The 113,820-nt window shown below is 56.8% G+C and carries 105 protein-coding genes, 1 tRNA gene and 2 pseudogenes (2 of these 108 only partly in view); 52 read left to right on the forward strand and 56 right to left on the reverse strand.

Going from position 1 to position 113,820, the window contains the following annotated elements; genetic code table 11:
• On the reverse strand, positions 1-1,473 hold the start of the coding sequence (locus ACR0DH_RS07440) for an ABC transporter transmembrane domain-containing protein (protein ID WP_480548030.1). The gene continues 1,635 nt to the left of window position 1, outside the view; the window shows 1,473 of its 3,108 coding nt (coding positions 1-1,473); its start codon is at positions 1,471-1,473; the stop codon falls past the left edge of the window.
• Between the two features lie 248 nt (positions 1,474-1,721).
• Between ACR0DH_RS07440 and ACR0DH_RS07445 the strand changes: the two genes are divergently transcribed.
• The 3 genes from ACR0DH_RS07445 to ACR0DH_RS07455 all read left to right on the forward strand — a co-directional run bounded on the left by ACR0DH_RS07445 (position 1,722) and on the right by ACR0DH_RS07455 (position 4,459).
• Entirely contained in the window at positions 1,722-2,483 is a 762-nt protein-coding gene (locus ACR0DH_RS07445; protein ID WP_480548031.1) for a DUF6478 family protein, read from the forward strand.
• An 11-nt stretch (positions 2,484-2,494) separates the two neighbouring features.
• Positions 2,495-2,854 (forward strand): hypothetical protein, encoded by a 360-nt coding sequence (locus tag ACR0DH_RS07450; protein ID WP_480548032.1) that lies wholly within the window; start codon positions 2,495-2,497, stop codon positions 2,852-2,854.
• A gap of 78 nt (positions 2,855-2,932) precedes the next feature.
• Positions 2,933-4,459 (forward strand): MFS transporter, encoded by a 1,527-nt coding sequence (locus ACR0DH_RS07455; RefSeq protein WP_480548034.1) that lies wholly within the window; start codon positions 2,933-2,935, stop codon positions 4,457-4,459.
• 48 nt (positions 4,460-4,507) lie between these two features.
• Here the strand turns inward: ACR0DH_RS07455 and ACR0DH_RS07460 are convergent, their stop codons facing one another.
• From ACR0DH_RS07460 to gpmI, 3 genes are read right to left on the reverse strand one after another with little or no spacing between them, the layout of a single operon-like run.
• Entirely contained in the window at positions 4,508-5,848 is a 1,341-nt protein-coding gene (locus ACR0DH_RS07460; RefSeq protein WP_353011140.1) for a S41 family peptidase, read from the reverse strand.
• Between the two features lie 6 nt (positions 5,849-5,854).
• On the reverse strand, positions 5,855-6,982 hold the full coding sequence (locus ACR0DH_RS07465) for a murein hydrolase activator EnvC family protein (RefSeq protein WP_480548036.1): 1,128 nt from the start codon (positions 6,980-6,982) through the stop codon (positions 5,855-5,857).
• A complete protein-coding gene (gene gpmI / locus ACR0DH_RS07470) occupies positions 6,979-8,493 on the reverse strand; it encodes a 2,3-bisphosphoglycerate-independent phosphoglycerate mutase (protein WP_480548038.1) in 1,515 nt (504 codons plus the stop codon). Before gpmI ends, ACR0DH_RS07465 begins: the two co-directional genes overlap by 4 nt.
• 182 nt (positions 8,494-8,675) lie before the next feature.
• Between gpmI and ACR0DH_RS07475 the strand changes: the two genes are divergently transcribed.
• Together ACR0DH_RS07475 and ACR0DH_RS07480 are read left to right on the forward strand one after the other, a co-directional pair.
• Positions 8,676-9,809 (forward strand): DUF819 family protein, encoded by a 1,134-nt coding sequence (locus ACR0DH_RS07475; RefSeq protein ID WP_480548040.1) that lies wholly within the window; start codon positions 8,676-8,678, stop codon positions 9,807-9,809.
• Between the two features lie 3 nt (positions 9,810-9,812).
• A complete protein-coding gene (locus tag ACR0DH_RS07480) occupies positions 9,813-11,234 on the forward strand; it encodes a pyridoxal phosphate-dependent decarboxylase family protein (protein WP_480548042.1) in 1,422 nt (473 codons plus the stop codon).
• 10 nt (positions 11,235-11,244) lie between these two features.
• On the opposite strand, the gene nqrM is transcribed toward ACR0DH_RS07480, so the two are convergent.
• The 3 genes from nqrM to ACR0DH_RS07495 all read right to left on the reverse strand — a co-directional run bounded on the left by nqrM (position 11,245) and on the right by ACR0DH_RS07495 (position 12,773).
• Positions 11,245-11,481 (reverse strand): (Na+)-NQR maturation NqrM, encoded by a 237-nt coding sequence (gene nqrM / locus ACR0DH_RS07485; protein WP_170534755.1) that lies wholly within the window; start codon positions 11,479-11,481, stop codon positions 11,245-11,247.
• Positions 11,482-11,495: 14 nt separating this feature from the next.
• Positions 11,496-12,521, reverse strand: coding sequence for an FAD:protein FMN transferase (locus ACR0DH_RS07490; protein WP_480548044.1), 1,026 nt, complete (start codon positions 12,519-12,521; stop codon positions 11,496-11,498).
• A gap of 66 nt (positions 12,522-12,587) precedes the next feature.
• Positions 12,588-12,773, reverse strand: coding sequence for a hypothetical protein (locus ACR0DH_RS07495; RefSeq protein WP_170534751.1), 186 nt, complete (start codon positions 12,771-12,773; stop codon positions 12,588-12,590).
• A gap of 122 nt (positions 12,774-12,895) precedes the next feature.
• On the opposite strand from ACR0DH_RS07495, the gene ACR0DH_RS07500 reads away from it, so the two are divergent.
• Positions 12,896-13,420 carry a CBS domain-containing protein gene (locus tag ACR0DH_RS07500; protein WP_170534749.1) on the forward strand — a complete coding sequence of 175 codons (525 nt, stop codon included), beginning with the start codon at positions 12,896-12,898 and terminating at the stop codon, positions 13,418-13,420.
• A 6-nt stretch (positions 13,421-13,426) separates the two neighbouring features.
• On the opposite strand, the gene ACR0DH_RS07505 is transcribed toward ACR0DH_RS07500, so the two are convergent.
• Positions 13,427-14,188 carry a metallophosphoesterase gene (locus tag ACR0DH_RS07505; protein WP_480543983.1) on the reverse strand — a complete coding sequence of 254 codons (762 nt, stop codon included), beginning with the start codon at positions 14,186-14,188 and terminating at the stop codon, positions 13,427-13,429.
• A 178-nt stretch (positions 14,189-14,366) separates the two neighbouring features.
• Here ACR0DH_RS07505 and ACR0DH_RS07510 point away from each other — a divergent pair, with 178 nt between their 5' ends.
• Both ACR0DH_RS07510 and tviB read left to right on the forward strand, forming a co-directional pair.
• The gene (locus ACR0DH_RS07510; RefSeq protein ID WP_480543982.1) at positions 14,367-15,380 is read left to right on the forward strand and encodes an SDR family NAD(P)-dependent oxidoreductase; all 1,014 of its coding nucleotides are present in this window, start codon (positions 14,367-14,369) and stop codon (positions 15,378-15,380) included.
• Between the two features lie 14 nt (positions 15,381-15,394).
• Complete coding sequence (gene tviB, locus ACR0DH_RS07515; protein ID WP_480548046.1) at positions 15,395-16,678, forward strand: Vi polysaccharide biosynthesis UDP-N-acetylglucosamine C-6 dehydrogenase TviB; 1,284 nt, start codon at positions 15,395-15,397, stop codon at positions 16,676-16,678.
• 52 nt (positions 16,679-16,730) lie between these two features.
• On the opposite strand, the gene nqrF is transcribed toward tviB, so the two are convergent.
• Genes nqrF through ACR0DH_RS07545 form a run of 6 tightly spaced genes read right to left on the reverse strand, consistent with a single transcriptional unit; the run spans position 16,731 to position 22,591 of the window.
• Positions 16,731-17,954 carry an NADH:ubiquinone reductase (Na(+)-transporting) subunit F gene (nqrF, locus tag ACR0DH_RS07520; RefSeq protein ID WP_480548048.1) on the reverse strand — a complete coding sequence of 408 codons (1,224 nt, stop codon included), beginning with the start codon at positions 17,952-17,954 and terminating at the stop codon, positions 16,731-16,733.
• A gap of 10 nt (positions 17,955-17,964) precedes the next feature.
• Complete coding sequence (gene nqrE, locus ACR0DH_RS07525) at positions 17,965-18,573, reverse strand: NADH:ubiquinone reductase (Na(+)-transporting) subunit E (RefSeq protein WP_039526851.1); 609 nt, start codon at positions 18,571-18,573, stop codon at positions 17,965-17,967.
• On the reverse strand, positions 18,573-19,226 hold the full coding sequence (locus ACR0DH_RS07530) for an NADH:ubiquinone reductase (Na(+)-transporting) subunit D (RefSeq protein WP_152460184.1): 654 nt from the start codon (positions 19,224-19,226) through the stop codon (positions 18,573-18,575). Before ACR0DH_RS07530 ends, nqrE begins: the two co-directional genes overlap by 1 nt.
• A complete protein-coding gene (locus ACR0DH_RS07535) occupies positions 19,226-20,041 on the reverse strand; it encodes a Na(+)-translocating NADH-quinone reductase subunit C (RefSeq protein WP_480548050.1) in 816 nt (271 codons plus the stop codon). Before ACR0DH_RS07535 ends, ACR0DH_RS07530 begins: the two co-directional genes overlap by 1 nt.
• Positions 20,034-21,242, reverse strand: coding sequence for an NADH:ubiquinone reductase (Na(+)-transporting) subunit B (locus ACR0DH_RS07540; protein WP_480548052.1), 1,209 nt, complete (start codon positions 21,240-21,242; stop codon positions 20,034-20,036). The genes ACR0DH_RS07535 and ACR0DH_RS07540 overlap by 8 nt, the downstream gene beginning before the upstream one ends.
• A gap of 5 nt (positions 21,243-21,247) precedes the next feature.
• Positions 21,248-22,591 carry a Na(+)-translocating NADH-quinone reductase subunit A gene (locus ACR0DH_RS07545; protein ID WP_480548367.1) on the reverse strand — a complete coding sequence of 448 codons (1,344 nt, stop codon included), beginning with the start codon at positions 22,589-22,591 and terminating at the stop codon, positions 21,248-21,250.
• A 297-nt stretch (positions 22,592-22,888) separates the two neighbouring features.
• Between ACR0DH_RS07545 and ACR0DH_RS07550 the strand changes: the two genes are divergently transcribed.
• From ACR0DH_RS07550 to ACR0DH_RS07575, 6 genes are all read left to right on the forward strand, one after another.
• Complete coding sequence (locus ACR0DH_RS07550; protein ID WP_480548054.1) at positions 22,889-24,004, forward strand: THUMP domain-containing class I SAM-dependent RNA methyltransferase; 1,116 nt, start codon at positions 22,889-22,891, stop codon at positions 24,002-24,004.
• Positions 24,005-24,077: 73 nt separating this feature from the next.
• Positions 24,078-24,154: transfer RNA gene (locus tag ACR0DH_RS07555), tRNA-Pro, on the forward strand.
• A gap of 369 nt (positions 24,155-24,523) precedes the next feature.
• The gene (locus tag ACR0DH_RS07560) at positions 24,524-25,942 is read left to right on the forward strand and encodes a circularly permuted type 2 ATP-grasp protein (protein ID WP_480548056.1); all 1,419 of its coding nucleotides are present in this window, start codon (positions 24,524-24,526) and stop codon (positions 25,940-25,942) included.
• 2 nt (positions 25,943-25,944) lie between these two features.
• Complete coding sequence (locus ACR0DH_RS07565; RefSeq protein WP_480543940.1) at positions 25,945-26,886, forward strand: alpha-E domain-containing protein; 942 nt, start codon at positions 25,945-25,947, stop codon at positions 26,884-26,886.
• Between the two features lie 3 nt (positions 26,887-26,889).
• Positions 26,890-27,687, forward strand: coding sequence for a transglutaminase family protein (locus tag ACR0DH_RS07570; protein ID WP_480548058.1), 798 nt, complete (start codon positions 26,890-26,892; stop codon positions 27,685-27,687).
• An 11-nt stretch (positions 27,688-27,698) separates the two neighbouring features.
• Positions 27,699-28,430 carry a proteasome-type protease gene (locus ACR0DH_RS07575; RefSeq protein WP_480548060.1) on the forward strand — a complete coding sequence of 244 codons (732 nt, stop codon included), beginning with the start codon at positions 27,699-27,701 and terminating at the stop codon, positions 28,428-28,430.
• Between the two features lie 296 nt (positions 28,431-28,726).
• On the opposite strand, the gene ACR0DH_RS07580 is transcribed toward ACR0DH_RS07575, so the two are convergent.
• From ACR0DH_RS07580 to ACR0DH_RS07630, 11 genes are all read right to left on the reverse strand, one after another.
• Positions 28,727-29,113, reverse strand: a complete 387-nt coding sequence (locus ACR0DH_RS07580; RefSeq protein ID WP_480548062.1) for a hypothetical protein — start codon at positions 29,111-29,113, stop codon at positions 28,727-28,729.
• Positions 29,114-29,488 carry a hypothetical protein gene (locus tag ACR0DH_RS07585; RefSeq protein WP_480548064.1) on the reverse strand — a complete coding sequence of 125 codons (375 nt, stop codon included), beginning with the start codon at positions 29,486-29,488 and terminating at the stop codon, positions 29,114-29,116.
• 13 nt (positions 29,489-29,501) lie between these two features.
• Complete coding sequence (locus ACR0DH_RS07590) at positions 29,502-29,936, reverse strand: DUF3995 domain-containing protein (protein WP_480548066.1); 435 nt, start codon at positions 29,934-29,936, stop codon at positions 29,502-29,504.
• 141 nt (positions 29,937-30,077) lie between these two features.
• Entirely contained in the window at positions 30,078-30,413 is a 336-nt protein-coding gene (locus tag ACR0DH_RS07595) for an antibiotic biosynthesis monooxygenase (protein ID WP_480548067.1), read from the reverse strand.
• Complete coding sequence (locus tag ACR0DH_RS07600) at positions 30,413-30,703, reverse strand: putative quinol monooxygenase (protein ID WP_480548069.1); 291 nt, start codon at positions 30,701-30,703, stop codon at positions 30,413-30,415. Before ACR0DH_RS07600 ends, ACR0DH_RS07595 begins: the two co-directional genes overlap by 1 nt.
• A gap of 105 nt (positions 30,704-30,808) precedes the next feature.
• On the reverse strand, positions 30,809-31,705 hold the full coding sequence (locus tag ACR0DH_RS07605; RefSeq protein ID WP_480548071.1) for a helix-turn-helix domain-containing protein: 897 nt from the start codon (positions 31,703-31,705) through the stop codon (positions 30,809-30,811).
• Positions 31,706-32,031: 326 nt separating this feature from the next.
• Complete coding sequence (locus tag ACR0DH_RS07610; RefSeq protein WP_480543932.1) at positions 32,032-32,496, reverse strand: GNAT family N-acetyltransferase; 465 nt, start codon at positions 32,494-32,496, stop codon at positions 32,032-32,034.
• Between the two features lie 431 nt (positions 32,497-32,927).
• Entirely contained in the window at positions 32,928-33,584 is a 657-nt protein-coding gene (locus ACR0DH_RS07615; protein ID WP_480548073.1) for an SDR family NAD(P)-dependent oxidoreductase, read from the reverse strand.
• Between the two features lie 92 nt (positions 33,585-33,676).
• On the reverse strand, positions 33,677-34,219 hold the full coding sequence (locus ACR0DH_RS07620; protein ID WP_480548075.1) for a nuclear transport factor 2 family protein: 543 nt from the start codon (positions 34,217-34,219) through the stop codon (positions 33,677-33,679).
• A gap of 16 nt (positions 34,220-34,235) precedes the next feature.
• Positions 34,236-34,682 carry a nuclear transport factor 2 family protein gene (locus tag ACR0DH_RS07625; protein ID WP_480548077.1) on the reverse strand — a complete coding sequence of 149 codons (447 nt, stop codon included), beginning with the start codon at positions 34,680-34,682 and terminating at the stop codon, positions 34,236-34,238.
• An 11-nt stretch (positions 34,683-34,693) separates the two neighbouring features.
• Positions 34,694-35,593 carry an alpha/beta hydrolase gene (locus ACR0DH_RS07630; protein WP_480548079.1) on the reverse strand — a complete coding sequence of 300 codons (900 nt, stop codon included), beginning with the start codon at positions 35,591-35,593 and terminating at the stop codon, positions 34,694-34,696.
• 102 nt (positions 35,594-35,695) lie between these two features.
• Between ACR0DH_RS07630 and ACR0DH_RS07635 the strand changes: the two genes are divergently transcribed.
• A complete protein-coding gene (locus tag ACR0DH_RS07635) occupies positions 35,696-36,598 on the forward strand; it encodes a LysR family transcriptional regulator (RefSeq protein WP_480548081.1) in 903 nt (300 codons plus the stop codon).
• A gap of 1 nt (position 36,599) precedes the next feature.
• Here ACR0DH_RS07635 and ACR0DH_RS07640 read toward each other — a convergent pair whose 3' ends face one another.
• Genes ACR0DH_RS07640 through ACR0DH_RS07655 form a run of 4 tightly spaced genes read right to left on the reverse strand, consistent with a single transcriptional unit; the run spans position 36,600 to position 40,359 of the window.
• Positions 36,600-37,379 (reverse strand): heme ABC transporter ATP-binding protein, encoded by a 780-nt coding sequence (locus tag ACR0DH_RS07640; RefSeq protein ID WP_480548083.1) that lies wholly within the window; start codon positions 37,377-37,379, stop codon positions 36,600-36,602.
• A 3-nt stretch (positions 37,380-37,382) separates the two neighbouring features.
• On the reverse strand, positions 37,383-38,459 hold the full coding sequence (locus tag ACR0DH_RS07645; protein ID WP_480548085.1) for a FecCD family ABC transporter permease: 1,077 nt from the start codon (positions 38,457-38,459) through the stop codon (positions 37,383-37,385).
• Positions 38,456-39,307 carry a heme/hemin ABC transporter substrate-binding protein gene (locus tag ACR0DH_RS07650; RefSeq protein WP_480548087.1) on the reverse strand — a complete coding sequence of 284 codons (852 nt, stop codon included), beginning with the start codon at positions 39,305-39,307 and terminating at the stop codon, positions 38,456-38,458. The genes ACR0DH_RS07645 and ACR0DH_RS07650 overlap by 4 nt, the downstream gene beginning before the upstream one ends.
• Positions 39,304-40,359 carry a hemin-degrading factor gene (locus ACR0DH_RS07655; RefSeq protein WP_480548089.1) on the reverse strand — a complete coding sequence of 352 codons (1,056 nt, stop codon included), beginning with the start codon at positions 40,357-40,359 and terminating at the stop codon, positions 39,304-39,306. The genes ACR0DH_RS07650 and ACR0DH_RS07655 overlap by 4 nt, the downstream gene beginning before the upstream one ends.
• A 237-nt stretch (positions 40,360-40,596) precedes the next feature.
• Here ACR0DH_RS07655 and ACR0DH_RS07660 point away from each other — a divergent pair, with 237 nt between their 5' ends.
• The 10 genes from ACR0DH_RS07660 to ACR0DH_RS07705 all read left to right on the forward strand — a co-directional run bounded on the left by ACR0DH_RS07660 (position 40,597) and on the right by ACR0DH_RS07705 (position 50,005).
• On the forward strand, positions 40,597-42,609 hold the full coding sequence (locus tag ACR0DH_RS07660; protein WP_480548091.1) for a TonB-dependent receptor domain-containing protein: 2,013 nt from the start codon (positions 40,597-40,599) through the stop codon (positions 42,607-42,609).
• A gap of 28 nt (positions 42,610-42,637) precedes the next feature.
• Positions 42,638-43,078, forward strand: a complete 441-nt coding sequence (locus ACR0DH_RS07665; protein ID WP_480548093.1) for a hypothetical protein — start codon at positions 42,638-42,640, stop codon at positions 43,076-43,078.
• Positions 43,079-43,082: 4 nt separating this feature from the next.
• Entirely contained in the window at positions 43,083-43,748 is a 666-nt protein-coding gene (locus tag ACR0DH_RS07670; RefSeq protein ID WP_480548095.1) for a MotA/TolQ/ExbB proton channel family protein, read from the forward strand.
• Positions 43,738-44,109, forward strand: coding sequence for a biopolymer transporter ExbD (locus tag ACR0DH_RS07675; protein WP_480548097.1), 372 nt, complete (start codon positions 43,738-43,740; stop codon positions 44,107-44,109). The genes ACR0DH_RS07670 and ACR0DH_RS07675 overlap by 11 nt, the downstream gene beginning before the upstream one ends.
• Entirely contained in the window at positions 44,106-44,501 is a 396-nt protein-coding gene (locus ACR0DH_RS07680; RefSeq protein WP_480548099.1) for an ExbD/TolR family protein, read from the forward strand. Before ACR0DH_RS07675 ends, ACR0DH_RS07680 begins: the two co-directional genes overlap by 4 nt.
• On the forward strand, positions 44,498-45,313 hold the full coding sequence (locus ACR0DH_RS07685) for an energy transducer TonB (protein WP_480548101.1): 816 nt from the start codon (positions 44,498-44,500) through the stop codon (positions 45,311-45,313). Before ACR0DH_RS07680 ends, ACR0DH_RS07685 begins: the two co-directional genes overlap by 4 nt.
• A gap of 105 nt (positions 45,314-45,418) precedes the next feature.
• Positions 45,419-45,634 (forward strand): hypothetical protein, encoded by a 216-nt coding sequence (locus tag ACR0DH_RS07690; protein ID WP_480543918.1) that lies wholly within the window; start codon positions 45,419-45,421, stop codon positions 45,632-45,634.
• 91 nt (positions 45,635-45,725) lie between these two features.
• Entirely contained in the window at positions 45,726-46,739 is a 1,014-nt protein-coding gene (locus tag ACR0DH_RS07695; protein ID WP_480548103.1) for an Ldh family oxidoreductase, read from the forward strand.
• Positions 46,740-46,967: 228 nt separating this feature from the next.
• On the forward strand, positions 46,968-48,692 hold the full coding sequence (locus ACR0DH_RS07700) for a type I secretion system permease/ATPase (RefSeq protein ID WP_480548105.1): 1,725 nt from the start codon (positions 46,968-46,970) through the stop codon (positions 48,690-48,692).
• Positions 48,689-50,005, forward strand: a complete 1,317-nt coding sequence (locus ACR0DH_RS07705) for an HlyD family type I secretion periplasmic adaptor subunit (protein ID WP_480548107.1) — start codon at positions 48,689-48,691, stop codon at positions 50,003-50,005. Before ACR0DH_RS07700 ends, ACR0DH_RS07705 begins: the two co-directional genes overlap by 4 nt.
• Here the strand turns inward: ACR0DH_RS07705 and ACR0DH_RS07710 are convergent, their stop codons facing one another.
• Positions 50,006-50,722: a glutathione S-transferase family protein gene (locus ACR0DH_RS07710; RefSeq protein WP_480548109.1), complete on the reverse strand. Its 717-nt coding sequence runs from the start codon at positions 50,720-50,722 to the stop codon at positions 50,006-50,008.
• 137 nt (positions 50,723-50,859) lie between these two features.
• Here ACR0DH_RS07710 and ACR0DH_RS07715 point away from each other — a divergent pair, with 137 nt between their 5' ends.
• On the forward strand, positions 50,860-51,246 hold the full coding sequence (locus ACR0DH_RS07715; protein ID WP_480548111.1) for a winged helix-turn-helix transcriptional regulator: 387 nt from the start codon (positions 50,860-50,862) through the stop codon (positions 51,244-51,246).
• A 67-nt stretch (positions 51,247-51,313) separates the two neighbouring features.
• On the opposite strand, the gene ACR0DH_RS07720 is transcribed toward ACR0DH_RS07715, so the two are convergent.
• Positions 51,314-53,005 carry a thiamine pyrophosphate-binding protein gene (locus ACR0DH_RS07720; RefSeq protein WP_480548113.1) on the reverse strand — a complete coding sequence of 564 codons (1,692 nt, stop codon included), beginning with the start codon at positions 53,003-53,005 and terminating at the stop codon, positions 51,314-51,316.
• Positions 53,006-53,244: 239 nt separating this feature from the next.
• On the opposite strand from ACR0DH_RS07720, the gene ACR0DH_RS07725 reads away from it, so the two are divergent.
• Positions 53,245-54,891 (forward strand): sulfatase-like hydrolase/transferase, encoded by a 1,647-nt coding sequence (locus ACR0DH_RS07725; protein ID WP_480548369.1) that lies wholly within the window; start codon positions 53,245-53,247, stop codon positions 54,889-54,891.
• Between the two features lie 12 nt (positions 54,892-54,903).
• On the opposite strand, the gene ACR0DH_RS07730 is transcribed toward ACR0DH_RS07725, so the two are convergent.
• Positions 54,904-56,094, reverse strand: a complete 1,191-nt coding sequence (locus tag ACR0DH_RS07730; RefSeq protein ID WP_480548115.1) for a sterol desaturase family protein — start codon at positions 56,092-56,094, stop codon at positions 54,904-54,906.
• A 263-nt stretch (positions 56,095-56,357) separates the two neighbouring features.
• On the opposite strand from ACR0DH_RS07730, the gene ACR0DH_RS07735 reads away from it, so the two are divergent.
• The 11 genes from ACR0DH_RS07735 (at position 56,358) to ACR0DH_RS07785 (ending at position 69,147) form a co-directional block, all read left to right on the forward strand.
• The gene (locus ACR0DH_RS07735) at positions 56,358-57,308 is read left to right on the forward strand and encodes a helix-turn-helix domain-containing protein (RefSeq protein ID WP_480548117.1); all 951 of its coding nucleotides are present in this window, start codon (positions 56,358-56,360) and stop codon (positions 57,306-57,308) included.
• A 234-nt stretch (positions 57,309-57,542) separates the two neighbouring features.
• Positions 57,543-58,631 (forward strand): ABC transporter ATP-binding protein, encoded by a 1,089-nt coding sequence (locus ACR0DH_RS07740; protein WP_480544121.1) that lies wholly within the window; start codon positions 57,543-57,545, stop codon positions 58,629-58,631.
• 102 nt (positions 58,632-58,733) lie between these two features.
• Complete coding sequence (locus tag ACR0DH_RS07745; protein ID WP_480543909.1) at positions 58,734-59,825, forward strand: extracellular solute-binding protein; 1,092 nt, start codon at positions 58,734-58,736, stop codon at positions 59,823-59,825.
• 72 nt (positions 59,826-59,897) lie between these two features.
• Positions 59,898-61,172: an ABC transporter permease gene (locus ACR0DH_RS07750; RefSeq protein WP_480548119.1), complete on the forward strand. Its 1,275-nt coding sequence runs from the start codon at positions 59,898-59,900 to the stop codon at positions 61,170-61,172.
• 5 nt (positions 61,173-61,177) lie between these two features.
• Positions 61,178-62,389: an ABC transporter permease gene (locus tag ACR0DH_RS07755; RefSeq protein ID WP_480548121.1), complete on the forward strand. Its 1,212-nt coding sequence runs from the start codon at positions 61,178-61,180 to the stop codon at positions 62,387-62,389.
• 165 nt (positions 62,390-62,554) lie between these two features.
• Positions 62,555-63,775: an aminopeptidase P family protein gene (locus tag ACR0DH_RS07760; RefSeq protein WP_480548371.1), complete on the forward strand. Its 1,221-nt coding sequence runs from the start codon at positions 62,555-62,557 to the stop codon at positions 63,773-63,775.
• A 315-nt stretch (positions 63,776-64,090) separates the two neighbouring features.
• On the forward strand, positions 64,091-65,281 hold the full coding sequence (gene bhcA, locus ACR0DH_RS07765) for an L-aspartate--glyoxylate aminotransferase BhcA (protein WP_480548123.1): 1,191 nt from the start codon (positions 64,091-64,093) through the stop codon (positions 65,279-65,281).
• Positions 65,282-65,292: 11 nt separating this feature from the next.
• Positions 65,293-66,267, forward strand: coding sequence for a beta-hydroxyaspartate dehydratase BhcB (gene bhcB / locus ACR0DH_RS07770; RefSeq protein ID WP_480548125.1), 975 nt, complete (start codon positions 65,293-65,295; stop codon positions 66,265-66,267).
• A 10-nt stretch (positions 66,268-66,277) separates the two neighbouring features.
• Positions 66,278-67,441: a 3-hydroxy-D-aspartate aldolase BhcC gene (bhcC, locus tag ACR0DH_RS07775; RefSeq protein ID WP_480548127.1), complete on the forward strand. Its 1,164-nt coding sequence runs from the start codon at positions 66,278-66,280 to the stop codon at positions 67,439-67,441.
• A gap of 15 nt (positions 67,442-67,456) precedes the next feature.
• A complete protein-coding gene (bhcD, locus tag ACR0DH_RS07780; RefSeq protein WP_480548129.1) occupies positions 67,457-68,446 on the forward strand; it encodes an iminosuccinate reductase BhcD in 990 nt (329 codons plus the stop codon).
• A gap of 62 nt (positions 68,447-68,508) precedes the next feature.
• Positions 68,509-69,147 carry a LysR family transcriptional regulator gene (locus tag ACR0DH_RS07785; protein ID WP_480827049.1) on the forward strand — a complete coding sequence of 213 codons (639 nt, stop codon included), beginning with the start codon at positions 68,509-68,511 and terminating at the stop codon, positions 69,145-69,147.
• 34 nt (positions 69,148-69,181) lie between these two features.
• Here the strand turns inward: ACR0DH_RS07785 and ACR0DH_RS07790 are convergent.
• Positions 69,182-69,844, reverse strand: a pseudogene (locus ACR0DH_RS07790) (IS6 family transposase); the annotation flags it as partial.
• Positions 69,845-69,989: 145 nt separating this feature from the next.
• Between ACR0DH_RS07790 and ACR0DH_RS07795 the strand changes: the two are divergent.
• From ACR0DH_RS07795 to ACR0DH_RS07810, 4 genes are all read left to right on the forward strand, one after another.
• The gene (locus ACR0DH_RS07795; protein ID WP_480548131.1) at positions 69,990-71,486 is read left to right on the forward strand and encodes a glycosyltransferase family 4 protein; all 1,497 of its coding nucleotides are present in this window, start codon (positions 69,990-69,992) and stop codon (positions 71,484-71,486) included.
• Between the two features lie 219 nt (positions 71,487-71,705).
• Complete coding sequence (locus ACR0DH_RS07800) at positions 71,706-72,998, forward strand: glycosyltransferase family 4 protein (RefSeq protein WP_480548133.1); 1,293 nt, start codon at positions 71,706-71,708, stop codon at positions 72,996-72,998.
• Positions 72,999-73,014: 16 nt separating this feature from the next.
• A complete protein-coding gene (locus ACR0DH_RS07805) occupies positions 73,015-74,493 on the forward strand; it encodes a glycosyltransferase (RefSeq protein WP_480548135.1) in 1,479 nt (492 codons plus the stop codon).
• Between the two features lie 61 nt (positions 74,494-74,554).
• A complete protein-coding gene (locus ACR0DH_RS07810) occupies positions 74,555-75,352 on the forward strand; it encodes an FkbM family methyltransferase (RefSeq protein WP_480548137.1) in 798 nt (265 codons plus the stop codon).
• 2 nt (positions 75,353-75,354) lie between these two features.
• Here the strand turns inward: ACR0DH_RS07810 and ACR0DH_RS07815 are convergent, their stop codons facing one another.
• Positions 75,355-76,752 (reverse strand): hypothetical protein, encoded by a 1,398-nt coding sequence (locus ACR0DH_RS07815; RefSeq protein WP_480548139.1) that lies wholly within the window; start codon positions 76,750-76,752, stop codon positions 75,355-75,357.
• Between ACR0DH_RS07815 and ACR0DH_RS07820 the strand changes: the two genes are divergently transcribed.
• A complete protein-coding gene (locus ACR0DH_RS07820) occupies positions 76,732-78,183 on the forward strand; it encodes a hypothetical protein (RefSeq protein ID WP_480548141.1) in 1,452 nt (483 codons plus the stop codon). The two genes, ACR0DH_RS07815 and ACR0DH_RS07820, sit on opposite strands and share 21 nt — an antisense overlap.
• Positions 78,184-78,196: 13 nt before the next feature.
• Here the strand turns inward: ACR0DH_RS07820 and ACR0DH_RS07825 are convergent, their stop codons facing one another.
• From ACR0DH_RS07825 to ACR0DH_RS07865, 9 genes are all read right to left on the reverse strand, one after another.
• Complete coding sequence (locus tag ACR0DH_RS07825; RefSeq protein ID WP_480543895.1) at positions 78,197-79,177, reverse strand: NAD-dependent epimerase/dehydratase family protein; 981 nt, start codon at positions 79,175-79,177, stop codon at positions 78,197-78,199.
• 118 nt (positions 79,178-79,295) lie between these two features.
• Positions 79,296-79,943 (reverse strand): IS6 family transposase, encoded by a 648-nt coding sequence (locus tag ACR0DH_RS07830; RefSeq protein ID WP_480543894.1) that lies wholly within the window; start codon positions 79,941-79,943, stop codon positions 79,296-79,298.
• Positions 79,944-80,280: 337 nt separating this feature from the next.
• Positions 80,281-80,988, reverse strand: coding sequence for a ThuA domain-containing protein (locus ACR0DH_RS07835; protein ID WP_480543893.1), 708 nt, complete (start codon positions 80,986-80,988; stop codon positions 80,281-80,283).
• The gene (locus ACR0DH_RS07840; protein WP_480543892.1) at positions 80,985-81,857 is read right to left on the reverse strand and encodes an NAD(P)-dependent oxidoreductase; all 873 of its coding nucleotides are present in this window, start codon (positions 81,855-81,857) and stop codon (positions 80,985-80,987) included. Before ACR0DH_RS07840 ends, ACR0DH_RS07835 begins: the two co-directional genes overlap by 4 nt.
• Positions 81,857-83,377, reverse strand: a complete 1,521-nt coding sequence (locus tag ACR0DH_RS07845) for a sugar ABC transporter ATP-binding protein (RefSeq protein ID WP_480548143.1) — start codon at positions 83,375-83,377, stop codon at positions 81,857-81,859. The genes ACR0DH_RS07840 and ACR0DH_RS07845 overlap by 1 nt, the downstream gene beginning before the upstream one ends.
• Positions 83,374-84,375, reverse strand: a complete 1,002-nt coding sequence (locus ACR0DH_RS07850; protein ID WP_480548145.1) for an ABC transporter permease — start codon at positions 84,373-84,375, stop codon at positions 83,374-83,376. Before ACR0DH_RS07850 ends, ACR0DH_RS07845 begins: the two co-directional genes overlap by 4 nt.
• A 13-nt stretch (positions 84,376-84,388) precedes the next feature.
• On the reverse strand, positions 84,389-85,363 hold the full coding sequence (locus tag ACR0DH_RS07855) for an ABC transporter permease (protein WP_480548147.1): 975 nt from the start codon (positions 85,361-85,363) through the stop codon (positions 84,389-84,391).
• A gap of 68 nt (positions 85,364-85,431) precedes the next feature.
• Entirely contained in the window at positions 85,432-86,229 is a 798-nt protein-coding gene (locus tag ACR0DH_RS07860; RefSeq protein WP_475163982.1) for an SDR family oxidoreductase, read from the reverse strand.
• 73 nt (positions 86,230-86,302) lie between these two features.
• The gene (locus ACR0DH_RS07865; protein ID WP_480543888.1) at positions 86,303-87,259 is read right to left on the reverse strand and encodes a sugar ABC transporter substrate-binding protein; all 957 of its coding nucleotides are present in this window, start codon (positions 87,257-87,259) and stop codon (positions 86,303-86,305) included.
• Positions 87,260-87,475: 216 nt separating this feature from the next.
• Here ACR0DH_RS07865 and ACR0DH_RS07870 point away from each other — a divergent pair, with 216 nt between their 5' ends.
• The 7 genes from ACR0DH_RS07870 (at position 87,476) to ACR0DH_RS07900 (ending at position 96,023) form a co-directional block, all read left to right on the forward strand.
• Complete coding sequence (locus ACR0DH_RS07870; protein WP_480543887.1) at positions 87,476-89,305, forward strand: extracellular solute-binding protein; 1,830 nt, start codon at positions 87,476-87,478, stop codon at positions 89,303-89,305.
• An 18-nt stretch (positions 89,306-89,323) separates the two neighbouring features.
• Complete coding sequence (locus ACR0DH_RS07875) at positions 89,324-90,133, forward strand: SDR family NAD(P)-dependent oxidoreductase (protein WP_480548149.1); 810 nt, start codon at positions 89,324-89,326, stop codon at positions 90,131-90,133.
• A 63-nt stretch (positions 90,134-90,196) separates the two neighbouring features.
• Positions 90,197-91,495, forward strand: coding sequence for a M24 family metallopeptidase (locus ACR0DH_RS07880; RefSeq protein ID WP_480548151.1), 1,299 nt, complete (start codon positions 90,197-90,199; stop codon positions 91,493-91,495).
• Positions 91,496-91,550: 55 nt separating this feature from the next.
• A complete protein-coding gene (locus ACR0DH_RS07885; RefSeq protein ID WP_475163953.1) occupies positions 91,551-92,546 on the forward strand; it encodes a thiamine pyrophosphate-dependent dehydrogenase E1 component subunit alpha in 996 nt (331 codons plus the stop codon).
• 10 nt (positions 92,547-92,556) lie between these two features.
• On the forward strand, positions 92,557-93,552 hold the full coding sequence (locus ACR0DH_RS07890; RefSeq protein ID WP_480543883.1) for an alpha-ketoacid dehydrogenase subunit beta: 996 nt from the start codon (positions 92,557-92,559) through the stop codon (positions 93,550-93,552).
• Positions 93,542-94,576 carry a biotin/lipoyl-containing protein gene (locus tag ACR0DH_RS07895; protein ID WP_480548153.1) on the forward strand — a complete coding sequence of 345 codons (1,035 nt, stop codon included), beginning with the start codon at positions 93,542-93,544 and terminating at the stop codon, positions 94,574-94,576. Before ACR0DH_RS07890 ends, ACR0DH_RS07895 begins: the two co-directional genes overlap by 11 nt.
• 16 nt (positions 94,577-94,592) lie before the next feature.
• Positions 94,593-96,023, forward strand: a complete 1,431-nt coding sequence (locus tag ACR0DH_RS07900) for an NAD-dependent succinate-semialdehyde dehydrogenase (protein ID WP_480548155.1) — start codon at positions 94,593-94,595, stop codon at positions 96,021-96,023.
• Between the two features lie 440 nt (positions 96,024-96,463).
• Here the strand turns inward: ACR0DH_RS07900 and ACR0DH_RS07905 are convergent, their stop codons facing one another.
• The 4 genes from ACR0DH_RS07905 to ACR0DH_RS07920 all read right to left on the reverse strand — a co-directional run bounded on the left by ACR0DH_RS07905 (position 96,464) and on the right by ACR0DH_RS07920 (position 102,196).
• Entirely contained in the window at positions 96,464-98,320 is a 1,857-nt protein-coding gene (locus ACR0DH_RS07905; RefSeq protein ID WP_480548157.1) for a CHASE2 domain-containing protein, read from the reverse strand.
• The gene (locus ACR0DH_RS07910; protein WP_480548159.1) at positions 98,314-98,928 is read right to left on the reverse strand and encodes a FecR domain-containing protein; all 615 of its coding nucleotides are present in this window, start codon (positions 98,926-98,928) and stop codon (positions 98,314-98,316) included. The genes ACR0DH_RS07905 and ACR0DH_RS07910 overlap by 7 nt, the downstream gene beginning before the upstream one ends.
• An 857-nt stretch (positions 98,929-99,785) precedes the next feature.
• Positions 99,786-100,892, reverse strand: a complete 1,107-nt coding sequence (locus ACR0DH_RS07915; RefSeq protein WP_480548161.1) for a ParB/RepB/Spo0J family partition protein — start codon at positions 100,890-100,892, stop codon at positions 99,786-99,788.
• Positions 100,889-102,196, reverse strand: a complete 1,308-nt coding sequence (locus tag ACR0DH_RS07920) for an AAA family ATPase (RefSeq protein ID WP_480501703.1) — start codon at positions 102,194-102,196, stop codon at positions 100,889-100,891. Before ACR0DH_RS07920 ends, ACR0DH_RS07915 begins: the two co-directional genes overlap by 4 nt.
• 467 nt (positions 102,197-102,663) lie before the next feature.
• Between ACR0DH_RS07920 and ACR0DH_RS07925 the strand changes: the two genes are divergently transcribed.
• On the forward strand, positions 102,664-103,347 hold the full coding sequence (locus tag ACR0DH_RS07925) for a DnaA N-terminal domain-containing protein (protein ID WP_480548163.1): 684 nt from the start codon (positions 102,664-102,666) through the stop codon (positions 103,345-103,347).
• A gap of 96 nt (positions 103,348-103,443) precedes the next feature.
• Here the strand turns inward: ACR0DH_RS07925 and ACR0DH_RS07930 are convergent, their stop codons facing one another.
• Together ACR0DH_RS07930 and ACR0DH_RS07935 are read right to left on the reverse strand one after the other, a co-directional pair.
• Positions 103,444-104,910 (reverse strand): uracil-xanthine permease family protein, encoded by a 1,467-nt coding sequence (locus ACR0DH_RS07930; protein WP_480548165.1) that lies wholly within the window; start codon positions 104,908-104,910, stop codon positions 103,444-103,446.
• Positions 104,911-105,150: 240 nt separating this feature from the next.
• Positions 105,151-106,782 (reverse strand): alpha-D-glucose phosphate-specific phosphoglucomutase, encoded by a 1,632-nt coding sequence (locus ACR0DH_RS07935; protein ID WP_480548167.1) that lies wholly within the window; start codon positions 106,780-106,782, stop codon positions 105,151-105,153.
• 355 nt (positions 106,783-107,137) lie between these two features.
• On the opposite strand from ACR0DH_RS07935, the pseudogene ACR0DH_RS07940 reads away from it, so the two are divergent.
• Positions 107,138-107,553 (forward strand): annotated as a pseudogene (locus ACR0DH_RS07940) (DDE-type integrase/transposase/recombinase); the annotation flags it as partial.
• 76 nt (positions 107,554-107,629) lie between these two features.
• On the opposite strand, the gene ACR0DH_RS07945 reads toward ACR0DH_RS07940, so the two are convergent.
• The 7 genes in view from ACR0DH_RS07945 to ACR0DH_RS07975 are tightly spaced (at most 39 nt apart) and all read right to left on the reverse strand, a layout consistent with a single transcriptional unit that may run on beyond the window.
• Positions 107,630-108,451, reverse strand: coding sequence for a 3-oxoadipate:acetyl-CoA acetyltransferase (locus ACR0DH_RS07945; RefSeq protein ID WP_480548169.1), 822 nt, complete (start codon positions 108,449-108,451; stop codon positions 107,630-107,632).
• 1 nt (position 108,452) lies between these two features.
• On the reverse strand, positions 108,453-109,337 hold the full coding sequence (locus ACR0DH_RS07950) for an intradiol ring-cleavage dioxygenase (protein ID WP_480548171.1): 885 nt from the start codon (positions 109,335-109,337) through the stop codon (positions 108,453-108,455).
• Positions 109,338-109,376: 39 nt separating this feature from the next.
• Positions 109,377-111,134 (reverse strand): FAD-dependent oxidoreductase, encoded by a 1,758-nt coding sequence (locus tag ACR0DH_RS07955; RefSeq protein ID WP_480548173.1) that lies wholly within the window; start codon positions 111,132-111,134, stop codon positions 109,377-109,379.
• A gap of 28 nt (positions 111,135-111,162) precedes the next feature.
• Positions 111,163-111,744 (reverse strand): VOC family protein, encoded by a 582-nt coding sequence (locus tag ACR0DH_RS07960; protein ID WP_480543871.1) that lies wholly within the window; start codon positions 111,742-111,744, stop codon positions 111,163-111,165.
• A 3-nt stretch (positions 111,745-111,747) separates the two neighbouring features.
• On the reverse strand, positions 111,748-112,815 hold the full coding sequence (locus ACR0DH_RS07965) for a branched-chain amino acid ABC transporter permease (RefSeq protein WP_480548175.1): 1,068 nt from the start codon (positions 112,813-112,815) through the stop codon (positions 111,748-111,750).
• Positions 112,815-113,678: a branched-chain amino acid ABC transporter permease gene (locus tag ACR0DH_RS07970; RefSeq protein WP_480548177.1), complete on the reverse strand. Its 864-nt coding sequence runs from the start codon at positions 113,676-113,678 to the stop codon at positions 112,815-112,817. The genes ACR0DH_RS07965 and ACR0DH_RS07970 overlap by 1 nt, the downstream gene beginning before the upstream one ends.
• Positions 113,675-113,820: the final stretch of an ABC transporter ATP-binding protein gene (locus ACR0DH_RS07975; protein ID WP_480548179.1), read on the reverse strand. It continues 565 nt past the right edge of the window; 146 of the gene's 711 nt are visible here — the last part of the coding sequence; the start codon falls outside the window, past its right edge; its stop codon occupies positions 113,675-113,677. The genes ACR0DH_RS07970 and ACR0DH_RS07975 overlap by 4 nt, the downstream gene beginning before the upstream one ends.

Raw genomic sequence — 113,820 nt, forward strand, 5'->3', positions numbered from 1 at the left:
GTCCAGCCCTGCTAAACCGGGATCAATCCACTCATCGCTCAGCAGATCTGTCGGATTGCCCGAACGCGCAGATTCGATCTGTCGGCGGGTCGGGGCCTTTACACCAGCCTCATCAATCTGCGGATGCGTTCGCAGCGGCATCATCAGGTTGTCGCCCAACGTGCCGTCAAACAGATAGGGTCGCGAATAGGCATAGCCGATGCGCGCGGCAATCACCGCCTGATGCAGATTGCGCAGATCATGCCCGGCCATGATCACCTCACCCTGAACTGGCAGCACCTCTCGCGTCATCAATTGGCCAAGCGCTGTACGCTCCGCCGAATTGGTCGACTGAATCGCCACTCGCGCACCTTTCGGGATCTTCAGGTCAAGGTCTTCAAGAATGGTTTTGCCGTCCCCATCCCGCACAGTCACATTGCGCAACTCAATATCGCCATCCAAATGCGGGACCGTCTCGGGTTCACCCTCGAATAGCTCCTCTGGGATCATGTTATCCGGGGCAAATCGCTCAGTCACGATTTCCCAGCGCAGCGACATATCCTGCACCTGGTTGTAATAGGTCAACAGATCCTTCCACGGGCCGCTCAGGTCTTTGTAAGCCCCAAGCGCCGCGACCAGGGCACCTACCGTGATCTCGCCTTTGATCGCCAGATAGCCGCCGACGGAATAAAACAGAAACGGCGTCATCTGAGTGATCAGATTGTTGAGAAACTTCATAAAGAATTTCTTGTTGTAGATCTTGAACCGGATCTCGAACAAGGTGCCCAACCGATGGCTGAATTGCGCCAGACGATAGCGCCAGCCGCCATTGGTCCGCAGATCACTGATCCCCGCGGCACTTTCGCCGATCTCAGAACTCAGGCTGCGCACCTCCTGAATGCGGTCCTTGTTCAGCAGGTTGATCTGGCGTTGCAGCTTGGGGATCAGCCACGCCTGCAACGGGATCAGCGCAATGCTGGCCAGCCCGAACCAGACGCTTTGCATGAACAGGAATGTCACGATGGTCATCATCTGACCAAACTGGAACACGGGCTGGGCAATGGCATCGCCCATCAGTCCGCCCATCGGTTCGGCCTCGGATGTGATCATCGACACCAGCTCTCCCTGGCTGGTGGTCGCGAAATACGATTTGGGAAAGCGCATCGACCTGTTGATCAGAGTGAATCGCAGGCGTCGCAGCATCCGTTCGGCCAGAACCCCCTTCATCGTGTTGATCCGCATTTTCATCACACCGCTGGCGATGACTGTGGCCAGAAAGGCGAAACACAGGATCAGCAGATACTGCACCTGGGTGAATGTGATCCCCCAGACGGCAACCGTATCGCCAGGCGCACCGATAGCATCGTTAATAATCTGCTTGGGCAGCTCAAGCGAAGCGTAGAGAAACGGAAAGGACAGAACCGTCAAACCCAACAGCACAAGCTGCTGCTTTTTCGAATATTTCCATATGAATGAAAACAGAGTGGGTTCCATGAACTGGCCTTATCTGTGCTTAATCTGTTGCGCGAAGGTTCCGAGGAAAACCCACCCTCAGCCCGGTGCCAGACGGTAAGCATTGACCCGGCTGATTACAAGAATGCAACAGGTCTTTGTCGCGCCGAATACAAATCGGCACCGAAGGGTCTTCAGGATTTGGTGATTATTCACCCCCATACTGCCATTCCGGGTTTGTCCCCTACACCGTCTTTGACTAAAGAGGTGCAACTTGGGACGATAGGACAATGGGCAGGATTCTGGATCGCTACATATATCGCAAGACGTTGCAGCGATGGCGCAAAGTGGCAGAACAGGCGCAAGATGCCCCGCAATCGGCGCTGCGCCTGCAACGCGATCAGGCGCGCGGATTGCGGGCCAGTCTGAACAAGTTGATCCATATTGCAGATAGCCGCTTGACCCGACCTCAGATCGGATCGGCCCAGTTTCCAAAACCCGTTGGCACGGATTGGGCCTGGCGGCCCGATTTGTGGCGTGGACCGCTGGCACAACCCGGGCTTGCCTCAGCTCCGCGCAAGGCGGGTATCGATGGGCAGGTGACCCTGTTTCACGATTGCCCCCTTGCCCAGATCGCAGTGCGCCAAATCCGCAACCGCGACGAAAGCGATCTTGCGCCGTTCAGCTTGTCGGTTGAGGCATTCAGTTTTGAAGGGACTTTCCTGTCCCTTTCGATCGAATTGCCAGCCGACGCCGCGCGCGATCTGACCCTACAGCACCTGCTGCGGCTGGATGCGCTGGTAAACAGCGAGCAGGACAACGGAATTTTCGCGCGACTCAATATCCAGCACGGACCCAACACCGAACAGGTGTTGCGGCAGATCGATCTGTCGAAAACGCCCAGCGCTGTTGATTTTGATCTGGCGCATCTGCCCCTGAATGAACAGCGGATCGAAAAGATCTGGCTGGATGTGATATTTGAAAACCCGCGCATGAACCGCATTCTTCTGCGCGATCTGACCCTGTGCCGCCGCCATCGCGCCGATTTGTGAGACGCCAGACCATGACGCACCCCAGATTGATCCCCCTTCGGTTCGAAAACGGCCTGTGGCAAGGCCATCTTGAGGCCGAAACAAAACCAGATGTCGAGGTGCGCTATCTGGGCGAGCCCTTGCCAGAGGTCACACTGACAGAAGTCCAGGATGGTTGGGCCCTGGCTGTTCCTGTGCCTGCTGCGGCGCTATCCGAAGGCGTACACTGTTTTGTCATCGTCGACACGGCAACCACGCAAAAACTGGGGAATTTCACCGTGATCGCAGGCGAACCCGCCGCGGATGATCTGCGAACCGAGGTCGAATTGTTGCGCGCTGAGTTGGAAATGCTCAAACGCGCTTTTCGCCAGATTTGCCGGGGCGACGACTGACCGCCAATAGTCCGTCAACCTATCTTTTTGGCTTCATTCATGCATCATTGACCCATTTGGATCACGAAGGATGCGGATATGGATCGCAGCAGCATTGTAAAAGTTGCCGCATTGATGGTGACGGGTTTTGGCATCGGTATCGATTTCACCGGTGCCCTGATGCTGGTGCCCGCAATCGAAAACAGTTTCGACGCTGACATTACCAGCACCCAATGGGTGCTGAACATCTACGCCCTGTTTTTTGCCATGACCATGGTCGCTGGAGGCCGCCTGGGCGATATGTACGGTCATCGAAAGATCATGATAATCGGCCTGACGATCTTTCTGTTTGCATCCGTGATGTGCTTTGTCGCCCCCAGCCTGGACTTTCTGATTGGCGCGCGGGCCCTGCAGGGGATCGGCGCGGGCTGTGTATGGCCCTGCACGCTGGCGTTTGGGGCCACCAAAGTCTCACGCCCGGAACACCGCGCATTGGTGATGGGCCTGATCCTGGCCGGTGTGACCACGGGCAATGTCTTTGGCCCCATGATCAGCGGGCTGGCGGTTAGCTTCGGAGAATGGCGGTATTTCTTTCTGGCGAACATCGTCTTTTCCTGCATCTCCATGGCAACCGCGCTGCTGCTGATGCAACGCGAGACCCAGCACAAACAGGGTGAACATATCGACTACGCAGGCATGGCTATCTTGTCTTTTGCCGTGCTGCTGTTGCTATACGGGTTGGATGTTGGTGCCGATTGGGGCTGGACCTCAGTCCCCCTGCTACTTTTGTTCTTCGTCAGCGCGGTTTTGTTCTTTCTCTTCCCCAAGGTCGAAAAACGCGTGGTCGAACCGCTGCTGCTGCCTCAGATGATGCAGAACAAACAGTTTCGGATCACGCTGGGGCTGAACATGTTCAATGTGTCTGCCGCCTTTGTCGGCCTGCTGTATTTCCCGCAATACATGCAAAAGGTTTTGGGGTGGTCGACCTTTGAATCTGCGCTGGGGCTGGCACCGCTTACCCTGTTGCTGGCTGTTGGGTCAGTGGTCTCGGGCACGCTCTACAATGATTTCGGCCCCAAACGGCTGCTGTTCTGGGGCTATTTGATCGCCACGATTGGCGCGGCCAGTATCGTGGTTCTTCCCGCCAGTTTCGGATATTTTCAAATCCTGCCCGGCATGGCGATGATCGGGCTGGGTGCAACGCTAACGGTTGGCCCATCGGGCACCGCTGCGGTCTGTGCCGTTAAACCCGAACGCGCCGGACTTGTGGGCGGGCTAAGCTTTATGACCCATCTCGTGTATGGCGCCATCTCGGTCGCCTGCGCTACAGCGATCATGTATGTGGTGTCCTTGTCCAGCCTGCGTGACAAGCTGGCGGCGGCCAACATCCCCCTGACTGACGCCGATCAGCGGGCCATCAACGGCGGAACGCTCAACACCGAATCCGCCCACGCCGTATTGGCCAAACTGAATACCGATCAAGTCGAAACCCTGAAATCCGCGATTGCCAGCGCGTTTGACAGCGGAATGAACATGGCCTTTATCTTTTCCACAGTCTCGGTATCCGTGGGCATCCTGCTGGCGTTGATGCTGGACGAAAGCAAGCTGCATAAGATCGAGGAATAAAAAAAGGGTCGCGCCCTGCGCGACCCTCGTTTCCTTTGGGCAAGCGCCTTACTGAGACGGCCCGTTCGGATTGAAGGCGGACAGGCCCTTGAGGATATCGATGGCATAGGCCAGCTGATAGTCCTCTTCCCGCAGCTCGGCTGTTTCTTCGGCCTTGGCGCGATCTTCTTCAATCTGGCGGATTTCATCCTCGCTCAGGCTGTCATTGTCCAGGCTGCCGCGCAGCTGGGCCTCGGACCGAGTGAAGGGGTTCTCCTCGTCCTCCTCGGCTTCGGGCTGCGGGCGCGGTTGTTCCACGATGATGTCCGGGCTGACGCCCAGCGCCTGGATCGACCGACCCGAGGGCGTGTAATAGCGCGATGTGGTCAGACGCATCGCACCGTCGCCACGCAGCGGCATCACCGTCTGGACCGAGCCTTTGCCAAAGCTCTTGGTGCCCACAACGATCGCACGACGATGGTCCTGTAAGGCACCCGCAACGATTTCCGAGGCCGAGGCCGAGCCACCATTGATCAGCACCACGATGGGCTTGCCTTCGGCCAAATCGCCGGGGGTGGCGTTGAACCGCTCACCATCTTGGGGATCACGACCGCGGGTCGAAACAATTTCGCCTTCGTTCAGGAACGCATCCGACACCCGGATCGCCTGAGTGAGCAAACCGCCAGGGTTGTTCCGCAGGTCCAGCACAACGCCGTTGACCTTATCGATCCCGCCAGCTTCGGCGATCTGTTCCTCAAGACCCGCTTGCAGGTTCGGGAAGGTCTGATCATTGAACGTGGTTACACGCAACACAACGCTGGTGCCTTCGGTACGTGCGCGCACAGCGGTCAGTTTAATCGTGTCACGGATTATGGTGACATCAAAAGGCTCAGGCTCGCCTTCGCGAACAACCGTGATGATGATCTCGGAGCCCACAGGCCCGCGCATCAAGTCAACCGCCTTGTCCAGCGTCAGGCCCAGAATGCTTTCACCATCCACATGCGTGATGAAATCCCCGGCTTCGATCCCGGCTGCCGCGGCGGGCGTATCATCGATGGGCGAGACGACTTTGACAAAGCCTTCCTCTTGCGTCACCTCGATGCCGAGGCCGCCAAATTCACCGCGTGTCTGCACGCGCATCTGCTCAGCGTCATCGGGCGACAGATAGCTGGAATGCGGATCAAGCGATGTGAGCATGCCGTCAATCGCAGCCTCGATCAGCTCCTCGGGCTCAACCTCTTCGACATATTGCGCGCGAATGCGTTCGAAAATGTCACCGAACAGGTCCAGTTGCTGATACACATCGGCCTTTTTCTCGGCTTCCTGCGCCAGTAGCGGGCCTGCAATCTGGGTGGTTGCGATAATCCCTGCCACGGTTCCGGCCAGACCGGCCATCACAAATCTCTTCATACTCGTCTATCCATCCTTGTTGGTCCGAAACCACGATTCCGGGTCCACGGGGCTATTGTCTTCTCTTACCTCTATATAGAGCGTTTCTGACCGGTCAGTTCCAGTGCCATCACCACTTGTTGACAATATAGCGCCGATTTCGGGCGCCGCACCGGGCATTAGCCCAACTGGTGTGCCTTCGGGGATCACCTGTCCGATATCGCCGTATACCTCCTGCAAACCTGAGAAAACGAATAGAAGTCCGGGCTGGGGTTCCAGAATGATCAGGTTCCCAAGCTCAAGCAAAGGCCCGCGATAGCGGATCGTCGCCGCGGTGGGCGCGGTGACCAAGGCGCGGGGCCGTGTGCCCAAAACCAGTCCGGGGCGCGTCACCCCCGCCGCATCGGTTTCTCCTGCACGGTGCAGCAAGATACCCTGTACCGGAAGCTGTACGTCTCCCTTGCGGCTGGCCACGCTAGCATCGGTCGAAGCAATTTCGCCTTCCGAGATTTCGGACAATCCGCTGGCGAACCCATCCAGCGTCTCCGTGGATGAGATCAGGATTGCTGTCTTGATCGGGTCTTCGACGAAACGCTTGGGCAGATCGGTTCGATCAGCAATTGCCTCACTCAGGCGGGTTCGGGCGGATTGCACACCGCTCTGTCCCTCGGTCAGAGTCTCAGCAGCGTCCTGTTGCAGCAGACGCAGGGTTTGAACCTCTTGCAGGTCACGTGCCAGATCTTCGGCCTTGGCGTTCAGGCCCGGCGTGACTTCGGACAGCATCATGCCCGTCCGTGCCGCGCCCAGCGGGCCTGAAGGATGCAGCATCAGAACCGGTGGCGCAGTGGTTTCGATTGTCTGCAAAACCCCCAAGAGCTGCGCCACATCCTTTTCCCGTGTTCGTAATTCTGCCGATAGCTGAGCCTCACGCGTTGCGGCCATGCGCAGGCCATCGCGCATCGCAGACAGGCCCGCCTCATAGGCCTGAATGGTCTGGGTCAAAGCCCGTACCCGATCCCGCGCGCTGTCCGCTTCGGTCAGCGAGATCGAGGCCTGCTCCAGCATCTCCGCTGCGTCAAGCGCCGCCCGCGACGGGTTCTGTGCTATGGCCTGACCAGCCAAAGACAGAGCTATGGCAGCGGCCATTACTCTCATGAGATCAAGCTCTCGCCCGTCATTTCAGGCGGCTTAGGCAGGTTCATTAGGTCTAGCAGGGTTGGTGCCAGATCGGACAAGCGCCCGCTGCGCAGCACGGCCCCTTCGGGACCCCCAACCAAAGCCACCGGAACCGGGTTCAGCGTATGCGCGGTATGCGGCCCGCCGGTTTCCGGGTCGACCATCACCTCGCAATTGCCATGATCGGCTGTGACGATCATCGCGCCACCGACGGTGTTCAACGCCTCAACAACTTGCGCCAAGCCCTGATCCACCGCCTCACAGGCTTTGATCGCGGCCTGCAGGTCGCCGGTGTGACCCACCATATCCGGATTGGCATAGTTGGTGACGATCAGATCATACCCGGCTTCGATGGCCTCAACGAATTTTGCCGTCACTTCGGGCGAGGACATTTCGGGCTGCAAATCATAGGTCGCGACTTTGGGCGATTTGGGCATGTAACGGTCCTCACCTTCCTCGGGGGCCTCTTTGCCGCCATTAAGGAAGAAGGTCACATGTGGGTATTTCTCAGTCTCGGCAAGCCGGAACTGACGCAAGCCCTGTTTGGCCACCCATTCGCCCAGAGTGTTGACGATTGCGCGTTTCGGGAACACGGTGGTCATATAGGCGGTATGGCTATCCGAGTACTCGACCATCCCCAACAACGCCGACAAAACCGGGCGCGGACCTGTATCGAAATCAGCAAAGCCCGGCTCGCCAATGGCGCGCAGGATTTCCCGCGCGCGGTCGGCACGGAAGTTCAGGCAAAAGAACCCGTCGCCCTCTTTGACACCCTCATACCCACCCAGAACCGTCGGCGTGATGAATTCATCCGTTTCCGACTGGTTATAGGCGTGATCAACGGCCCCATACGCCGTGCTGGCCGCACGGCCCTGACCCTTGATCATGGCATCATACGCCTGCGATACCCGCTCCCACCGGTTATCGCGATCCATGGCAAAATAACGCCCGCATATGGTGACAATACGGGCCCCTTCGGGCAGGCGATCCTCAAGCTCGGCAACATAGGTCAGGGCTGACTTCGGGGCTACGTCTCGCCCGTCGGTCACAGCGTGCAGCGCTACCGGTACACCGGCATCGGTGATCGCCTTGGCCGCCGCAACGATATGGTTCACATGCCCATGCACGCCGCCATCTGACACCAGACCCATCAAATGTGCCGTGCCGCCCGCGGCTTTCACCTTGGCAATAAACGCCTGCAGCGCGTCATTATCAAAAAATGATCCGTCCTCGATCGCCAAATCGATCTGCCCCAGATCCATAGCCACAACACGACCAGCACCAATGTTAGTGTGTCCGACCTCGGAATTGCCCATTTGCCCGCTGGGCAGACCCACATCCGGGCCGTGGGTGATCAGCGTGGCATGGGGACCTCTCATAATCGCATCAAAGGTCGGCGTCTCAGCCAAATAAGGGGCATTCGCCTGCGTGTCTTCGGACAACCCCCAACCATCCAGGATGCACAAGACTACGGGTTTGGGCGTGGCCATTTCGATCTCCGGTAACTGCTCTTGCCCCATCTTCTAGCCTCTGGCCGCCGGGGGGTGAACCGCCTTTACAGGAATTGGTGCAGATTTAATCAAACCGTCCGCGCAGAAGAACCTTACGTCAGGTCCTCTTGTGTGATCAGGGCCGGGCCGCCTAGTCTCGGGACCTGAGGAAGAAGACAATCATGCAAACAGGACTTTCGGGTTTTGCCCTGATCTATGTGTTGGCGCCAGCTGCACTGATGTTATTGGCGCGGCACTGGGCGTTGGCTGGGCGTATCGGGCCGATTGTTTTGTGTTACATGGCCGGGCTAGCTTTGGGGGTTTCCGGCCTGCAACCCGAAGCCGCACAGCAACTTAGGGAAACCGTGATTGAAGCGAGCCTGGGGCTTGCTCTGCCCTTGCTGCTGTTTGGGGTCAACCTGCGGGCCTGGGGCCGCGTTGCAGGGTCCGCTTTGCTGTCCATGGCACTGGCTGTTCTTGCGGTTGGGCTTGTCGCCACAGGACTGTACTTTGCCTTCAGCGCCACGGGCACCGAACAAGCCGAGCAGCTTTCGGGCATGGCAGTCGGTATGTATACCGGCGGTTTGGCGAACATGGGCGCGATCAAACTGGCGCTGGATATCCCCGAGGGCCGCTATCTGCTGTTTGCAACCGTCGACACGGTCGTCGGCGCGGCTTATCTGTTGTTTGTGCTGACCCTTGCGCCTGCGTTCTTTGGCTTGTTCCTGAAACCCTTTACGGGCGACCGTGACGCAGACCTCCCGCCCGAGGGCGAGGCGACAAAGCCAAACCTGTTTCTGCACGGCATCATCGCCTTCCTTGCAGCGTCGCTTTGTGTTGCGACCGCGTTGATCTTTGCGCCGACCTTCAGCTTTGCCGCTCAGCCCGTGGTCATCGTGATCTTGCTGACAACACTGGGTCTTTTGGGATCACTGACGCCATCGCTGCACCAAAACAGAGCCGCGCCTGAAATGGGTATGTTCCTGCTTTATATATTCTCATTCAGTGTTGCCGCTTCGATGGATTTGGCCAAGTTGCAGGACATGGATCTGGCTGTACTGGGATTTGTCCTGATCGCCACATTCGGCAGTTTCGCCCTGCACGCGCTGTTCGCCCGGATCGCGGGAATTGACCGGGACACATTCCTGATCACCTCGGTCGCCGCCGTCATGTCGCCCGCCTTTGTCCCGATGATCTCGCGCAGTTTGCGCAACCCCGCGATCTTGATGTCGGGCATGGCAACCGGCATTCTGGGATTTGCAATCGGGAACTATCTAGGCATTTCACTGGCGCTGCTGCTGACCAGAGGGGGATAGGATATGGATCATCAGAAACTGCCTGCGGCGGGTCGCCCCGAAGATGAGATACTGGATCAGCTCAAATCCTTTGCCGAGGATGACCCGAACTATCGTGAGGGCCGCACGTGGAGCCTTGTCTACCACCTGGATGACGCGCACGACGCCTTCACCGCCAAGGCCTACAGTGCGTTTTCTTCGGCCAACGGGCTGAACCCTGCCGCGTTTCAAAGCCTGAAACGGATGGAGACCCAGATCATCTCGACCATGGCAGGGTTGCTGCATGGCGGGCCGGACACGTGCGGCGTGGTCACGGCTGGCGGGACGGAAAGCTGCCTGATGGCGGTCAAAACCTACCGGGATATGGCGCGCAAAAAACGCAAGGTGACGCGGCCCAATATGATCTTGCCAAAGACCGCTCATGTGGCCTGGTTCAAGGCTGCTGAGTATTTCGGGGTCAAAGCGCGCCTGCTGCCGATGACACCGGATCATGCGACAGACATTTCCCGGCTGAAACGCATGATCAACGCGGGCACGGTGATGATCCTAGGGTCGGCCCCCGAGTACCCGCACGGCACCATCGACCCCATTGCCCAGATGGGGGCGATTGCACAATCCAAAGGTATTCCCCTGCATATCGACGCGTGCGTCGGCGGGCTGATCCTGCCGTTTATGGAACGCAACGGCGTTGACCTGCCCGACTGGGATTTCCGCGTTCCGGGGGTCACTTCGATCTCAGCCGATCTGCACAAATACGGCTATGCGGCCAAAGGGGCCTCGACCATCCTCTACCGCAATCTCGACCTGCTTAAGCATCAGATGTTCATCTGTCAGGACTGGCCCGGAGGCGTCTTTGCCTCACCCGCCCTGCTAGGCACCCGGCCAGGTGGGGCCTATGCCGCTGCCTGGGCGGTCATGCAGAAACTGGGGGTCGAAGGTTATTGCCAACTTGCCAAAGACACAACTGAAGCCGTCGAAAAGCTGAAATCCGGCATCGCGGCAATCGATGGCCTGCGCATCCTGGGCAACCCGCAGGGGCCCTTGCTGGCCTATGGTTCGACCGACCCGAAACTCAACATCTATGCGGTGGCGGATCAGCTGGAACGCGCGGGTTGGAGCATCAATCGCGTCCAGAATCCCGATGGCATTCACTGTATGGTCACCGCCAAACATCTGCATGTGGCTGATGAATATCTGGCTGATGTGGCACAGGCGGTTGCCACCGTGCGGGCAAATCCCGATCTGGCCAAGACCGGCGGCGCCGCGACTTATGGCATGATGGCGCATGTCCCACTGCGCGGGATGGTCAAATCTAAAGTGCTGGATGTATTCGCCGAAATGTATCGCGCAGGGGGCGGGGGTTTGCATCTGGATAGTGGCAAAGCGCCAAACCTGCTGGAACGCGGCATGGCCCGGTATGTGCAGTGGAAAGCGCGGCGTAGTTAGAGCCTGACAATCAGGATTGCCGCTCCATCTGCTCCAGCATCTTCTTTGCGCGTTTGCACTGCAGTTGATCCCGCAGCGGGCTGTTCGGGTCGACATCTTTCTGGCAAACCACGCATTTATCCGCACCCGAGATTGCGTTCAGACCACCGCAGCTGCCTTTGATGGTCTTGCCCATCAGCATCACACCCAGTGACATGCCAATCATGACAAGTGCCAGAAGAACAAAAGCCAGAATGAAAGTGCTCATCTCAGTTCCTACCGTCAGTCGGTTCCCAACGCGTCTTTGAAGGCGCTGCTGTGAACCGTAATATAGGCATCATCGCCGCCTGTCACATCCCGCGAGATGAAATACACGGCAAGTTTATGCTCTTCCGCCAGCGCCAACCCTTTTTCCTGCCCCAAGGCCAGCATCGCGGTCGCCCAGGCATCGGCCATCATCGCGTTTTCCGCCAGAACGGTGACCGAGGTTGTCCGATGGGTGATCGGACGGCCCGTGACCGGATCGATGATATGCGAATAGCGCACGCCATCTTGCTCGAAGAAGTTTTTGTAGTCGCCCGAGCTGGCCATGCCACGATCGTTCAGCGGCACGATCAGTTGCACGGTTTGCGATCCGGCTTCGGGCTTTTCGATACCGATCTGCCAGGCCTCACCTTTGTCATTTTGCCCCTTGGCGACCAGATCACCACCAATCTCGACCAGATAATCCTCGATCCCCGCCTCACGCAGGGTCCCGGCCACCGCGTCGATGCCATAACCTTTTGCGATTGCGGACAGGTTGATCCCCACGGCTGGATCGGATTTCGCCAAAGTACCGGCAGCGCTGTCCAATGTCAGCAACCGGGCCTGACCAACACCGCTGAGCGCCGTCTCGATATCCTCGTCCGATGGCACCGGATCTTCGGGTTTGCGAGGGCCAAAGCCCCACAGCTCGATCAGCGGGCCGAGTGTGACATCAAAGGTTCCACCTGTTTTCCCGTGCACATCGTTGGCCGCGGCCAGTACCAAAGCGAACTCTTCCGACACCGCCACAGGGTCCGTGCTGGTCGAGGCTGAGAAAGTTGAAACCTCGGAATTGGGATCCCAATTCGACAACTTTGCGTTGACCTGAGCCAGAGTCTCTTCGACCGCTGCGGCCAGCGCCGCCTCGTCCAAATCCGCGCCAATTGCAGTGATGTTGAAGGTTGTGCCCATTGTCTCGCCAGACAGGCGAACAACTTCGGGTTCCTTGTCGAACAGGCAACCGGTCAGAGCGGTCAAAAGGGCCAATGCTGGCAGCAGACGCATGGGGTAGTCTCCGGGAAAATCAGTGCCCGGCATATGCCAGCCACCATTGGCGGAGTCAAACCAGCATCACAGCTTTAGCGGCAAAAAGCCCAGCATCAAAAGGCCAACACCCGCAGGTACGCCAAACAACCATGCCCGCTTTTGCCATCCTTCGGGCTGTTGTTTCCAAGCCAGGCGAAAATTATGCCCGCAAACGACCACAGCAAAGAAAATCAACGCAGCAACTGGCGGTGTCAGGTAAAGATCGCTCACGTCTTTGGGCTCCTGTTCGGGGTCCGTTTTTTGCCGATCGGGACAATTGGACCCTATACAGGTCGTTTAGCTGCGCTAAGGTGAAAGGGAAAGACACACAATACCCCGGAAGGAGAATGCCTATGGCTCCAACCTCGTATCAGTCCCCCTCGCGCGGCGACAAGGCTGACAAGTCGACCTACAGCCAGTCTGCGGAATCAAACCTGTCGCATGCACAGACAACAGTGGCAAAACTGTTGACGGGTAAAGGAGATGATGTGTTTTCCGTGCGCCCGAATGAGACGATCCATTCCGTGGTCAACACGCTCAAGGAAAAGCGGATCGGGGCGGTTCTGGTGACCGATCAGAACGGGGCGCTACAGGGTATTTTATCGGAACGCGACATTGTGCGCCGGATGGCAGATACGCCTGGCCAGACCCTGCCACAATCGGTCGAAGACTTGATGACACGCGATGTCAAAACCTGCTCGCCTGACGATTATCTGAATGACGTTCTGAAAACGATGACCGAAGGCAAATTTCGCCATATGCCCGTCTTGCGCGACGGTAATCTGTGCGGCGTGATCACTATTGGCGATGTGGTGCATTTCCGGTTACAGGAACTGGAATACGAAGCGCTGCGCATGAAGCAGATGATCGTAGGCTGATCGCGTTCAGGTCGAGGTGAAGCGCACACCGCCATGAAACACCTCTGCCGCCGTGAGGCGATTGGTGACAAACGCGCCGGTGTCTATTGAGATAACTCCGTTCTCTGCCCGCGCCTGATCAACAATGGTATGGCCGTGCAGGACCCATTGACCATCCTCTCTGGGCTCGCGCGTTAGCATCGGATGCCCCCACAGGCAGATATCGCGTGGTTGCGCATTAACAGGATGGCGTGGGTCCAGTGCCGCGTGCACAACAGTGATATTGCCGCTGGTCCAGGTCAGGGGACGATCCCTGAGCCAGCTCAATAGGTCTTCCCCCATAACCCGCTGCAATTTTTCAGCAATCTCGACCGCCGGTTCGCCTAAAATGGCCTCGGCCACACCGGTGATGCCAAACGAGGCGAGCGTTTGAACGCCACCGTTTTGCAGCCACAGGCGGCTGACCCGTTTTGGATCGTCAACGAAGCGCAAAAGCATCTCTTCGTGATTGCCCAGCAGGCAGGTGACCCGTCCGCCCGAAGATTCGCTGAGATGCCGCAACTGATGCAAGACCTGAGCGCTGTAGGCACCGCGATCTACATAGTCGCCAACAAAAACCCAAGGGCAACTGTCGTCCAACCGGGGCAGCAAATCCTGCAACAGATCCAGCCGCCCATGAATGTCGCCAATGGCGATGAACGGTTGATCGGGCGCGATCTCGGGCATTATGGGCGACGGCGCTTGCGCGTCGTGTTTACCGAACAGCCCTTTGATCCAATCCCTAACCATCACGTGCCCTCCCTACCCCGGCTCAGCCTTGGCGACAATCGGCAATTCCCAGTGGCGTTTTCGGCGTGTGCCTAATCGACCAGCTTGGCCGAATAGCCGCAAAACGGGAAAATCTGCTTGACCTCGAAGCGGGGAAAGTATCCCTGATGCGCAGAGTTTTATTGTGTTCGAGGGTTTTATGAAACGTGTTTTGATCACCGGGACCGCAGGGTTCATCGGCTTCCATCTGGCAAAGCTCCTGCTGTCAGAAGGGTTCCGGGTGCATGGCTATGACGGGATGACAGACTATTACGATGTCACCCTGAAACAGCGCCGCCATCAGATGCTGATGCAGACCCCAGGTTTCACCGCGACCGAGGCGATGCTGGAAGATCACGAACAGCTGATGAAAGTCGCTGATGAGTTTCAGCCCGAGATTATCGTTCACCTCGCAGCACAAGCCGGGGTCCGATACAGCCTGGAAGAGCCGCGCAGCTACATAAACTCCAATGTTGTCGGTACGTTCAACGTGATGGAGGCCGCGCGCATCCACAAGGTCGAACACCTGCTGATGGCTTCGACCTCATCGGTCTACGGTGCCAATGAAGAGATGCCCTTTACCGAGGTCGAAAAGGCCGACACCCAGCTGACCATCTATTCGGCCACCAAAAAGGCCAATGAGGCGATGGGCCACTCCTACGCGCATCTTTGGGACTTGCCGACAACGATGTTCCGGTTTTTCACCGTCTATGGCACCTGGGGACGGCCTGATCTGGCGCTGTACAAATTCGTGGATGCGATTCTGGATGACCGGCCCATCGACATCTACAATCACGGTGACATGTATCGCGATTTCACAAACGTGGACGATCTGGTCCGTGGCATCCGATTGTTGATCGATGTGCCGCCCGTGCGCCCCGAAAGCGCTGACCAGATTGAAGAGGGTGACAGCCTGTCCCCCGTTGCGCCCTATCGCGTGGTCAATATCGGCAATGGCGACAAGGTGCGCCTGATGGATTTTGTCGAAGCCATCGAAGAAGCGATAGGCAAAGAGGCCATCCGAAACTATATGCCCATGCAGATGGGCGACGTCCCCGCCACATGGGCCAATACTGATCTGCTGCAACGGCTAACTGGTTACCGCCCGCAAACCGATTTCAAAGATGGGATCGCCCGGTTTGTCGCGTGGTTCCGGGACTATCACGGCAAATAAAGACTGAGACCTGAATGCTGCAAACGAACCCCGATGCCCGCAAGATCGCTGTCATTGGATTGGGCTATGTGGGCCTGCCTTTGGCGGTGGCCTTTGGCAAGATCAGCCCGGTCATCGGGTTCGACATCAACCCGGCCCGCATCGACGCCCTGCGCGCCGGCCAAGATGCCACGCACGAGGTTGAACCGGAAGATCTAGCCGCCGCAACGGGTCTGACCTTCACCACCGATGTCGCAGATCTTGCGGCCTGTGACACCTATATCGTCACCGTGCCCACCCCGATCACGGCTGGCAAACAGCCTGACCTTTCGCCCCTGCTTGCGGCATCGGAAACAGTCGGCGGTGTTCTGAAACCCGGCGATCTGGTGATTTACGAATCCACCGTCTATCCCGGCGCGACCGAGGAAGATTGCGTTCCGGTGCTGGAACGCGCTTCGGACCTGAAATTCAACACGGATTTCTTTGCAGGCTACAGCCCGGAACGCATTAATCCTGGCGACAAGACCCATCGGATTGCGGATATTTGCAAGGTGACCTCTGGCTCGACCTCCGAAGTGGCCGATCTGGTCGATGCGCTATATGCCCGGATCATCACCGCCGGAACCCACAAGGCCGAAAGCATCCGCGTGGCCGAAGCGGCAAAGGTCATCGAAAACACCCAACGCGATCTGAACATCGCGCTGGTCAATGAACTGGCGATGATATTCGGACGCATGGGCATCGATACCGAGGCCGTCCTGCGCGCCGCAGGCACCAAATGGAATTTCCTGCCCTTCCGCCCCGGCCTGGTCGGTGGTCACTGTATTGGCGTTGACCCGTACTACCTGACCCACAAGGCCGAGGCCGTGGGCCATCACCCCCAGATCATTCTGGCCGGGCGGCGGCTGAACGATCGGATGGGCAGCTACGTGGTATCTCAACTGGTCAAACGCATGACCCGCAACGGCATCAATGTCGGTACGGCACAGGTTCTGGTTCTGGGCCTTACCTTCAAGGAAAACTGTCCCGACTTACGCAATACGCGCGTCGCTGATATCATTGAGGAATTGCAGAGCTATGGCATCAGCGTTGATGTCCACGATCCCCATGCCGACCCCGCCGCAGCCGAGGCTGAATACGGTCTCTCGCTTTTAGAGGTCCCTCAGGACGGGACCTATGACGCGGTCGTTCTGGCAGTCGCGCATCAGAAATACAAAGACCTCGACCCTGCCACATTCCGCGCCTACGGCAAAGCCAACAGCGTGGTGTACGACATCAAGTCCTGCCTGCCAAGGGATGCAAGCGACTTGAGGCTTTGATTCAGTTCGGCAAATGAAAACCGGCGCATGTTGCGCCGGTTTTTTTGGTCTCTTACCCGCCGAAATCGTCGAGCATGATGTCCTCGCGGTCCACACCCAAATCCAACAGCATGTTGATGACCGACTGGTTCATGATTGGAGGACCACACATGTAGAACTCGCAATCCTCGGGCGCAGGGTGGTTCTTGAGGTATTCTTCGAACAGAACGTTATGGATAAAGCCAGTATAGCCTTTCCAATCGTCCTCGGGCTGTGCGTCCGACAGGGCAACGTGCCAATCGAAATTGTCGAACTCTTCGGCCAGTTGATCGAAATCCTCGACAAAGAACATCTCTTTCTTAGACCGCGCACCGTACCAGAAACTGATCTTGCGATCGCGGTTTTCCAGACGCTTAAGCTGGTCAAAGATGTGGCTGCGCATCGGCGCCATGCCCGCGCCACCGCCGATGAAGACCATCTCTTTTTGGGTATCGCGGGCAAAGAACTCACCAAACGGACCCGAGATCGTCACCTTATCACCCGGTTTCAGGTTGAAGATATAGGACGACATCTGACCCGCCGGAATACCCTCTGAACCCGGAGGCGGCGAGGCAACCCGGACGTTCAGCATGATCATGCCTTTTTCATCCGGGTAGTTGGCCATTGAATAGGCGCGTTCGATTGGTTCGTTCACAACCGACTCATATTGCCACAGATTGAAGCGATCCCAATCTTCGCGATATTCCTCTTCCACGTCGAAATCGGTGTATTTCAACTGGTGCGCAGGCGCTTCGATCTGGATATAGCCACCCGCGCGGAAGTTCACATCCTCGCCTTCGGGCAGGTCCAGAGTCAGGGCCTTGATGAAGGTCGCCACGTTCTCGTTCGAACGCACGGTGCATTCCCATTTCTTGACGCCAAAGACCTCTTCGGGGACTTCGATATCCATGTCCTGCTTGACCGCAACCTGACAGGACAGGCGATCACCGCATGCAGCCTCGCGTTTGGTGATATGGCTTTCTTCGGTCGGCAGGATCGAGCCGCCACCGGAATGCACCTTCACCCGGCATTGCGCGCAGGTACCGCCGCCGCCACAGGCCGACGGGACGAACAGTTTCTCTGCCGCGAGCGTTTGCAACAGTTTGCCGCCCGCCGGGACCGATACGGTTTTCTCACCGTTGATGGTGATGTTCACGTTGCCTGTGGACACCAGTTTAGACCGGGCCGCCATGATGATGGCCACCAGACCCAGAACGATCAGGGTAAATAGAACGACGCCTAAGCCAAAGGTTTCCATTGCGCCCTCCTTACAGTTTCACGCCCGAGAAGGACATGAAGGCCATGGCCATCAGCCCAGCGGTGATGAAGGTGATGCCCAGGCCCTGTAGGCCATCAGGAATGTCAGAGTATTTCAGCTTTTCGCGAACGCCTGCCATTGCGGTAATCGCCAGCGCCCAGCCAAATCCCGAAGACAGGCCATAGGTGGTTGCCTCGGCAAAGTTGTAATCCCGTTCCACCATGAACAGCGACCCACCCAGGATCGCGCAGTTCACCGTGATCAGTGGCAGGAAAATCCCAAGCGCGTTGTAGAGCGGCGGGAAATACTTGTCCAAAACCATCTCAAGGATCTGAACCATGGCCGCAATCACGCCGATATAAGAGATCAGGCCAAGGAAGGTCAGGTCCACATCCGGGAACCCGGCCCAGGCCAGCGCGCCCGGTTTCAGCAGGTAGTTCAGCAGCAGGTTGTTGGCAGGCACGGTGATCGCCTGCACAACCATGACCGAGATCCCAAGACCCAGCGCGGTCGAGATTTTCTTCGACACGGCGATGAAGGTACACATCCCCAGAAAGAAGCTGAGCGCAAGGTTTTCGACAAAGATGGCCTTTACGGCCAGTGAGATCAGACCTTCCATCAGTGGGCCTCTACCTGCTGGATTTTGTATTCACGCTCTTCCACCTGGTTCGGCTTCCATGTGCGGAAGGCCCAGATAATCAGACCGATGATGAAGAACGCCGATGGGGGCAGCAGCAGCATGCCGTTGGGCACGTACCAGCCGCCGTTGTTAACGGTCTCCAGAATGGTGACACCGAACAGCGACCCGGCACCGAACAGCTCACGAATGAAGCCGACCAGCAGCAGGATCAGGCCATAGCCCATGCCGTTGCCCATGCCGTCAATGAAGGACGCAACCGGAGGGTTCTTCATCGCAAACGCCTCGGCGCGACCCATCACGATACAGTTGGTAATGATCAGACCGACAAAGACCGACAAGGTTTTCGAAATCTCGAACGCATAGGCCTTGAGTATCTGGTCCACCAGGATCACCAGCGAGGCGATGATCACCATCTGCACGATGATCCGAATCGAGCCGGGGATCTGGTTGCGCAGGCACGAGATGAAGAAGGACGAGAACGAAGTCACGAAGATAACCGCCAGCGCCATCACCATCGACACCTGCAGCGACGAGGTCACCGCCAGTGCCGAACAAATGCCCAGCACCTGAAGCGTGATTGGGTTGTTGTCGACAAGCGGGTCGACCAGCATCTCTTTCTTGGTCTGGGACATCAGAACTCTCCTGCTTGCAGTTTGGCCAGGAACGGAGCGTAGCCCGCGTCACCCATCCAGAATTTCACCAGGTTATCGACACCAACCGAGGTCAAAGTGGCACCCGCCAGCGCGTCGATATAGAAGTCGGGTCCGGCGGCCGGCTGGGATTTCGACACAGTGATTTGCAGATCACCATTGTCATCGCGCAGCTTCTTACCGTTCCACAGAGCCTTCCAGCGCGGGTTGTCCACCTCGGCCCCAAGGCCGGGGGTCTCACCGTGCTGGTAGAATTGCAGGCCGTAGATGTCGTTGCCGTTATTCTCCAAAGCGATGAAGCCATAGAGTGTGGACCAAAGGCCGTAGCCGTGCAGCGGAAGGATCACCTTGTCCAGACCACCCGCGTCGTCACGCAGCAGATAGATCACGCGGTACTTCGACTTGCGGCCAATGCCCGCTGGATCATCGTCCAGCGCGACGCTCAGCTCAGGATCGCTGGCAGCGGCAATGTCGTCGAACGTGGCCGGGTCGAACTGATCATCTACGAAATCGCCGGTGGACAGTTCCAGCACATGAGGTTCGAACGCGGCGAAGGCTTCGGTTACGTCGATGCCGGGCTCGAACACCCCTGCGACTTGCAGAACGTTGACCTGCTTGTCCTTCAGACGGTTGGTTTCCTGCACCGGGCGCAGGCTGACGGCAGCGGCGGATACGACCATCGACGCGACCAGACAAACCGCGACTGCGACAAAGATCGTCTTGCCAACTGAGTCTGGCGAAGCAGCCAGGAACCGGGCAATCGCGCCTTTTGGTTCTTGAGGTTGCGGATCAGACATGGCGACGCGCCCTCCGTTTGATGTTGGCTTGCACGACGAAATAGTCGATCAGCGGAGCAAAGACATTGCCGAACAGGATGGCCAGCATCATGCCTTCGGGGAAGGCCGGGTTGATGACACGGATCATCACAACCATGACGCCGATCAGAGCACCGTAAATGTAGCGACCCATGTTGGTGTGGCTTGCGGAAACAGGCTCGGTCACCATGAAGGCCAAACCGAAGGCATACCCACCAATGACCACATGCCAGTACCAAGGCATCGCGAACATCGGGTTGGTGTCCGACCCGATCAGGTTCAACAGCAGGGTAAAGCCGATGGTCCCTGCCAGACAGCCCACGATAAGCCGGTAGTTGGCGATCCGCGTAGCCAACAGGAAGGCCAGACCGATCATACAAGCAAGCGTCGAGGTCTCGCCAAAGCTGCCCTGGATCGAGCCGAAGAACGCGTTCCACCAGGTGATGCCATCAGCTGCCAGCGCCTGAAAGCCCTGCGACGCGGAGACGGACAGCGCGGTTGCGCCCGAGAAGCCATCAACCGGTGTCCAGACCGTGTCACCGGACATGCTCGCCGGATAGGCGAAATACAGGAACGCACGACCAACCAAAGCCGGGTTCAGGAAGTTCTTGCCGGTGCCACCAAATACTTCTTTCCCGATCACGACGCCGAAGATGATGCCCAAGGCCACCTGCCACAACGGCGCAGTTGCCGGCATAATCAGCGTGTAAAGCATAGAGGTCACAAGGAAACCCTCGTTTACTTCATGGCCTCGCACGGTGGCAAAGATGACCTCGAAGATACCGCCTGCAACCAGCGTCACGATGTAGATCGGCAGGAAATACATCAGCCCGTGCATCACATTGGCAAAGATGCTGTTGGGGTCCAGCGAAATCCCAAACATCTGCAACAGCGCAATCCGCCAACCGGTCGCCGAGTCAGGCCCCAATGTGGTGATGGCCGAGTTCGCCTGATAACCGGTGTTATACATCCCCCACAGGATACAAGGGATCGTCGCGATCACGACGTAGGTCATGATCCGCTTCATATCGATGTAGGACCGTGCATGCGGTGCGACGGTGGTTACAGTTTTCGGAGTGTAGATGAAGCTTTCCACCATCTCGTAGATGGGGAAGTACTTCTCGTACTTGCCGCCCTTGGTAAAGTTCGGCTCGATCCGGTCAAAGAAGCTGCGCAAACCCATGTGGCTCAGCCCTCCTTTTCAATCTTTGCAAGGCAGTCGCGCAGCGCCAGCCCGTATTCATATTTCGCCGGGCAGGCAAAGCCCACAAGGCCAAGATCCTCTTCGTCCAGCTCCAGTGCGCCCAATGCCTGAGCGGTGTCGGTGTCCATCACCAGCAAGGCCCGCAACAACTGCGTTGGCAGGTAGTCCTGCGGCATCAGCCGTTCGAACACGCCGGTCGGCACCATCGCGCGACGGCCCCCATTCAGGTTCGACGTCAACGGAAACAGTTTCTTAGACAAAGCGGACCCGAGCACGGGCTGGACCGAATACTTCGATGGCATCGGACGAATCCATCCCAACGGAATCTGGTCGTGATCCTCGCGAATGATCGAAAGCTGCCGCGCGAACCGACCCAGATAGGCAGTCGGCCCCTCGGCCTGTGCCCCCGACAGGATCGAGCCCGAGATAATCCGAGGCGAACCCTCGACATTGACCTCATCGCGGGTCAGATCGTCAGTAGATGCCCCCATCACGGTGCGGATCAGTCGCGGCTGCCGCGCACCGGGACCGCTGAGCGCAATGACAATGTTCGGGTCCAGATGACCGGTCTGCACCAGACGACCGATGGCGATCACGTCCTGATACCCGATGGTCCAGACCTGTTTGTCGCCTGCCAGCGGCTCCAGGAAATGAATATGTGTACCGGCCAGACCTGCCGGGTGCGGGCCTGCAAAAGCGGCCGCTTCGACACCGGCTACATCCGCACCGGGAACGCTATCACCTTCCTTGTGGCACAGATATGTCTTGCCCTCGGTCAGCTTTGCTATGGCTGCAAGACCCGCAGCAAACGCATCCCCTGCATCCGCAATAACCACTGCGGCATCTGCGGCCAGAGGCTCGGACTCCATCGCCGTGACAAAGATCGCGGCGGGCTTGGTGCCCGGCGCGGGCATCTTGGAATAGGGTCGCGTACGGAACGCTGTCCACAAACCGGCGGCACACAGCTTCTCGGTCACGCCTTCTGCGCTGTCGGCATTGCCAACGCCCGAGAAATCGACGCCCGTATCATTCGCGTCCGAGACCTCGATCACCACGCTCTGCAGTACGCGCCGCGCACCCCGGTTAATGGCCACAACCTTGCCGGTCAGCGGGGCCACCATCATCGCCTCAGGCGCATCCTTGTGACAGAACAAGGCCGTGCCGCGTTGAACCGCATCGCCTTCCTGTACCAGCATCTTTGGCTTGAGGCCCAGATAGTCTGCGCCCAGCGCGGCCACGGTTTTGAACTCCGGCCCTGGATGGATTTTCTGCTCAGGTGCACCCTGAACCGGCAATTCCATCCCTTTTTTCAGTTTGAAAGTTTGCATGTCGCTACGGTCTTCCAAGCCTCTTTTCCTGCGCCGACTATCCTGCCCGCTCGTTCGGAGCCAAGATAACACGAACCACGTCACCTGAGGGAGAACGATTGCGCCAAATCCCCAATGCAATCCGCCAGCGTGCTTTCGATCAGGGACCCTTTACGCGCGCCGCGCACGAAACGCAAACCTGTTACCGCCGAAAAACCCGACAACCGCTTCACTTTCTGCTTAGTCCACCAATTCAAGGGCAATCTAGCACAAAAAAACCGTGTCGCGCCCGATTTGTATCCGGTGTAAGCAACCCCCATGAAAACACCCGGTATGTTCGAAATTTTCCTAGTGGCCACCCCAGGCTTGGAGGCACCGCTTTGCGAAGAAGCGGTCGAGAATGGATTCGAGAATGCACATCGCGTTGCGGGTGGTATCAGTTGCAGGGGAGACTGGGCCGAGGTCTGGCGCGCCAATCTTTCCTTACGCGGGGCCAACAAGGTTCTGGTGCGCATCGGCAGTTTCCCAGCGGTTCATCTTGCACAGCTAGACAAACGGGCACGCAAATTTCCCTGGGCTGATTTCCTGCGTCCCGACATCCCCGTGAAGGTCGAGGCCACCAGCCGAAAGTCTCGTATCTATCACGCCGGGGCCGCGCGCCAACGGATCGAACGCGCAATCACCGAGACATTGGGCGCACCCGTCGCCTCGGACGCTGATCTACGCGTCATGCTACGGATCGAGAAAGATGTTTGCACCCTGTCACTGGACACCTCCGGAGAGCCTTTGCACAAACGCGGACACAAACCCGCAATCGCCAAGGCTCCGATGCGCGAAACCATGGCCGCAATGTTTCTGCGATCCTGCGGTTTTGACGGATCCGAGCCAGTGCTGGACCCGATGTGCGGTTCGGGCACGTTTGTAATCGAAGCGGCAGAAATCGCCCTTGGTCTGCAGCCCGGTCGATCTCGGCGGTTCGCATTCGAGTATCTGGCAGGCTTTGATGCCGCTGCATTTGAAGCGCTGTGTCAAGGCGGGCCCACCACCGAGACATCTCTGATCTTTCGCGGCTCGGACCGCAATGCCGGCGCGGTTGAGGCTGCCAGTGCCAACGCGGCTCAGGCAGGGGTCTCAGATGTCACTCGGTTCGCCCACCGCACTGTCAGCGACATAAAGCCCATCGGCGATCAGCCCGGCCTTGTGATCGTAAACCCACCTTACGGTGCCCGCATAGGTGATGAGAAACGCCTGCGCGCGCTTCACGGCAGCCTGGGCAAAACCCTGATGTCCCGCTTTCAGGGCTGGCGCGTCGGGATCGTCACCAGCAACCCCTCTCTTGCTCGCGCTACACGCCTGCCCGAGTTGTCAGCCGGCCCCGTGGTCGATCATGGCGGCACCAAAGTGAAGCTCTACCAAACCGGTCCCCTGCCCTGAACATACGTCCTGCGCATGTCTCACAATGCCCCTTGCACATCCACCTCACCGCGTATAGACCCCGCGCCACGGTCGGAGTGTAGCTCAGCCTGGTAGAGCACTGTCTTCGGGAGGCAGGGGTCGGAGGTTCGAATCCTCTCACTCCGACCAATGGAACTGGATCGTTACCCTGCTATCTAGGTGATGCTGTCCTCACTTTGCCCGCAGTTTTGGTTCGCAGTAGGAGGCAAAACGATAGCCCGGTATTCAAGTTGTTCTTCGACCTTGATCAGCTACAGGTACGCGGAAACGCCTAAGTGCGACACAAGGTGAAACGCAGCCTGCCCAGCAAACCCTTTAAATGGCTCCGAACCTGAAAAGGTTCGGAGCTTTGCGATTGCCCCAAGCACTTCCAACTAATGCGTTTCTAAGAACTTCACGTCATTCAACCAGCCCGAAAATTAGACGTTCCGATTGAGCGGATCAATCAAACGCGTGTGAATAGCTTGAACATTCTGGCTAGATCGTGAAACTTCTCTCATGAGTGAATATTTTGATGAGATGTTCAACGGCGACGGATCGCTGAGAGGTCCGTATGAAGAAATCGGCCGTTGGTTCAACGCTGAAGACGCATCAAGATTGCGGGCTAAACAGCGCGAAGCCGAAGAAGTTTTCAGGCTGACAGGGATCACTTTTAACGTTTACGGCAAAGCCGAAGCTGAGGAACGGTTGATCCCATTTGATATCGTGCCACGGGTCATTTCCGCGCGGGAATGGCAACGGCTGGAACGCGGCATCGAACAGCGGGTCCGCGCGATCAACGCTTTTCTCCACGACATTTACCACCGTCAGGAAATTGTCCGGGCCGGGCGCGTACCGGCTGAGATGATTGCCGGAAACGAAGCGTTCCTCCCGCAGATGCTTGGCGTCTCACCACCCGGTCAGGTCTATACGCATATTGTTGGTGTCGATTTGGTGCGAACCGGTCCGGATGAGTTCTTCGTGCTGGAAGATAACGCGCGCACACCGTCCGGGGTGAGCTACATGCTCGAGAACCGGGAAACGATGCTGAAGATGTTTCCCGAACTCTTTAGCGCCACAAATGTTCGGAACGTTTCCGACTATCCACGTAGTCTCAGGCGGTCTTTGGCGGCCTGCGCTCCAACTTGCGCAGAGGGTGAACCCACTGTCGCGGTCCTGACACCCGGCATATATAACTCGGCCTATTACGAGCACGCGTTTCTCGCGGATCAGATGGCTGTCGAGTTGGTCGAAGGGCATGACCTGCGCGTTGTCGACGGGCGCGTCTGTATGCGCACTACGAAAGGCTACAAGCCTATCGATGTTCTCTATCGTAGGGTCGATGACGATTTCCTGGATCCGCTGAACTTCAACCCCGATAGCGCCTTGGGCGTGCCGGGTATTCTGGACGTTTATCGCGCAGGCGGTATCACAATCGCCAACGCGCCTGGAACAGGCATTGCCGATGATAAGGCGATCTATTCCTACATGCCCGAGATCGTAGAGTTCTACACAGGCGAAAAGCCTCTGCTTCAAAATGTTCCCACCTGGCGCTGCAGCGAGCCCCAGTCTCTGTCCTACGTGCTAGACAATCTGTCCGATTTGGTCGTGAAAGAAGTGCACGGGTCTGGCGGCTACGGAATGTTGATCGGTCCAACGGCCAGCAAAAAAGAGATTTCGGCTTTCCGTGACAAACTCAAATCGCGGCCAGCAAACTATATCGCCCAACCGACATTGTCGCTTTCGACGGTTCCGATTTTCGCACGCTCTGGGCTGGCGCCCAGACATGTCGATCTGCGACCGTTCGTCTTAGTGTCTCCCGAGGGGATCAAAATAACGCCTGGCGGTTTGACCCGCGTGGCGCTCAAGAAGGGATCGTTGGTCGTGAACTCAAGCCAGGGCGGCGGGACCAAAGACACCTGGGTTCTGGAGGACTGACCATGCTGGGAAAAACTGCCGGTGGGCTGTTCTGGATGGCTCGATATCTGGAGCGTGCTGAAAATACGGCCAGACTGCTTGAAACAGGGCAAAGGATGGCTTTGACCCGCACCAAGAACTCAGCCGAGGAATGGGGCTCGGTTCTGAAAACAGCCGGAGTTCTGGATGGGTACCATGCGAAATACGAAGACATCTCAAAAGACAATGCTGTGGATTGGATGCTACGCGATGCGGATAACCCATCTTCGATCAAGTCGGTGATTAAACAGGCACGGAACAATGCACGCCTCGTTCGAACTGCCCTGACACATGATGTCTGGAGTGCGGTAAACTCGACCTGGATGCAATTGGATGAGGCTATGAAGCGGCGCGTGAATGAAAGGGATTTGCCTGCGACGCTGGAACTTATTCGGCATCAGGCGGCCTTGGTCCGCGGGGCAATACTGGGGACTATGTTGCGCAACGACATGTTCGACTTCGTTCGCCTCGGAACGTTTGTCGAGCGCGCCGATAACACAGGGCGCATTCTGGATGTGAAGTATTACGTACTTCTGCCTACCGCCTTCTCGGTCGGTTCATCACTGGACAACATCCAATGGGAAAGCATCTTGCGCTCGGTAGGTGCTGGCGGCGGGTACCGAATGACCCATGGCGACAAAACACGGCCTTCTGATATAGCGCAGTTTCTGATCCTGGACCAACGTATGCCACGCAGCCTTCATTTTTGTTGCAGGAAACTGCAAGAGAACCTGTCCTATCTGAAGAAGGACTATGGCTTTGCCGGACCTTCGTGTGAGGCATCAAATGCTCTCTACGAAAAATACCTAGATCAGAAAATCTCCGATATCTTTGAGCTTGGCCTCCATGAGTACATTCAAGATTTTCTTAACGATCTCGTTGGCTTAAGCCGTCAGATCGAGATTGATTACCGGTTTTACGAGTAGCCAATGAAACTGCACATTCGACACGAGACACGATACGATTTTGACGCGCCAGTTCCCTTTGGTCTGCAACAGCTGAGGAAGACACCAAAGTCATTCCGAAATCAGAACATTGAAAGCTGGAACACCGAAATCACAGGCGGGCGCAAAGAACTGACATTTGAAGATTGCCACCGCAACACTGTGGAATTGATCAGCTTCGAAGCCAATACCCAAAGCATTTCGTTGATTTCCGAAGGCGTTGTCGAGGTGGAAGACACCCATGGCGTGCTGGGGCGTCACGAAGGATCCACACCATTATGGCTTTTCGAAAGAAGCACCCCGCAGACGACGCCAGGCAAAGGCGTTACCGACTTGATCAGAGCGTTGCCCGAAGGTGAACCGCTAGAACAGATGCATGCCCTGTCTGAAGGTATTCGAACTCGGGTCGCGTACGAGATTGGAAGCTCGCATCCGGGCTGGAGTGCGGAGGATGCCCTCGATGCTGGACGCGGTGTGTGTCAGGATCACACGCATATTTTCATTACCTGCGCGCGACAGATCGGTCTGCCAGCACGGTATGTATCAGGCTACCTGATGATGAACGAGACGGAACTGCAGGACGCGACCCACGCCTGGGCCGAAGTGTATCTGAACGGGCTGGGTTGGGTCGGGTTTGACGTTTCAAACGGAATATCCCCTGATGATCGTTACGTACGTGTCGCAACCGGTCTGGACTATGCACAAGCCGCACCGGTAATAGGGAACAGAATAGGGACAGCAGGCGAGCAATTGACAGTGCAATTGCAAGTCGCACAGCAGTAACGGAGAAATTGATGACCTATGCTGTGGGCATGCGGCTGAATCGCGGGCTGGTGTTCATGTCCGACACACGCACGAATGCAGGCGTCGACAATGTTTCCACCTTTAACAAGATGTTCAACTGGACAGTCGAAGGGGACCGGTCGATCACAATTCTGACGGCCGGAAACCTGGCGACCACTCAGGCGACCATAAGCCTGCTGGAAGAACGCACAAAAGCACCGGCAGATCGTTCACCGTCGATCCTGGAAGCACCGACAATGTTCCAAATCGCACAATTGGTGGCCGCCACGCTGAACGACGTTATCGAAGAGCACGCCCGATCCGGTCAGGAAGCCGACAGCGCCTTTCACGCGACACTCATCCTTGGAGGACAGATCAACGGCGGCCCGTCTCGCCTGTTTCTGATTTACCCTGAAGGTAACTTTATCGAGGCCGGAGAAGACACCCCATTCTTCCAGATCGGAGAGACAAAGTATGGTCGCCCAATTCTGGTACGCGCCTATGATCCAGAAATGAACTTTCCAGAAGCTGTTAAACTCTTGCTTGTGAGTTTCGACTCTACAATCAAGGCAAACCTATCAGTCGGGGCTCCGCTTGACCTGCTTCTCTACGATGAAGACAGTCTTGCAGGTGGTACACGATCCAGGTTCGAACCTGACGATCACTACTTTCGCACAATTTCCGAGGGATGGGGTGACGCGCTGAAATCGGCCTTATCCAAACTGCCGGAGTACGACTCGTAAGAAATCTGAACGATTGAATGTCTGATCCGCACAGTGAGCGATAAGGTTCAGTTTGATGATGTACGCGTTTAGGTTGCATCTTGTTCTGGTCCCAACAATCGAACTGGCCCAATCAGATGAGGCGGCCCGCTAAGGCCGCCTAACAATTGCTACTTTAGCTTAAGCCCAATTTATGCCCGGATGAGGTCCGAACAAGGTTCTGAATCCAGATGTTGAAAGCCGCTTGATCAATTCGAGGCAACCCGATTGTGGGGCGTGATGTTGTGCAACAGAGCAAGAAACATCTTGGTTCAGGATTACCTTTTTCTCGCATCCTCGGCGCGCCAAAGAAGCAGCGCCACCAAAGTTTCCGTGGTTATCGCCAGCCACACCCCAGGACCAATCTCACCTCGTGCGAACTCGATAGCACCAAGAATAGCCAGACCAATCAGCAGGAATACAATCGCCAACACGATGCTTCGTCGTGTCGGGCTTGGTGGATGTGTTGCGATTGCCAGCATCAGGAAGGCTAAACCTCCAAACATGATGCCAGCGCGCCGAGCGATCACCGCTGACCCTTGTGAAGCGCCAAGTTCAAACAGTTCAAGGACAACACCTGGTGCAAAGATGAGTGCCAAACTCAGCGCTGTGAATAAGCCCCCGCAAATCTTGCATTGATGCGTGAACGAAAGCGCCTGGATCATTTAGGTCAAACCTTGATAGGCCGCGTAGAATAGCCATCCTATCGTCAGGAAGAACACCCACGACAGATGGCGCCCCCGCCCGGCGATAAGGGCGATCAAACCAATCAGCACAAATAACCCAGCGCCACCCAGCAGGAAGGCGGGAATAAACAGCTCGGGCCTTGTCTCAAACAAAACCAACAAAACGGCAAGTGCGAGCCAAAACAGCGACAAGGCATGCCACCCAAACTGCAATGTTAGAACGGTGTTTCGGCGGCTGCCCAAGATGATTGGCAGATCACTGCGGCGGCAGATTGGGTTGATCAAGCTGACCCCACCCAGCACCAAGTGCATGAGCGAAACACCAACAAGAAGTACGGCTGCGATAACAAGCATCTAAAGCCTCGGGTCATAGAAACAGAATCAGCGCGCACATGGCCCCCAAAGTCAGGATCAGAGGGCTATAGTAGCGGCGGTTGTTGGTGCGAAATGGCTCATAAATGCTGGCGAGTGCGAGATCTGTATACCCAAGAGCTCCGCGCAGTAGAAAAACGATGGTTTCCAAGACCAGCAGCCAGAAAGTGATCGGGGCAGGAAAGGGCGAAGGTAGCACTTCGGTTTGCGCTAAAGGCAAGAGCCCAGCCGCCGCGATAGCAGCGGCTGCCAGGATAGTGATGTCAAATTTTGCACCCTGACTGATCTTCGGATCCAATGCTGGACCACCTACCGCGCGCGCGAGCTGATCCTCGGTTGCGAAGGGCCATGGCTTACCGAAAGCCCAAACCAAGTGTAAACCCGCGATCGGAAAAAGGATTCCCGCAACGGCAAGAGCCAATACTGTCATAGCATCATGCTCCCGCAGCTACATTCAGCCTGCGTTTTGCCCGTAATCTTGATTTGTCGCTGGATTTCAGGTGCCACACGCCAAGGGTAGCGCACAGGCACGCTACAGCTGCGACGAAAGGGAATGAAATGTGGCATCCGATCAGACCTCAAGCCTTGTGTATACATTCGCTGCGGGCTTTGGCTCGGACGTTCGCCAGAAACGTGCGCTTGCCTCTTTTGAAACCCATTGCTGAAAGACAGAGATTCCTCCATCGGTTTGCTGAAGAACGTCCACCTTCATACAACCCGGTGCCTGACGAAGTTTGCCGACAAGATCTGCGGCTTGTAGCGCAGTACGAACCTGTACGATTTGCAAAACTGGCACAGCCAAGACGCTTGTGGCGGGGCCCGGCCATGCGGCAAGCTGATTTGCCAGACACAAAGCCGGAACCGCGGCAATCACAGAACGCCGTGTCAAAGAAACAGTTTCCGCCATCACATCACCATACGGTCGTAGTAAGTGACCTTAGGCGGGCCTTCCATGAACCCCAGCAAGGCGGCCATCACACCGCGTTCTTCGATGAATGCGATATATGCCTGATGATGATCCCGGCTCATCCACTCTTCGTGAATTAGGAAAGCGCGCGAGGCGGGATCGTAGTAAAGTGTAACGCTTAGCGCGCCATCAAAGCCGCGCACATTCGGCAAGTTTTCCGCAAGGAATGAAGACAGTAAGTCAAACTCACCTTCTTTCATTGTCATTTCTAGTGTGACCCAGGTTGTCATAGTTGATCTCCTTCAATGATGCGGAGATGCTGACACCAAACCCAGTAGCCGCGATAGAAAACGCGCCAAGGAAATCGGGATTACAGGTCAATTTCGACGACTAGATCACGCGATATGCAGTCGATGCTGCTTGGGTGTTTCGTGAAACAGGCCTTTATACGCTTTGATAAAATGCGAGGTATCCGAAAACCCCGCCTGCAGAGCGATATCTGCTATCGTATCCCGGCTGTTGACGACTTTGTAACGGGCATGCTCAAGCCGTGCACGTCTAAGCCAGACACTTGGAGTTTCACCAAACTCACGCTTGAAATCCCGCTGAAAGGTCGAAACCGAACGTCCCGACAAAGTCGCGTAGTCTGCAATCGACAAATCGGTCAACGCATGCGCGCGCATGATCTGCTTAATATTGCGGCGGGCACGATTGGCATTCTCATGTACCAGAAAGCTATAAAGCTGCCCATCATCATGCAAATGTAGCAGCAAAAGTAGCTCCAGAAGCTTTGCCTTTACAAGCGCGGGTGGGACAGTCAGATCATCATATACTTTTGGTAACGCATCCACATATCCCTGCAGCGAAGGCGAACCTGCAAATAGTGCTGTCTTGCTTTTGGGCGCGGGTGTCAGACCTTTGGACGTTGCCGCGAGATAGTCGGCAATCACCGCGTCGCTAAAGAAAAATAGATAAGCTTCCAACGGGCCATGCGCATCTGAGAAGTCTGAAATCATATGATGATGCCTGGGAACCAATAGTGTGTCTCCAGGTTTGACCGTCGTCTCCTCGCCATCCGGGTCAAAGAACGTCTCTTGCCCCTTTAGCACATAGGCAAGGCAGGGTGCGTTCGAAAAAAATTCTGTACCGAAGGCATTTTGGTGCAGAAGCTTGTGAAAGATTCCAGCCCGACCGCTTGCCATAACGGTCTGCGCGCCTGCGAATTGATACAAGCCTTCGGGGATAAGAAGGACATCACTGTTTGATGTCGCGATCGAATTCAGTTGAGCCATTAAGAAGTGCCTCTGCGCGCGGGTGAGCGTAACCTTCGCTGTGTTTTGAGGCAACGGAACACGCGGCGACAGATGGGCGCAGGTGAAAAAGTGAGGAAGCGGCCGGAGGCGCTCAACCGACCACAGCTTTCTTGCCGGATTACATCACGCGTCTCGACCTTGCCTGAGAAACACCGAAAGTCAGAGGCATGCGCACCCTTCCTGCGTATGAAAGCAGCAAACCATCCATCAGTTGAACCAAATGCTGTGCACGGGGCGTTGAAAAACCCCGTGCACTGTTTTCAACCACCAGCGATCTTATGCTGGCCGATGGTAGGGGTATTGTTTCAAAGCGCCTTTCTGAAGATCACTTTGTCGTCCCCTTCAGCCCAGAAATCGCGTATCCGCGCCTCCTTCTCGTAGCCATTTTTTGCGTAGAACCTGCGCGTGGCTGCGAAGTCATCGGTTCCCGAGGTTTCGACGATCAGCATACGTTGTTCCATTTTGATCAAATGCTGCTCCGCGGCTTTGACCAGATGGGTGCCCAACTGATGACCCTGATGCTGCGGATGCACCGCTAAGGCAAGCATGTTCCATGTACCGTCCGCAAGTTCTTCGGGGACGGTATAGCATAGACCAACAGCCTTGCCATTCAGGTGACAGGTCAACCAGAAAGCGCTGGTTTGTTGTGCTAGAAAAGGGGCCAGCATGTCGGGCAGCAGTTCAGCTGGGAACAGCTCTGTCGCGTCCAACACCTGTTGAAGCGCCGGGATCTCTTCGTCTTGTGTTTCTTTGATGACTACATTTTCCATTGTGTGTTTGTCCTATCGATTATCATGGTCAGAACACAGGCCACTGGCAGCGTCTCGATGTGCTGCGGTGTCTGTTTCCGGATCTGTTGAGTGATTGTCTTTCGCCTATCCCTGCAGGGTGAATTGCCGTCCGGCATATTCCCAGACTGGATCGCTCCACTTAAGGTCCGAACAGGCAAAACACGCTGCGGGTGCTTTGAGGTTCTCAACAAAGTCTCTCTTGAGCTTATGGCAAAACAAAAGGCTTCCAGCATCGCGCCTGGAAGTCCTTTGGTTCAAATTGGCCCAACCCAGTGGACCTTAGCGGCGGACCGCAATCGTAGACATAAAATCTCCATCACCCGTCGATGCTTGCGGGTGTAGCTCTCAACTAGCGTCGTAAACCCAGTCAGGCAAGTAGATATGCGTAAATGGTCAGAAACTGTTCACGCCTACCAGTCAATGTTCTTTCGATCCCGAAAGAACCCACCTGTCGGACCAGCTTCAGGTAGTGTGGCAAGCCAAATTGCCGTGTCTGCGCCGTCCTCGGGGGATCGGTTTGCACCGGCTCCACCCATTCGCGTCCGCACCCAGCCAGGACACATGGCGTTGACCTTGACCGTCTCAGGCAAGGTTCTGGCACTTGCCAGTGTGATGGCATTCAATGCTGCTTTGGCCACCCCATAAGCAGCGGGCCCGGCCAAGCCTTCAGAAAACGCGCCCCAACCTGATGAGACATTTACAACCCGGCCATACCCGCTTGCCACCATATGCGGGGTCAAGTGATGCATCAGCAGGTACGGCCCATGAACCATTGCCGCCATCGACATGTCAAAATCGGTAGGATCGTTCAAAAGATTGCCAGACCCGAGGATACCAGCGTTGTTCACAAGCACATCTACTGGGCCGGCCTGCTCGACCGCGGCGGCAATACTCGCTGGGTTTGCCACATCAAGCAGAAGAGCCGTCGCGCCGACCTGTTGTGCTGCGGCCTGACCAGCATTCAGATCCCGGCATCCAATCAGCACCTCCATCCCCTTGGCTTTCAGACCTTTTGCGATCGCAAGACCAATCCCGCGATTGGCCCCGGTAACAAGTGCACGCTTCATCCCAACCTCCTGCATGACATCGTTTAAGTGCGTGTTATATTTCGGACGTCCAAAAGGTCACTCACGAGATCTGAAACCAACTTAGGCAAAGATCAGTTCTGATTGCTGGCAACGCGTTCCGCCGCAAGTGCAGGCAGGTTCTCATTTCCCAGTTGTGCACGCAGATTCGCGCGCATGAATGTGATTTTCCAGCCAACTTCGGTTTTTACCAACTCATGCTGGTAGTCACCGATAAAAACCCATGTATCCTCGCCATCATTTTCCAGAATGTGCGTGGCATAGATATTGGCCGTTGTTGTTGCAGTATCACCATCGATTTCCACAGATTCCGTGCCCATCAGGTGATGTGTACGATCATATCCCGGCAAGACCGTCTGCCACGCGCCCACAATCTCGGATGGCAGCAACTTGGGCAACTCGGCGGAGGTGCCCGCCGAGGCGTTGGCATAGGAGGTATAGTCGAGAACTGCACCCTCGGGATGAAATTGTGCTGCGACCTGATCCCAATCGCCCTGATCGGCATAGTAACCTACGTTGTTGATGGCATTCAGGACCTGCTGTTCGTCCGTCAGGTCTGCAAAAGCAGCCGAAGTAAGCGTCATAGCGGCGAATGCGGCAACGATTGATTTCAACATAAGTCTCCTCCTGAGTTTAAGCTGCGGCCCGGCGTTTTGCCTCGGCGGCAAGGTCCGGGTTTCCCGACGCGTATTTGAAATTGAAGCGCATGGATGACAGCCGCCAGCTTTCCTGTGCGCGGATCAGATCAAACGCGTAGGTTCCAACGATGAACTGCAGATCGCCACCCGGATGGTCGGCGATGTAATGCGTCGCCATACCATGACACTGAACCTCAGCATGGTGCCCATTCTGCTCAATAATCAGATTCCCAATCTGATGATGAACGTGATCGAAGAAAGGCAGCAGCTCTGCCCAGGCCACTGTCAGCGCTTCTGGTGCTACGTCCGATGCCGGTCCTCCGCCATAAGTCGAATAGTCGACATGAAATGGATCGGTCATCAGCTCTTGCACTGCGGTCCAATCACAACAGTCGACCGCAGCAAAGAACCACGAAACGGTATTGGCAATATCCGTCATCATTGCTCTACCCTTCATGCTTTGAAGAAATTTGCCACGGCATCTGCCGAAGCGTTGACCACATCAGCGCGGTCGTAGAAGTCGAACTGGGTGACGTCCTCGGCCAACCAAAGCTTCTCTAACGGTGCCTTCGTGCGTGCCTCATAGGTTGCGGCACCGGCAGGCAGTGCGATTGAAGGCGAGCCAACCATGAGGATCGGCTTGGTCAATCGATCTGCCGAGGTCTGAGCATCATAAGTCAGCCAAGGTTTCCAGCTGAGGGCAGAAAACTTGTTGTCGTAAGCGGGGATCAGGCCACGATCTTCTTCGGTATAGTATGGCGCCTGATACATCACTGCGGTCTCATCGGTCGAGCTGGCACCCAACAAATTGGTGTCGGCTGCATCCGCCGCCTCACTGGCAGAAATCAGCGCCATGGCCGCATCTGCGCCACCATAGATACCCTCGGCCATTTTGGGATCGTGCAGCCAAGGCGCGACCAGAGCGAGTTTCGAAAGCCGAGTATCGTCGGCGACCGCCTCGGCCATGTAGCCAGACGACGCACAAATTCCTAAGCCCGAAACGCTGCCGATGTCATCCCGACTGGCCATGAACGTGACCGCGGCTTTGATATCGGCTGTCTTTACCACCGGATCTTCGACATAGCGCGGCGCGCCTTCGCTTTCGCCCCAACCGGTAAAGTCGAACGCCAGCGCCGCGACGCCGCGTGCTGCCAATTCACGGGCATAGGTGCCCGGCATCTGTTCCTTCACCGTGGTCCAGGCCCCCGTAACGATCGCCCCGGGTAGCGCGCCCGCCTTTTCAGCGGGTTGGTACAAAGTGCCTCTAAGCGTCGCACCATTGCTGTCAAAGCTGACTGCTTGGGATGTCACGCCTTTTCGATCAGGTTGGTTTTGCAGGTTGATCGTCGCCATCGGGTCTCTCCATCAAGGCCGTTGTTGATGAGAGATGTAACTGTTCACATGAACTGTGATAATATAGCTATCAACCACCACTATAGTGTATGAAATCGAATAATGAGACTGCCTCTTCCGACCTTGGAAATCTTTGATGCCATCGCCCGCGAAGGCTCGTTCAAGGGCGCCGCTAACCGGCTTGGGCTGCAACCTTCGACGGTCAGCCATCAGCTCAAAACGCTCGAGGCGCAACTGGGTACAGCGCTGATAATCCGCACCACGCGGTCGCTAAGTCTGACAGAAGCTGGCCGAGCCTTGCTGCGCGGCGCTGGCCCGGCGTTTGATCAATTGGCGGACGCGGTCGAGACGGCCCGCTCTGTCGGTCATGCCCCGCGCGGTGCGTTGCGCCTGGCGATGACCGATTTCGTCTACGAGCTCTATGTCAGCCATGCGCTGGAAAGCTTTCGAAGCACCTATCCTGACATCGAAATCGAGATGGCGTTTACCGACGCTCTGACCGATCTGTTGTCAGAAGAACTGCATGCGGGTTTCCGTTTAGGAGACCGCATCGCCCCCGACATGGTCGCGGTCCGGCTCAGCCAGTCTGAACCGCTCGCCGTTTTGGCCAGTCCGACATATCTAGAGCGATGCGGAATTCCAAATACACCAGCCGAACTGCTCAAACATGATTGTATTCGCTATCGTTTTCCCACCTCGCGTCAAATCGCACCCTGGACATTCATTGACCAATCTCAGGACTACACAGTCGAGGTCACAGGGCCGTTGATCGTCAATACACTACCAGCAGTCGTTGATCTGGCGCTGAAGGGTCATGGGCTGATATTCACCTTCAGGGATTATTGTGCAGATCAGATCAAACAAGGGACATTGGTGCCCGTGTTGCAGGATCACTTGGGCAATACGCCCGGCACCTACATTTATTTCCCCCGAGAATACCGCAACATGGTTCCGCTACGATTGTTCATCGATCACCTGAAATCTTCGGTTCTGGACCGGCCATAGATCAGCCCGATAGCGCCTGCGGTAACACGAAAGGAATATCTGTTGGCGGCAGAGTGTTGATGGGTAGATCGATGCCATAGACCTGCTTCATGGTTTCAGTGTTCAGAACCTCAGACACTGTGCCCGACATCCACATGTGACCTTCGGACAAGATATAAACCAGATCGGCAAACAGCGCCGTCAGGTTAAGATCGTGCATTACAACAACAACGCCGCCGCCTTTGGCCGCGAAGTCGCGCGCGATACCCAGGACGGTGAACTGATGCGCGATGTCCAGGCTGGCGACAGGTTCGTCTAACAGCAACCAACGGGGTTGGTCCTGATCCGTTGCCTCCCAAACCTGGGTCAACACGCGGGCCAGTTGGACACGCTGCTGCTCTCCGCCCGACAGGTTCTGATAGGATCGGTTTTCAAACCCGGCAAGATCGACATGCGCCAAGGCCTGCGATGGCAAATCCTCTTCCGTAGCGGCCAAGCCATTGGACAGTCCTAGCCGTACAATTTCGTGTACGGTAAAAGGGAAGGCCACCGTCGTTTGCTGCGGCAACACACCCCGCATCGCCGCCAATTCCCAAGGGCGTAGCTCTGCAATGTCGTGGCCATTCAGTAAAACGGTCCCCGTGCCCACCAGCTCGCCGCTCAGTGTCTTCAGCAGGGTTGATTTGCCCGACCCATTCGGACCGATGATTGCCGTGACCTGCCCGGGTTGGGCTGTAAATTCCACGCCGTGCAGAACCTCTTTGCGTCCCAGACAGACACGAATGTTCTTCGCCTTCATCATGGTTTACATCCCCATCTGCCCGTGGCGTCGCAACAAAATCCAGAAAAAGACCGGCGCGCCCAGTATCGCCGTGACGATTCCGATGGGCAGCTCTGCCGGGGCGACGATAACCCGACTGATCATGTCGGCACATAGCAGCAGCGTTGCCCCCAACAGAGCCGAGTTCATCAATAGCCGGTGGTGATCAGGTCCGGTGCTGAGCCGCAACAGATGCGGCACAACAATACCGATAAACCCAATACCGCCTGACACAGCAACCGCAGCCCCAGTGGCCCCCGCAACCGTAAGAACAGCGATGTTTTTGCAGCGCTGCACCGGGATGCCCATGTGATGGGCAATCGCCTCACCCATCGCCAGACCATTCAACGCCCGCGCCAAGAACTGTGTGCAAATGATGGATGCCAGAATGATCGGGGCTGCCGTTGCAACCTTGGCCCAGGTCGCCCCGGCAAGCGACCCCATACCCCAGAAAGTCAGGTCCCTAAGTTGCTGGTCGTCGGCCAGATAAACCATGACGCCTGTCACTGCTCCGAACAATGCAGCAAGCGCGATCCCTGCCAGCAGCATTGTGGCGACCGAAGTCTGCCCCTGCCGGGTTGAGACATGATAAAGGATCAGGACAGATGCCCAACCACCCAGGAACGCGGCAAGTGCGATCAGCCCGTCCCCGACCCAGGCCAGCAATGTGACAGGAAGCAAGCCGCCAAAGACAATGGCCGTGATCGCACCCAGCCCAGCCCCAGCGCTGACACCTACTATACCAGGGTCCGCCAGCGGGTTGCGGAACAATCCCTGCATCACCACCCCGGAGACAGCTAGGGCCGCTCCGACCAAGACGCCCATTGCGAGGCGTGGCAGGCGCACATCCCACAGGACGACCCTGTTGAGATCGGATAGGGGACGCCCCTGGATCAAGTCCGAAACGGCCGTGATCAAAGAGGCTTGGGATGCGCCGACAGAAACACTGATCGCACTGGTCGCGATCAGCACCGCTATCAGACCCAGGGTGATACGTCTGGCGCGAACATGGCGATCCTGAAACTCGGCACGCGCTGGCGCGCCATCCAGAGCCAAGGTCATGATCCGTTCACATCCCGCAACGCAGCTGAAAGATCTGCAATTGCCTCGGCGGTGCGCGGACCAAAGCCCAACAGATACGCGCCCGGCATCCGGATCAAAGAGGTGGATCGACCTGCCGGTGTCAACTGGATCGCAGGCAGGGAAAACAGGTCTTCGTCCGAAACCGCATGATTTCCCTGACGCTCCATCATCAGGATCACATCCGGGGCGGTGACGGCAAGCGCCTCGGGCGTGATGGGTTTGAACCCCTCAACCGCGGCGGCGGCATTGATACCACCGGCCATCCTTATAATGCTGTCCGCCTGCGTGCCTGCACCGCCGACAGTTATGTCTCCGTCGCGTGCGTTCAATATGAACAGGACACGTTGCCGATCCTGCCCGGCCAGGTTCTGCGCATTGTTTTTCGCCAATGCCATCTGCTTAGACGCTTGGGCGGCCAGCGCCTCGGCCTCGGCCTCAACCCCCAAAGCGGCGCCAATGGTCAGGATTTTCTCGACAACCCCATCGAGCGAAAAGGTGTCGGCTACCGTGACATAATCCACCCCTGCCTCTTGCAAGACTTTGATCGCATCCGGCGGGCCGGACCCCTCGAGCGCCAAGATCAGATCGGGCTCAACCGACAGCACGCCTTCGGGCGACAAAGCGCGGCGATAGCCCACGTCCGGCAATTCAAGCGCGGCTTTCGGATAAGTCGAAGTTCGATCACGGCCGACAAGCCTGTCTTGCTGGCCCAGCGCATAGATGATTTCCGTGACCGAGCTACCGATGGCAATCACGCGCCGGTCATCTGCCAGCGTGGTACCGGCAGACAGGATCAGCGCCGCGATAGAAGAGATGAGGGCTCTCATTTCTTGACCTCTTGTTCCGACAAAGTAGGCAGCCCATCAACCAAAGCGTTCCAGGCCGGGCGGTGATCGCTTTCACCCGAGCGACGCCCGAAGATCTGAAAGATCAGCGCGCCTTCGGCATCGAACACCTCGACCGATACGGCCGGGCCACGCTGCGTGGGCTTGTTCACGGCCCAAACCTCAGCAATGTGGTCGGTGCGCAGGTGTAGGTTGAAATGCGGATCAAGCACGTTGAACCACGGACCCATCTGTTTCAGCGTTTCGACCGGACCGCCGTGAATTTCGATACATCCCCGGTTGCCGACAAAAACCATCACCTCAAGACCCTGATCGCGCACCTGCTCGAACATCCCGGCAACGATATCGGTCTGCAGTGGCCGCGTCAGAGGTGCGCCTGCGATCTGATAAGCCCCCAGCCGGTTCATTTTGAGCTTTGAGGTCAGGCGCATGAACTGATGCGTATCCGTCATCTTGACCCATTCGCTGCGCAGGATATCAGCTTTCTCGGGGTTGGCCTTGGGTGCTTCGGTCGCTTTGCGCGGCTCAACCGATAGGGTCTGCGATTGATCCTCTGACGCCAGCGCCCGCGTCAAATGGGCCCAGTGACCCAAATCCGATCCTTCAAGCAGAAAAATCTTGTGCACGGCATCGCCCGCCGCATCAAACACCTGGATCGAGCGACGCGTTCCCGTGTCGGTCTCACGCTCAACCGCAAAGGCATGTTTCCAGTGGCTGGGGAACATCCGCAAATCAATTGCTTCGGTTAGAACCATCGCAGCATGAGAACCCGAATGGTAGTTGTCGTATTGACCAACTTTTTCGATGACACAGGACGGATTACGCGTTAGCGCCATGACCTCGCCCAATCCGTTCAACTGACCAAACAAATCATCCAGATTGGCCGATATCCGGGTCGCCCCCTGCCCCACAAAAGCTGCAACCAGCTGTCCTTCGGTCAAGCCGAGCGATTCCGCCAAGTCCCGATCCCGCTTGCCCGCCTTGTTGACATAGGCCTCGCGGATATCCTGAGGGGCCATAAGCACCTGTTCCATAGTCGGTTTCCCATCTTTTGGTGGTTTTGAAGATGCTGGCCCGGTCACTGACGCCGTCAGTGACCCGCTGGCAGAGACTGCATAAACAGTCACGAAATTTGTTGACTGTTTTAGTAAGCTTTATTAACGAGCACAAGTCATCGCCGAATGACGATTCTGAAAGACACCAAAAAAGACTGACTAAAGCCAGCGGCTTGCAAGCATTTCCAGTCCTTACACATGCATAGGGGGACAGATATGCGTGCACAAATCCATATGGCAGGCCTACTGGGCACTGCCTCTTGCCTCAGTTTGATGACAGCCGCCGCTTGGGCGCAGGAACAGGATGACGGTTTCCTGGGCACGCTGGAGCTGGGCGAAAGCAAACGGGAAATCCAGACCGACACGGCAGTGCCGATCACCAATATCGATCAGGAAGAGATCAATGACCGTCAGGCCAACACCGTCGCCGAACTGATTGATACCGTACCTGGCGTGACACTGGTGAACGGCTCGACCCCGCAAGGGTCTGGTATCAATATCCGAGGCTTTGGGGCCAACGGGACTTTCGGCACAGATCAGAAAGTTCTGATCCTTGTCGACGGCGCCACCACCGGCGCGGAAGAGCTGTATCGGATCGGCAACCAGTTGTTCACTGATCCGCAGCTTTACAAAAGCGTATCCGTGATCCGCGGTACCGTTGGATCGTTCGAGTTCGGCTCGGGCGTTGTCGGCGGTGTGGTTCAGCTGGAAACTAAGGATGCATCCGACTTCACAGGCGGCGTTCCCGGCGTCAAACTGCGCCAACTGCTCGAAGCGTCTACGAGCGGAAATGGTTTTGTCTCGTCCTCGATCCTGGCCTGGCAACCAAATGAACAAACCGAGTTCCTGTTGAGCTACACCTATCGGGATCAGGACGATCAGGAAGATGGTAACGGCGATACCATCGGCAATAGTGAATTCACGCTTCCGTCCTATCTGATCAAAGGTAAGTACAGTTTTGGCGACAATCTGGAACACTCGATCACCGCGTCCTGGAACAACTCGACCTCGGACGAGAAAGACGTGCCTTACGACTCGTTCAGCGTCACGGCAGACGCCTTTGGCAATGTGGATCGACGGATTGAAAACCGGGTTGCCATACTGCGGTATCAATATCAACCGGCTGGAAATGATCTGGTCGATCTGGATGTGAACCTTAGCTATTCCGACCAGAGGATCGACAACACCTACATCGCGGGTTCATCCCCTCTGGAAGGGTCTCCGTTTTTCCCATCGCTTCTGGACCTTGCCGAGGCCGAACAGCGGTACGAGACGACGAAACTCACAATCAAGAACACGGCCTATTTCCAAACCGGTATCGCGTCACATGATCTGCGCGCCGGGATCGAGTTCATTGATCGCGATCGCTTGGATGGCGGTGATGCTGCCCCCGGCGGGACAGATCGTCGTTTCGCACTGTTTGCGGTTGATGACATCGGGATCGGCGACAGCCTGACCCTCACCCCGGCCATACGCTACGAGAAACAAGATATCTCTGGCGACTCAGATGCGACACCACCGCTGAACGCAAGCTATGACAACGATGCACTGATGGGTGGCCTGTCTGCGCGCTACGAGTTCAGCAATGGCTTCGCGATTTTTGGCAGCGGGGCTTACACGGAAAACCTGCCCATTATTGACGATCTCGGCACCGTGGCCTTGATGAATCAGTCCGAAAAGGCGCGGACATGGGAAGCGGGCTTTTCTTATAATGCGGGTGATGTATTTGCCACGGGCGATGTCGTGCGCGCCAAGGTAAATGCCTATGAGACGACCTTGTGGGACATCACATCCTACCGCGACGTGGACAATGTCAAAGCTCGCGGCGTGGAAGTTGAGGCCTCATACGCAAATGCCGGTGGTTTCTACATGGATTTCAATACCAACATCGTCCACGCAACCGAGTCGGATGCCGGTGTCGAAACCCGGTGGAGGAACGAACCTGCCGACACGGCTCGTCTGACTGTCGGCCAGCGCTTTGGTGAAACGCTGGATGTCAGCTGGGAAATCCTTGGATCCCGTGCCGGGTTCGATTCGTCAGGCGATCCTTTGGGTGGGTTCGGCGTGAACACGCTCCGCGCCAGCTACTTCCCGCAAGAAGGGGCTTTCAAAGGCTTTGAATTCTATGCCGGGATCGAAAACATCCTGGACAAAGATTATCAGGGCAGCCTTTCGTCGCGCCGCGCACCCGGCCGGAACTTCAAGTTCACCGTCGCCAAAACCTTCTGATCTGACAAACGAAAGGACCATCATGAAAATGGCATCATATAGAAATGCTCGGCTGGTCCTGCTGACCCTGCTCCCAATTCTGGGGGCAGGGTTTGCCAGTGCTGAAGAGCCGGAAAAGCCCAAGGGCATCTCGATCGAGCTCAGCTCGGCCGAAGACAAGGACCAAAGCTGCATGGTCAGCTTTCTGGTCGAAAACTCCTACGACATAGATATCGACGGCGCGGTCTATGAGACTGTGCTGTTCGGTGCTGACGGCAAAGTTGCCTTGCTGACCCTGTTGGATTTCCAAGACCTGCCCGCCGGTCGCCCGCGCGTGCGTCAGTTTCAGTTTGCCGAAATGGCCTGCAACCAGATCAGCCGCATTCTGATCAACGGGGCGCAGGACTGCACCCATCAGGGAGATATGCCAGACGCCTGTATGTCGGGCCTGATGCTAAAAAGCCGCCTCGAAACCGAGATGATTGGATAGGCAAATGGATGCGATCTTGCAGAACCTGAAAGGTATTCTGGCACTCGGCGGACCCGTTGTTGCGATCTTGATCGTCACATCAATCGCGACGCTGTCGTTGATCCTCTACAAGCTATGGCAATATCGGGCAGCCGGGGTGGGCCGACATATCGAACTGTCCCGCGCCATTCTGGCCTGGGATCGTCAGGATCGTGCCAACGCGATGGCGCATCTGAATAAAAGCCGCAGCTATCTGGCCCCGGTGATTGCCATGTCTCTCGGCGGCGATGGAACCGCCTTGTCGGATCGCGTCGATGCCGAGTCTGAGGCGCGGTTTGCCCAGCTTGAACGGGGCTTAAACGTGCTAGACATGGTCGCGCAACTTGCGCCACTTCTGGGCCTGTTCGGCACCGTCCTGGGCATGATCGAGGCGTTCCAAACCTTGCAAGGTGCGGGTAATGCAGTTGACCCTGCGCTTCTGGCCGGTGGTATCTGGGTGGCCCTGCTGACCACCGCCGCAGGGCTTGCAGTCGCCATGCCAACCTCGCTTGTGCTCACCTGGTTCGAAGCGCGGATGACCCGTGAACGCATCTTTGCCAATCAGGCGTTGCGCACGGTCTTTGCCCCTGGCCATGCAGCCCAGGAACATACCGGCACCCTGCCTGAGGTCACCGCAGCGCATGTCGCTTGAGACCCGCCGAAAACGGCGCAGACGCCTGTCGATGACATCCCTGATTGATGTCATTTTCCTGCTGTTGTTGTTCTTCATGCTCACCTCAACCTTCTCGAAATTCGGAGAGATTGAGTTCGCCACCACCTCGCCTGGCGGGTCAGCTTCAGACGCGCCCATGCGATTTGTGAAACTTGAAAGGGATCGCATTCTGGTCGATGGGTCCGAGGTTCAGCTTGGTGCAGTTGCCGCCTTATTCGACGGCGAGGCCGAGCAATTGGCGCTGATCAGCCTGAGTCAGGATGCAACGGCGCAGCAGTTGATCGACCTTCTGACAGCGCTGCGCCCCGTTGCACAGCTACGCACGCAGGTCATCGGATGATGCAGCTGAAACCCAAAGCCAGGCAGATGCGAGAGCCTACGATTGCCCTGATCAACGTCGTCTTTCTGATGCTGGTTTTCTTCATGATCGCGGGAACGCTCGCCCCGCCGCTGAACGGTTCGGTTCAATTGGTTGAAACGCAGGAACTTGAGGGGCGAGAACCGTCGGATGCTCTGGTCATTCGCGCAGATGGGGTGCTTGAATATCGCGGGGCCGAGCTAACAGATGCCGAGGCCTATGTTGAACGCGCCTCAATCGACTTTCCGCTCGATGACGTCCGCCTTGTGCCCGACAGATCGGTCCCTGCAATCCGCTTGAAAGAGGTCAGCGATGCCCTGCACACCTTGGGAGCCACGAAAATCTATGTCGTGACAAAGCGAGGTTTGCCATGATCCCCAGATCCCGCGCCATTGCCGCGCTCGCAATCCTGTTGGCCGCCGCGACGCATAGCCTTGCGCTGCATGAGTTTCGCACGGACGAGCCCGTTTTGGTAGAAGGCGGTGGATCTGTTGAAACAGCCGCGCTTGGATCCTCCTTCAAGGATTTCGTCGCCGGAACCGCCCCCTCGACATCGGCTGAGACGCAGCAACAACCGGTCGGGCCAAACCAGCAAGCTCAAAAAGCAGTGCCTGAGACGAAATCTTTAAAAAGCACAGCACCATCCGTCACAGAGGCAGTTCCAGCTACACCGCGCGTAACAACTGCACAAACCTCACTCTCTCTCGAGAAACCTGTGGCCCAGAAGCCCATCGCCGAACCAGCGACGGCCGCGAAGACGCCGCCCGTCCAAAAGCCCGAACCCGAGAAAACAAAAACCGCCGAAACTCCAGCGAAGGCTGGAAACGCCGCGCAAGACCGGAAGAAGGGAGCGGCAACGGGCAAGACGGCAAAGGGTGCAGCTACGGCGCAAAGCGCAACGCGAACCGCCTCGACCCAGGGCAATGCAGAGGCCAGCAACTACGCCGGTCAGGTAAAGCGCAGAATCCTCCGGGCGCGACGCAAAAGCGTGAACATCAAAGGATCGGTCCTGATCACGTTCCACATTGCAGACAACGGTACGCTTCAATCCGCGCAGGTTTCGCGCAGTTCGGGGTCAAAAAAGCTCGATCAGGTCGCATTAGCCCAAATCCGTGCTGCGGCCCCGTTCCCAGTCCCGCCACCTTCGGCACGACGCCAATACACCTTGGAGATCAAGGGAAAATAGCGCGGCAAGGTGTCCGAAAGCCCCATCACTTTTCCAACGGCTTGATATTGAAGCTTGGCATGCGCCCACCAAAAAGTGTTCAATCGGGGCAGCAAGGGGATCGGCATGCACAAACCGGAGCGTTTCGAAAAGTTTTATTTCGCCAAGGTGGGCATGGGTGAGGCCTGTGGCTGCGCCGAGCGTGTTATCGACGTCTATGAGTTCAATCGCAAAGGTGGAACCCAGTCGAAGCAAGCCCTGAAGAAAGACAAGCGCAAACGTCGGTCATTTCGATCATGGGCAATGAAATACGGGTTGCTCAGCCGGAAGCCTCGGGCTTAAACCTACACCAGAAAAGTCAGGCGCAAACCCAACCGGAGCCCCGTCGATTGGGACCGGATCACCCCGCGCATCAGACCAAAAGGACATGCCCGTGACAGACCCGTCCATGCAAACCCTCTCACTCGCCGATGTGCGGTCGCTTGCAAAATCGACGCTACAAGGGGTGGGGGTGGATGAGGTTGGAAGCGATATTCTGGCCGATATCATCATGCGGTCGGAACGGGATGGGCCGCGCAGCCACGGTTTACGCAATCTGCCAATTTATGCGCAAAGTTTCACCTCCGGCTACGCCAACCCGACGGCCAACCCGGTCATTCGCCGCATTGCCCCCGGCGTTCTGCGCGGGGATGCGGATAATGGTTATTACCAGATCGCGGCCCATGCGGCGCGCGACGAACTGATCGACATGACCCGTGAAAACGGCATCGCCGCCTTCACCTGTGCCAATTGTCACCATTTAGGTGCGTTGCGTTTTGACACCGAACCATTGGCCGAGGCCGGGCTGGTCGCCATCGCCGTTATCAACTCACTGTCACTTGTGGTGCCACAAGGCGGTGTGCGCCCAGTCTTTGGCACCAACCCGATGTCCTTTGCCTGCCCTCGCGACGGGGCCGCGCCCCTGGTGTGGGATCAGGCCTCGTCCGCCGTGGCGTTTATGGACATCAAGATGGCCGCTGCAGAAGGGCATGATTTGCGGCAACCCGCCGGGCTGGATCGCGATGGGACCCCCACAGCAGATCCGGACGCCATTCTGGAAACCCGCAGCCTATTGCCGTTTGGAGGTCACAAAGGTGCGGGAATTGCCCTTTTGGTCGAGGTTCTGGGCGCAGCTTTGGCTGGCGGCACCCTATCCGTCGACAATGCTGAACGTGAAGCACATGGCGCGCTGAACATCAAAGGCGGGGCGACGCTGATTGCCCTGGATCCTGCCCGCTTTGGCAACGACGCCTTCGCCGGTTACATCACCCGCATCTGCGCTGAGATTAAGGATAATGGTGATGCCCGCGTGCCTGGCGACGGTCGGCTTAAAAATCGCGCCGAAGCCGAGGCCAATGGCATCACCGCCAGCCAAGAGGTTTTGGATCAGATCGCAGCCCTGACCTGAGCGCATAGTCGAAGGCTGAACCCCAGCCAAAGACCCACAATACGGTCACTACGATAGACACGCTCAGGACACGTATGGCTGAAAACTGCCTCGTGTCTGCCTTGTTATTCGCGGTTTCTTGCTGGAAAAGAGAAGCATTCTTGGCAATGCAGGCCCGGCTTTCTAAGTCAGAGGCCCGCACCGCCGGACCTGATTGATGTGGAATGCAGCTTGAGACCCGAACACAGAATGTCGCCCGCCCCACGCCATGAATTGCGCATCGTGCGCAATCAGGGGATAACTTTTCTGGCTTTGGCCTTCCTGTTCAGCATCTTCGTCAATCTTCTGATGCTGACCGGACCGTTGTTCATGTTGCAGGTCTATGACCGGGTGCTGAGTTCGCGCGCGGTTGAGACGCTGACAGCCCTGTTTATCCTTGTTGCGCTGCTTTATGCGCTGATGGCGATGCTGGATTTTGCCCGCGGTCGCATCGTTGCGCGTTTTGGCGCCCGGTTTCAATCCAAGCTGGATGAACGGGTGTTCGATGCCACGTTGCGGCGGTCACTTAACCCGCAGGCACGCTCGGCCCCGGCCACTGCTTTGCGCGATCTTGAGTCGATCCAGAACCTGTGCTCGTCGCCTGTGCTGCTTGCAGTTATGGATATCCCGTGGACCCCGGTGTTCCTGGCGGCAATTTTCATATTTCACCCGCTTCTGGGTTGGCTGGCCGTTGCTGGTGGCGGGCTTTTGATCGTCATTGCCTTGCTGAACCAAGGTTTGACCCGCCGCAAGGTGGCCGAGGCGCAGGCTGCATCGGCGCGGGCCAACTCCTTCTCGGAACATGCCCGACAAGCAGCCGAGGTTGTTCGATCCCAGGGGATGCAACAGGATGTCACCCTGCGCTGGATGAACCAGCGCACTGATGCGCTGCGTCAGACAATTGCGGCCAGTGACTGGACAGGCAGCTTCACCTCACTGACCAAATCGCTGCGGCTGTTTTTGCAATCGGCCATGTTGGCGCTTGGCGCTTGGCTGGTGTTGCAGAACGAGTTGTCGCCCGGTGCGATGATCGCCGGGTCGATCCTACTGGGTCGGGCGCTGGCCCCTGTCGAACAGGCAGTTGGGCAATGGTCCATGATCGAAAAGGCGCGCACCGCCTGGACCTCGCTCAACCAGTTTCTGGACCAGACCCCGCCCGAACCCAACCGCACCAAGCTGCCCACGCCTGAGGCACGCCTGGCTGCCAAGGCGCTGACAGTGATCCCTCCGGGCGCGGCGGCACCGACCTTGCGCAATGTGACGCTGAAACTGGAGCCCGGAACGGCGCTTGGTGTGATCGGCAAAAGCGGGTCGGGCAAGACCACGCTGGCCAAGGCGTTGCTGGGCCTCTGGTACCCTGCCGCCGGGGAAATACGGCTGGGCGGCGCGACGCTGGATCAATATGACCCCACCGATCTGGGTCAGCATATTGGTTATCTGCCACAGCAGGTGACGCTGTTTAATGGGTCGGTCGCGGAAAACATCGCCCGCATGTCGCAGAACCCCGATCCGCAGGCCGTTGTCGAAGCGGCCAAAAAGGCCAACGCGCACGAGCTGATCCTGTCTTTGGAGAAGGGCTATGACACGTTTCTGGAAGGCAATGACAGCCAGTTGTCAGGCGGTCAGAAACAGCGCATCGCACTGGCGCGGGCCTTGTATGGCGACCCGGTGCTGCTGATCTTGGACGAGCCGAACTCGGCCCTTGATGCGGATGGGACCGAGGCGCTGAACGCTGCAGTGCGCGGGCTGAAAGAGGCGGGAAAAGCAGCCATCATCATGACCCATCGACCTCAGGCCATCTCGGAATGTGATACTTTGGCGGTTGTCGAACGGGGACAGCTGGTCAAGTTCGGCACCCGTGACGAGGTGTTGAACGCGATGGTCCAAAACGCAGGCGCTATCAAACGCAACCTCAATCAGGTGAACGCCGGATGACCGAGCAGACGAAAACCAACGGGCGCACACCCTGGCGGATTACCGTGCCCGCATTAGTGGGTTTCTTGGCCCTTGCCATTCTGGTCGGCGGTCTTGGTATCTGGTCGGTATACACCCAACTGGCGGGTGCAATTGTGTCCTCAGGCTCGATCGAGGTGCAAAGCAACCGTCAGGTGGTGCAGCACCCGGATGGCGGCGTCGTAGGCGAGATTTTTGTGCGCGACGGTGCGGTCGTGTCCAGCGGCGATCTGCTTTTGCGGCTTGATGATACCTTCCTGTCCTCGGAAAAAACCATCGTCGAGGCGCAGCTGTTCGAACTTCTCGCCCGCCGTGCCCGACTGGAAGCAGAACGGGACAGCGCTACCCCCGAAGACCTGGCCATTCAACTGGACGCCGTTCAGCAAGAACATGGCATCCAGCGCGACCTGATCGAAGGTCAACAACGGCTGTTCGAGGCGCGGTTGAATACAATGACTCAGCAAACCGATCAGCTGAAAAAACAGCTGGTTCAAACCGAAAGTGAGATTGACGGCACCGAGGCGCAGCTGGTCTCGCTCCGCCTGCAGGTCGAGCTGATCCGCGAGGAGCTTGAAGATCAACAAAGCCTGCTGAGCCGCGGCCTGACACAGGCCAGCCGGGTCCTGGCCCTACAACGGGAAGAGGCCAGCCTGAGCGGTGAGATCGGGCGCCTTGAGGCATCCATCGCCCGGCTCAAAGGCCAAATCGCCGCAACCGAAATTCGGATCGTTGAGCTGGACGCCACCCGACGGGAAGAGGCGATTACCACCCTGCGCGACGTGCAATCGCAGGTCGCGGAACTATCGGAACGGCGGTTGTCTCTGACGGAACGCCTGTCCCGTCTGGACATTCGTGCGCCGGTTTCGGGCACCGTCTATGGCAGTCAGGTTTTTGCCCTGCAATCGGTGATCCAGCCGGCTGAGCCGATGATGTATGTGGTGCCGCAGGACACGCCATTGCTGGTCGCCGCACGGGTAGATGCGATCCATGTGGACCAACTGCATGTGGGTCAGCCCGTCGCTCTGCGCTTTCCCGCCTTCAACCAGCGCGAAACGCCTGAACTTGACGGCCATGTGATCAACGTCTCGGCCGATACATTCACCGACGAACAAACCGGTTTCACTTTCTACCGGGCCGAGCTGGTCCCCGATGAAGGACAGGTCGAGCGGCTGAACGGTCAAGCCCTTCTGCCCGGCATGCCGGTTGAGGCGATGATTAAGACCGATGAGCGCACGCCCCTGTCCTATCTGGTCAAACCGATGGCCGACTATTTCAATCGTGCCTTCCGCGAGTGATCAGTTTTTGACATCACCCGAAAACCGGGCGGCGTTTTCCTTTGCAAAAGCGCTGGCATCTGCATCGGCATCCCAAAACTGTGGATTCGCCTTTGGAATGGTCAGCGCCTTCTGGACCGCAGGGCGCGCATCGATCCGATCAAACCAGGCATTCAGATGCGGCAGATCATCCACCTTAACCCGCGCCCAGACATAGGCTCGCGCCCAAGGATATAACATCATGTCCGCAATCGTGTATTCTTCGGCGGCGATCCAGTCACGCCCCTCTAGGCGATCATTCATAACCTCCATCAGGCGGCGACTTTCGTCGACGTAACGGCGGATGGAAAACGGTTCCTCGTGGCCGTTGGGGGCGGCAATATGCTGGAAATACATTGCCTGCCCCATCATCGGGCCGACGTGACCGACCTGAAACAGCATCCACTGCATAACCTCGGACCGTTTGATTGGATCTGTCGGCAGGAACTTTCCGTATTTTTCAGCCAGGTGCCACAGGATCGCACCGCTTTCAAAGATTGCACGCCCTTCCGATCGATCTTCGATTGTCGGGATCTTCCCATTGGGGTTGAGGGCCAGAAACTCCGGCGTCTTCTGCTCTTGTTTTGAAAAGTTGATATGGGTCAGATCATATGGGACGCCCGCTTCTTCCAAAAAAATGACAGGCTTGTAGCCGTTCATGGTGCCAGCGGTGTACAGATGAATTTCGGGTTGAGACATGGTTATCCTCGGCATGTTTCAGATGTCAGGACAGGCTGACCAGGATCATTCTAGTTGTCTGCAGAATCTGAGGATTGAGAGATCAAAAAGCAACCAGTATACTTTTAGTAACCTAGTTCAACTTGTGGGTTCAAAGAATGCAGGCAGTTGTGAAACAGGATGAAAACGGGCGACGCGTCGTAAGCAACGCCTGTTCTGAACCTTGCGCGATTGAGCGCGGAATGCGGATTATCGGCGGCAAATGGACCGGGTCGATCCTTTGGCATCTCAAGGATGGACCCGTTCGATTTAATGACCTGTCCCGCATGATTGGCGGCGCCAGCAAGAAAATGATCACCGAGCGGCTCAGGCAGCTGGAACATCAAGGCCTTGTGCACCGGCAAGTGATGGATACCGCGCCCATTTCGGTGCAATATTCGATCACCGCCTTGGGCACCACCGCACTTGGTTTTCTGGACGAACTCAGAAAGTGGAGCGATCAGTTGCCGCCCGCATTCGCCCAAACTGATACGTCAAAGGTCTGACCGCGTTCTGTCGGCCACTCAGAAATCTCAGCGGTCCTGTGCGATTTAGGCGGCTGGGCCACCTGACCTATGACCCTGCCTTCTGCGCCCCTTCACGCATCTGGCTGAGGGTCTGCCTTGGGGTCAGCGCTTCGGCTGAGATGTTCAGGTCCAGAACAGCCCCTGTATCCGACGCCAGCGCCCTTTCGAACGCGGCCTCGAAATCCTCGGTTCGTTCGACCCGTTCGCCGTGATAGCCATAAGACCGGGCGAGTGCTGCGAAATCGGGGTTTTCCAGTGTGGTCCCCGAGACACGGGCAGGATAGGTTTTTTCCTGGTGCATTCGGATGGTGCCATAGGTGCCATTGTTCAGGATCAAAACGATGGGTTGCGCACCTGCCTGCATGGCGGTCCCAAGCTCCTGACAATTCATCTGAAAATCCCCGTCCCCGGCAAAGCAGACAACGGTTCGCTCTGGATGCGCGACTTTGGCGGCAACGGCTGCGGGCAGGCCATATCCCATCGCACCGGATTGCGGGGCCAACAGGCGTTGTTGAGGGCCGTATTTGAAAAACTTGTTCGGCCAGACGGTGAAGTTCCCTGCGCCATTGGTCAGGATTGCATCATCGGGCAGTCGATCGCGCAAATAGGCCGAGACCTTGCCCATATCCACCGGGCTGGGCAGGTCGGGCAGGTCGAAACCAGCCTCATAATCCGCACGAGCCTGTGCGCGCCAGTCTGCCCATCCTCCGCTTGCCAAATGCTCGGACAGGGCGATTGCGAAGGCATTTGGACCAGATTGAATACCCAGATCGGGAATGTAGACCTTGCCAAGTTCCCGGTCCGAGGCGTGGACATGGATCAGCTTCTGTTCCGGCTTGGGCACGCGCAGCAAAGTGTAGCCTTCGGTTGTCATCTCTCCGAACCGCACGCCGATGGCCAGGATCACATCCGCGCCTTTTATCTGCGCCCGCGTGGCAGGTGTCATCCCGGTTCCGGCATCGCCGACATAGCTGGGGGAATGGTTGTCAAACAGGTCCTGAAACCGGAACGCGGCCACAACGGGGATGTCAGAGCTTTCGGCAAAACGCTGCAACGCGGCACTGCCTTCGGCGCGCCAACCACCGCCGCCAATCAGGATCAACGGGCGATCCGCACCGGACAGGGCCGAGATCACACTGGCGATGGCCCCGGGCGTCGGGCCGGGCTCATGTACAACCGCCGAGCCGGTCAGCGCGGGCACATCGGTGACGGCTGTCAGCATATCCTCTGGCAAGGCAACGACGACCGGACCCGGACGGCCCGCGATGGCCGTGGTCCAGGCGCGGGCGATGATCTCGGGAATACGGTCGACTGCTTCAATCTCGGTCACCCATTTGGCAACGGTCCCGAAATAAGCGCGATAGTCGATCTCCTGAAACGCTTCGCGCCCTTTCATGTCCGTGCCCACCTGACCCACAAACATGATCATCGGCGCACTGTCCTGCATCGCCGTATGTACCCCGATCGACGCATTGGTCGCTCCCGGGCCGCGCGTGACGAAACAGATACCGGGCTGTCCGGTCAGTTTGCCATATGCTGCTGCCATAAAGGCCGCGCCACCCTCGTTCCGGCACAGGGTGAAATCCAGCGCACCATTTGCCCCGGCCCGCGCGCTGCCGGTATCATGCAGCGCATCCAGCACCGCCAGATAGCTTTCACCCGGCACACCAAAACTGTGCTGGGCGCCCAGCGCCTGCAAGCATTCCACCAGCACAACGCCACCGTTCCGTTCTGTCATCTCGGGCTTTTCCTTCGAACCGTCCTGTGAAACGCTCGCGTCAGTCCGACATCGGGGCGTTCCTATCGCGGCCAACTTGGCCGAAGAAGGCGTTGCAGGTAAATCCGGAAATCCATGAATTGGGAAAATTATTCGACTGACCAGGCCAGGATCATCTGATAACCCGCTTATCAAACCTTATTGCAAAGACCAGCCCCCTGATCTGGCAGGATTTAAGGAGAGGATCATTGAAGGCTGCCATGAATATCCTGTTCATCATGTATGACCAGCTGCGGTTCGACTATCTCAGCTGTGCCGGGCACCCTCATCTGGACACACCGAACTTTGACCGGGTTGCACGGATGGGCGTGCGTTTCACCAACGCCTATGTGCAATCGCCGATCTGCGGGGCCAGCCGGATGAGCTGTTATACCGGGCGCTACGCCTCTTCCCATGGTGCGCAATGGAACGGCTATCCGCTACGCGTCGGCGAGGTCACGCTGGGCGATCACTTAAGGGGCGCGGGTATGGGGTGCTGGCTGATCGGCAAGACCCATATGAAAGCCGACGCTGCCGGAATGGCGCGTTTGGGCTTGTCGCCCGACAGCATAATTGGCGCACGGCAGGCTGAATGCGGATTTGACGTCTGGGTCCGCGATGACGGGCTTTGGGCCGAAGGGCCCGACGGGTTCTATGACGAAAAACATGCGCCCTATAACGACTATCTCAAATCCAAAGGCTATGAGGCCCAAAACCCCTGGGCCAATCATGCCAATGCTGGGGTCGAAGATGGTGAGATCGCCAGCGGCTGGCTGTTCCAAAACGCCGACAAAGCCGCCAACATACGCGAGGAAGATAGCGAAACGCCCTGGCTGACGGACCGCGCAATCGACTTCATTGATCAGGCCAAAGGGCCCTGGTGCGCCCATGTCAGCTATATCAAACCGCATTGGCCCTATATTGTGCCAGCCCCCTATCACAATATGTACGGACCAGCCCATGTACCGACCGCAACCCGGGCCGAAATTGAGCGAGAAGATCCCCATCCCGTCTACGCCGCGTTCATGAACAACAAGATCGCCGCCGCCTTTCAGAAGGAAGAGACCCGGCAAAAGGTCATCCCGGCCTATATGGGTTTGATCAAGCAATGCGACGATCACCTTGGTCGCCTGCTGGATCACCTGGAAGCCACGGGCCAGATGCAGAACACGATGATCGTGCTGACATCGGATCATGGCGACTATCTTGGCGATCACTGGCTGGGTGAGAAAGATCTGTTCCACGAGCAATCCGTGAAAGTGCCTCTCATCCTCTACGATCCGCGTCCCGAAGCAGACGGAACGCGCGGCACCACCTGTGATGCACTGGTCGAACAGATTGATCTGGCTCCCACCTTCCTTGAGGTCGCAGGTGGGGAACCGGCAGGCCATATCCTCGAAGGCCGCAGCCTGATGCCGTGGGTGCGTGGGGAAGCACCTGACTGGCGCGACTTTGTGATCAGCGAATATGACTATTGCCTCACACCGATGCGTCAGGCGCTTGGTCTTTCGAACCCGGATGCGCGGTTGTTCATGGTCTTTGACGGACGTTTCAAGATGGTCCATGCCGAAGGCGGGTTCCGCCCGATGCTGTTCGATCTGCAAAACGATCCGGACGAGTTCAACGACCTTGCCAAAACAGACAGCCACACAGATCAGATCGACCGCCTGTATGACATGCTGGCGACATGGGGGCGGCGCATGGCGCAGCGGGTCACCCGGTCCGACGCCGATCTAGATGCGATGCGCGGTCGCTCGCTGCGCCGAGGCATTCTGCCGTTTCTGGTCGATGGGACCGAAGTTCCAGATGAGCTGATGGAAAAGTATCGCGGGCCGGTGTCTCAGGACTTCACCCCAAAAGACAGCTAATCAAGGCTCAGGTCAGGGATCGAGGCGACCCAATACACTTTGAAGATGTCGCGTCGAGTGCCATGTCTGACTGTCGCAGAAGATGCCCGCGCAGCCGCGCAGCTTCAGGCTGACAGCCGAGGCGCTTTGAATCGTTCCCCGATACACACGCCCGGTTTCCGGGTCGCGCAACTGACCCTCCCAGACATCACCGTTGAACTTCAAACCGGTTAGGATCAGATCACCGATCCGCGCATGCGGCGTATCGGCCTGATCCCAGACCCAAAGCAACCGACCACAGGTCGCAGCCGAATCTGAGGGGCAGTTCTCAAACCGGACCACCACGCCCAAACCCGGCGAGGCATAGCTGCCGCTCAGATCAAACGCTTGCGCCCGGTCGGCCAGGAATCCCGCAACTAGCGCGACGATCAGACCAACGATGCCCAGCCGGGCCCGCGACAGGCGCGGCGCAGTTTGGGCATAACTCTCATGATATTGCGGATGCTCGGTTTTCATCAACCGATCCCACCATGAGAAGTACAGGCCCAGATTGTACCGCGCATGAGCGTGGTGCAGATCGTGATGCGTGATGGTGGTCATCCAGCCAAAAACTGGCCGCCCATCGGGACGCGCTGGGAACACCTCGACCCCGCAATGCCCCAGCGCATTGCGCAGCATCATATGGGTGACAAAGATGAACAGCGCGACGGGATGCGCGGGCAATATGATCAACACAAGCGGCAGGTAGATCGCATTCACGACAGCCTCGCCCACGTCAAAACTGTACGAGGTGAAAGGCGTCGGCTGATGCGACCTGTGATGCAACCGATGAAAACGCCGGAACAGGGGCGGATGGTGCAGCAGGCGATGGCTCCAATAAAACCATGCGTCATGCAGGATGATTAGCGCGGCCACGCTGAACAGAAAATACCACCACCCGCGATCTGCAATCTCGGGATAGATTGTCATCAAACCAGCCCGCGCGCCCAGCGCAATCGACGTCCCGGCAGCCGCGAAGATCAGAACCGTGCGCAGGCTGGCCAGCAATTCGCGCCTGATTTGCCCCTTGGGCGGGTCCGTGGGCCTGATCTTTTGCCGACTTAACCGGCGTGACAGCAACAGATTGATCAGCAGATAAGTGCCGCCAGCACCGATGACATAGCGCAGAAGGTCTGCACCAAACACCTCGGCATAAAGGGTCATGATGTTCGAAAGGGTCAACATAATACGCTCCGTCGTCTGAATAGATACGAGCGAAGGTTTGGCACCCGCCACTGCACATGACCTGCCGATTTCAAAATCCGGCGGGTTTTCTTCAGAATCGGCGAGGGTTTTTTAAGATCGACCAGCCCATACCGTTGACCCGGACAGGAAACGCCCGTTCTGTTGGGGTCAGAATGTCCGATCTGGCAATGTTTGATATCTTTCTCAGAGGTGCCGCCCTAGGCGCCCTTGTTTTATGCGCCTGTATTTTCGTCAGCAGTCGCGTGAACAGAAAAAGCCTCTCTGTGGCAGCGCTCTGCTTGTGCCTCTGCCCCTATCTGATCGTATCCACACCAGATATCCCGCTGCACCCCATGGCGCAGGCCGCGCTAATCTGGGTGGCCGCGCTGGTGCCGGTTCTGCTGTATTGGGCTGCGCTTGAGCTTTTTCAGGATCATGTAAATGTAAAGCCCTGGCAGATCGGGCTTGCGGTGCTGATTGTCACCTCGGCCTGGTTTTCGCATTTGCATGTCTGGGTCGCAGCACTGCGTGGACTCGCTGCGCTTTTGCTATTTTCACACATGCTCAGTGTGGTGATACGCGGGGATGCGGATGACCTGATCGCCCAGCGCCGCCAGTTCAGGCGGTGGTTCTTGGTCTGGGTTCTGGGTCTTGCCAGCGTCATCACTGCCGTTGAGATCCTGCAACTGGACCGCACAATGCCGCGCGGGCTATTTGCCCTGCAAGCGGGCATCATGTTTCTGTCCGCGGCGGCGTTTCTTGGATGGTCGGTAGACTTGCGCCCGGATATTTGGCGCACCGCACCACGCAACGCTTCGGAAAACATACCGGCCAACCCGGCCCAAGCAGCTTTGGCACAACGTATTCAACACGCCATGGAACAAGGGTTGTGGCGTCAGGAGGGGCTGACCGTGGCTCAGCTTGCGGCGCATCTGCACACGCCAGAGCACCGCATCCGGGCCGCGATCAATCAGGGCATGGGGCACCGGAACTTTCCAGGCTACGTCAACACGTTCCGCATTATCGAAGCGCAGAAACTGCTGATCGAACCCGAAATGGAGGGCCGCACCGTGCTCAGCATCGCCTTTGATGTGGGCTTTTCCTCACTCGGCCCGTTTAACCGTGCTTTTCGGGATCAAACTGGAACAACACCAACTACATTTAGAAAACAACACTTAGAAAGAACAAGAACGTTGGACGCGAACAGTGCCTAGACTGCCACCGCAATAAGCAGTACTCGACTCACCAAGCGTAGTAATTATTCGCAAAAGAAAAGATTTTTGACTAAATTGTTCGCGAGGTCGACATTTGTCGATCACGCCCATTCAATCCAAGATTTGTTGTTGCATTACGTAACCGCCTTGGTCTTAAATCTTTCGGACAGATCAATGAAATCCGCAAAACGCGGATAATCATTTGACGCTACAGGGGGTCTTGTGACCGAATCTATGAACGACGCCGCGTTTGTCGAATTCCAACGCGTTCAAAAATCTTATGATGGCGAAAACCTCGTCGTCAAAGATCTTAACCTCGCCATGCCAAAAGGTGAATTTCTGACCATGCTGGGCCCCTCGGGTTCGGGCAAGACAACATGTCTGATGATGCTGGCCGGGTTTGAAACCGCCACCCATGGTGAAATTCTTCTGGATGGCAAACCGATCAACAACATCCCACCGCACAAGCGTGGCATCGGTATGGTCTTTCAGAACTACGCCCTGTTCCCGCATATGACCGTGGCCGAGAACCTCTCGTTCCCGCTTGAAGTGCGCAAGCTGGGCAAATCCGAGCGTGAGGAAAAGGTCAAACGCGCGCTGGATATGGTTCAGATGGGGGCCTTTGGCGGGCGTCGCCCGGCGCAACTGTCGGGGGGTCAGCAACAGCGGATCGCGCTCGCGCGTGCGCTGGTGTTTGAGCCCGAGCTGGTCTTGATGGACGAACCGCTGGGCGCGTTGGACAAGCAGCTGCGCGAACATATGCAGTTCGAAATCACCCGCCTTGCGCATGAGCTGGGCATCACGACGGTCTACGTAACCCACGACCAGACCGAAGCTCTGACCATGTCGGACCGGGTTGCAGTATTCGATGATGGCCGCATTCAGCAGTTGGCTCCGCCGGATCAGCTGTATGAGGAACCCGAAAACAGCTTCGTCGCGCAGTTCATCGGTGAAAACAATACGCTGGAAGGCGTGGTGAAATCGATCGACGGTGGCGCTTGCGTCGTGCAGCTGGATGACGGTTCCGAGATTGACGCAGTTCCAATTAATGTGAACGCCCCGGGTGATCGGACCAAAGTGTCCATCCGACCCGAACGCGTCGAATTCAACAAGGACCGCCTGCATGCCGATGCACATACGCTAAAGGCAACGGTCAAAGAGTTCATCTATATGGGTGATGTGTTCCGCTTCCGCATGTCGGTTGCCGGGAATGACGAGTTCATCGTCAAGACGCGCAACGCCCCCGATGCCATTCGCCTTCAGCCCGGTCAAGAAATCGACATTGGCTGGCTGGCAAAGGATTGTCGTGCGCTTGACGCATAGACCAAACCGCGCAGTACAAGCGCGGTTTCACCGAGGGACCGGCTGGCGAAAACCCGTGCGCCAGCTGACACTACAACAAACGGGACTTACTGGGAGTATCATATGAAACCGACAAAGACACTACTGACGGTGGCCGCGCTTGCGACGGCTGCTGGTGCCGTTTCAGCTCAAGAGATGACAATCGTCTCGTGGGGCGGTGCTTATTCGAAGTCTCAGCTAAAAGCGTATCACGAGCCCTATTCGGAAAAGACCGGCGTCACCATCCTGAATGATGACAGCTCGGCCGAAGCGGTCGCGAAACTGCGCGCCATGAACGAAGCGGGCAACATCACATGGGATGTGGTGGACGTGGTTGCCGCTGATGCGATCCGCCTGTGCGACGAAGGTCTGGCACTGGAAATCGACCCGGATACCATGCTGGCACCGGCACCCGATGGCACACCAGCTTCGGAAGACTTCGGTGACCTGCTGGTCAGCGACTGCTTTATCCCGCAGATCGTTTACTCGACGACCTTCGGCTATCGCACCGACCTGGTTGGCGACACTCCGCCCACCGATGTCTGCGCGGTTTTCGATCTGGAAACCTATCCAGGCAAGCGTTCGCTTGAAAAGCGCCCGATCAACAACATGGAATGGGCTCTGATCTGTGACGGCGTTGCCAAGGACGACGTTTATGACGTGCTGGCCACTGAAGAAGGTCAGAACCAGGCGCTGGCCAAGCTGGACACCATCAAGGACAGCGTTGTCTGGTGGTCTGCCGGTGCCGACACGCCGCAGCTTCTGGCCGATGGCGAAGTTATCATGGGCTCCACCTACAACGGTCGTCTGTTCAGCGTCATCGAAGAGCAGAACCAGCCCGTCGCCATGCTGTGGGACGCGCAGGTGTTCGATCTGGACGGCTGGATCATTCCCGCCGGTCTGAGCGAAGAGCGTCAGCAGCGTGCGTTGGACTACATTATGTTCGCAACCGACACACAGCGTCTGGCAGATCAGGCCAAGTACATCTCGTATGGCCCGGCCCGCGCCTCGTCAGCACCGCTGGTTGGCAAGCATGCCGATCTGGGCATCGACATGGCACCGCATATGCCGACCGATCCGGAAAACGCCAAGAACACGTTCCTCTATAACTACGAGTTCTGGGCCGACTACCGTGATGACATCGACGCCAAATTCCAGGCGTGGCTGGCACAATAAGCCGGGCTTGACGTCATAAATCCGTCGGGGGCGGTGCGCCGCCCCCAGACCAAGACAACGCAGGGTACAATGATGACGGACGCAAGCGAAAACGCAGGGCCAATGCTGGCTGCAGACGGTACGCCGCTGAAACAGTCACTGGCGCGGTCATTGCGGCGGCAAAAGCTCAGGGCTTTGATGCTGATCGCCCCGCTGCTTCTGTTTGTGATGTTCTCCTTCATCGTGCCTATCGCCTCGATGCTGTTCCGTTCGGTCGAAAACAGCATTGTCGCCGAAACCCTGCCGCTGACGGTTCAGGCCTTAGGCGACTGGGATGAAAAATCCGGTGAATTGCCGGACGAGGCCGTCTATGACGCCTTTGTCCGCGACATGGTTGTCGCCATCGACAACAAAACGCATACCCGTCTGGGCTCGCGTCTGAACTACGAAGAAACAGGCATGTCTTCGATGTTCCGCCGGTCCGGTCGTCAAATCAAAAAGCTCGACCCCGAAGCAGACGGGCCGTTCAAGGATCAGGTCATCGAAATCCACGACGGCTGGGGAGAGCCCAATACCTGGGCGGTCATCAAGACGCACTCACCTGCAGTGACGAATGGCTATTTTCTGAATGCGGTCGATATGCGCCGCACGCCCGAGGGCGCGCAGGCCCAGCCCGAAGACAAGCAGATCCTGATCAAGCTGTTCGGCCGGACCCTGTTCATGTCGCTGGTGATCACCGCCTCGTGCATCCTGTTGGCCTACCCGGTCAGCTACTTGCTGGCGACCCTGCCGATGCGCGTGTCAAACATATTGATGATACTGGTTCTCCTGCCGTTTTGGACGTCGCTTCTGGTGCGAACCTCGGCGTGGAAAGTCATGCTGCAACAACAGGGGGTAATCAACGAAACCCTTGTCTGGCTTGGTCTGGTGGCCGATGACGCGCGGTTGGTGATCATCAACAACCAGATCGGCACGATCATCGCGATGACGCATATCCTGCTGCCGTTCATGATCCTGCCGATGTATTCGGTGATGCAGACCATTCCGCCCTCATATACCCGCGCCGCGAAGTCCATGGGGGCCACCAACTGGACGACCTTCTGGCGCATCTATTTCCCGCAATCCATTCCTGGCATCGGTGCGGGCTCGATCCTCGTGTTCATTTTGGCCATCGGCTACTACATCACGCCGGAAATCGTGGGCGGCACAAAGGGCGTGTTCATCTCGAACCGGATCGCATACCACATCTCGTCCTCGCTGAACTGGGGACTGGCCGCGGCACTTGGGACCATCCTTCTGGCGGTCGTGCTGCTGCTCTACTGGTGCTACGACAAGATCGTGGGCATTGATAACGTGAAGCTGGGATAATCAAGATGGCCGCACTTACTCCGATATCCCGCAAACCACTTTCGATGGTCCTGCCCAGCGTGGCATTGGCCGGGGCCTTTGCCGGCGTCTTTGTCGGCGCAGGCAACGGATCAATCTTTCTGGGCATTTTGATCGGCGCCGCCCTGATCGCCGCGTTGGCCTGGGTCTACATCACCGTCCTAAAAAACGAACAACTGGCGCGCTGGATCAACATCCTGGGCTTCGGAATCGGAGGGTTCCTGATTGCCGGACCCCTCGGCGGTGTCCTGGGCCTGTTGGGCGGGTGGTTTTTTGCCTGGTTCACCTATTGGCTGTATGAAGGCCGCTATCGCCAGAAGTTGCTGCCATACCTGACCGCGAAACAGGTGTTCTATCACTACCTGTTCCGTGTGATCTGTGGTGCGATCTTCGTCTTCCTGATCACACCTATCCTTGTGGTTCTGCCGCTGTCGTTCAACGCCCAGGACTTCTTTACCTTCACGCCGGAGATGCTGCGGCTCGACCCCGAGGGGTATTCGCTCAAGCATTACCGCGATTTCTTCACCAACAATGAATGGCAGCGCAGCTTCAAGAACTCACTGATCATCGCGCCGATTGCGACGGTTCTGTCCGTGACGCTGGGCACGTTGGCTGCCATCGGTCTCAGCCAATCCCACGTGCCGGGACGACGCGCCATCATGGGTATCCTGATTTCCCCCATGATCGTGCCACTGATCATCTCGGCCACAGGCATGTTCTTCTTTTACAGCGACATTGGCCGCTTTCTGGAAGGCACGCTGGGCATGAACAAGAACTTCGTGGGCTATTTGAAGGTCATTCTAGCCCATGCCGTACTTGGCATTCCTTTTGTCATCATCACCGTGACCGCAACACTGGTGGGCTTTGACCGTTCGCTGACCCGTGCGGCGGCAAATATGGGTGCGGGCCCGGTACGGACGTTCTTCAAGATCCAGATGCCGCTGATCCTGCCGGGCGTGATCTCGGGCGGGCTGTTCGCCTTCATAACCTCGTTTGACGAGGTTGTGGTGGTCCTGTTCGTCGGCTCCGCCAGCCAGAAAACCCTGCCCTGGCAGATGTTCACCGGCCTGCGCGAACAGATCAGCCCGACCATCCTGGCGGTCGCCACGATCCTTGTGGTGCTGTCCATCGCGTTGCTGACCACGGTCGAATTGCTGCGCCGTCGTTCGGAACGTCTGCGGGGGCTTTCCCCCGCTTGACGGATCGCATGGTCTGATCTAACGATTTTCCTGTTCACCCCCGCTGCGATGGCGTCGCGGCACTTACGGGGGTGATCGGCTCTCGGACCCCGAGACCGCCTGTCCTGAACGCCGGGACATGTGGCCGGGTTCTTGCGTTTCCCGGCATAGATGAGAGACCGTATGATGAAAGACCTATCCAATCGCCCCGAATTCTTCACCTGCCACAATGGTGAAAAGGCCCCCCTGCCCTTTAGCCAAGGTGAATACGACCGCCGCCTGTCCAAGCTGCGGGCCGTCATGGCACAACGGGACATTCCCGCCGTGCTGCTGACCTCGATGCAGAATATCGCCTATTACTCGGGCTTTCTGTATTGCGCCTTTGGCCGCCCCTATGGCTGCGTCGTCACGCAGGATGCCTGCACAACCGTGTCGGCCAATATCGATGCGGGTCAGCCCTGGCGCCGTTCGGTCGATGAAAATGTGATCTACACCGACTGGCAGCGCGACAATTACTGGCGCGCGGTGGCCAGCCTGATCGGTGGCGCGAAACGCGTCGGCATCGAAGGCGATCACATGACGCTGGCCGCTCGCGATACCGCCCTGCGCATGCTGGATGCGCCTGAACTGGTGGATATCGCACCCGACACCATGGCCGCCCGCATGGTCAAATCCGCCGAAGAGATCGAGCTGATCAAAGGCGGCGCGCGCACCGCCGATGTGGGCGGCGCCGCCATCCACGCCGCGATCCGCGAAGGTGCAACCGAGATCGAGATTGCCATGGCAGGCCGCGACGCAATGGAAGAGGAAATCGCCCGCGCCTATCCGCAGGCCGAATACCGCGACACCTGGGTCTGGTTCCAGTCAGGTCTGAACACCGACGGCGCCCACAATCCGGTCACCAAACGCGCGCTGCAAAAGGGCGATATTCTATCGCTGAACACCTTCCCGATGATCTCGGGCTACTACACCGCACTGGAACGCACCCTGTTCTTGGGCGAGCCCGACGCCGAAAGCCTGCGCCTGTGGCAGGCCAACGTGGCCGCGCATGAGCTTGGCCTCAGCCTGATCAAACCCGGCGCAACTTGTTCTGGCATCACCGCCGAGATCAACCGCTTCTTCGCTCAGGAAGGCCTGCTGGACTACCGCTCCTTCGGCTACGGCCACTCGTTCGGCATCCTCAGCCACTACTACGGGCGCGAGGCCGGTCTGGAACTGCGCGAGGATATCGACACAGTGCTGGAACCCGGCATGGTCGTCTCGATCGAGCCGATGCTGTGGATCCCCGAAGGCCAACCCGGCGCGGGCGGCTATCGCGAACATGACATTCTGGTCGTGGGCGACGATGGCGCTGAAAACATCACCGGCTTCCCCTATGGCCCCGGCCACAACATCATCGGCGCCTAAAGCGCTTGGGCGGGGCCCCGGCCCCGCCTATCTTCCCTAACTGCTCTTGCGCAAAAAAGACATTGGACGCGACAGCTATCAAACCACAAACATCACGAACGAATCCGAGATCAATCTCGCGCAGACTTTCTAAAATTTGCTCGCCTCACACGCATTTTTTAATTCACTCAATTTTATCCCATCAAAATGAAAAATTAAGCTTTCTTTCATTTCCAGTGATTTACGCGACTTCCTATCCTCCCAAAAAACATTTTCGAGAAAATTGCAGTTCTGACCACCGGATAGGACACTCTTCTCAAAGCGGAGGAAGCGACAATGTCCAACCAGAACCCGGTCTTTATTCCCGGCCCCACCAACATCCCCGACCGTTTGCGCCTGGCGATGCAGGTACAGACTCAGGACCACCGCGCTCCGGATTTCGTTGAGACCTTCGCGCCGGTTCTGGAAGACACCAAAACAGTCTTCGGCACCACGACCGGACAGATCATTACCTTCCCTGCCAGCGGAACTGGCGGGTGGGAGGCCGCAGTGACCAACACGCTCAGCCCCGGCGATACGGTTCTGGTCGCCCGCTATGGCATGTTTAGCCACCGCTGGATCGACCTGTGCCAACGTCATGGGCTGGATGTTCGGATCATAGAATGCGCCTGGGGTAGCGGCGCGCCGGCGGATAAGTTTGCCGAGGCTTTGGCCGTCGACAAAGCCAATGAGATCAAGGCCGTTCTGGTCACCCATAACGAAACCGCCACCGGTGTGCGATCGGATATCGCCGCCGTACGCAAGGCATTGGACGGCTGCAGTCACCCCGCGATGCTGTTTGTGGATTGCGTCAGCTCTCTGGCCTCAATGCCATTCGCGTTTGATGATTGGGGCGTTGATATCGCAGTGTCAGGCTCGCAAAAGGGCTTCATGCTGGCCACCGGCATGGCGATCCTGTGTGTCAGCCCCAAGGCGCTGGCGGCGATCGAGACCGCGCAACTGCCGCGCACCTTCTTTGATTTCCGCGACATGATGAAGGCCAACTCCTCGGGCGGCTTTCCCTACACCCCACCACTGCAACTGATCTATGGCTTGCGCGAAAGCCTGAAGATGCTGTTCGAAGAAGGGCTCGACAATGTTTATGCCCGCCATTTCCGCCTGGCCGAAGGCGTGCGCAAAGCCATCTCAGCCTGGGGGTTGGATCTGGTGGCGCAGTCACCTGATCTCTACTCAGACACCGTCAGCGCGATTTATGTGCCCGAGGGCTTCGACAGCAATGCGCTGACCGATCATGCCTTCAACGCCTATGGCGTCAGCTTCGGCATCGGTCTGGGTGAGATGAACGGCAAATCCTTCCGTATCGGCCATCTAGGCAGCCTGACAGATGTGATGGTTCTGTCCGGTCTGGCCACAATCGAAATGGCCATGGCCGATCTGGACTATCCGATCAAGCTGGGCAGCGGTGTTGCGGCGGCACAGGAATACTTCCGTGCAAGCCACGCAGCCCCAATGAAATCCGCAGCGTAAGGAGGGCCCCGATGCTTGACGCGATGACCACTGCCGATTGCCTGACCATCGCCGATATGCGCGAGGCGCATGAGCGGATCAGGCCGCATATCAACCGCACACCGCTGCTGCGCTCGGCCTATCTGGACGATCTGACAGGCGCGCAGCTGTTCTTCAAATGCGAAAACTTTCAGGAGGCCGGGGCCTTCAAGGTGCGCGGCGCCTGCAACGCGGTCTTTGGCCTGAATGATGAGGCCGCCCAGCGCGGTGTCTGCACGCATTCCAGCGGCAACCATGCGCTCAGCCTGTCTTATGCCGCTGGCCGCCGGGGCATCCCCTGCAACGTGGTGATGCCGCGCACAGCGCCGCAAGCCAAAAAAGACGCGGTACGCCGCTATGGCGGCATCATCACCGAATGCGAGCCTTCAACCACCTCGCGCGAGGCGGTATTTGCCGAGGTGCAGGCCCGTACGGGTGGTGAGTTCGTGCACCCCTATAACGATCCTCGCGTGATCGCGGGGCAAGCGACGTGCTCGGCAGAACTGCTGGAACAAACCGACAGTCTGGACGCGGTGGTTGCGCCCATCGGCGGCGGAGGCATGATCTCGGGCACCTGCCTGACCCTGTCGAACCTGGCGCCTGAGGTGCAGATCTATGCCTCGGAACCGGAACAGGCCGATGACGCCTATCGCAGCTTCAAGGCGGGTCACATCATCGCCGATGACGCGCCGGTCACCGTCGCCGATGGGCTGAAAGTGCCACTGAAGGAAAACACCTGGCACTTCGTGTCGAACTTCGTCAGCGACATCCACACCGCCAGCGAGGACGAGATTATCGCGGCGATGAAGATCACCTGGACATACCTGCGCATCGTGATGGAGCCCAGCTGCGCCTTGCCGCTGGCCACCATCCTGAAACACCCCGAGGTCTTCAAAGGCAAACGTGTCGGCGTGATCATCACCGGCGGCAATGTGGATCTGGACAAACTGCCCTGGATCAAGGGTTGAGGAGGACATCATGAACAAGCCTGTAAACATCGACCAGCTTGAGGTCGGCTTTGACATCCCCGCCGCCATCGGCATGGACGCATCCGACATCCAGACCCCGGCTCTGGTGCTGGATCTGGACGCGCTAGAGCGCAACATCAAGAAAATGGGCGATTACGCCAAAGCCCACGGCATGCGCCACCGGGTGCATGGCAAGATGCACAAATCCGTCGACGTGGCGCGGCTGCAGGTCGAGATGGGCGGCGCCTGCGGTGTCTGTTGCCAAAAAGTGTCCGAGGCCGAAGTCTTTGCCCGTGGCGGCATCAAGGACGTGCTTGTGTCCAATCAGGTGCGTGACCCGGCCAAGATCGACCGGTTGGCGCGGATGCCCAAGCTGGGTGCGCGGACCATCTGCTGCGTCGACGATATCGACAATGTCGCCGACCTGTCCGAGGCCGCGCAGCGCCACGGCACCCAGATCGAATGCCTGGTCGAGATCGATTGCGGCGCAGGCCGGTGCGGCGTGACCACCACGCCCGAGGTCATCGCTATCGCCAAAGCCATCGACGCAGCCCCGGGTCTCAAGTTTGCTGGCATCCAGGCCTATCAGGGTGCGATGCAGCACATGGACCTCTACGAGGATCGCAAAGCCAAGATCGACATCGCCGTGGCACAGGTCAAAGACGCCGTAGACGGGCTCAAGGCCGAAGGGCTGGACTGCGACATCGTCGGCGGCGGCGGCACCGGGTCTTACTACTTCGAAAGCACCTCGGGCGTGTATAACGAACTGCAATGCGGCTCCTACGCCTTCATGGATGCCGACTATGGCCGCATCCTCGATGAACAGGGCAACCGCATCGACCGGGGCGAGTGGGAGAACGCCTTCTTCATCCTGACCAGCGTCATGAGCCATGCCAAGGCCGACAAGGCCATCGTAGATGCCGGTCTCAAAGCCCAGTCCGTCGACAGCGGCTTGCCGGTGATCTTTGGTCGCTCGGATGTGGAATACATCAAATGCTCGGACGAACACGGCGTCGTGTCGGACCCGGACGGGATTCTGAAAGTCAATGACAAGCTGCATTTGGTACCCGGTCACTGCGACCCGACCGCCAATGTGCATGATTGGTATGTGGGTGTTCGGAACGGCAAAGTTGAAGCGCTTTGGCCGGTCTCCGCGCGCGGCAAAGCCTTCTGAACCGGGGAAAGGATCATGAAAGATATGACTGACAAACCCCTGCTGATCGTCGGAGAAGACCTCTGCCAGCAACTGGTTGGCCGCGCTGAGGCATTCGAAGCTGTGCAAGACGTCTTCGCTGCCATGGCGCGCGGCGACGCCTATAACTTCCCGGTCATCCGCGAGGCCATCGGCTATGCCGACGCGCTTTACGGCTTTAAATCCGGCTTCGACCGCGCCGGTCAGGTGCTGGGCGTCAAATCCGGCGGCTACTGGCCGGGTAACATGGACAAGGGGTTGACCAACCACCAGTCCACCGTCTTTCTGTTCGATCCCGATACCGGGCGGCTCTCGGCGCTGGTCGGCGGCAATTACCTGACCGCCGTGCGCACCGCCGCGTCCTCAGCTGTCTCCATCGCCCATCTGGCGCGCAAAGATGCCAAGGTTCTGGGAATGGTTGGCGCAGGCCATCAATCCACCTTCCAGCTGCGCGCAGCCGCCGAACAGCGCGACTTTGAAAAAGTCGTCGCCTGGAACCCGCACCCCGAGATGCTGCCCCGCCTAGGCGCAGTCGCGACCGAGCTGGGGCTGGGTTTCGAGGCGGTCAGTCAAGAAGACCTGGGCGCACAGGCAGATGTGATCATCACCATCACCTCGGCCTTTGAACCGCTTTTGATGAAAGACTGGATCAAACCCGGCACGCATCTGGCCTGCATGGGCACTGACACCAAAGGCAAGCAGGAGGTCGACCCCGCTCTGGTCGCTTCGGCCAGCGTCTTCACCGACGAGGTCGCACAGTCCATCACCATTGGCGAGGCGCAACATGCCATCGCAAACGGCACATTGACCGAGGATCAGATCACGCCCGTCGGGGCCGTCATCAACGGCGATCATCTGGGACGCAGCAGCGATGACGAGATCACGCTGTTCGACGGCACCGGCGTGGGCCTTCAAGACCTGGCCGTCGCCTCGGTCGCAGCGCGGATGGCCGACGAGGCCGGGCTGGCGGAACGCGCCATTCTCTAGATACAAGCCTTTTCAAAACGGCCCCAAAACAGGTTAACCTGTTGGCACCTCTCAGTTCAAAGATGCCGACTGTGACCATCCGAATGCTGCGCACACTTGTGGCGATTGCAGATACCAAAACCTTCAGCGCGGCGGCAGATGTGGTGCATGTCACCCACGCCGCTGTCAGCCAACAGATGCAAGTGCTTGAGGCTGATCTTGGGGTCACCCTGTTTGATCGCAGCACCCGCACGCCCGAGCTGACCCCGATCGCGCATCAAGTGGTCGAAAAAGCCCGCAAGATCATCGCGGATTACGACAGTTTGGTGCCCTCACTTCATGAACAAGGCGAGCTAGCCAGTACCATACGGCTTGGCGTCCTGCGCACCACGCTGACAGGTCTGGCCCCGCAGGCCATGGCCCGACTGAAGGCGCAACAACCTAAACTGGGTCTGCATCTGAAACCCGGCCTCACCGGTACGCTATTGGCGGAACTCGCGCGCGGAAATTTGGATGCAGCTCTGGTTACCAGACCCTCGGTGATGCCTCAGGGCGTCATCTTTCGAACGCTGGTCGAGGAACCGATGCAACTGATCACGGCCCATTCTGTCGCAAACTTTGCTCCCAACTGTCATTCCGACTGCGGTTTTGATAACGCGCGCTCGGATAAGACAGGGGCAAACCGGGATCTGTTGCGAAGTTTTGACTGGCGACAGCGATAGCATTGTACCGGCGGGCTAAGCGGCCAGCTCTTGCAAATTGCCGAAACGGACAGACTCCGGGCGTGATTTGACCTTTGCGGATCATGTGTGCCACTTCGATTCCGTCGAGGGTTGCCGCCGCTGCAGCGAACGCCTTGAACCCTAGCATTGGCCGGACGCGTCTTTTGATGAAACGATGGTCCTGTTCCAAGATGTTGTTCAGGTATTTCCACCTCACCATCTCAATCGAGATCGGGCAGCCAAAGCCTTTCAGCATATTGTTGATCGCCTTGATACCAGCTGTTTTGGCTCCGCTTTTGTCAACGACAATTTTTTGCAGTAGACCAATGAGCTCCAACATCCGGGTGAAGAATTTGGTGGCGGCAGGCTTGCTCCAACGGTGTGAAAGCATGAAATCGAAAGTTTTGCCGTGTTTGTCGACCCCTCGGTAGAGGTAAACCCATGATCCCTTTACTATAGTATACGTTTCGTCCATTCGCCAGGAGCGGTTGCATTTGCCTTTGCGGCGGCGTGCCGTTTCAGCGATTGCGCAAGAGTACCGTGTCACCCAGCGGTTCAGCGTTGTGTGATCGACGGAAACACCTCGCTCTGCCATGATCTCTTCCAGATCGCGGTAGGAAACGCCGTATCGAACGTAGAAGAATACCGCGAATAGGATCACATCTTTCGGATACTGTGCACCTTTGAAGGAAATCATGAGCGGGCTTTCGACTTGATACGACAGACAGTCATTCACTCGTCAATGGCCGAAAGTTTGCGACGGAACCCCTCGGGGAACCGATTGTCACTGCAGGGTCAAATGTGTTTAGTGGCAGCAGCTTTGGTTTCGATGCAGGTTGTCAATGTCCGAGCGTGGAAAAACACGTGAACTCGCCGCCAATATGTCGTCAGGGCCGCCCATAAAGTTCTTCTTTGATGTTTCAGGTTTGGTCGACTTTTTGCAGCGCAACGCGCATTATTCTGGGATTCAGAGAGCCCTGACCGAAATTGTCAGCGGATTTTCGACTATAGCGCCGTCGCATCAAGTTTATCTAACCTATTGTGAAGGTAAAAGCGGCGCGTTGAAGTGTATGCCTTTTGACGCTCTGACTGCAAATACCTTCACGAATCCAATTAAGGCGCGCCGGTTCTTTCATCCGCACCGTACGTCGATTGAACCCGTAGCACCGTTGCGGAAGTACCGCCGGAATAGAGCACGATACCTGTTTCATCGCACGCGATTGGACGTGTTGGGGTGGCTCGGAAAAGACGACAAGCTCCGAAAATACGGGATAACGGCCGCCGACTGGCGAAGCATCAGAACTCGGCAAAAAACTGCGGGTGTCTCAGCGGCCGGAACCGAGAGATTGCAAGACATTGCGACTCCGGACGATCGTTTCATCGTGCTGGATTTCTCAAACCACCCCCGGCACGTTCAGGCCTATGGCGAGGCAAAGAGACTCGGGTTAAAAATCTCTGTTTTCGTCCATGATCTGATACCGCTGGTCCGGCCGCAGCTTTGCTTTGATCACGCGCCCACCTTGTTTTTTGACTGGCTCGAAGGTGCCGCGAGAATCAGTGATCAGTTTCTGGTCAATTCCGAGGCGACATTTAGGGACCTCAGCACTTTCGTTGATCGTCATGAGGTGTCGGTACCAGTCGGGATTGTTCCTCTGGCACAAACTAAACTGAGTATTCCCAACCAGGCAGATCCGTTGCCCCAGCCCTCAAAACTCGTGGGCACCTATCCAGACGCATATGACTGCCGCGACTTGGCGGATGAAGTCCGCACCATTTTGGCAGGGCCGTTTGTTTTGTGCGTTGGCACGATTGAAGCCCGTAAGAACAACTGGCGTATTCTGATGGCATGGAAATCGCTGTTGGACAGTGGATGTTGCAACCTACCTAAGATCGTTTTTGCTGGCAAACCGGGGATCATGCGGGATGATTTTAAGCAGGCCATGCAGGCGACAGGTCATCTTTATGGCTATGCACAGATTGTCGAAACACCGGATGATGTGCTGCTCGATCTGCTATATCGGCGATGTATGTTCACGGTTATGGCCTCGCTTTATGAGGGCTGGGGGCTGCCCGTCGGCGAGGCGCTGGCTTACGGCAAGACGGCGGTTGTCTCAAACGTCAGTTCTCTGCCGGAGGTAGGCCGGGAGATGGTGGAGTATTGCGATCCGGAGGACATCGCCAGTATTGCCAGCGCTATTGCAAAGATGTTGAATCCGGATCATCGCGCCAGTCTGGAGCGCAAGATAAGCGATTACAACTTACGCAACTGGGGTGATGTTGCTGCAGACTTGCTGAAGGCCGTGGGCACAAACAACTCTCAGGCGCAAAAGTTGCATTGATGTGTCACAAAACCTGGAATTCCGAGACACAACTAACAGGCTTTGAATTCGACATGAAGTTAGGCTTATACTCAACCTGCGCAGCAACGCTCAAAACTGCTTCAAAACCTGCAGGCTTGAACAACGAACCAGTGCTGAAATCTAGATGGATACCATAGGCAATCTGAATCTAGATATTCGCAGAATGCGGACCGCATCTTTAGGAATAGCGTATAATTGATGAGTGGACTGGTGTTTGATCTGACCGAGGTGTTTCGCGCCTCAACCGGGCGATTCCGCATGTATGGAATTTTACGCGTGGTTGAGGAGATTGCTCAGGTCCTGGCTCGACGCAATGACCCTGTTCAATTCGCGGTTTTTTCCTATGCTCATCAAGGATTTATCGAGATACAACCCCAGACGGACCAAAATGGGCAGGTCGATCTAGCGGTGCCCTTGGGGATTTCCGAGTACCGCATTCGGTCAACCCATGATCAATACGGATCTGTGACCCGGAAGCTACTGAAAGCATTGCGGCCCCTGATGCAACAGCGCAACCAGGCAAACTGGCGGCGGGCCAAATTTGAGCCGGACACGATCGATATGACCGACAAAACCCTTGTGTCAGCGTCTCGTCCCAAGATCATTTCGGATGCGATCCAAACCTTGCGGCGAAAAGGTGTTATGCTAGCGGTGGTTCCATTGCTGCATGACCTGATCCCGTTGCACAAAAAGTTCGGTCACAAGACGGCGTATTTTCCAGGCAAGTTTCTGGACGACAACCGAACCATCCTTGCCTGCTCCAGTCTGGTATTGGCGAATTCCGAGTTCACCAAATCCGAGATACTGCACTTTACACAACAGGGCCTGTTGCCCAATGGCCCGGATATTCGCACCGTCCAACTGGCGCATGAATGCAAGGACTATACCGGTGAAAACGTTAAAACTCTGCCCAAGCAGGGTTACTTGCTGACCGTCGGGCTGACGATGGGCCGCAAAAACCTCGAGGTAGTCTTCGAAGCGTTGTTGCAGATGCAGAGCCAGGGCAAACCGGTACCTCGCTTGGTGCTGGCCGGAAGCTTGCGGCGTACCACCCGAAAAACTCTAAAAAGCCCGCGCTTGGCCTCGCTCCGTCCGTTCATTGAGATCTGCAATGAGCCAACGCAGGCTGAATTGATTGCGCTGTACCGGGGTGCTTGTGCCCTCGTTCTGCCGTCGCGGATGGAAGGCTGGGGGTTGCCGGCTGGGGAAGCGCTCTGGTGCGGTACGCCCGTCATCTGCACGGATGTCCCGGCGTTGACGGAGGTTTGCGGCGACCTCGCGCTGTATTTCGATCCTGACGATCCCAGTACTCTGGCCACCCACATCACAGGGTTGACGCAGAACAAGGCCCACAGCCTGGGTTTGCGAGCTCGTATCACTGCGGAAAAGCCGCGATTGCGATCTTGGGAGGATGTGACAGATGACCTGTTGGAACATCTGATCACAGCAGAAAAACCGACCCAGCTCCAACAGGGGCGTGCGGGAAAGTGACCAGAGCAGTCTGCCAATGACCTCCATACCGCAGAGCCAATCCGCCGATGATGGGTCTACCTATTTTCTCGATATCTCGGGGACGGTGGAACATGTTGCAACCCATGATGCACTGTCCGGCATTCAAAGGGTCGTTCTAACTCTCGCGGCTGAGATGGCCGGGAAACTGCCGACGGATCGGTTGTATCTTTCTTGGTGCGACAGGGCTCGAAACGCTTATCGATGCGCGCCGTATGAGGCTATTGCCCAGAGAAGGCCACTGGATACGCGGACCCTGTGGCGGTTGTTTCATACGGATGCCTTCGATGGCCCGATTGGCGCGGTGCTCGGAAGATATCAGCGTAGCCCGGTCAAGTACCTGTTTCATCGCGCGCGCTATGATCTGGCCGCAATGCTGGGGTTTGAGGCCAGATTTAGAAAAGTGAATATAGACTGTGCTCAGTGGAAAAGGCTACGGCGCCGCAGCCCCGAGCAATTGAGGGGTCGCGACTTTAGGGATGTATGCCGTCCCGGGGATCATCTGATCCAATTGGATATGGTGACGCAGGAATGGCAAAAGAACATTCTGAACGCTTTGCGTGATCTGCCGGTGACGAAATACCATCTGATCCATGATCTGATACCGCTTGAAACCCCGGAATTTGTGTCTGGTGAAACCGCCAGAAGCTTCTGGAACTGGATGAACTGGGCAGCCGACTATTCCGATTTCTTTCTGACCAATTCCAATTTCACACATGAAATACTGTCTCACTTTACCAAGTTGATTGGCCATCGGTTACCGATCAGAACACTGCCGCTTGCTCAGGCCCCGCTACCGCTTGGGACGCAGGTTTCTTTGGAACACGACCCGGCAGGGCGAAACCTTGCGATCAACTATCCGGCCGCCTTTGATCTGGACGGACAGGACCGGGTCTTTACCGAGGTATTCTGCCAGCCTTTTGTTCTGTGCGTCGGCACGATCGAGGCCCGCAAAAACGTCCGGCGCATCGCGATGGCTTGGAAGGCACTGTTCGATGCCGGGCATCGCAATCTGCCTACTTTGGTTTTTGCAGGTCACAGCGGTCACATGCCCTATGATTTTGTCCGCTTTCTGGAAGGAACCGGAGATTGCTACGGGCTTGTCAAGATCATTTCCAGCCCTTCTGACAAGGCGCTTGATCTGCTGTATCGAAGATGTCTGTTCACGGTTCAAGTCAGCCTGTCCGAAGGGTGGGGGCTGTCGGTTGGCGAATCCCTTGCCTATGGAAAGACGGCTGTTGTGTCTCGCGCATCGTCTTTGCCCGAGGTTGGAGGTGATCTTGTCACCTATTGCGCGCCCGAGGATGTGGACAGTATTGCGGACTCGATTCAGAAGCTCCTTAACCAGCAGCACCGGCAAGCGCTGGAACAAAAGATCGCAGAGACCTCGTTGCGCAGCTGGTCCGATGTGGCAGATGACCTTCTGTTTGCGATCTCAAATCAGTCCCGACATAGTGGGCCAGCCCACCCGGAATAAGATCAATCACCACCGCATCGATCCGGACGCGTAACGCGCCGCAGAAGATAGAGGTCACAGCATGAACCGCTCGCATTATCTGGGTGACTATACGGCCCTGACCTACACTTATTTTGATCGGAAGATCTTTGTTGATACGCGCGATATCAGCATCACACCGCATCTGCTAACCGATGGCCGGTGGGAGCCGTGGGTCAGCGCGTATCTGGAGACCGTTCTTACACCCGGCTCAGTGTTTTTCGACATTGGTGCAAACTGCGGCTTCTACAGCCTTCTGGCGGCGCATCATGCCGGGCCAGACGGATATGTTCTGGCTTTCGAGCCACAGGCGCGCATGGTCGATCTATTGCGCAAATCCGCCAACGTGAACGGCTTTGACAGCCATCTGCATATCGTTCCCAAAGGTCTGTCAAACCGCGACGAGAACTTGAGGCTCTATCACAAAGATGAGTTCATGGGTGACGCGTCCTTTTCCGAGCCGACGGACTGGTTCGAAGACGTGTCGGTGGTGGCCGCTCATAGTGAAGTTGCAAAACTGGAAAAGACGCTGGGACGCCGACTGACGCCTGACATCATCAAGATGGATGTCGAAGGTTTTGAGCCTCAGGTCTGGGAAGGTCTGCGCCCCTTGCTGGACCGTTCGGATCAATGTGTCGTGGTAATGGAGTTTTCACCAGCGCGTTATGAAAACCAGCCTATCGATGCGCGCGCCTTTATCGACATGATCGAAGAGGCCGGGTTTGCCATTTATAAACTGAAGCATGACGGATCGGTTGTGCCGATTTGGAATGCTGACCTACTGGACGGATCGGTCCGAGGTTTTGTCGATCTTGTGTTGCTTAAAGGGCGGAGTATCTGATCCTACAGCTCGGACAACCGGATGTTGAGGATGAACAGCTGCGGACCAAAGGTGCAGATGCTCAGTTTTCGCTCAGTCCCCTCATCTGCGGTGAACTCGATAATTGCTGTGGCCTCGCCATCGGCTGTCTGATGCAGTTCGGTGATATGTGGCGGATACATAAGCCTCGCTCCTGAATATCCGCTCAGCCGCACAAACCCGACCTTGGGATCTGGAGCCCCGGGGCAACGATAGGTGACCTCAAGCCGATACGTACGACCGGCGCTGGTCTCAAGAACATCCCGACTCATTAGTGCAAAACCCGGTTCACCCAGACTGTGCCTCGATCCCAGATGATCCTCGACCGGGCAATCGAAGTCCTGAGCCGCCGGCAGAATCGTCTGAACGCGCTTCGTGTCACGCAGACCTAGCCCATCATCGGTCCAGATATCGGGGTTTTCGAACATATTGGCGAGGTCATCTTCCGAGATCCGCAACAGCACATTCACCATGCGCTGCGCATGAAACCAGTCACGCTCGCTGAGCGACAGACCCAGATAGGCATGTCTCTCATGGATGAAGAATGAGGTGACATCTTGCAGATGAAAACCCTGTTTGCGAAACGTCGGGAACATCATGGCGTCGCCACACTGAACCTTGCCATCTTGTTTCAGTAGCCATGGGAACGGGGCGTGGCAATAGTTGGAATAGGTGAAATGACCAAAGCCATAGACATCCCCATCGGTCCCGGCCTGACCGTTCGATCCGCCACGATAGATTGAATAGCCATCATGCGGCGCGGGTTGATCATAATCGGTTTGAAGCTCGGTGACGGGTTCGATACGCCCGTCCCGACACAGTTCGATCACCCGCGCCGGAGCAAAGCTGTGCAAAACAAACAATCGGCCATCTCGCAAAAACGGCTGCCAGTTCTTGCCCATCGGGAAGTTGGTATGTTCATAGACCTGGCTTTGGCGAGAGGGCAGTTCGACCACGCGGAACACCCCGCGAAATCCGTCATCACTCAAGTAGTCGGCATATACCACAAAAGCACGGCTACGATCCGACACAATTCGGGGATCGATGCCCTGTCCCAGCACTTCTTCTCGCACAGGCTTGAACCAGCCTGATCTCAACACACGCCGGGTTAGGACAACTTCGCTGTCCAGGGATCCACCCTGAAACAACTGATCGGTTCTGTGCAGTCGAAATCGGCGATGCACAGAGATTACCTCATCGCCAAGCACCGCAAAGGCACGAAAGGCCTCGGCCTGCTCACCCAGTGCCGAGAACCGAGCCTGCTGATAGATGATCTCAACGCCCATAGCTTGGCCTGATTTACCTTCGCCACCTATTTCTGCTAAATGCCGGGCAGACGCAACAGCGCGAAGGCCTGGACCTTGAACGATCTTGTAGGACATCTCGGCTGCAGCGCGCTGAAATCCCTGTCTGCCATTGCCCGGCACATGCGCAACACACCAGCGCAGCTGGTATGGCACTACGACCGCGTGGCGAAGTTCGGCGCTTATAACGACTACTTCTATTCCTTCGCATTCTGGCGCGATACGCTCTATTCGCTGAACGCAAGGGATATGACTGCAACACTCGACAGGATCGGGCAGCCCGACTTTCACGACGATCAGATCATACTGACCCAGTACACCCGGTCAGAAGACGGATATCAGATTGTCGAACAGCGTGATCTTGGTTTTGGCGGCGATCCCCGCGTGGTCAGCGACGGGGAACAGGCCTTTGCCCTGATTTTGGGCACCTATTTCTCCGCAGCCAAAGTCTATTTGTATGATTTCGCAGCGGATCGCCGTGTTCCGATCACGGTGGATGACGACGACTTTGACTTTGGCAAAAACTGGCAGCCTTTCCTGAGAGGCGGTGAGCTGTTTGCTGTTCATCAGCTGGCCCCCATACGGGTGCTGAAGATTGATACCACGTCCGGCCACGCGATCTGTGTTGCCGAGCGTGAGCTCGATTTCAAACTCACCGCGTCTTATCAGCCGTTCCCGTTGTTTCGTGGCGGCGCCAACGCCATGGTTCTGGGCGATGACATTGTGGGACTGGGTCGCACCACGGCAAACCGGGTCCATCATACACCGTTTTTCTGGTCACTGGATGACGATCTGCATATCGACATCACCTTTACCGAGCTGTTCCAGTCCTTTGTCGAGCTGGGATATGGTATCATCGATCCGACCTGTTTTTTCATCCATGACGGTGACCTTTATGTCGGGCTGACCTGCTCCGAGCGGAACTGGGCCCATACCCAGATAGTTTCCGATTATCTTCTGGTGTTCCCGGGTTCGGGCCAGACGCAACACCCCCAGGCGCAACATCCATTGTGGTCGGACTATCTGCAGACCCGGCAAAAGGTCGTGCTGGCGGGTAAACCCGATTTGCGGCGGCATATGTTTCAATGCACGGACATGCCACAGACCCGGGATTTCAAACATGATCTGGGTGGGGTGATTTCCGACGGGCAGCCGGGTCACATGATCTATGGGCCCTATGTGCCCATCGACGATCCCGGCCCCTATACGGTAGAGTTTTCCTACCTCACCCTGTCCATGCAGAAAGGGCAGATCGGCGTCTTTGAAGCCTCGATTTTTGATGGCGATGTACTGGGGCAATGCGCCATTCTGGCCCAGCCGGGAACAGTCGGCACCGCCCGCATTGACTTCGATGTGCCCGAGTCAGGGTCGGGGCGTCTTGAAACTCGGATCGGGCTGGATGCGGGTGCGTTGATCTCGGCCTATCACGTGCGCATCTGGCGCCGGGATCTGGCAGCCAAGGGCGATCCGGATCACCCTTGGGCCGATATTTTCTGGACCCGGATCTGACCGTCGGCTGTGGTCAGGCGGTGACGGCCATGGCGTGCTCTAGCTGACTGCGCACCCACGGGTATGTTCGGGCCAGACCGGCGGCAAGATCCGTCACCGGTTCCCAATTCAGCTCTTTCCGGATCAGTTCATTGTGGGAATTGCGGCCGCGCACGCCCTCGGGCCCGGGCACGTTGCGGATATGCAGGGTCTTGCCGGCAATTCCGGCAACCATCTTCGCCAGATCATTTATCGAGACCATCTGTTCCGAACCAATATTGACCGGCCCGGCAAATGTATCACTGCGGGTCAGACGGACAGTGGCTTCAACACAGTCGTCTACATACAGGAACGAGCGCGTCTGTTTGCCATCACCCCAGATTTCGATCGTGCCACCATCCTCGGCTTCAGCCACCTTGCGGCACATCGCGGCGGGGGCTTTCTCTTTCCCCCCGGTCCAGGTGCCTTCCGGGCCAAATATGTTGTGATATCGGGCGATCCGGCATTCCATGCCGTGATTGCGGCTAAAGCTCAGGAACAGGCGCTCGGAAAACAGTTTCTCCCACCCATATTCACTGTCCGGCAAGGCTGGGTAGACACTGTCTTCTCGAGTGACCGGGGCGGCTGTATCTTCCTGATTGTATTCGGGATAAACACAGGCCGACGAACTGTAGAACACGCGTCCGGCATCGGCTCGCCTGCATGCATCAAGAACGTTCAGATTGATGGCTGCGGAATTGTGCATGATATCGGCGTCGTTGTCGCCGGTGAACAGGTATCCGGCCCCGCCCATATCCGCAGCCAACTGATACACTTCGTCGAATTTGCAGTCGAACAACGCTTGGCATTCCGCCCGCCCGCGCAGGTCATAAATAACGAAGTCGTCTGCATGTGATTCCCCGAACTCAGGATACTTCAGATCCACTCCCCGGACCCAGAAACCGTCCCGTTTCAGCCGTTTAACAAGGTGCGATCCGATGAACCCACCTGCACCACAAACAAGGGCCGTTTTCATGCTATCCGTCTTTCTGCAATCAAGTATCTCGGTTCAGATTGCTATTGCAGGTTGCGATCCGCCGGGCAAGGGTGATGATGCGCGGGTCGCTTCTGATTTGATTGGACAAAGAGATGACCTAGTTCGCGCGCGTGAATTGGCCCTTGCGGATCATGTTCGCGACTTCGATTCCAGCGAGGGTTGCTGTAGCAGATTCGAAAGCTTTGAACCCCAGCATTGGTCGAGTGCGTCTCTTGATGAACCGATGATCCTGTTCGACGATGTTGTTTAGGAACTTCTGCCTCACCATCTCGATTGGAATCGGACATCCAAAGCCCTTCAGCATTTTGTTGATGGCTTTGATACCTGCTGTGTTTGCGCCGCTTTTGTCGATGACAATCTTTCGCGGAAGGCCGTTGATCTCCAACATTCGAGCAAAGAAGTTTGTGGCTGCAGGTTTGTTACGACGTCGAGAAAGCATGAAATCAGGGGTTTTGCAGTGTTTGTCCACGGCCCGGTAGAGGTAAACCCACGCACCTTTCACTTTGATATAAGTTTCGTCCATTCTCCAGTAACGATCACATGACCCTTTTCGGCGACGCGCTGCTTCAGCGATCGCGCCGGAATACCGTGTTACCCATCGGTTCAGTGTGGTGTGGTCCACCGAAACACCGCGCTCGGCCATGATTTCTTCTAGATCCCGATAGGAAACACCGTAGCGGACATAAAAGAAGACCGCGAACAAGATCACGTCTTTCGGATACTGAGCGCTTTTGAAAGAAATCATGGACCAACCTTCAATTGGATAGTGCCGTTCGCCACACGGGCGCTGACGCTACAAAAGTCAATGGTCAAAAGTTTGCAACACAACCTCAAACTCGCATGCGATAGGGGCAGATACTTCGAGGTGCGGAGTTTTTGGATGAGGCCTTTGGTCATTCCGCATTTGGGCGAACGCGAGTGCTACATATTTGAGGATATTCTGGAATAATTCTCGCGTCCTTAAACAACTTCAGCGACGCAACCTTGGGGTGATTGCGGAACATCGATACCCCTCGGGTACGGTTAACCGTTGGATCAGGACGAACAGCTGCTTCTTGAATTCACAAAAAAGTATTGCGGCGCTATGGTTTTCCGTCAGCGGCCCAAATTGCACCACGGCGAATGATCTCAGCGACCTGAGGCTGTTTCAAATCGTCCAACTCATGCCCGATTGAGCAATAGAAAACGCGACCCTTATCCCATCGGCGCTTCCAAACCACCGGGATGACTGTCCCCTCGATCCACCACAGATGGTCCCCGGAAAAGGTTGTCGTTGCCAAGACGTCGTTAGAGGGATCAACCAGCATGTAATACTGCTCGGTTGTCAGACGAAAGCTTCTGATCCCTTTAACGATTGGGTCATAGGGTTTGCAGATGGTCACATCATAATCGATGTAATCCTCGCGCGGTTGAAGGTTATCAGGCCAACCCGGCGGATGCGCAACAAACTGACCTCCGATCAGAAAGTGATAAGTGGGCCGGTCGCGGAACGCGTCGCCCATATGGCCATGCCACCCTGCCAGCCCGCACCCGTCCCCGATCAGCTTCAAAAGCCCGTCTTCCTGCGATTTTGTCATATTCCCGTATTTATCTTTGTGGCCCGATCTGGCGGATGACCAGATCGGTGTGATCAGATCCAGATCGGCCAGTTCATCCGGGTTTTCCAGAGGCTCCAACGTGTCGTAGACATCCACGTCGAACCCGTTGTCCTTCAGAAGCGCCCCGTACCAATCGCTGAATTGCTTGGGGGCGTGACCTTTCCAGCCTCCAACAAAAAGTGCGGCTTTCATTCCGATTGTCCTCGCATGTAGTTGAAGATGGACGCCATGTCGCGCGCATCGAAGCCCTGTGCTTCGGCATTTTTCAGCACCTCAAACGTAGTTTTGGCCAGTGGCATCGGCACACCGACATCCTGCGCCAGATCCAGAGCAAGCGCGACATCTTTGCGTGCCAGCGCAACTGTGAACGTCACAGCCTGGCTTGCTTCGTTCAGATAAATAGGGCGGCGGAACTTTAACATCGGCGCCGCAGCCGCAGAGTTTTCGATCACATCAAATGCGAGATCAGTGGCTATGCCAGCGCTCTCGGTAAGGCAGAGCGCCTCAGAGACCGTCTGGTTCAGCCCGTGGATCAGCAAATTCACCGCAAGCTTCATGGCCGCACCGGCACCGGCCTGCCCCAACCAGATGGTCTTGCGCCCCATCGCGTCAAACAGGGGTGACAGCGTCTGAGCGAGCGAAGCATGAGCGCCTGCCATAATCAGAAGCGTAGCATCTTCAGCGGCGTTGGTCGCCCCGGAAACCGGCGCATCAACAAAGCGTTTTCCGGCTGTCTCGGCAGCCTCTGCAATCTCGGAAACCAAAGCCGGGCTCATTGTGCCCATCTCAATCAATATTTGCGCGCCCGGTGCCGAGATCAGACCTGCATCTCCGAAATAGACTGCCCGTGCGGCTGCATCGTCTGCGAGCATCGAGACCGTGACATCAGAAACTCGGGACAATTCTCCAGGAGTGTTGGCAATTCCGCCGCCAACACTCTGTGCAAAATCCTGCGCAGGACCGGTGCTGCGGTTCCAGACCGTGACCTCATGCCCTGCCCGGGCACAGTTGGCTGCCATCCGGCGCCCCATGCGCCCCAATCCTGCAAAACCAACCCGCATCACGCGACCTGCGTCGTGCCGTTGTCAGACATGCCTGAGATAGCCCGAACCAGACTATCTTCGGTCACATCTTCAGACGTGAATTCCTGTGTGATCTGCCCTTGGAACATAGCGTAGATCCGGTCCGCGACGTGCAACACTTCAGGCATTTCCGAACTTATGACGATCACCGCATATCCCTGCGCGGCAAGATCTCGGATCAGGTTGTGAATCTCTGCTTTACTACCGACATCGATTCCCCGGGTCGGTTCATCAACAATCAGCACGTTGGGGTGCATGGACAGCCATTTTCCGATGACAATCTTTTGCTGGTTTCCGCCTGATAGGTTTCCGACAAGTTGCCTCCAACCGGGCGTTCGGATGTCCAGCCGGTCGCGGTATTGATCAAAGATCGAGATCTCGGCCCCTTCGGCCACAAACGGACCAGCCTTGAGATCATCAACCTGAGGCAGGGTCATGTTGTCCCGGCAGTTCATGCCCAATACCAACCCCTGACCTTTGCGGTCTTCTGGGACCAGCGAGATGCCCCGCTCGATCGCGTCTGAAGGTGTGTGGATGCGTATCACTTCCCCATCAAGCAGGATTTGTCCGGTGGATGGATCGCGCAAACCAAACAAGGTTTCGGCAATCTCGGTACGCCCCGCGCCAACCAACCCATAAAAACCGACCACTTCGCCGCGTCTGATCTTGAAACTGACGTTTTCGTACAGATCACCGCAACTCAGGTTTTGCACTTCCAAAGCCACGTCCCCCAATTCGTGATGAGAGGCGTTGCGGGACAAGTCCAACTTTCGCCCGATCATCATCTGGGTGACGGATTCTTCATCCGTTTCAGCTGTGATCGCGGTGCCGGTGTGCTGCCCGTCCCGCAGAACACTGACCCTGTCGGTAATGCGAAAGATCTCTTCCATCCGGTGCGAAATGTAGATGATACCCACGTCCCGGGCTTTCAGATCGGCGATCACTTCAAACAGAACATCCTTTTCCGTGTCTGTCAGTGATGCGGTGGGTTCGTCAAAAATCACGGCTTTGGCGTCGACTGTTAGGGCGCGGGCAATCTCGACCATTTGCTTGTTGGCGATGGACAGATCCCCCACGAGGGTCTTGGGTGTAAAACCGACCTTCAGCCGATCCAGAATGTTCGCAGTATCGGCATACAGCTTGTCCCAGTCGACCCGCCCAAAAGACTTGCGCGGCAACTCACCGAGATAGACATTCTCGGCCACGGACAATTCGTCTGCGAGGCTGAGCTCCTGGTGAATGAACACAACACCCTTAGCCTTGGCTTCCAGAGGTGAAGTCATGGCAGTCGGAGACTCTTCGATAAGGATCTGGCCTTCATCGGGTTGATAGATACCTCCCAGAACCTTCATCAATGTTGATTTCCCAGCGCCGTTTTCGCCCATCAGCGCATGCACTTCTCCAGGCATGACCGCAAAGGAAACGCCATCAAGCGCGCGAACACCGGGAAATGTCTTCACGATCCCTTCAAGGCGCAGGGCGGGCGTGCGTTCGGTCATGTCTTCAGCTCCTCTGCACCTTTGCGGTTCAGTTGCTTGTCGAGGTAGAGAACTGCAATCAGGATCAGACCGATCACCAAATTGACGGTTGATGTATCTGCGCCGATATGACCTAAGCCTTTGCGCAAAAGCTGGATCGCCAGCACACCACCAAAGGTCGAAATCACCGAGCCAGCACCACCGGTCAGCTTAGTGCCGCCCAGAACCACCGCGGTGATAATCCACAGCTCGTACAACTCACCATCATTGGGGTTTACTGATCCGCTTTCGGAGTAAAACACCACGGCCGACAGCGCCGCCAGAAACCCGATGATCATGAAATTGACCATCATGTGTGGACCTACCCTGATACCAGCATTCACAGCCGCCTCGCGGTTGTCGCCAATGGCATAGGCATTACGTCCGTGGATGGTGCGAGTCATCACGAACCAGATCACCAGCGTAACCGCCAGAAGAAACCATGTGGCGGTATGCAGGCCGAGAAACTGCGCCTCGGCAAAATCAACCAACGTCCAGTTCAAATGACTTGTCGGCTGCTCGCCATTGTACATGAACACCAGACCACGATAGCCCAGCATCGAGCCAAGCGTCACGATGAACGCATCGACCCCTGTTTTCCAGACAATCAATCCGTTAATGGCGCCCAGCACGATGCCGGTCAGCAACGCAAGGCTCCACGAGATTGGGATGACCCAATCCCCGAGACCTGCAAAGACAGGCCATGTCAGGCTGTCCAGCAAGACAATTGCGCAGAGTGCAAAAGTAGCTCCGACGCTTAGGTCAATATTGCCATTGATCATGACGATGGTCATACCCATCGCGATGATCCCGATGGGAGCAGACTGTTTGAACAACAGCAGCATGTTGTCGAGATCCATGAAGGCTTTGTCACTGAGTGACAAATATTCTCCCGCAACGCTGAAGAAGATCAGCTCGAAAACGATAAAACCCCAGATGGCGCCTCGCTTCAGGAAAGTGCTCAGAGTACCAGCTTGCATGTATCCGTTTCCCTTACGCGATCGGTGACCAGAGTTTGCCGCGCTTGGCCGCAATATCGAGCCATACCGCCAGGATAATGATCACCCAGGTCACGACGTATTGGACGTAGAATTGAAGGCCGACGAGCAGTAGCCCGTTCTGAATAAACCCAAGCATCAGGACGCCAATAACCGTCTTGAAGATTGTTCCGGACCCGCCCAACAAAGACGCGCCTCCGAGGATGACAGCAGCCAGCACTTCAAGCTCCAGACCTTGCCCCACGGTGTTCTGGCTTCCCATTGAACGGCTCGCCTGAATAAGACCGGCGGTCGCGACACAAAAGGACGACGCAAGATAGCAGGCGAAAACAACGCGCGCGCGCCGAATACCGGAAAAGGTTGCAGCTACACCGTTGCCCCCCACTGCGTAGACCTTGCGGCCAAAAGGGGTTTTGGCCAGCACGATACCCAGAAAAGCGGCCAACAGAACAAACAACAGAATTGGAACAGGAATACCCAACGCGTCGCCCTGGCCGAAAACGCTGAACCAGGTGCCTTCCTTGTCGGCGATATCCATGTTCTTGCCGCCAGAATAGGTTAGCGTCAGCCCGTGGATGGCCGACAGCATTCCAAGCGTCACAATCAGCGAGTTGAGTTTCAGGTAACCAACAAGAAACCCGATCAGGGCGCCAAGGCACATTGTCATGGCAAACATCGAAGGGATCGCCAGCGTTGGCCCAATTTTGTCGTGAAGGTCCAGGACAACAATAGTTGAAAAGGACATCATTGAGCCAACGGACAGATCAAGATTACCGCTGATCACAACAAAGGTCACCCCCAGCGCCATGACACCCAGAATGGCAGATGAGCGGATCACGCCCATAATGTTGTCCGGATCCAGAAATCTGGGGTTCGCCAACGTAAATCCGATGATGAACACGACAAAAGCAACAAGAATACCTTGCCGGGCCAGTATGCCTCCGATGTCGGATTTCTTCAGTTGCGCCATCCCGTTCTCCCCGTCTCCGACAAGCCGGAGCATCTATCTTATTCGTGCGCTCACCGGGCGCAGCGTGTTCATACCAGCGTCATGCCGCCATCAATCATCACGATCTGACCGGTCATGTAGTCGCTATCGTGCGACGCAAGGAACGTTGTCGTTCCAGTGATGTCCTCAGGCTGGGCAACACGTCCGCGCAATATTTCAGCCGAAAACTCCTCCATCGCCTGTCCGGGGCGCTCGGCGGCACCGATCTCCATCAGGTCGCGGTCGACCTCTTCCCACATTTCCGTCGCGACCACGCCGGGGGCGAAGCCCGTCACCGTAATATCATGCTTTGCCAAATCCCGCGCACCCGACTGGGTCAGCGAAACAACAGCCCATTTTGAGGCGCAATAAGGCGCTACGTTGTCGAACCCCTGTCGGCTTGCAATTGATGCGGTATTGATGATTTTTCCACCGGTTCCCTGAGCAATCATCTGACGTGCGGCCTCCTGCATGCCTATCATGCATCCCAACCCATTAACGCCCATGATGAAATGCCAGTTCTCATCTGTCACATCGAGGAAATTCATCGGCTTGTTCACACCGGCATTGTTAAATTTCACATCCAGTTTTCCAAACAGGCTCACCGTATGTTCGATCATCGCACGGACCTGTTGGCGATTGGTCACGTCGACGGATGCATGGGTAACTTGACCGCCATGGCTGTTGGCTCTCTGTCTGTTTTCGGCGGCGACCGTTGCCACCTTGTCGCCGTTTATGTCGGCAAAACAGACATCCGCGCCTTGTTCTAACAGCGCCTCGCCAATGGCGCGGCCGATACCTTGAGCTGCCCCGGTGACAATACAGGAACGTCCAGAGACTCGCCCCATGGGTTTCTCCCTGTTCAATTGAATTGAAGAAGCAGCGCAGAGCCCAGTAGGCTCCGCGCATCTGGGGAGAGACTTAGAAAACTGGCTTGGTAAACTCGCCTTGGTTGTCCTGCGTGATCTTCGGTGTGTCGAAGTAGTTCAGGAACGGCAGTTCCTTACCTTCCAGCGTTTCGATCGCTGTTTTCAATGCAGCCTCGGCATCGTCAACAGGTGACTGGTAGATCGATCCCCAGTATTCGCCACGCTCCATAGCTTCGTAGCCAACAGCGAAGTTTGTGGCACCAACAAAGATGATACCTTCACGACCAGCGGCTTTTGCAGCATTCAATGCGCCAACGCCCATATTGTCATCGCCGGAATAGACTCCATCGATGTCATCATACTTTACAAGGAAAGCTTCCATGACCTTCTGGGACTTTTCACGGTTCCAGTCCCCAGGTTGGGTTTCAACCAGCGTCACATTGGGGCAAACTTCCGGCAGGCGATCATCAAAACCCTTTTGGCGTTCGATGGCCGTAGTGTACCCCGGCTGCCCCGAGATCTGTACGACGCGTGCTTCATTTTCGATGCCCATGTCCTTGAATTTATCGCACATGATTTCCGCTGAACGTGAACCTTGTGTGATGTTGTCGGGGCCAGAGAAGGACGCGACGAACGGAAAGCCTGCTTCGGCGATGTTTGAGTTGGTGACAATAACGGGGATACCGGCCTTGTGCGCCTTGCGTACCGCAGGGATCACGGCCTCGCCATTGGTTGGCCAGATGATGATGGCATCCACTTCCTGTTGGATCAGGTCCTCCATTTGTGCAATCTGACGGGCTACGTCACCTCCTGCATCCAGAACGACAACGTCGACATCGCTGTTCGCCTCGGCGGCTGCGATAAAGGCTTTTTCATATGTGGTCTGATAGCTGTCGACGCCGACATTATTCTGCGTAATGCCAATGGTCATTGTATCAGCCACGGCTGCCCCGCCGAAAGCCGTCAGGGCCAGGGCGGTGGTCGCCACAAGAGTTTTGCGGATATTCATTCGGTTTCCTCCCGGGTAAATTCTTGGTCTTGCCAACTCCCGTCTTTCCTCCGCGGGAATCATCATCCGTTGATCGGATTAGCCCTGACAGGTTCGCGAAAACTTCCGCGTTAAGACCCCCCGAAAGTATCCAAATTGAGAATCGTGGTATCCAGAACGGATATCTAAGCGATACTGCACCAAGATCATTCTGAACATTTTGAAAGGGAGGGCAATATGAGCGAATCGAATTTGTCCAAATCGAACAATCCAGCGCCAGACTCGGCCCAAACTCATGATCAGGGTGCAAAGCGGTACAAACCCATGGACGGCTCAGCTTCGACATTTCAGCAAGGTTTTTATCAGGACAAGACCGAAATGCTTCAGGTTGTTTCGTTTCTGGAAAGCTTTTGCGAAGAGCTGGAAGATGTGATCGAGGTCTTTGCCCCGAACCCGTTTTTTCTGATGTCTCTTTTCCTGATCCGAAATCACATTGAGGGTAAAACCGTCACCCCGACGTCTCTCATATCGGCGTCGCACATTCCATATGCCACTGCGTCGCGCCGCGTGAAGGAAATGATCGAAACAGGCCTGATCGAACAGCGCCCGCGCACCAGTTCCGGCAAAAGCTTCTCGCTTCATCCCAGCGAACATCTTCTTGAGGGATGGATGCAGCTGTCCACCCGCATCCGGCGCCTGGCCGAAATCGAATTTGGAACAAACGAAGAGCGGGCAGAGTCCACCGACTATTATTTTGGCGGATCTTACATGGCGACCAAGTCGATACCACCGCTGCAAGTTCTAGGTGAACCCCTGAAACTGGCTGGTGGGGTTCGCGTTCTGGTGCATGGTGACCCGACCTTCATGGTGATGGAAACGCTCAAGCGGCAATTTGAACAAGTGATCGGATCACAGATCCAGCAACGCGCCTTTTCAATTGATCGCTTGCGGGAAGAAGCGCTCAAAAACGCGGAACGCCCAACCAGCCGATATGACATTATCGCAGTCGATCTTCCTTGGATCGGTGAGTTTGTTGAAAAAGACGTGTTGCTGCCGTTAGAGAAAGTGATGGATTTGGCAGTGCTGGATCCGGCCGACTTCCATACCGCAGGCTGGAAAGCGGCACATTGGGGCGGTAAGGCCTATGGTGTCCCGGCGCAAACCACACCAGAGCTTTTGTTCTATCGGCGCGATCAGTTTGCCGATGCGGGGCTGGAACCACCTGCAACGACGGATGAACTTCTGACTGCGGCAAAGGCTTTCCACGATCCGCAGCACGGGCGATATGGCATAGCTTGGAACGCGGCACGTGGGACAGCGCTCGGACATACATTCCTGACGACGCTTTCAGATTTCGGGCAGCCGATCGTTGATCTAAAAGAGATCGCCGGCGGTTTTGACACCGAAGACCTGCATCAAGATGCCTATCAATTCACTATCGACACGGCCGTGGGGCTAAGTGCTGCCGAGTATCTGATGGAGCTACTCAAGTACTCACCGCCCGACATTTTGTCTATGTCGTGGTACGAACGTATCCGTCCCTTTGCCGCAGGCAAGGTCGCGATGGCATACGGCTACACGCTGTTGGCGCCTTATTTCGAAAGCGATCCGTCTTCGCCCGCACACGGGCAGACCGGTTTCCTTCCACATCCTGCAGGACGTGGCGCCACTCAAGTAGCACCGGTCGGCGGGTATGTTATGGGCATCCCTTCCAACCTGCCGGTCGAGCGTCGTGCCGCAGCAGCAGAAGCGTTACGGGTCTTCACGTCTCCAGAGGCTCAAAAGCTGTACGTCCAGAACGGCAGCCGGACCAACCCGCGTTATTCAGTTGGTGCCGACCCCGAAGTACAACGATCGTCGCCGATTTTCGAAGCAGTTGACGCCATGTCCTGGCGAGATGAGCTGCAATTCTGGCCACGCCCACCCGTACCTGAGATCAGCGATGTCATTCGCATCTGTGGAGAGGAACTTCACGACATGCTGCGCGGGATCATACCCCCAAAAGAAGCTCTGCGCCGTGCGCAGGATCGTGCTGACGAAACGCTAAGTGGCAAGCGCCGAAGATAGAACCCCAAGGAGAAGATCATGGACCCCAATCGCCTGAAAGGTAAGAACATTCTGATTACTGGCGCCGCTCGCGGCATGGGACAGGCGAACGCCGAGTGCTTTGCGTCTCAGGGTGCAAACATCTGCATTGGAGACATTGATCACGCAGAGGCGCAGAAAGTTGCGGATGGCATCAATGCCAACGGTAACGGCAGCGCAATCGCGGTAAAAATGGACGTGACCAAGCGCGAAGACAATGCGGGTGCCGTTGCGGCAACCGTCGAAGCCTTTGGCAGTATCAACGTGGGTCTGTTCAACGCGGGCCTGAACAAACCCCGGTTCTTCATGGATATCGATGAAGACAACTGGGACATGATCATGAACGTCAACACCAAGGCGATGTGGTTGGGGATGCAGGAAACTGCACGTCAGATGATCAAGCAAGGCCCGATGGAGGGACATCCCTATAAGATCATCAACGTCGGTTCAATCGCTTCGCGCAAACCGCTTGTGGATGTGACGGTTTACTGCACCTCAAAATATGGCTGTCTGGCCCTGACTCATTGCGGCGCCGTTGCGCTGTCCGAGCACAACATCACGGTCAACGGATATGCGCCAGGCGTCGTTGTAACCCCACTCTGGGAGCAACTCGACAAGGATCTGGTCGGTATCGGTTTCAAGGAACGCGAAGGGCAAGCGTATGAAGACATCGTGCGTGATGCACTTCAGGTCAAACGGGTCTCCTACCCCAATGACATCGTCGGTACCGCGTCGTTCCTGGCCAGCGATGACAGCGACTATATGACCGGCCAGATGATCCACATCGATGGCGGCTGGTGCATTCAGTAACGCAGCAACACTTCGCTGACCCCACACAACACATCGGTGGTGCAACCACCCGAAGGAGCCGTCATGTCCAGAGCATTAATGCCCAACCTGCTTACCCCTCAGGATCTTGAACCCAACTGGAAATGGGAAGGGCGATTGCCGGCGTGGGGTCATACATCCGTCGACTTTGAGCGTCGAATTGATCATGACCGTCTGCGCCGCTATCGTCTGGCACGCACGCGTCAGGCTTTGAAAGCGTCGAACGCTGGTACTCTCCTCCTGTTTGATGTGAACAATATTCGCTACGTTTCGGCCACCAAAATCGGTGAATGGGAACGCGACAAGATGTGCCGGTTCTGCCTGCTGACGGGCGACGATGCGCCCTATGTCTGGGATTTCGGGTCCGCTGCGATGCATCACAAAAAATATTCGGATTGGCTGGTGCCGGATCATTGCCGTGCAGGTGTAGTCGGCATGCGGGGCACCATCCCGCCCGAATTTGGATTGATGCGCAAATACGCCAAAGAAATCGCCGGACTAATCCGCGACGCAGGAATGGGGGATATGCCGGTTGGAGTGGACTATGCAGAAACGGCGATGTTCGAAGCGCTCAAGGCTGAGGGCATCAACGTCGTCGACGGCCAACAAATCATGTTGGCAGCACGCGAAATCAAGAACTGGGATGAAATCCAGCTACTGACGCAAGCTGCTTCGATGGTCGATGGCGTCTATCACATGATTTACGAAGAGCTGAAACCGGGCGTGCGTGAAAACGACATCGTCGCGCTGTCCAACAAGATGCTATATGAGATGGGCAGCGACGATGTCGAGGCGATCAACGCCATTTCCGGCGAACGCTGCAACCCGCACCCGCACAACTTCACCGACAGGCTGTTCCGACCCGGTGATCAGGCATTCTTCGATATTCTGCAATCCTATCAGGGGTATCGCACCTGTTACTATCGGACCTTCAACATAGGCCGGTCCACGCCGTCCCAGAACGACGCCTATGTGAAGGCGCGCGAATGGATCGATGCATCGATTTCGATGATCAAACCGGGGGTCAGCACCGACAAGGTGGCGGAAGTTTGGCCAAAAGCCGAGGAGTTCGGCTTTCCCGACGAAGCGTCTGCCTTTGGCCTTCAATTTGGTCACGGGCTGGGTCTGGCGTTGCATGAACGGCCGATCATCAGCCGCGCTGTCAGCCTTGATCATCCAATGGAGATCAAGACGGGAATGGTCTTCGCGCTAGAAACCTATTGCCCGGCGACCGACGGCTACTCCGCCGCGAGGATCGAGGAAGAGGTCGTGGTCACCGAAACCGGTTGCGAAGTGATCAGCCTTTTCCCGGCTGAGGACCTGCCAATCGCCAACCGCTACTGACGCCTATCCAACCGGCCCCCAAGGGGTCGGCGTTCACTCCTTAGGAAAGTTTGCCATGAGCGCCGCAAAAACCAACACTCAGGACTATCTGCGGATGTACACCCAGATGGTTCGCATCCGAACATTCGAAGACAACGCAAACCAGTTGTACCTGTCGGCCAAGATGCCGGGGCTGACCCATATGTATTCCGGTGAAGAGGCCGTGGCAGTTGGTATTTGCGAAGCTTTGCGGGTCACCGACAAAATAACCTCGACCCACCGTGGCCACGGCCATTGCGTAGCCAAAGGCGCCGATTTCAAGGAAATGTTCTGCGAGTTGCTGGGCAAGGAAGAAGGCTATTGCCGTGGCAAAGGCGGGTCGATGCATATCGCTGATCAGTCCAATGGCAATCTTGGTGCAAACGCGATTGTTGGCGGGTCGATGGGTATCGCAACAGGGGCTGCCTTTTCTGCCAAACTGTTAGGCAAGGATGACGTCACCGTCTGTTTCTTTGGCGATGGGGCCACCGCTCAGGGGCTGATGTACGAGGTCATGAACATGGCCGCCTTGTGGAAGTTGCCGGTGATTTATGCCTGCGAAAACAACGGGTATTCAGAATACACCCGCACGGACGAAATCGCGGCAGGCATCATCACTGCACGCGCCGAAGCCTTTGGCATTGAGGCTCACCAGGTCGACGGACAAGATGTGCTGGCCGTGAATGAACTGACCGAGAAGTTGGTCGCACGCGCTCGCAAGGGCGAAGGTCCGTTCTTCATCGAACTGATGACTTATCGCTACCACGGCCACCACGTGGGCGATATCAATCGCGAATATTACCGGTCGAAAGAAGAAGAAAAGCACTGGAAGGATAACCGCGATCCGATCACGCGGTTCCGATCCTGGCTTGTTGCAGAAGGTATTGCATCGGAGGACGAGATTGAGGCCATGAACGCTGACATCAAATCCGAAGCTACCGCCGCCGTCGAATACGCCCTGAACGCAGATTATCCAGACGCCGCCGAAGTCGACATGCATGTGTTCACCGACGTCAAACACGCGCTGGCCTGAGGAGCGAAATATGCGAGAAATTACTCTGTCTCAGGCCGTCAACGAAGCGCTTGCCGAAGAAATGCGTCGCGATCCCAATACATTCGTCATCGGTGAGGATGTTGCCGAAGCAGGAACTCCTTTTAAGATTCTTTCCGGGCTGGTCGAAGAATTCGGCACCGATCGCGTGGTCGACACCCCAATTGCGGAACCAGGGTTCATGGGGCTTGCGGTCGGTGCCTCCATGACCGGCACCCGTCCGATCGTTGATCTGATGTTTGGCGATTTTATCTTTCTGGTCATGGACCAGCTCTGCAATCAGGCGGCCAAGATCCACTACATGTCTGGCGGTAAAATGAACGCGCCGTTGGTCCTGCGCACAAATCTGGGCGCGACTCGACGATCCGCTGCGCAACACTCCCAATCCTTGCATGCGCTTGTGGCCCACATTCCGGGTTTGAAAGTGGCGTTACCTTCTTCGGCCTACGAGGCCAAGGGACTGCTAAAGACCGCAATCCGCGACGAAAACCCGGTTGTGATTTTCGAAGACAAGCTGATGTACAACGACAAGGCACCGGTCCCTGAGGAAGAGTTCCTCATTCCCTTTGGTGAGGCCCATGTCAAACGCCATGGCACAGACATTACGTTGATCGGCACGTCTTCGATGGTTCAGGTTTGTGAGAAGGCCGCTGAAATACTATTAACCGAAGGGATCTCAGCCGAGGTGATTGATCCACGTACAATTGTTCCATTGGACGAAGAAACGCTACTTGCTTCTGCCCGCAAGACGAGCCGTGTGATTGTCGTGGATGAAGGGCACCAGAGCTATGGTGTGACGGGTGAAATAGCCAGCCGTATCAATGAAAAAGCGTTCTACTACCTTGATGCACCTGTGCTGAGGATGGGGGCCATGGACGTGCCCGTCCCGTTCTCGCCCGCACTGGAGGACATTACTGTTCCAACCCCGGAAGGTGTTGCCGCAAACGCCCGCAGGCTTATGGCGGGGGACATGTTTCATGCCCCATGAGGTGATCATGCCGGCCCTTGGCATGGCGCAGGACACGGGTCTTTTGGTCAACTGGCTGAAAGCGCCGGGCGAGGCGGTTAGCTTGGGCGATCCGCTCTTCGAAGTGGAAACCGACAAATCGACTATGGAAGTAGAGGCACCTGCGGATGGGTTTTTGACCGATCTCAAAGCCGAAGCAGGTGCAGAAGTACCAGTGGGTCAGATCATCGCCCTGATTTCGGATACTGCCGAGGGTGAAGGGCTTACGCAGGACCCCAGCGACTTCATTGACACCCAAGTCGCGGAAAAGGTCGACGCAGAACCAGCGGCCGCGATCCCAACACACAAGGTCGCTGATCCACCCGTTGGGTCGCGTCAAAACACAAACATCGCCGTCGCACCGGTCGCAGAGAACGAACGCATTCTCGCCTCGCCCAAAGCGCGCCGCCTTGCCCACGAAGCTGGGTTGGATCTGAACCGGCTGGTATTGGCCGGGCATCCACAGCCTTATCATGTCGCCGACATCGAGGTGCTTCGAACGTTACCCAAAACCGGCAGCAACGCAGCCACTTCGGCCCATCTTTCTCAGATCACAGCATGTGTGCCACGAACCGGCACGGATGACTTCCTCAACTGGATGCTGGAAGACGGCGGAATAACCATTGCACCAACCGCGCTGTGGGCCAGTTTCGCCTCGGGAGCACTGCGTTCTGCGATGCCAGACACAGTGGATCTGGTAATCGCACTTTCGAATCTGACCGGCGTAACCGCAGTTCTGAAGAACCCTGACAAAACGCGCTTGCTCCATCAGATGGAGGTGCCGGATAGTCACGCGGATCTGGTTTTGAGAGACATGACGGACAGCCCCATCACCGGGTTGCGAATAGGTTCCCCTGACACACCGGTTCTGAGCGTCGCAAGAGACAGAGAAATGTTGCGCCTCAGCCTTGAATTCACGTCGGACCAGTTGGAGAGCGAGGCCGCAATCGCGCTGATTTCAGGCTTTGCCGAACGATTGGCCGACCCTTTGCAATATTTGATATGACTTGAACGGACACACCATGAAAAACACCGATCTATACATCAATGGTCAGTGGCACGCCGGCGCTGCAGATCAACGATTTGACGTAGTCAATCCAGCAACCGAAGAGGTGATTGCATCAGTCGCGTCAGCCGAAATCGCAGATGCAGATACCGCGTTGGATGCTGCCGAAGCGGCAATGGCAGATTGGGCCGCGCGAACGCCGCGCGAACGCTCTGAGGTATTGCGCAAAGCTTGGGAGCTGATGACAGATCGCCTGGAAGAGTTTGCCCATTTGATCACTTTGGAAAACGGCAAGGCACGCGCGGACGCAGTGGGTGAAGCAACTTATGCCGCAGAATTCTTTCGCTGGTTTGCCGAGGAAGCGGTGCGCTCGGACGGCATGATTACTCACGCGCCCAGTTCGGGTGCGCGGATCATGGTGCAGCATAAGCCCGCAGGCTTGGCTGTGTTGGTGACGCCCTGGAATTATCCCGCCGCCATGGGCACGCGCAAGATCGCCCCGGCCCTAGCGGCCGGTTGTGCCGTCATTATCAAACCCGCCTCTGAAACCCCGCTGACCATGCTGGCATTGATGCCTTTGTTGGAAGAGGCCGGCGTTCCACCCGGTTTGGTCAATGTGCTACCATCACGGCGCACCGGTGCCTTGGTGGATCACATGATGCATGATCCGCGCGTGCGCGTTGTGAGTTTTACCGGCTCTACTGGTGTGGGCCGAAAGCTTTTGAAAGGCGCGGCAGATCAAGTGCTGAAACCCGCGATGGAGCTTGGCGGCAACGCCCCGGTCATCGTTCTGGAAGATGCCGACATGGAAACTGCAATCGAAGGCACGATGTTGGCCAAGATGCGCAATCTGGGTGAGGCATGCACGGCCGCCAACCGCATTTATGTCCACGTCTCCCGCGCCGAGGAGTTTACGAAGCGCCTATCTGATGAAATGTCCGCCTTGAAAGTCGGCGATGGCACCGACCCTTCCGTTGATGTCGGCCCATTGGTCAACTCTGACACGCGTGACAAGGTGGCCGGGTTTGTCGCCGATGCGGTCGCAAAAGGGGCCCGTGTTGAATGTGGTGGTGCCACGCCTGACGGGACCGGTTTCTTTTACCCGCCGACCGTCCTCTCCAACGTGCCGGAAAGCGCCGATTGCCTGCATGATGAGATTTTCGGGCCAGTCGCCGCCATACAGACCTTCACTGACCAAGAGGATGTGATCCGCCGGGCAAACAACACGGAATACGGCCTTGTGGCCTATGTGTTCTCGGATGACTTCAAACGCGCATTACAGGTGTGTGAACGACTGGAATACGGCATGGTTGGCCTGAATCGAGGACTGGTAAGCGATCCGGCAGCACCGTTTGGCGGTGTTAAACAATCAGGCCTCGGACGCGAAGGCGGCCACGAGGGTATGCTGGAATTCATGGAAACTCAGTATATCTCGGCAAGTTGGTGATTTTGGAATTTTCAAGCTGAGTAAAGCCCGGAAATCGAAACCACCGAGCGTGACCCACCCTTGGAATAACAGGCTAGGGTGAGATCCAGATCCCAGACGCTTGCGATCATGGAAATATCACAATCGCTGCCACTGTATCCTAATATACCAGAATCTGCGGATTCAGAGCGATTTGGGGCAAAGTTGTACCCTTAATTGCAATATTTCCACAGGACTTTCTGCAGGGTGCCACTCAACGTTTCGCCTACCCTGGAAGGCCTGCGTCCGTTTGCGCGCCACAAAAGGCGCCTATGTCTTCCACAGTTTTGACCGTCCGGCAATTAAGGGTGCAGTACTGGAATTAACGGTACGGTATGAAAATTAAAGGTACAAAACACCATTGAAATCGCGAGAAAATTTCAGACGAGAATCTGATTCATTAGGGTACAGTGACAGCTGGGCTAGGTTGGGATTGTACCCGGAGGCAGTCCTGTCCAGATGTCAATGGGTTCCACCCGACCACGAAGCGTATGTTGGCCGGCCGGGTTCAATCCCATTTTCTTTGCTTGATCGCGCGTTTGCGGATCTGGTTCCAGAAGTGCACCGGACAGGGCAATGGCGGCGTTTTGAGATTTGGCGAACTCCTGCAGGCGACTGGCTGTGTTTACCACGTCACCGCTCACGGCGAGTTGTTTGTGGCGCTTGCCGCCGATAACACTGGTCTGGACCGGGCCCGCATGACCACCGACCCGTATCCCGAGACCGGGCCAGTCTGGACTATTGCCAACCGTCGCATACAGCGCCTCGATGAAGCACAGCGCGCGCATAGCATCGTCCGGGCCGGGTTCCGGCAGCCCAAAGACAACCATCGCGCCATCTCCTGCAAAATGTGCGATGATCCCGTGCTGCGGCTCCACGGATTGTTCGACAAGCCCGTGGAACAGCCGCAAAAAATCGGCGGTGCCCTCGGGGCCGAGGCTCTCGGAATGCGCCGTGAAGCTAGCGACATCAACAAACAAGACAACGGCAGGTCTTGCCGAGGCTTCGAAGCGAGGGTTGGTTGCATCTGCCAACCGCTCAACAAGCAGGGGCGACTGATAGAGCGCGAGATTCGCCGCGCGTCGACGATGTTGTACAAGCCGTAGCCCGGCGCCGGCACAAGCGCCCAATAGAAGCGAAAAAACCGCCGTGACCCCATCCAGCCACCAACCGACGACGAATGCGGCTTGCAGTACAAGAGCCACAACACTGAATACCGCTGTGGTCGCGAGAACCCCAAGCCAGGGCCGGTCCATTCTTGCCGCGAAGAATCCGAGCGTAGTCGCCATTAGTGCCACTGCGATGTCCAATGACCATGACAGCGCGTTACGACGCAGAAAACGCTGCTCGATAACGTTTGCAGCCAAAGTTGCATGCAGCTCAACGCCGGGAAAGGTGGCATCGTAGGACGTCGCGTGCCGGTCTCCGAACCCGGTTGCGGTGGCCCCGACAAACACGATCTTGTCCCGCAGGTTTGCCTCCCCAAGCTTTGCGAAAGAATAGGTCGGGATCGTCCCTTCATGCCCGTAAAAGTTCAGGGGGATAGCGCCCTGCCTGTCCAGCGCGACCAAGGTGTCCCCAACTGTCAGGTGCCCGCCTGTTTCGGATGACCGCAACTGTAGGTCCAGCTTATCATCCGCCGCCTTGAGGACCGCAAGGGCGAGCGGCGGATACCATGCGTTGCCGTCTTTAGTTGCCAGATACTGCGCAGCAATAAGCCGACGTGCTGCTCCATCGGGATCATGGCGCAGGTTCACATGTCCGATCGATACCACACCGCGCAGAGTTTCAGCCGGTCCCAACGCGGGCAGCGGGTTGTCGAACTCAGGGGCAATCACAACTAAAAAATCGCCGCTCTGGAGATCTTGCAGAGATGCATCAGCGGGCGCCTCGGCTACCCCAAGTACTGCGTCTGCACCTGCCAATGCCTCAGCAAGACCTTCGTCACCCGCACGCGGATCAATCAACAGAAAGTCCAAAGCAATTGCTGCGGCATCCGCCTCTGAGGCAATCGTCACCGCCTCTGCCAAGGCTGATCGAGACGGCGGAAACGTTTCAAGCTGTGCCATGGCAGCATCGTCAAATGCAATGATTGCGACACCATCCGGGGGTGTCACCGGGCCGCGCCAAAAGAATCTGGCGTCGAGCAGTCTGCCTTCAACTCCCTGCCAAAACGTACTTCGGTCTCCTGGGTGCCAGATCGCGATCAACAGGCTCAACAGCAGCACGATCACCCCGGTAATGCGTCGTGCGCGTCGAAACCCGTCGCGTGCTACCATTCCGCCCCGAGAAGTACGTCGAATTCCTCTATGCGCGCCGATCCCCAATCCGTGACCGACCCAAGCTCGCCAGAGGAGGATACATCAATGCCTTTGCCCGGGCTTAGTTGCGCAACGATGTCATCTGCAGAAACAAACACCGTGCCTTCACGTGTGAAGATGGCGCTTGCCCTGTTTTCGACTCGCATCGCCCACTCGGTGGAACGGACCGCGGCGACAGCAGAAGGGGTTCTGACCTGGACGCCATTCCCGTCTTCCGAGGAAAAAAGGAACCCGGCGACGCCATCGATCAGACGCAGTCCAAAGGGGCGCGTTTCATGATCCAATAGACCAAGCACGTCGATCTCGCTTTCCGGGCCTATAACAACTTCAAGCCCAACATAGCAGGCAATGGTAACCCTTGCATCGGCTTCCGTGCGCAGCTTGGCATTCAACCCCAAACCCAAACCAATGACTGCAGGTTGGGCACCTGCTCCTCGGGCAGAAACGACCGCCTGCCCTTCCATACGCGTTATGACACATGTTCCTTGTGTTTGAGCGGCGACCGAACCGGGCAACCCGATCCAGGAATAAATAAGAAGGATAACAAGCAAGCTTTTTTGAATCATTGCGGCCTCGCGGCTGAAGATACTCACAAGAGTGAAGAGTATGACACGAGAGGTCAACCAAAGGCGGCCTTACGTTTCTGTCGCATGGGTGGGAAACTGCTCGTTTCAATCAACGCCCGCCCTCGTCCCCGATTCAGATTGGACACACAAAACTCAAGAACTGGGGAATGTCTGCGTTCGCGTAGGAATTGATGAAAGAGTTTACAGCAGACTCTTTGATTTCGGGTTTAATAGAAACCACCCTACCCACTTTGTGCTCATAATTTGGCAGTAATGATCGTTACTTTTGCCGCAGCATCAAACCCTCATCATACCCGATAAGTATCCCTTATTCGGTCTAATACGAACTCCGTCAGGAGTTGAAGGCAGAATCGGCGTTTAAGCCGAAGCACCTTAGCTCCCTGCCCTGCCCCCCCTTCCCTCTCACAATAAGTTCGTGGAATGGTCTTTGATCTGTGTACACCTACAATGGCCGCTGGGCCCGTGAACAAGGCGATGGCGTTGGACTTGATCGCCTCCGGCCCTCGCGACGTCGGCGGCATCTCAAACGAGAACAACGGCGTTAGACAACAATGGTCTCAGTCGCGCAAAGCCTTCGCAAGACACTGGCCTGCCCGACTGGGCTCGACTTGGACCGGAGCGTCACATCCTGGCGGGAGCTTTGCTGGACAAAGTAGCTCGCCTTGCAAGCGGGCACGCCCTTGTTGAAACAAACCAGCGCCTGGATCCAGTTACAGACCCAACGGGTTTGCGTAGACCTTGCAGATGGCCTTGTGATGAATGTGTTGACACTCGCTCTATACGCAAAACACCGGGCTGATAGCCCGGTGCTTGGTCTGGTCTAAGATGGCAGTTTCTTACCCGTGGGTAAGATCATCCTCTTCCTGAAGATCATCAAGCAGCACCGCGACAGCCTGTTCCAGCTTGCTACGATCTACACGCGTGAAATCCAGATCATATTTCAGTTCTATGCGCCCGTTCGAAGCCGAGCATCGGGCGACCCCTGCCCTTCCCGACACTTGAAACGTCGTTTTGGCGCGGCGGGTTTTTCCTGAACTGCTGGGTGCCGGTTTCTTTTCGGCTCCTGTCTGAACCTCTACAAACGACCGCAAGATCGCCATCTCGCGAGCGCTGTCCCGCTCTGGTTCGCTCATCACGGCGGTGCTAACCTGACGTACCAAACCAGGATCCGCATCGAGCTTGCGTTTGAGCGTGACCCCCAGATTGCGCGGGATGTCGTTTGGATGCATCAGCACCTTGTCCAGCATCATCAACAAACTGGCAAACGCGCGGATATAACTACGCTTTGTGTAGCTGGCTGATTTGAACAGGATTGCCACTGCTTTATCCACATCCGCACAATCGTTTGCCGGGTCTTCTGTGTAGGCGCGCGCCAAGGTACCCATTTCCGCAAATGAGATATCCTTGCGGATGAGGTTTTCATCCACCATCCGCCGGTAGCTGTCGTTGATATCCGCGGCATCCGAAATGCCTGCCGGGATTTCAGCGTAAATCTCATCGCCAGTTTCCTCATACAAGGCGCGATAAGCAGACAAGCGGCGCATACCTTGTATCAGATCAAACCGACCATCCGAGCGACGTTCCAATCGAATTGGGTTTGACAGACCAATGTCGCGGATCGAATCCTTTAATTCATCCAACTCGTCATCCGGACCAGCCTTCCGATCGCGTGTCAGCTTTTCGGTGACAACATTCGAAAGCGCCACACGCTCGGTCACCAAACCTTCAGACCGCAGCCGCACCAGTTCATGCGCCAATCGGTCATTTTCGGCGCGGATCGTATCTTCGGTTGATTGCTGGTCGCGCAGGGCATCTGCGTTCTCTGAGATCGCTGCAGCCATCGGACCACGCCTTTTCTCCAGCACCTTGTCTGGAACCTTACCGACGGGGATGTCCTCCATTGCCGGCATATCGATGTCAAACATTCTGCGTTTACGGCTCATGCGTCATCCTCCAGCTTGTCCCAGGCCGTCAGCATGACATCCCGGAATTCCTCATAGACGTTATCAAAGGTCGATCGTGCGCGCCGCCAGGTTTCGCGCGTCATCTCTCGGTAATCCATCTCGTAGACGGAACTTAGGAAACGGCCCGATTGCTCTACGGCACGGGTCATTTCCACCGGGTGCTGCGCAACGTTGTCGCCGAAGACTTTGCGGAACGCTTCGAACATCGCAAGGTGCAGAGCGTTGCCCGGCTCGTATCGCGTCAGCAGGAAACGAAGTTCGCAGAAGGTTTTGGGAAGACCGATCTTACCCGTGGGTAAGGTCTTGTCGAACCCATAGGCCAAATCCTCGAGCGCTTCGGCCAGCTGACCAATGAAAGAGGTGGTCGAGTCGTATTCCCAATATCCTGGCCCGGAGGGGATATAGAGCATGTCCGCCGCAAAGACCGCATTCATGGACTGATAGCCAATCGCGGGCGGGCAATCGAAGAGGATCAGATCATAGGCATCGTCGGGGATCTGATCCAGGTAGCGCGATACCGCTGCAAAAAACGACCATTCGGGATTTAGGTGTCGGTACTGGGCCGACGCAAACTCAACAAAAGCAGCGTTCGCACAGGACGGAATCACATCGATCGTCGACCAGGAGGTCTGCCGAATAAAGTCAGCGACCCGCAGATCACCCAGGCCCATACCGGTGATCGACGGTGGCAGCTCGCGGCGGGGCAGGGCGGTGCCGGATTCGGCAGCGGCAGGGCGGTTGTTCATCCGCTCTGTTTCTCGGATAAGATCGCGCGCCATGATACCCCAAACGGTGAAATCTTCGGCCACGTCCGTCAGGCCCATCGAATGGCTCAGGGTCGCCTGCGGGTCGAAATCCACTACTAGTACACGATAGCCATCCAGCGCAGCCGCGTGCGCCAGATGTAAAGCAACGGTCGACTTCCCGGCACCCCCTTTGAAATTGGCAACAGCCGCGCGCATGGCGCGTTTGCCGGCGGGGCGGGGCGGCATCAGGGATTTGCGGTTCACCTTGAGCCTGCGGCGCAGCTCGTTCACCTCTTCGAGGCTGAACCAGCGCTGTCGGCCATCTGGCTCGACCTCACCACCCGGCAGCGAAGGATCAGCGGCAAGCTTACCGCGGAAGGTCGACTGGTTGATCCGAAAGATCAGCTCGGACACTTCCCAACTAGAGAAGCGGCGGAGCGTCTTCTCCATCTCGGGGCTGAAGGTCTGCTGCCGTATCCAGCCCTGCAGTTTCAGCGATTGATTGCGCAATGCGTTTAGATCTTCGTGCGTATACATGCCTCAGCTCTCGTTCCTTCGGACGCTATTTGTTATCTTTTTTCTATTTACGCCCGATTTGCACTTTACGCAAAAGAAAATATCATGAAGATGAAACTTACCCGTGGGTAAGAAAACAAGGGCCAGCGCAACGCTGAGCGATTCGGAGACAAGGGTACTGAAATCCGCGGTAGCGCATCGCTGCTCCGCCCACATTTAGGGGGCCACCAATAGGCGACCAACCCCATTTAGGGGGACAGAATGGCCAAATAGGGGGTCATCCTGTGTGTCCCCCATCACCATTACTTCACCAAATTTCTTTTATTGAATTGATCTGAACCCAAGCCCAAACTGGCCTGAAATGAGACTCTGCTTGACAGAATCGAAGCTTTGGACGCTAATCACTGCAAGATGATGAAAAGCGTTGGCAAACAGCGTGACACGGCGGTAAGAACCGCATGAGGCAGACCAGAGCGGTGAGAACGAGGATGCAGCTTGCAAAACCGGTCGGGCGAAATGCACCGGCCCTCAAGTACGATATTCTATCGGCGCTGACAGTGCATGCGCTGTCGGGCGACAAGCATCGTCAGCGCAGTATTCTACGCATCTTAGCCCTGATCACCACGCGGTATAACTGGCGCAGCAATGAGCTTTCGATTGGACGAGAAGAAATCTCGCGGCTGTGGTCGGTGAATGAACGCACGGTGAAACGAGAAATGGCTAAATTTCGTGCGATGGGCTGGGTTGTGGTCAAACGACCGGCTGCCCGAGGGCGCGTGGCGGTATACGAGCTGGATTTAAAGCAGCTGATGTTGGATACCTCAGAGGTCTGGCCTGTGATTGGCACGGATTTCCAGGCGCGTATGACCAATGAACCCGAAGCGGTTACAAATATTGTGCCATTCAAGGTCAAAGCGGCGTTCCCTGACGGGGCCGAAGATGATGTCTGGACGCAAGTACAGGCCATTTTGCATGGCCGGGACCCTGAGCTTTGGGCAAGTTGGTTCCAACATCTAAGCGAGGCCGACAGGGCAGGGGGCGTGGCCACGTTGATCGCCCCCTCGCGCTTTATGGCTGATTACATTGCCCAGAAATGGAGCGCACGGTTGCTGGCAGCTTACAGCCGGGTTGATCCGGACATACGCAGGCTGCGCTTTGAAACATCGGAATAGTCCGGAGATGCTCGGGGAATGGGCCCTCGATCAAGCTCTATTGTGTAGTCTTGATCGAAGGCAGAGATGCGGTAGTCTCCCGCCGCATCGATTTGCTTAGACGTGATCGTCTTTCACCAGCTCGCCCCGGCCATGTCCTGCCAGACCGCCTGAGACTTCTTCGGTTGCCTCATCGGCCAGTGTTTCGGGCAAGATAAGGTTCAAAACAATTGCAATCAGCGCGGCCGGCAAGATCCCCGAGGCCCCCAGGATGCGCAGCGTATCCGGTAAATGCTGCAGCGCATTGGCTGAGCCCGGTGCGACGTTCATGACTTCAAGCTGAAGACCCAGACCTATGGACAGGGACACCGCAAAGATAACCATATTCCGGCGGTTCCAGACCACGTCTGACAGCATGGAGACACCTGCCGCGACAACCATACCGAACATGACGATCACGCCACCGCCCAGAACCTCAATCGGGACGGTACGGATCAGGCCGCCGACCTTGGGGACAAGCCCGCAAATGATCAGGAAAATAGCGCCAATGGTGACGACATGGCGGCTCATTACGCCCGTCATCGCGATCAGGCCCACGTTTTGGCTGAACGAAGTATTCGGAAAGCCTCCAAAGATACCGGCAAGCGCTGTGCCGAAACCGTCAGCATAGGTTGCGCCCTGAATCTCTTTGTCGGTGGCTTCGCGCCCGGCACCACCCTTGGTGATGCCTGAGACGTCGCCAACGGTCTCGATCGCCGATACAAAGGCCATGAGGCAGAAGCCGATCACAGCGGCCAAAGAGAACTCGAACCCGTATTTGAAAGGCTGCGGCAAGGCGAAGGCGGCAGAGCGTTCCCACGAGCCAGAAATCGCATCGAGTGGCAGTTTTCCAACCAGGATGCAATAGACGTAACCCACTAGAATACCAATCAAAACCGCCGAGATCGACAGCATCCCGCGAGCAAAGAACTTCAGCCCTAGCGTGACAATGATCACGATCAGGGCAGGGGCCCAGCTGGACAAAGAGCCATAGCTTTCCGCGCCCGACGCCTTGGCCGGAACACCACCAGCTGCGTATTCGATACCAACTTTGACCAGCGCCAGACCGATCATGGTAACGACGAGGCCGGTCACCAGCGGCGGCAAAGCAAAGCGTATCCGGCCGATTACCGTGCCCAGAAGCGCATGGAACAGGCCGCCAATGAGTACGCCGCCAAACAAAGCGGCCAGCCCATCCACGCCTTTCCCGGCGACCAACGGGATCATGATGGGAATAAATGCAAACGACGTGCCCTGAACGATGGGCAACGCGGCCCCGACAGGCCCGAGAGTGACGGTTTGCAATAGCGTGGCCACACCCGCAAACAACATCGACATCTGAATCAGATACAGCAGTTCGGGAAAATCAGGGCTGTTCGAACCAAAGCCAAACCCGGCTGCGCCCGCAACGATGATGGCCGGGGTCACGTTTGATACGAACATGGCCAGCACGTGCTGAATACCCAAGGGTACCGCGCGATAGATGGCAGGAAAGTAATTCGGGTCTCGAAGTTGTTCCGGTGTCCCGATTGGTGACGTCGTCATGAGGTTCCTCCTGTAGGACCAATGGAGTCGTCTCTGAGCGGGTGCCGGTTCTGTTTATTCGTGTGTTTGATCTGCAGCCGTTCAAAGTAAGCTATTGATAGTCCACCACGGTGGTGGCGATTATCAAAAATACCCGAAAGGTTCTGCGCGCCCCTTGCAATCTGGGGTGCAAGGGCGCTCTGGCTAAAAACGGAGCAGATCTGGTTGTTGCTGCGGGTTTTGGCAGCGGCAACCGGACGGTCAGGTCACCACATCCGGAGAGGTTCTGCCGCAAATCTCCTGCAATCTGGTGATGGCGGCGATAGCGTCGGCAACCTCACTCAGGGCGCTTTGCGGATCAGCACCCAGGTCGCCGTCCTTTGGCGTGAAACTTTCCAGATAGACCCGGATTGTGGCGTTGTCCGTTCCTGTGCCAGAGAGGCGGATCACACCGCGGCTGCCGTTTTCAAAGACGATGCGAATGCCCTGATTGTGGCTCATCGATCCATCGACCGGATCGTGATAGGAGAACTGATCTGCGGTCTTGACCACGAGCTCTCCCATACCGCTGCCGGGGAGGGTTGGTAGCCGTGCGATAAGCTCTGACATCATCTGATCGGCCTTGGCACTGTCCACGGTCTCGTAGTCATGGCGCGAGTAATAGTTGCGCCCATAGGTTTGCCAGTGGTCTTCCATTATCTGCCGGACGGAAACCCGGCGTTTTGCGAGAATATTCAGCCACAGGAGTACTGCCCATAATCCGTCTTTTTCGCGCACGTGATCTGATCCGGTCCCTGCACTCTCTTCTCCGCACAAGGTGATCCGACCTGCGTCGAGCAGGTTGCCAAAGAACTTCCAGCCCGTTGGGGTTTCATAGCAGTCAAGGCCCAGATGGCTGGCCACGCGGTCTACAGCGGTGCTTGTGGGCATGGATCGGGCCACGCCGGACAACCCCTTTGCATAGGCCGGAGCGAGGTGCGCATTGGCGGCTAGTACCGCCAGACTGTCCGATGGGGTAACGTAGATGCCTTTGCCCAGGATCATGTTGCGGTCGCCATCGCCGTCGGAGGCTGCGGCAAAATCCGGGCCATCAGGGGACATGACCAGATCGACCAGAGGCTTGGCCCAGATCGGGTTGGGGTCGGGATGACCTTTGCCAAAATCAACCGAGGGAATTGCGTTCAGCACCGAACCTGTTGGCGCGCCCAATTCCTGTTCAAGGATCGCAGTTGCATAAGGTCCCGTCACCGCATGCATCGCGTCAAAGCGTAAGGAGAAGCCCTCGGACAGAAGCGATCTGATCGCGTCAAAATCAAACAGCTCGCGCATCAGCTCTGCATAATCGGCGACCGGGTCGACGATTTCGACCTGCATCCCCTCAAGCACAGATGTGCCAATCTGGCTAAGGTCGACATCGTCTTTTGTCAGCGTGTGATACTGGGTGATGGTCTGCGACTGCGCATAGAATTTTTCGGTCAGACTTTCCGAGGCCGGGCCGCCATTGCTGCCGTTGAACTTCAGACCGAAATCCGCGTCGATGCCACCGGGATTGTGACTGGCCGAAAGGATGAAGCCTCCTTCGGCCTTTCGCTTTCGGATCAGGTTCGACACGGCCGGTGTCGACAGAAGACCATTCTGGCCGACGATAACACGGGCGATGCCGTTGGCCGCTGACATGCGCAGGATGATCTGGATGGCCTCGGCATTGAAGAACCGACCGTCGCCGCCAATGATGAGCGTTTTGCCCGCGCCACCGTCAATGGCGTTAAAGATCGACTGGACAAAACACTCCAGATAGCCCGGTTCCATAAACACCCGCGTCTTTTTGCGCAGTCCCGAGGTTCCGGGCTTTTGGCCCGCAAAGGCGGTGCAGGGCTGTGTCACGATCGGCATATTTCAAATTCCTTGTTCTGAACAATGACGCAGGTGGTGCGCGCCGGGTCCCAAAATGTGCAAGCCCCACACGGGTCAGGTATCGGGCTTTGATGGAGAAGTGATAGGGCAGGGGGGCTGTAGGTCACAAGCCTGTTGGTTAAAGTTGGGCCATCTGTCTTGATGCGTCTCACCAGGGCCATGCTTCGCCGAGCGTGGCCTGCGTTGCATGACTTGTCGTTGCCAACCATCGTATTTGCCTAGGTAAGGATGAATCCCTGCACGCGGATGTAGTCGCCGAAGGTCTCGCGTTCCGCGTGGCTGTATTGCCGCGTCCTGTCGTCAATCCAGGCCCAAAGTTTGCGACACATCATCGGTTTATTTTTACCGTGCCGTCGACAAGCACGGCAAAACTCTTGAATTCATGCTGTCGGAGCGCCGAAATAAATCGGCTGCTACAAGATTTTTAGCTCGGACACTGGAGGTCAACGGTCTGCCGCAAAATAGATCGTTGTCGACATAAGCGGAGCCAGCACTGCTGGCACTAAGGCGATCAACAAAATGCTGAAAGGCGTTGGCTGCCTGATCCCGATTGAGATGTTGAGGCGCAAATATCTGAACAACATCGTCGAACAAGACTATCGTTTCATCAAAAGACGAACGCGCCCGATGCTCGGTTTCAAGAGCTTTGCCTGGGCTGCAGCAACACTTACTGGCATCGAGGTGTTACATGAGCCGAAAGGGCCAATTCGGCCCGGACTCTGCCCGTATAAGCAATTAGCTGAACTGTGAGCCTAGCTTCGTCGCGTTCGCCAAGACAGTCCGGCTAGCTCATGACTTTGCAACAAGGCCGGTGCGCAAACCCCGTCTAGAGGCCCAAAATACTTCGTGCCTGGTCGGCTGTCGCAACCGGGCGATTGTACTGGTCACAGATTTCAGCTGTCCGGGTCACTAGAGCCGCGTTTGATGGTGCAAGCGTATTGCGATCCAGTCGCACGTTGTCTTCCAAACCCGTACGCGCATGGCCACCTGACAAAATTGCCCAATGGTTAAGAACCTCCTGCTGCGCACCAATACCTGCGGCGCACCAGGGCGCACCGGGAAACAGTCGATCAACTGTCTTCACGTAGAAGTCGAAGACTTCGCGATCCGCAGGCATTGCGTTTTTCACACCCATGACAAATTGCACATACGGCGTGTCTTTGATTTGACCTTTCTTGTGCATCTCGGCCGCCTTCAAGATATGGCTCAGATCAAAGGCTTCAATCTCTGGCTTGACGTCATAAGTGGCCATCTCAGCCGCGAGCCAGTCGACAAGATCGGGTGGATTTTCGTAGACGCGCGTGGGGAAGTTGTTCGACCCAACCGACAGCGATGCCATATCCGGCTGCAACGGCAACATGCCGCCCCGCGTCTTGCCCGCCCCGGACCGCCCGCCTGTCGAAAACTGGATGATCATGCCAGGGCAGTGTTTCTCAAGCCCCTCTTTCAGTCTTGCGAACTTTTCCGGGTCGCTTGAAGGCGTTTCATCATCGTTTCGAACATGGGCATGGCAGATGGATGCCCCTGCCTCAAAGGCTGCCTGTGTGCTTTCGATTTGTTCTTCGACTGTTATAGGCACCGCCGGGTTATTGGCCTTGGTTGGCAAGGACCCGGTTATTGCAACACAGATGATGCAGGGTTCGGACATTTCACGCCTCTTTCGGTGCGAGGACAAAGTCGAATTCGACATCCCAATAAGGACCTTCAAAACCGACTTCCTCAGATCGCGCCGGATCATCGACCCGGTTGAATTCGGCGATCAGGCTTTCTTTGACCCCAAACACCGCATCCGAGTTGATGTACTGATCATCGGGATCAAAGATATGCGTGGTCAGGTCGTCGTAGCCGTCTTTCGAGACAATGTAGTGTAGGTGCGCCGGTCGGTACGGGTGTCGACCAAGACGCTTCAACAGATCGCCAACCGGCCCGTCATCCGGGATTGGATAGTTCTTTGGCCGCACCGCACGGAACCAATACGTCCCGTCAGCACCGGTCGTGAAGACGCCGCGCAGGTTAAAATCAGGTTGAATACCTTTCTGCTGCACGTCGTAAAACCCATCATCATTGGCTTGCCAGACATCAATCTTGACGCCTTCCAGTGGGTTGCCCTCCACATCGGTGACACGACCCCGTACCACCATGTCCTCGCCCTTTTGGTCGAGACAAATGTTGTGTCCCATCTCGTATTCCGGGGCACCTCCCACGTGGAAAGGGCCCAGCACAGTGTTCTCTGAGGCCCCGGTGGGGCGGCGTGAGTTCACGGCATCCACCAGCATCGACACGCCCAGAACATCGGACAGAAGAATGTACTCCTGCCGCCAGTCATCGCACATGTGCCCAACCTTGGTCAGGAACATGATCGCCTCGAACCATTCCTGTTGCGTCGGTTCAATCTCCTTCACGGCCTCATGGAGCTTTCGCGTGATGACCTCCATCACCTGCTTAAGCCGTTCGCTTTCTGCGTTTTTGTTGCGTGCAGTGACAACCTCGGCCGAGTTTTCCTCGGTGAAGTATCCCATCTCATGCGAGTCCATTTTGGCCTCCTGACTTGTGTAAGTTTGCTCCAGATTGGCTCATCGCGAAAGGACTGTGGTCAGCGCGCGACGCAGTTCGGCTTCGGCATCCGCAGCCATATCGGCTGAGCGCCACGCCACATGTTGATCGGGACGGACCAACAAACAGCCCGTATCCGAAATCTCCGACGCGCGCGCCCAATCCCCGTTGTGGTCAACATAAGTCTGGCGCGGACCGATGACGTGACAGCGAATGGGCATGCCCAGTTCGCGAGAAACGGTCTCGGCCGCCGTCAACCAAGCCTCGCCACCAATTCCGGTCAGCAAGGTGAATTCTCCGCGACCGCACAAATCCAGAGTGGAATGTTTGTTCCCAGTATCATGATCAAACACCCAAACATGTGGGATGCGCGCGCCGGGCCAAGTCGTGGGCTGGTAATGCAGCTCAGCATCCTGATCAAAACTGGGATTGGGTTGACCATCCGGTTCAATCGCACAGGAGTCGTAGCGTTGGTTCATTTCAACGCCATGCGCATCGAACTCATATTTCTTGAAGGCAATCGCCTCGCGAATGGCCTGCCTTTGTGCCGCAGCTTCAGGCGTTGATCCCGAGCGTGCCTCAAGGTTGCTTTGCATGACCTCTGGGTCGACACCTTCTGCCATTCCGAGAGATTCAAAGATAGGACCGAATTCACCGATGGATTGATTGGCTCGTGTGACGATCTGCTTTGCTACCGGCGCGCGCTCTTCGCTATAGCTGTCCAGCAGGTTCTCTCCGGCGTGGCCTTTCAGGACTGCCGCCAGTTTCCAAGCGAGGTTAAAGCTATCCTGAATCGAGGTGTTCGAACCCAGCCCGTTTGACGGAGGGTGTCGGTGCGCTGCGTCGCCCATGATGAACACGCGGTCCTTTTGCATATGGGTCGCGTACATATTGTTGACGGTCCAGGTGTTGGCGCTGATCAATTCGATCTCAAGTTCGGGGTCGCCAACAAGTTGGCGCGCCACCTGCGTGGCCATGGCCTCGTCAACTTCGGGGGCGGGTTGGTTTATGTCATAGCCCCAGACAATGAGCCATTCGTTCCAAGGGCGGACCATGCGGACTAGACCCATGCCAATGCCACCGACATTCGCACCCGGTTGCATCACCCAATAGAGGACCGATGGCCGATGCGCCACGTACTTGCTGAGATCGGCCCGGAACAGGATGTTCATGGACCCGCCGACGCCCATCTGACCTTCGAATGGCAGACCGGCATGTTCGGCAACTAGTGAATTGCCCCCATCCGCACCGACCAGGTATTTTGAACGGATCGTGATTTCTTCGCCCGACAAGCGATCCAAACACGTCGTCGTCACACCATCTGCGTCTTGCTCATGTCGCAAGTATTCGGTGCTCATACGTGCTTGAGTCCCACGGCGACAAGCGGTGCCGAACAGGATCGGCTCCATGAATGTCTGCGGAAGGTCGTTCATCATGGTCGGGCTGGACAGCAGGTGCTCGGCTTTGGATAGAGGATGATTGCCCCAGCTTTTCATCCGTCCGATTTCCTCACCGGTGAGGCTTTCGCAGAACACGTTCTCACCCATCAAATCCTGATGCGCGGCGTGCATATAGGCTTCGGCCTCGACTTCATGACCAAGGTCGCGCAAAACCTCCATCGTGCGCTGATTGGTGATATGCGCGCGCGGCGTGTTGGCCAGCCAGCGATAGCGGTTGATGACCATGTTCTCGACGCCATAGCTCGACAGCAAAGCCGCCGTTGCGGACCCCGCCGGGCCGGTCCCGATGATCAGGACATCCGTTGTGATGGTGGCCATAAGCTCTCTCCCTTGTTGTTTGAATTTATCAGGACCGTGGGTCCCAAAGGCGGCCGTCATATTCGGCCTCATAGGCTTTGCCGTCCGGGTAGCTGACCAGTTCAAGCTGCATGCCCCAGGGGGCGAGGAAATAGACCCAGGTTTCCCCAGCGCTTGGGCCTTCGGTCATGGTTGTCGGGTTGCCCAGGACCTTAATGCCCTTGTCCTGCAAATAGCTGACGGCACCGTCCATATCGGTGGTATAGAACGCGATGTGATGCCCGCCGATATCCGAGTTACGCGGCAGCTTCGTATCCTGATCCGGCGCGGTGTATTCGAAGATTTCAAAATTGGCGCCGTTGCCACAGCGGACCAGTCGCATCGTCGGGATCTCGGCCTTGGCGTCCACGTTTAGATGGTCCGCCATCCAGGTGCTGTCACCGCCCGAGAACGGGCCCAACGGGTAAAACACATTGCAGCCGATAACGTCCTGAAAGAAGGTGACAGCCTCATCGACACTCGGGACTGTAAATCCCACATGGTCTGTACCCGTCATTCCCGGCAGGGAGTTGCCAGCGAATGCGCCAGTTCCTAATGCTGCGACGGCGGTCGTAAATGCGAGTGCTCTCATGGTTCAATCCTCCTTGTTCGACTGCGCGCCAATCACCAGACGACGGCGCACGGGGAATATTTGAAGCCCGGTTTTTTCAGAGATCAGCCCCCAGATGCCGCGCGGTGCGAAGAGCATGACGGCGATCCCGATCAGCCCAAGCACCATGAGGTACCAGGAGCCGTAGTCGGCCAGCAGGCTTTGCAAGATGAAGAAGATCAGCACGCCCAGGATTGGGCCTTCGATGGTACCGATGCCCCCGATCACCACAATGAAGATCACATAAGCCGTCCAGTCGGTGACCGAGAATGCGGCATCGGGTGAAATCCGAAGCTTTTGAACGTAAATCAGAGCGCCGGTCAGCCCGGTCCCGGCGGCTGAGACGAGGTAGACCAACCACTTCATCCGCACCGCATCGACGCCGATGGATTTCGCTGCTTCGACATTGTCCCGTACCGCAGCCAGTGCCAGCCCACGCTTTGTTCTGAGCAGCCAGTAGATGCCTGCAACCGTTGCGATCACCAGCGCCAAGGCCAGCCAGTAGGTCAGGATATCGCGTGCCGCCGCACCGCGAACATCAAACGTGGTTTGGATCCACTCGGTCGCCCACATCTCGCGCGTTGCTGTGCGCGGCAAAGAGGTGCCGGTGCCGCCGCCGAGCACTTTCCATTGGGCTACCAGCAGGCGCATGACCTCGGCGATGACCCATGTTCCGATGGCGAAGTAAGCTCCTTGCAGCCGGAAGGCGAAGAAAGCCGTGGGTATGGCGACAATCAGGGCTGCAACGCCGCCCAGCAGGATCGCCGGAACCGGGTCCATACCCCAAAGGATGACACCGCCGAACATGGCGTAGGCGCCCATGCCCACGAAGGCTTGCTGGCCGACGGACACAAGGCCACCATACCCCGCCAGCAAGTTCCAGAATTGCGCCAGCACCAGCATGGTGAAGATGAAGAACAGGTCTTGAATCAACCCTCGGCTGGCAAATGTCGGCAGCAGGATGAACAGGATGATCAGGGCGATACAGACGGCTCCGGCACAGTAGGACGCGCGGGTCTGAGTTTGGACGCGGTAAATCGAAGTATCAGCCATCAGTCCACCGCCCTTGGAAACAGGCCTCTTGGTTTGATCAGAAGCACGATGAGAAACGCCAGGTGACCAGCCAGGATTTGCCATTCGGGGTTAATTGCTGCGCCGATAGTCTGCGCGACGCCGATGATGACGCCTCCGATCAGAGTGCCCCACAGACTGCCTAGGCCACCAATGATCACGGCCTCAAAAGCGTAGATCAGGCGCGCGGGGCCGATATTGGGGTCAAAGTTCGCCCTCATTCCCAGATAAAGCGCCGCCAAAGTCACCACGAGCATCGCAATGGCTGTCGCAGTGGCGAAGATGCGTTCTGGCCGGATACCCATCAGACCCGCTGTCACCGCATCATCCGAGGTTGCGCGGAACGCTCGGCCCAACTCTGTGCGGTAGAAAAGTTGGTTCAGACCGACGATGACAAGGATTGCTGAGGCAAAGGTCAGCAACGGCAGAACGCCGAGGTTCAGCACGCCCATTTGAACGGACGCCGTTGCAATCTCACCTGCAGGCAAACGTTGGCTATCGGCTGAGAACCCTTCGAGCAGAGCGTTTTGCAAGACGACCGACAGACCGAATGTCACAAGCAAAGGCGGCAGTATATCTGGACCGAGTACGCGGTTCAGCACATGTCTCTGCAAAGCCCAACCCACGCCGAACATGATCGGTGCGGCAATGATTGCAGCCAGAAACGGTGAAAGCCCAAGCAGCGAGACCAGCAGAAGGATCAGATAGGCGGCAAAGACGATGAGATCGCCATGGGCCAGATTGACCAAACGCATGATCCCGAACACAAGGCTAAGTCCTGCGGCGAACAGCGCGTAGAGCCCGCCCAAAAGAACGCCCTGAATGATGGTGTCGATCCAGATCATGCGGCGGCTCCTCCGAAATAGGCGTCGTGAATGGCCTCGCGGCTGAGCGTGTCTGCGGTGCCTTCCAGCGTGACGCGGCCTTCCATCATGCAGTAGACGCGGTCTGCGACTTTCATCGCTTGACCAATGTCCTGCTCCACCA

The organism is Ruegeria sp. I1 (assembly GCF_056532675.1).

What these genes read in the sequence shown, in the direction of transcription:
- ACR0DH_RS07445 (WP_480548031.1), top strand. Translation starts at nt 1,722, where the DNA reads ATGGGCAGGATTCTGGATCGCTACATATATCGCAAGACGTTGCAGCGA.
- ACR0DH_RS07450 (WP_480548032.1), top strand. Translation starts at nt 2,495, where the DNA reads ATGACGCACCCCAGATTGATCCCCCTTCGGTTCGAAAACGGCCTGTGG.
- ACR0DH_RS07455 (WP_480548034.1), top strand. Translation starts at nt 2,933, where the DNA reads ATGGATCGCAGCAGCATTGTAAAAGTTGCCGCATTGATGGTGACGGGT.
- ACR0DH_RS07460 (WP_353011140.1), bottom strand. Translation starts at nt 5,848, where the DNA reads ATGAAGAGATTTGTGATGGCCGGTCTGGCCGGAACCGTGGCAGGGATT.
- ACR0DH_RS07465 (WP_480548036.1), bottom strand. Translation starts at nt 6,982, where the DNA reads ATGAGAGTAATGGCCGCTGCCATAGCTCTGTCTTTGGCTGGTCAGGCC.
- gpmI (WP_480548038.1), bottom strand. Translation starts at nt 8,493, where the DNA reads ATGGCCACGCCCAAACCCGTAGTCTTGTGCATCCTGGATGGTTGGGGG.
- ACR0DH_RS07475 (WP_480548040.1), top strand. Translation starts at nt 8,676, where the DNA reads ATGCAAACAGGACTTTCGGGTTTTGCCCTGATCTATGTGTTGGCGCCA.
- ACR0DH_RS07480 (WP_480548042.1), top strand. Translation starts at nt 9,813, where the DNA reads ATGGATCATCAGAAACTGCCTGCGGCGGGTCGCCCCGAAGATGAGATA.
- nqrM (WP_170534755.1), bottom strand. Translation starts at nt 11,481, where the DNA reads ATGAGCACTTTCATTCTGGCTTTTGTTCTTCTGGCACTTGTCATGATT.
- ACR0DH_RS07490 (WP_480548044.1), bottom strand. Translation starts at nt 12,521, where the DNA reads ATGCGTCTGCTGCCAGCATTGGCCCTTTTGACCGCTCTGACCGGTTGC.
- ACR0DH_RS07500 (WP_170534749.1), top strand. Translation starts at nt 12,896, where the DNA reads ATGGCTCCAACCTCGTATCAGTCCCCCTCGCGCGGCGACAAGGCTGAC.
- ACR0DH_RS07505 (WP_480543983.1), bottom strand. Translation starts at nt 14,188, where the DNA reads ATGGTTAGGGATTGGATCAAAGGGCTGTTCGGTAAACACGACGCGCAA.
- ACR0DH_RS07510 (WP_480543982.1), top strand. Translation starts at nt 14,367, where the DNA reads ATGAAACGTGTTTTGATCACCGGGACCGCAGGGTTCATCGGCTTCCAT.
- tviB (WP_480548046.1), top strand. Translation starts at nt 15,395, where the DNA reads ATGCTGCAAACGAACCCCGATGCCCGCAAGATCGCTGTCATTGGATTG.
- nqrF (WP_480548048.1), bottom strand. Translation starts at nt 17,954, where the DNA reads ATGGAAACCTTTGGCTTAGGCGTCGTTCTATTTACCCTGATCGTTCTG.
- nqrE (WP_039526851.1), bottom strand. Translation starts at nt 18,573, where the DNA reads ATGGAAGGTCTGATCTCACTGGCCGTAAAGGCCATCTTTGTCGAAAAC.
- ACR0DH_RS07530 (WP_152460184.1), bottom strand. Translation starts at nt 19,226, where the DNA reads ATGTCCCAGACCAAGAAAGAGATGCTGGTCGACCCGCTTGTCGACAAC.
- ACR0DH_RS07535 (WP_480548050.1), bottom strand. Translation starts at nt 20,041, where the DNA reads ATGTCTGATCCGCAACCTCAAGAACCAAAAGGCGCGATTGCCCGGTTC.
- ACR0DH_RS07540 (WP_480548052.1), bottom strand. Translation starts at nt 21,242, where the DNA reads ATGGGTTTGCGCAGCTTCTTTGACCGGATCGAGCCGAACTTTACCAAG.
- ACR0DH_RS07545 (WP_480548367.1), bottom strand. Translation starts at nt 22,591, where the DNA reads ATGCAAACTTTCAAACTGAAAAAAGGGATGGAATTGCCGGTTCAGGGT.
- ACR0DH_RS07550 (WP_480548054.1), top strand. Translation starts at nt 22,889, where the DNA reads ATGAAAACACCCGGTATGTTCGAAATTTTCCTAGTGGCCACCCCAGGC.
- ACR0DH_RS07560 (WP_480548056.1), top strand. Translation starts at nt 24,524, where the DNA reads ATGAGTGAATATTTTGATGAGATGTTCAACGGCGACGGATCGCTGAGA.
- ACR0DH_RS07565 (WP_480543940.1), top strand. Translation starts at nt 25,945, where the DNA reads ATGCTGGGAAAAACTGCCGGTGGGCTGTTCTGGATGGCTCGATATCTG.
- ACR0DH_RS07570 (WP_480548058.1), top strand. Translation starts at nt 26,890, where the DNA reads ATGAAACTGCACATTCGACACGAGACACGATACGATTTTGACGCGCCA.
- ACR0DH_RS07575 (WP_480548060.1), top strand. Translation starts at nt 27,699, where the DNA reads ATGACCTATGCTGTGGGCATGCGGCTGAATCGCGGGCTGGTGTTCATG.
- ACR0DH_RS07580 (WP_480548062.1), bottom strand. Translation starts at nt 29,113, where the DNA reads ATGATCCAGGCGCTTTCGTTCACGCATCAATGCAAGATTTGCGGGGGC.
- ACR0DH_RS07585 (WP_480548064.1), bottom strand. Translation starts at nt 29,488, where the DNA reads ATGCTTGTTATCGCAGCCGTACTTCTTGTTGGTGTTTCGCTCATGCAC.
- ACR0DH_RS07590 (WP_480548066.1), bottom strand. Translation starts at nt 29,936, where the DNA reads ATGACAGTATTGGCTCTTGCCGTTGCGGGAATCCTTTTTCCGATCGCG.
- ACR0DH_RS07595 (WP_480548067.1), bottom strand. Translation starts at nt 30,413, where the DNA reads ATGGCGGAAACTGTTTCTTTGACACGGCGTTCTGTGATTGCCGCGGTT.
- ACR0DH_RS07600 (WP_480548069.1), bottom strand. Translation starts at nt 30,703, where the DNA reads ATGACAACCTGGGTCACACTAGAAATGACAATGAAAGAAGGTGAGTTT.
- ACR0DH_RS07605 (WP_480548071.1), bottom strand. Translation starts at nt 31,705, where the DNA reads ATGGCTCAACTGAATTCGATCGCGACATCAAACAGTGATGTCCTTCTT.
- ACR0DH_RS07610 (WP_480543932.1), bottom strand. Translation starts at nt 32,496, where the DNA reads ATGGAAAATGTAGTCATCAAAGAAACACAAGACGAAGAGATCCCGGCG.
- ACR0DH_RS07615 (WP_480548073.1), bottom strand. Translation starts at nt 33,584, where the DNA reads ATGAAGCGTGCACTTGTTACCGGGGCCAATCGCGGGATTGGTCTTGCG.
- ACR0DH_RS07620 (WP_480548075.1), bottom strand. Translation starts at nt 34,219, where the DNA reads ATGTTGAAATCAATCGTTGCCGCATTCGCCGCTATGACGCTTACTTCG.
- ACR0DH_RS07625 (WP_480548077.1), bottom strand. Translation starts at nt 34,682, where the DNA reads ATGATGACGGATATTGCCAATACCGTTTCGTGGTTCTTTGCTGCGGTC.
- ACR0DH_RS07630 (WP_480548079.1), bottom strand. Translation starts at nt 35,593, where the DNA reads ATGGCGACGATCAACCTGCAAAACCAACCTGATCGAAAAGGCGTGACA.
- ACR0DH_RS07635 (WP_480548081.1), top strand. Translation starts at nt 35,696, where the DNA reads ATGAGACTGCCTCTTCCGACCTTGGAAATCTTTGATGCCATCGCCCGC.
- ACR0DH_RS07640 (WP_480548083.1), bottom strand. Translation starts at nt 37,379, where the DNA reads ATGATGAAGGCGAAGAACATTCGTGTCTGTCTGGGACGCAAAGAGGTT.
- ACR0DH_RS07645 (WP_480548085.1), bottom strand. Translation starts at nt 38,459, where the DNA reads ATGACCTTGGCTCTGGATGGCGCGCCAGCGCGTGCCGAGTTTCAGGAT.
- ACR0DH_RS07650 (WP_480548087.1), bottom strand. Translation starts at nt 39,307, where the DNA reads ATGAGAGCCCTCATCTCTTCTATCGCGGCGCTGATCCTGTCTGCCGGT.
- ACR0DH_RS07655 (WP_480548089.1), bottom strand. Translation starts at nt 40,359, where the DNA reads ATGGAACAGGTGCTTATGGCCCCTCAGGATATCCGCGAGGCCTATGTC.
- ACR0DH_RS07660 (WP_480548091.1), top strand. Translation starts at nt 40,597, where the DNA reads ATGCGTGCACAAATCCATATGGCAGGCCTACTGGGCACTGCCTCTTGC.
- ACR0DH_RS07665 (WP_480548093.1), top strand. Translation starts at nt 42,638, where the DNA reads ATGGCATCATATAGAAATGCTCGGCTGGTCCTGCTGACCCTGCTCCCA.
- ACR0DH_RS07670 (WP_480548095.1), top strand. Translation starts at nt 43,083, where the DNA reads ATGGATGCGATCTTGCAGAACCTGAAAGGTATTCTGGCACTCGGCGGA.
- ACR0DH_RS07675 (WP_480548097.1), top strand. Translation starts at nt 43,738, where the DNA reads ATGTCGCTTGAGACCCGCCGAAAACGGCGCAGACGCCTGTCGATGACA.
- ACR0DH_RS07680 (WP_480548099.1), top strand. Translation starts at nt 44,106, where the DNA reads ATGATGCAGCTGAAACCCAAAGCCAGGCAGATGCGAGAGCCTACGATT.
- ACR0DH_RS07685 (WP_480548101.1), top strand. Translation starts at nt 44,498, where the DNA reads ATGATCCCCAGATCCCGCGCCATTGCCGCGCTCGCAATCCTGTTGGCC.
- ACR0DH_RS07690 (WP_480543918.1), top strand. Translation starts at nt 45,419, where the DNA reads ATGCACAAACCGGAGCGTTTCGAAAAGTTTTATTTCGCCAAGGTGGGC.
- ACR0DH_RS07700 (WP_480548105.1), top strand. Translation starts at nt 46,968, where the DNA reads ATGTCGCCCGCCCCACGCCATGAATTGCGCATCGTGCGCAATCAGGGG.
- ACR0DH_RS07705 (WP_480548107.1), top strand. Translation starts at nt 48,689, where the DNA reads ATGACCGAGCAGACGAAAACCAACGGGCGCACACCCTGGCGGATTACC.
- ACR0DH_RS07710 (WP_480548109.1), bottom strand. Translation starts at nt 50,722, where the DNA reads ATGTCTCAACCCGAAATTCATCTGTACACCGCTGGCACCATGAACGGC.
- ACR0DH_RS07715 (WP_480548111.1), top strand. Translation starts at nt 50,860, where the DNA reads ATGCAGGCAGTTGTGAAACAGGATGAAAACGGGCGACGCGTCGTAAGC.
- ACR0DH_RS07720 (WP_480548113.1), bottom strand. Translation starts at nt 53,005, where the DNA reads ATGACAGAACGGAACGGTGGCGTTGTGCTGGTGGAATGCTTGCAGGCG.
- ACR0DH_RS07725 (WP_480548369.1), top strand. Translation starts at nt 53,245, where the DNA reads ATGAATATCCTGTTCATCATGTATGACCAGCTGCGGTTCGACTATCTC.
- ACR0DH_RS07730 (WP_480548115.1), bottom strand. Translation starts at nt 56,094, where the DNA reads ATGTTGACCCTTTCGAACATCATGACCCTTTATGCCGAGGTGTTTGGT.
- ACR0DH_RS07740 (WP_480544121.1), top strand. Translation starts at nt 57,543, where the DNA reads ATGAACGACGCCGCGTTTGTCGAATTCCAACGCGTTCAAAAATCTTAT.
- ACR0DH_RS07745 (WP_480543909.1), top strand. Translation starts at nt 58,734, where the DNA reads ATGAAACCGACAAAGACACTACTGACGGTGGCCGCGCTTGCGACGGCT.
- ACR0DH_RS07750 (WP_480548119.1), top strand. Translation starts at nt 59,898, where the DNA reads ATGACGGACGCAAGCGAAAACGCAGGGCCAATGCTGGCTGCAGACGGT.
- ACR0DH_RS07755 (WP_480548121.1), top strand. Translation starts at nt 61,178, where the DNA reads ATGGCCGCACTTACTCCGATATCCCGCAAACCACTTTCGATGGTCCTG.
- ACR0DH_RS07760 (WP_480548371.1), top strand. Translation starts at nt 62,555, where the DNA reads ATGAAAGACCTATCCAATCGCCCCGAATTCTTCACCTGCCACAATGGT.
- bhcA (WP_480548123.1), top strand. Translation starts at nt 64,091, where the DNA reads ATGTCCAACCAGAACCCGGTCTTTATTCCCGGCCCCACCAACATCCCC.
- bhcB (WP_480548125.1), top strand. Translation starts at nt 65,293, where the DNA reads ATGCTTGACGCGATGACCACTGCCGATTGCCTGACCATCGCCGATATG.
- bhcC (WP_480548127.1), top strand. Translation starts at nt 66,278, where the DNA reads ATGAACAAGCCTGTAAACATCGACCAGCTTGAGGTCGGCTTTGACATC.
- bhcD (WP_480548129.1), top strand. Translation starts at nt 67,457, where the DNA reads ATGAAAGATATGACTGACAAACCCCTGCTGATCGTCGGAGAAGACCTC.
- ACR0DH_RS07785 (WP_480827049.1), top strand. Translation starts at nt 68,509, where the DNA reads ATGCCGACTGTGACCATCCGAATGCTGCGCACACTTGTGGCGATTGCA.
- ACR0DH_RS07795 (WP_480548131.1), top strand. Translation starts at nt 69,990, where the DNA reads ATGTCCGAGCGTGGAAAAACACGTGAACTCGCCGCCAATATGTCGTCA.
- ACR0DH_RS07800 (WP_480548133.1), top strand. Translation starts at nt 71,706, where the DNA reads ATGAGTGGACTGGTGTTTGATCTGACCGAGGTGTTTCGCGCCTCAACC.
- ACR0DH_RS07805 (WP_480548135.1), top strand. Translation starts at nt 73,015, where the DNA reads ATGACCTCCATACCGCAGAGCCAATCCGCCGATGATGGGTCTACCTAT.
- ACR0DH_RS07810 (WP_480548137.1), top strand. Translation starts at nt 74,555, where the DNA reads ATGAACCGCTCGCATTATCTGGGTGACTATACGGCCCTGACCTACACT.
- ACR0DH_RS07815 (WP_480548139.1), bottom strand. Translation starts at nt 76,752, where the DNA reads ATGTCCTACAAGATCGTTCAAGGTCCAGGCCTTCGCGCTGTTGCGTCT.
- ACR0DH_RS07825 (WP_480543895.1), bottom strand. Translation starts at nt 79,177, where the DNA reads ATGAAAACGGCCCTTGTTTGTGGTGCAGGTGGGTTCATCGGATCGCAC.
- ACR0DH_RS07830 (WP_480543894.1), bottom strand. Translation starts at nt 79,943, where the DNA reads ATGATTTCTTTCAAAAGCGCTCAGTATCCGAAAGACGTGATCTTGTTC.
- ACR0DH_RS07835 (WP_480543893.1), bottom strand. Translation starts at nt 80,988, where the DNA reads ATGAAAGCCGCACTTTTTGTTGGAGGCTGGAAAGGTCACGCCCCCAAG.
- ACR0DH_RS07840 (WP_480543892.1), bottom strand. Translation starts at nt 81,857, where the DNA reads ATGCGGGTTGGTTTTGCAGGATTGGGGCGCATGGGGCGCCGGATGGCA.
- ACR0DH_RS07845 (WP_480548143.1), bottom strand. Translation starts at nt 83,377, where the DNA reads ATGACCGAACGCACGCCCGCCCTGCGCCTTGAAGGGATCGTGAAGACA.
- ACR0DH_RS07850 (WP_480548145.1), bottom strand. Translation starts at nt 84,375, where the DNA reads ATGCAAGCTGGTACTCTGAGCACTTTCCTGAAGCGAGGCGCCATCTGG.
- ACR0DH_RS07855 (WP_480548147.1), bottom strand. Translation starts at nt 85,363, where the DNA reads ATGGCGCAACTGAAGAAATCCGACATCGGAGGCATACTGGCCCGGCAA.
- ACR0DH_RS07860 (WP_475163982.1), bottom strand. Translation starts at nt 86,229, where the DNA reads ATGGGGCGAGTCTCTGGACGTTCCTGTATTGTCACCGGGGCAGCTCAA.
- ACR0DH_RS07865 (WP_480543888.1), bottom strand. Translation starts at nt 87,259, where the DNA reads ATGAATATCCGCAAAACTCTTGTGGCGACCACCGCCCTGGCCCTGACG.
- ACR0DH_RS07870 (WP_480543887.1), top strand. Translation starts at nt 87,476, where the DNA reads ATGAGCGAATCGAATTTGTCCAAATCGAACAATCCAGCGCCAGACTCG.
- ACR0DH_RS07875 (WP_480548149.1), top strand. Translation starts at nt 89,324, where the DNA reads ATGGACCCCAATCGCCTGAAAGGTAAGAACATTCTGATTACTGGCGCC.
- ACR0DH_RS07880 (WP_480548151.1), top strand. Translation starts at nt 90,197, where the DNA reads ATGTCCAGAGCATTAATGCCCAACCTGCTTACCCCTCAGGATCTTGAA.
- ACR0DH_RS07885 (WP_475163953.1), top strand. Translation starts at nt 91,551, where the DNA reads ATGAGCGCCGCAAAAACCAACACTCAGGACTATCTGCGGATGTACACC.
- ACR0DH_RS07890 (WP_480543883.1), top strand. Translation starts at nt 92,557, where the DNA reads ATGCGAGAAATTACTCTGTCTCAGGCCGTCAACGAAGCGCTTGCCGAA.
- ACR0DH_RS07895 (WP_480548153.1), top strand. Translation starts at nt 93,542, where the DNA reads ATGCCCCATGAGGTGATCATGCCGGCCCTTGGCATGGCGCAGGACACG.
- ACR0DH_RS07900 (WP_480548155.1), top strand. Translation starts at nt 94,593, where the DNA reads ATGAAAAACACCGATCTATACATCAATGGTCAGTGGCACGCCGGCGCT.
- ACR0DH_RS07905 (WP_480548157.1), bottom strand. Translation starts at nt 98,320, where the DNA reads ATGGTAGCACGCGACGGGTTTCGACGCGCACGACGCATTACCGGGGTG.
- ACR0DH_RS07910 (WP_480548159.1), bottom strand. Translation starts at nt 98,928, where the DNA reads ATGATTCAAAAAAGCTTGCTTGTTATCCTTCTTATTTATTCCTGGATC.
- ACR0DH_RS07915 (WP_480548161.1), bottom strand. Translation starts at nt 100,892, where the DNA reads ATGAGCCGTAAACGCAGAATGTTTGACATCGATATGCCGGCAATGGAG.
- ACR0DH_RS07920 (WP_480501703.1), bottom strand. Translation starts at nt 102,196, where the DNA reads ATGTATACGCACGAAGATCTAAACGCATTGCGCAATCAATCGCTGAAA.
- ACR0DH_RS07925 (WP_480548163.1), top strand. Translation starts at nt 102,664, where the DNA reads ATGCAGCTTGCAAAACCGGTCGGGCGAAATGCACCGGCCCTCAAGTAC.
- ACR0DH_RS07930 (WP_480548165.1), bottom strand. Translation starts at nt 104,910, where the DNA reads ATGACGACGTCACCAATCGGGACACCGGAACAACTTCGAGACCCGAAT.
- ACR0DH_RS07935 (WP_480548167.1), bottom strand. Translation starts at nt 106,782, where the DNA reads ATGCCGATCGTGACACAGCCCTGCACCGCCTTTGCGGGCCAAAAGCCC.
- ACR0DH_RS07945 (WP_480548169.1), bottom strand. Translation starts at nt 108,451, where the DNA reads ATGTCCGAACCCTGCATCATCTGTGTTGCAATAACCGGGTCCTTGCCA.
- ACR0DH_RS07950 (WP_480548171.1), bottom strand. Translation starts at nt 109,337, where the DNA reads ATGGACTCGCATGAGATGGGATACTTCACCGAGGAAAACTCGGCCGAG.
- ACR0DH_RS07955 (WP_480548173.1), bottom strand. Translation starts at nt 111,134, where the DNA reads ATGGCCACCATCACAACGGATGTCCTGATCATCGGGACCGGCCCGGCG.
- ACR0DH_RS07960 (WP_480543871.1), bottom strand. Translation starts at nt 111,744, where the DNA reads ATGAGAGCACTCGCATTTACGACCGCCGTCGCAGCATTAGGAACTGGC.
- ACR0DH_RS07965 (WP_480548175.1), bottom strand. Translation starts at nt 112,815, where the DNA reads ATGGCTGATACTTCGATTTACCGCGTCCAAACTCAGACCCGCGCGTCC.
- ACR0DH_RS07970 (WP_480548177.1), bottom strand. Translation starts at nt 113,678, where the DNA reads ATGATCTGGATCGACACCATCATTCAGGGCGTTCTTTTGGGCGGGCTC.